The sequence below is a fragment of the Prosthecochloris sp. genome (assembly GCA_015482705.2).
GTDB lineage: Bacteria > Bacteroidota > Chlorobiia > Chlorobiales > Chlorobiaceae > Prosthecochloris.
The window spans coordinates 1-95,077 of the sequence record JADMLA020000024.1; the positions used below are offsets into that span (position 1 = coordinate 1).

Consider the following 95,077-nt stretch of genomic DNA (forward strand, 5'->3'; position numbering starts at 1 on the left):
CTGCGATAGAGGCAGTGGCGATTAGGGAAGTGATAAAAGTGCGTTTCATGATGACTCTCCGGCTAAGATTCGTTGACGTTTCTACAGGAGAAGAGACAATAGCCGGGCCAAAGTCATCAGAAAGAGGTTAAGAGAAGAAAAAATATAGAGTTAGAGGGCGTGCTACCGAGGCAACAAAAAGGCGCGCAAGTGTGTAAAAGAGGGCGTAGTGAGCGCAAAAGAAACAGTTGTGTCAGGCGGAAAAACAGCAGAAAGGAACGAAGGAAAAGCCGGGCGGGGTATTTCGGTTTTGCCGGTCGTATAGGTAAATTGTCGTTGGCTCTGAGTGGAACCCAATCATCATTAAATTCGTAACGGTATGGTAAATTCTGATCCGAACTGTCTTTTCTGTAAAATCGTGAGCGGTGATATTCCCGCCGATATTGTCTATCGCAATGAGCATGTCCTGGCGTTCAGGGATATCAACCCCGCAGCCCCGCAGCATCTTTTGATCATTCCGGTAAAACATATCGCATCCCTGAACGACCTCGTCGGGGAAGAGGATACCATCATTGCCGGGCAGATCATGCAGGCTGCGAAGGTTGTTGCGAAAAAGGCTGGAATTGGGGATTCAGGTTATCGGCTCGTGTTCAATACCGGACCGGATTCTCTCCAGAGTGTTTTTCATATTCACGGTCATCTTATCGGTGGCGAGAGGATGGGTTGGCCGCCATTTCCGGGAACTTCGGTTGAGCATGGATGATTGCTGATTGAGCAGTGTGCGTTACATGCAGGTAAAAAAGTTTTTGCCCGTATGGCGAGGTGGTGATGAAGCTTTACGGAGTGAGCCATTAACCAGGAGAGTGACCTATGAATACACGCAATGATGCATTTGGGGTTCTCAGAAAGCTGAAGCTTTCCGATGGAGAGGTGAGTTATTACTCGCTCGAGGCAATCGAGTCGAAAGGTCTCGGTGCTGTTTCAAGCCTGCCTAAAACCGTCAAGGTGCTGCTTGAAGCTGTTTTGCGTAACGTAGACGGGTATTCGGTTCGAGAGGACGACGTTGCCGCCCTTGCAGGATGGAATGCTCTCGCCCCGGCGGTTTCGGAATTTCCGTTCAAACCTGCCAGGGTTGTTCTTCAGGACTTTACCGGTGTTCCTTCCGTTGTCGACCTCGCTGCCCTCAGAGAGGCCTGCCGGAGGTTTGGAAAGGATCCGGAAAGCATCAATCCTCTCGTTCCCTGTGATCTGGTCATCGATCATTCGGTCCAGGTCGATTATTATGGATGTTTGGATGCTCTGGAAAAAAATCTCGACAAGGAATTCGAGAGAAATTTCGAGAGATACGCGTTTCTGAAATGGGGGCAACAGGCGTTTGATGATTTCCGTGTCGTTCCTCCCGGAACGGGAATTGTTCACCAGGTTAACCTCGAGCATTTTGCAACTGTAGTCCGACGGAGTGAAGGTATGGCTTTTCCGGATTCACTTGTCGGTACAGACAGTCATACAACCATGATTAACGGTCTTGGGGTGCTCGGATGGGGGGTGGGAGGAATTGAAGCTGAAGCGGTGATGCTCGGTCAGCCGATTTACATGCTCCTGCCGAAAGTGGTTGGTTTCAAGCTTACCGGTGAACTTGGTGATAGGGTCAATGCTACCGATCTTGTGCTTACGGTGACCGAAATTCTTCGTAACGAAGGTGTTGTGGGTTGTTTCGTCGAATTTTTCGGTTCAGGCATGAAGAGTCTTTCTCTGCCAGACAGGGCGACTGTTGCGAATATGGCGCCGGAATACGGAGCGACGGCAGGTTTCTTTCCTGTCGATGGGGAGACGCTTGATTATCTCGCTATGACAAACAGGCAGGAACATGTCGAGGTGGTCGAGCGTTACAGCAAGGACCAGGGATTATGGCATGATGATGGTCTCGAGATAAGGTTCAGCAAAGTTCTGGAGCTTGACCTCGGAAATGTTCGTTCCTCACTTGCAGGTCCGAAAAGACCCCAGGATAGAATTGATTTCAGGGCGGTGCAGCCTCAGTGGAAAAGGGATGTGTATACTGTTTATGGAAAACAGGCTGCCAATGGGGTCAGCAATATGTCTTCAGAAGGAGGGATAGCAGATCAGGAAAGTGTTGATCCCGGCAGAAACGGCATCGAGGTCACGATGGATGGAGAGGTTTTCAACCTTCAACATGGAGATGTTGTCATTGCTGCCATAACATCCTGTACCAATACCAGCAATCCTGCAGTGTTGATTGCTGCGGCTTTACTTGCGAGAGCAGCCCGGGCAAGAGGGTTGACGGTAAAGCCCTGGGTGAAAACTTCGTTTGCACCAGGTTCCAGAGTTGTCATCGACTACCTTCAGGCTGAGGGGTTCATGGAAGACCTCGAAGCTCTCGGTTTTGCCACTGTCGGTTTTGGTTGTACAACCTGTATAGGCAACTCCGGACCGTTACCGGAAGCGGTTGCAGTGGCTGTCCGCAAAGGCGATCTCGTTGTCGCGGGAGTACTGTCCGGAAACCGTAACTTCGAAGGCAGGATCAATCCTCTTGTGAGGGCGAACTACCTTGCCAGTCCTTTGCTGGTTGTGGCCTATGCGCTTGCCGGTACGGTGAACTTCGATTTTGAAAGTACACCGATCGGCACGGACTACAAGGGGGTTGACGTCTACCTCCATGACCTCTGGCCCGATGATAACGACGTTGAAAAACTGGTTGACGTCATTATCCGGCCTGAATATTTCAAGGAGCGCTACGCCGAAGTGCATTTTGGCCCGGAACAATGGCGCTCGATTCGAGCGGCGGAGCAGGAACTGTATCAATGGGATCCAGCCTCGGAATATATAAAAGAGCCTCCCTTCTTCCGGGGAATAGGAATTCAACCGGATCGTTTGCAGCCGATTGAAGGAGCGCGTTGTCTCGCGCTGTTCGGAGACAGTATCACGACGGATCACATCAGCCCTGCAGGTGCGATTCAGCCTGATCAACCGGCCGGGAAGTATTTGCTGAAGAACGGCGTGGATGTGAAGGACTTCAACAGTTTTGGCTCGAGAAGGGGGAATCATGAGGTTATGATGCGGGGAACGTTCGACAACATCCGAGTAAGGAACAAACTGGCTCCAGAAACCGAGGGCGGTTTCACCACCTGTTTTGCCTCATCGGATGCAGAGCCGCAAATCATGACGATTTTCGATGCATCCCTGAAGTATAGGGAGGAAGGGGTCCCTCTTGTTGTCATTGCCGGAAAGGACTATGGTATGGGCAGCAGTCGCGACTGGGCGGCAAAAGGGACATGGATGCTCGGGGTACGGGCGGTCATTGCAAAAAGCTTTGAGCGTATACACCGTTCCAACCTTGTCGGCATGGGTGTGCTGCCGTTGCAGTTCCTGCCCGGCCAATCTCCCGCTGCGCTTGGTATTTCAGGCAAAGAGGTTTTTGATATTGTTCTTGATGAGACGCTTGAACCGGGTTCGGCTGTTTCCGTGACCGCAAGGGAGCTCCGGAGTGGTCGGGAAACAAATTTCAGTGTGCTATGCAGAATCGATTCCTCCGTCGAGATCGACTATTACCGTAACGGAGGGATTCTACATACGGTTTTGAGGAAAATCGCTGGCAAGTGAACCTCGACCGGCAGCTCTTTGTTATTCCTATGAACGGCTCTTTTTTCACAAAGAATTATTCTTATATTTGGTTTCCTATTGATATTTGATCTAAATAAGTGCTCTTGGCTTTATCGGGAGAAATATTTGAAACATGCTGTTATCTGATCTGAAAGTTGGAGATAAAGCGGAAGTAACGGGACTGCTGGCAGAAAGCGGTATCAGGAGAAGAATTCTTGATATGGGGCTTGTAAAAGGCGTTCGTTTTAAAGTGTTACGCGTTGCCCCGCTCGGGGATCCGATTGAAATTGTTTTCAAGGGGGTTTACCTCACACTGAGAAAAAATGAAGCTGCCGGGGTACAGGTTGAAAAGACTGGAGAAGTGGGCGACGGAAGGCCTATGGGGAACCAGAGAAGCCGGTGGAGGTTCGGGAGTTAATCCATGAGAGATCTGAAGGAAGTAAAAGTTGCTCTTGCGGGTAATCCCAACTCGGGTAAATCCTCTCTTTTCAATGCACTGACCGGTTCTCACCAGAAAGTTGGAAACTTTTCCGGTGTGACTATAGAAAAATATGAAGGTTATGTCGATTACAGGGGGTACAGGATACGGGTCGTCGATCTTCCCGGAACCTATTCACTGACGGCGTATTCTCCGGAAGAGCTGGTTACAAGAAACTACCTTATTGAAGACGTTCCGGATATCGTCATCGATGTTGTCGAAGGACCGAATCTCGAGAGAAATCTACTGCTCACCACTCAGCTTATGGAAATGGAGGTTGAGCTTCTGGTTGCACTCAACATGTTCGATGAGGTGGAGGCTCAGGGAATCGATATCGATGTCAAACAATTGCAGCGACTTCTGGGTTGCCATATCGTACCGACTTCTGCGAAGAAAAAACAAGGTCTGGGTTCTTTGCTCGATCATGTTATCCGGATTTACGAAGGAAATATCGAAATAAAGAAAAACAAGCTTGCCTTCAGACCTGAAGTCGATAGCGCTACAGATGAAATAACACAACTGCTCGCTCATGAACCTGAGCTCGGTAAATATAACCTTCGATGGCTTGCAATCAAGCTGCTGGAGAACGATAAAGAGGTATACAATCTGGTTAGACAGTATCCTGTCTGGGTGAAAATCGAACTGGCACTTCAGCATGTTATACAGGAAACCGAGGCGGTTTACAAGTCGGATCCGGAAATCAGTATTACCGAGGACCGTTATGCGTTCATACGTGGTGCCATGCAGGAATGCGTGAAGCAGCGCCGTGAAAAAAAGCAGTCGCTTACGGACTATATCGATCTTGTTGTTCTGAATCGGGTACTTGGGCTCCCGATTTTCCTGTTTGTGGTATGGGTGATCTTCCACATGACATTCACTCTCGGAACACCGATAATGGATTGGCTGGACGCCCTGTTCGGCATGGTTGCCGAAAGTGTTTCTCCTTTGCTGCCGAATGATACGCTGAGGTCCGTACTCGTTGACGGAGTGATTGCCGGGGTGGGTGGCGTGCTGATCTTTCTGCCGAACATTATCCTTCTTTTTATCGGCCTTTCGTTTCTCGAGGCATCAGGGTATATGGCCCGCGCAGCCTTTGTCGTCGATAAGGTCATGCACCGTTTCGGGTTACACGGGAAGTCCTTTATACCGATGATTACCGGGTTCGGCTGTTCGATTCCGGCAATCATGGCTACACGGACGTTGAAAAGCCGCTCCGACCGGCTGGCGACAATCATGATTATTCCTTTCATGAGCTGTGGTGCGAAACTTCCGGTCTACGTGCTCTTGGCCGGTGCATTTTTTCGACCGGCGGTTGCGGCAAATGTGATGTTCGGTATTTACATGCTCGGCATCATTGTCGGTTTGTTTTCGGCTCTCATCATGAAAAAGACCATTCTGAAAAGCGAATCGGAACCTTTTGTCATGGAGCTGCCCCCTTATCGCTGGCCGAGTCTGCGATCCGTTCTGGTACAAGCGAAGACCAAGGCCATGATGTATCTCAAAAAAGCCGGAACGATTATCCTCTTGGCTGTGCTTCTTATCTGGACATTCAGCAACTACCCGAAAAATCCCGAACTCGATGCCGGGCTCGAGCGTCAGATTGCGACAATAGAGCAGACAATCATCGATGAAGAGCAGAAAGAGCGAGCGATCATAGAGGCTGAAAACAAAGTCAACGCCAGTCAGCTTGAATATTCAATAGCAGGCAGGGCGGGAAAACTTCTTGAGCCGGTCATACGTCCCCTTGGTTTTGATTGGAGGATCGGGGTGGCTTTGGTGACAGGGCTTGCTGCAAAAGAGGTTGTGGTATCGACGATGGGAACGATCTACTCTCTCGGCGAGTCTGACGAGACATCGCCGGAACTGAAAACCATTCTCAAGAACGATCCCGGTTTCGATGAAGCGACAGCATTGAGTCTTATGGTGTTTGTACTGTTGTACATCCCCTGTGTTGCTGCTGTCAGTGTCATGAAAAAAGAGATCGGTGAGTGGAAAGCGGTTGCCATCTATGGCGCTTACGCGTTGACGGTGGCATGGATCTTTTCATTCATTACCTATCGTCTGGCTAACCTCCTGCTGTAGGAGCACCTCTATTGAATATACGGTTGCGTAAACTGACTCTTCGTTAGGCGGTGCTCGAAATCCTCATGTATTGGTATACGCTCCGATTTCTGCGCTCCGTTCGCCTCGTACTCATCTTGCTCACTGACAACATGAATAGAGGCACCATGAGGATTTTATGGGTAGAATACCATCAAATGTTTGGTGGCGGAACAGGAACGGGGTAAGGATATTTTTTTCTGTTGCGGCGGTATTCCGGACTACTGTCTTTCTACTGCCGGTTTCTCCTTTTCCTCTCCGTCGTCGATTTCGACAAGGCCGTTTTCCTCCGCGCGGGTGATGATGTCATCGATACTCATACGCATGTCCACCGGTGAACCGTCGACCATACGCAGGGTAACGAGAGGATGCTTTGCCTGATGCTCTTCCATTGCTTCCTGCCAGTGTTGCTGAATCGAGGGATCAAGTTGGCCCCATGCCTGTCTTCCTCTGCATTTGGGAAACTTTGAGCATCCAAGCCACAGTCCTCTCTTACCGGTTCTCAGGTAAAGCGGTGCCCCGCATTTCGGGCAGTCGAGGTTGGTTTCAAGAGGAGGTGTCTTTGGCGGTTCGATTTTTCTTTGTTTGTCGAGCTTCAGTATGGTGTTGCATTTCGGATAATTTGTACAAGCAAGAAACGGTCCGAACCTTCCGTTTCGCAATACCATTCTACCGTTTCCGCAGCCGGGGCATCGTATGCCTGTTTCCGTTGGGCGAACTTTTGCAGAAGCTATCGATTTAATGTTTCTGCATGACGGGTAATTGGAGCATCCAAGAAATTTTCCGCTGGCAGTCCATTTTATCACCATCTTTCCTTTTCCGCATTTGTCGCAGGTTTCTGCATCGTGGTTCTGCGGAAGTAGAGGATCGTTTTTTCTGACGCTGAGTGCGGTTTCAAGAGGCCTGTAGAAGCTGTCGAGGACTTCTTCATAGTCATCTTCTCCTGTGGCGACCTTGTCAAGCTCATTTTCCATATGGGCTGTAAACTTGACATTGAATATATCCGGGAAGTTAGCGACCAGAATGACCGAAACATCCCTACCGAGTTCAGTCGGGATGATTTTTTTCTTCTGCAGCTCGACATAGCGTCGATCCTGGAGTGTCGAGAAAATACCGGCATAGGTAGAAGGGCGCCCAATGCCGTAGTTGTCAAGTTCCTTGACGAGGCTCGCCTCGGTATATCGGGCAGGAGGCCGGGTGAAACTCTGTTTTTTCTCCAGATCATCCAGATTCAGCGTTTCATTGACCGAGAGCTTTTTTGGAAGCTGAACGATCTGCTCTTTTTCCTCGTCGTCGCGTGTGGATTTTCTCGCTTCGTAATCGAGCTCTTTCTGCTCATTATATACTTTCAGGAAGCCGGGGAAAAGGATCTTGCTGCCGCTAGCGCGGAACAGAAACTGTTGATCGTGATCGGAGACTTCAACGCGAGTCTGCTCTATCTTTGCCGGAGCCATCCGTGATGCAAGAAATCTTTTCCAGATAAGAGCGTACAGTTTGAACTGGTCGGGAGAAAGGAACTGCCTCATGGCTTCAGGGGTATGCGAAACCAGAGTGGGCCTTATGGCTTCATGTGCATCTTGCGTTTTTTTGCTGTTTTTCGCCGCTTTCGCTCCTCCTGCGTACTCTGCTCCATACTGCTGAGTGATGTACTTCTCCGCCTGTTCGACCGCTTCGGAGCTGATTCTTGTAGAATCGGTTCTCATATAGGTGATCAAACCGGTAGCGCCTTCCGCACCGATTTCGATTCCTTCGTAAAGCTGCTGTGCGATGCGCATGGTTTTCTTCGACCCGAATCCAAGCTGATTCGATGCAGCCTGCTGCAGAAGTGAGGTCGTGAACGGCAGGGGAGGTTTTCGTTGCTGGAGTTTCGGGGTGATTGCCGATACTCCATATATTCTCGAAAGGATGGCCGAAGCGGTTTTTTCTGCTTCTTCACGGTTGTTGATTTCGGCCTTGTCCCCGTTTATTTTGACCAGCTTCGCCGAAAATGTTTCCCCTGTAGTCGTCGTGAAATCGGCAATAATGGTCCAGTACTCTTTCGGCTGAAATTTTTCGATCTCGTCTTCGCGCTCACAGATCAGTCTGAGGGCGACGGACTGTACTCTTCCGGCTGACAACCCTCGCAGCACTACATTCCAGAGAAACGGGCTTATTTTGTAACCGACTATTTTGTCAAGACCCTGTCGGGTTTGCTGTGAACGGACCAGGTGATAATCTATTTGATGAGGATGCTGAATCGCCTCGACAATGGCCTTTTTGGTTATCTCGTTGAACAGAACTCGGTGAACGGGTTTGCGGGTAAATTCAACCTCGTTTGCAATATGCCAGGCGATGGCTTCTCCCTCACGGTCGGGGTCTGTGGCGATGAGAATATCGTTAGCTTCCCCGGCGAGTTTTTTCAGTTGCCTGACTACTTTTTCTTTACCGGCTATAACTTCATAGCGAGGCTCGTAGTGGTTGTCGAAATCCAGACCGATCTCCTTTTTCGGGAGATCCTTGATATGGCCTACCGATGCAAATACCATGTAATCTTTTCCAAGATATTTGTTGATGGTTTTTGCCTTTGACGGGGATTCGACAACAATAAGTGTTTTTTCTTTTGCTGACGAAGTTGCTGAAGAAGAAGCCATTGAGAAGCCTTACAGGTGATAAAAAGGTTTCATTGAACGCACTCTATGATGTAATAGAGATACACCGAACTTTGGAAAAGATAGGGGTTGGATGGCAAAAAACAAATTTTGCTTGGCTGAGTATCGCTGCAGAGGTTTACATAATCGGGGGTTATACTGTTACTTTTATTCTTCATGAATCGTAGGATATCCCCGCTATTGATCGTTGCTTCACCTATTGATGGAGAATGAATCAACTCTGGACTTCGCAAAGGTTCTCCGTGGCCGACATAGAAATTTTTAGTATAATTTCCTAACCCATGTGTCTCGTTAAGAATAAAATGCAGTTTCCGTGAGTGAATGTGCCCGCCGTCTCAGATACCATGCTTTATTAGTTCTGCTGCTGATCATTGTCATGCCTGGCAAGTTGATTGCCGTGTCGCTCGACAGAGCCAAACCTGAACAGCTTGCACTGCATGCTGTAAAAGGCTTTCAGCAGGGTTATACCCTCAATGTCAGCGCTTTGCGGACAGATGGGGTGGTTTACGTTGGTCTGGAGTCGATGGCCCGTGCTCTTCGACTGCTCAGTAAGAAGGACGGTAACCAGTTGAAAATCGCCCTGGAAGGAAACGGAAAAACAACGGTCTGCCGTTTTACCGGGGGGAGTAACTTTGTGGGTATTGTACCGGAAAAATCGGGTATGGGCGAACGAGTCATACATATGCGTTCCGCTCCTGTCCTCAAAAACGGGACTCTCTGGTTGCGGACCGTTGACGCGGTACGTTTTTTTTCCATCTGGATGGACCGGCAGGTGGTCTATGACCGTGACAAGGGTGTGATCGACGCTTTTTTATGGAGCGCGGAACCTGGGTCGGGAAAGAGCCGGATCGGGATTGTCCGGGACCAGGATCGCTATATCAGTGCAGGAGGCCCCTCGCCGCAATACAAAGGGCCGACGACCATAACCGGCATGAGGGTCGATGAACTCGCAAACGGTGTGGTCATCCGTTTAAAGGCGTCGGGAGCGAAAACCGCTGCTTCGTTCATAAAGCCTGATAAAGCAGGGAATGCGTCGCTGACTTTTGAAACAGCCAAAGGGAATCCAGCGGACATATTCAGGACGTACAGCCAGGGACTCGTAAAGGAGATCCGGGCAATACCGCTCGGAAAAGGCGCCATGCAGGTCAACATTGCCCTGAATACCGAATTTTTCAATGTGAAATCCAGCGAGTATCAGTGGGATCCGAGGACAAATACCTATGTGATTTCTGTTATGAGCGATATCGATGTTCAGGCAGCCTATCAGGCAGAAAAAGAAAAACGAATCAAGCAGGAACTTGCAAAGGATTTGCAGAAATGGAGGTTCGATACCATCGTGCTCGATGCCGGGCATGGTGGGAAAGATCCCGGTGCCGTTGGGCTCGCAGGAACCCGAGAGAAAGATATCGTGCTGAAACTGGTACACTATCTCGGTGCAATCATTAAAAAAGAGTGGCCTGAAATCAAGGTTGTTTATACGCGAAGCGACGACAGGTTCATACCGCTCAAACAACGGGGGAAAATCGCGAACCGAAACGACGGTAAGCTTTTTGTCAGCATTCATTGCAATGCAGCTGAAAACAGATCTGCGAAAGGGGCGGAGGTCTATATCCTCGGTCCTCATAAAAATCAGGCCGCTCTCAGGGTCGCCATGCTTGAAAATGCTGCTATAAAACAGGAAGAAGATTATCAGAAGAAATACAAGGGATTCAGTGAAGAGCACTTGATTATGAGCAGTCTTGCACAGAATGCCTTTACTCTTCAGTCCAAGGAGGCAGCGAGGCATGTGCTCGAAGGGATGGAAAAAAAAACAAAGATAAATGGCAGGGGGGTTCGCCAGGCGGGATTCATGGTTCTCTGGACCCCTTCGATGCCGAGCCTATTGGTCGAAGCGGGATACCTCTCGAATCGCGAAGAGGAAAAAATGCTTAGACGTCCCGATGTGCAGAAAAACATTGCGGTGGGGATTTTCAACGGACTGAAACGTTACCGCACAAGCTACGAAAAACAGCAGCTCGCCTCGGGTGCCGGTGCACAGCCGAAAGGGTGAGCGCTTATTGCTTTATCCGGAACAGTTCTCTTATTTCTCCATCTGCATGATGTTGACTTGTCGATGTTTGATGGCTATTTTAATTTTGACCAATTAAAAATAATGTCGATATTGTGTTGTTTGACATAGTTTTTTAGATGTTTTTTGCTGAAACGAATGCTTTTACAGCAAGCTCACTATAAACAACAATCGGTGTTACTATGGATGCGTTTATGGATGCGTTTTGCCCAACAGCGCCACAGGTGCGGGCTCCCTATAGCCAGCTGAACAATCTTCTCTATAAAAGTTATCTCCCTTTGATAATAAACAGTGCTGCCGAGATGGGCTTGTTCGATGTGCTGTCGGCAGGCGACTCTTTTCTGGAAAAGCTGGCTGAGGAGCTGAATGCGAATGTCCATGTGCTCGATGCGCTTCTGGATGTACTCGAGGCTGTCGGTCTTGTTGCGGTGCAGGATGGCTGCTACACACTGACTTCGATGTCGGGGACTTATCTTGTCAGCAGTTCGAAGGTCAATCAATTACGAGCTCTTCGAGGGTTTTCCGGTAGCCGCGGGCCGTTCGACAATCTCGTAGAGGCGTTGAGACACGATCACGTCAAGACGTTCAACAACAGGATCTGGGCGTCGGAAGAGGCTGCCTTGTCCATGGAGCAGGTATCGAAAGCCGGGATGATACAGGAGGTTGTCTCCTTCATGAAAAGCATTCCCGGTTTCAGTGGTGCCAGGAGGATGTGCGATATTGCAGGAAGCATCGGTTACTATTCCCTCGCCATGCTTCGTGAAAACGATGGTTTACAGGCTCATGTCTACGATCTTCCGGAGGTGTGTGCTATAGCGAGAAAGGTGAAACGAGATGATGAGCATTTTGAGCGGGTGACCTTTCATGATTTCGATATTACCGGGTCCAGCTGGGTGGACGACGGTTTCGATCTTTTCTTCTGTTCTCATTTTCTCTATGAGTTCGGTGCAAAGGGAACTCTTGTGGATTTTCTGAAAAAGGTCAACGCCTCGCTCAAACCGGGAGGTTATTTCGTCTCCAGCCATATCTCGTCATACACTAAAGGGGAGAACCGCTTGACGTTCGCTATGGTGGAGTTGATGACCAGGGCTATGGGGTACCCGACGCACAGTCTTCCGGAGGAAACCCTGAAAGAAGCTCTGGGCAAAGCGGGATTCGGAGATTTTACCATACAGGAACCCAACGAGGACCTTGCATTCGCAACGATGTTGCTTTCGGCGAGGAAGCTGCAGGAAACCCTGTAAGGGCTGTCGTCATAACCATCGCTGTTTGGGAGCTGTTAATGGAAGCGTTCACGCATCCTTCGGCTGACAAGACAATGATGGTGACGGACCGCTTTTTGGTTCTGTATGTTCAAGGACGGGACACAGCGTTTATCTTCCGAACAATGTATTCGAGATGCTCGTGATTCGTGCCGCAGCACCCTCCCAGGATTTTGATGCCATATCGTTTATTCAGCTCTGTCATCAAGTCTCCCCACTCGGATACGGGATCGGCCCGAAGTGTTTTCGCGCCGTCCAGCTCGCAATGATCGAAAGACGAGGCGTTTGCCTGGTAGCCGATGATGCGGGAAAGAACCGATTGAGAGAGGGAGCCCGCTTCGAGAAACGATGGGTAAGCGCAATTGATCATGTAGCCGAGAGGCGGCCGACTGCAGGCTGTATCGATGCTTTGAACCGCCAGTTCCAGGCTGGTTCCGTCAAGAAGAGTGCTGTGCCGGTTGATAACGAAACTGATGATAAAGGGAAGCCGGGTCTTCGACATCGCCATGGCGATGCCCGTCGCTTCCGGCAGTGCGGGTAAGGTTGCTGCTAACAGTAAATCCGCACCCGCTTCGCTGAGCTTATCGATTTGCCAGGAATGGAATGATCGAGCCTCGTTTGTCGAGAGACCTTCTTCGGGAGTGTAGGCATCGTTTTTACAGCCGACCAGACCCCCGATGAAAATGTTTGAAGACCATGTTCCCCAGGTCGCTCTGATATCCTCGAGAAATCTTACGGCGTCGGTATTGACGTTGTGGGTTATACAGGACTTCGACAGCCGTTCCTCGTTTGCCCGCCATGTTGGAGTGCTGACGATCATGGGAAAATCGTGGTTCCTGGCAATTTCGAGGTAACGCCGGTAAAGCGCTCGTAACGCCTCCTTGCCCGATGTGTCGTAAATCAAGAGAGCATTTTCAAGGTAAGGGTGCAGCGTTACCTGTCCTGATCGTCGTAGTGATTCGATGATGGATGCTTCAGTGAGGATTATGTCATGGCGCTGAAGTGCCTGCTGAATATTCATGCGGTGTGGTGGTTGTCATTCTCTGTGTCTGTGGACGTTACTGTTTCGTTTTCAGGAAATTAGAAAATCAATAGTTTTTATGAACACCATTACCATAGTGTTTGGTTTTTTTGTTTGTTTGCAAACTTGTCAACTTGATCGTAAATTCCGGTTGACAATGGCGGGCGTCCTTTACGGCGCTTTTTTATTCTTGTACACACTGATTGCTTCATGAATCAACTGACCTTGCATATTCTCAATCGGCTCAAGGCTTCGAATAGCTTTTTGTCGGGTGGTGAGTTGTGCCGCGAATATGGTATGACCCGGAGTGCCGTGTGGAAGCATATTTCACAGCTTCGGGAAAACGGTTATACCATCGAGGCGGTTTCCGGCAAGGGGTATCGCTTGAACGGCAGTCCCGATCTTCCGGTTTCACAAGAAATTGAACCTCTGCTTCGAACAGACAGATTCGGCAGGAATCTCGTATTTCACGAAGAGGTGGATTCGACAAACGTTCAGGCTAAAATCCTGGCTCGTCAGGGAGCGCCTGAGGGGAGCGTTTTCGTTGCGGATTGTCAGACCGGCGGTCGTGGTAGAATGGGCAGAGTTTGGGTTTCTCCTCCGGGAGCGAATCTTTATTTCTCGGTTGTTCTCCGTCCTTCGGTTCCTCCGGTGAGGCTTTCACAAATTCCTCTCCTTGCTGCTGCTGCAATCCATCGGGCTTTTGGGTCATCGGTAGAAGGGGTTTCGTCAATGATCAAATGGCCCAATGATATACTGATAAGCGGGCGGAAGGTCTGTGGTATTCTCTGTGAAATGGAGACAGAACCCGATATGACGCATTTCGTGATTGTCGGGATAGGGATCAATGTCAATCTTCAGGATATTCCGGGAGAAATAGAGGCCGTTGCAACCTCTCTCTTCCTCGAGTCGGGTTATGAGCATTCCCGGTCCGATATCCTTTCGTCCATACTCAACCATTTCGAGCCGCTTTATGAGGAGTGGCAGGAAGCGGAGGATCTGCGTGATTTTTTACCCTATCTGGAACGGTATGCGTGGCTGAAAAACCGGGACGTCGAGGTAGAACACTATAAGAATACCCTTTCAGGGCGAGTTCAGGGAATGAGCAGAACGGGTGAACTGCTGCTCGAGGAAAAGGATGGGACCGTTATTGCAGTTTCTTCAGGTGAAGCCCGCTTGTGTAAAGGATCATTATAAACGTTCGAGAGATGAGGGCGCCTATGCACGAATCCATACTCAAAGCTTACAGTGTTCTGGAGACCGGTGAGCCGCTTCCGTTTGACGTTGCCATTGAGCTTGCATGTCTTGCAGGAGAAGATGTTCCAGATCTTTTGTCACTGGCAAACAAGGTAAAGAACCGTCATGCTATGCTGACGGATGGTTGTTTGCATAGCTGTTCCATCATCAATGCAAAATCCGGTGTTTGTGCCGAAAACTGCCGCTTTTGTGCACAATCATTGCACAACAGTGCGGACGTGGAGCAATATCCATTGCTTGATGCCACGCGTATTCTGGAATCTGCCGGTAACGTTTATAAGGAAGGCGTCAGGTTTTTCGGGATCGTTACCAGCGGCTACGGCTATAAAACGGTCAACCCGGAGTTTCTGAAGATTGTCGATAGTATCGATCATCTGCAGCAGGAGTATCCCGGACTACATGTTTGTGCGTCTCTCGGAGTGCTCGGTGAAGAACCTGTCCGTGTGCTCGCGGAGCATAATGTTGCACACTACAATATCAATATCCAGGTTGCTCCTGATCGTTACGATGATCTCATTGCCACCACTCATTCTCTGGATGAGCGTCTCGAAACCGTGCGACTGCTCCGAAAGTATGGCGTATCGGTGTGCTGTGGCGGGATACTGGGGGTTGGTGAAACAATGCTTGAGCGTCTTGACTTTATCTATGCTCTGCAAGAGCTTGATATTGCGGTTATTCCGCTCAACGTGCTCGTACCGATAGACGGGACTCCTTTACAGGGTGTCGAGACTCCGGCAGTTACCGATATTGTTACAACGTTCGCGCTATGCAGGCTTGCTCATCCCCGAAAAATCATCAAGTTTGCAGCCGGGCGTGAGACGGTGATGAAAGATTTCCAGGGTCTGTTGATGCTTGCAGGGGCGAACGGATTGCTTACCGGAGGATACCTGACAACGAGGGGACGAAGGGTCGAGGATGACAGGACGCTCACGCAGCAGCTTTCAGGTTTCATGGGGAGTACGGATTCATGAGCCTGAAAGAGCATATGCAAAAAGAGCTTGAAATGCTCAGGGGGCGACAGTGTTTCAGAATGTTTCCCGAAACAGGGGAGCGCCGGGGAGCATCCATCGAATCAGGAGGACGGAGTGCCCTGAACCTTTCCTCGAACGATTACCTCGGTATTGGTGATGACGGGAAGCTTCGGCGAGAGTACCTTCTTTCGTTCGATCCGCTGAACAATGACGACCGGTTCGGCCTGGCCAGTTCATCCTCACGTCTGCTCACAGGGAACCACCGGCTCTACGAAGAGCTGGAAGAGTATCTTGCGGCCTGGTACGGCAGATCAGCCGCACTGGTGTTCAACAGCGGTTATCATGCAAATATCGGTATACTTCCCGCTTTGACGACGCGGCATGATCTGATCCTCAGTGATAAACTGAACCATGCCAGCATCATCGACGGATGCAGGATCGCTGATGCGGATTTCAAACGATTCCGTCACCTTGATTACGATCATCTCGAAATGTTGCTTGATCAGGGCCGTGAAAAATATCGCCAGTTGTTTATCGTCAGCGAATCGGTTTTCAGCATGGACGGTGATCTGGCCGACCTGAAAAAGCTTTGTGAACTCCGTGAACGGTATGATGCCTTCCTGATAGTCGACGAAGCACACGGTGTCGGGACATTTGGTGAGACGGGGCAGGGGTTGTGCGAAATATCGGGGCTCACCGGTTCCATCGACATCATTGTTGGGACATTCGGCAAGGCGTTTGCTTCTACCGGTGCCTACGGTATCATGGACGGTGTGGTCCGTGATTACCTTATCAATACCATGCGTCCCCTGATTTTTACCACAGCCCTCCCACCGGTGGTTCTCGGGTGGAGTAAAATGGTGCTGGAACATCAACGAACGAAGGTTGCAGAGCGAAGTCATTTGCATTTTCTTGGCGTACGGTTACGTGATGCATTGAAAGAAAAAGGAATGCGCACCGCCGGTGAAAGTCAGATTGTGCCGGTTATCGTGGGTTCGAACAGCAGTGCTGTTCGAACGGCGTCGGCGTTGCGTGACGCAGGAATTCTCGCGCTGCCGGTTCGTCCTCCAACGGTGCCTGAGAATACTGCGAGAATACGTTTTTCTCTCCGGGCGGACATCGGATGGGAGGGTGTATCCGGTATTCCGGAGATATTGCATGCCGTACGTTGATCATTTTATAAAAAACGGTTACACGCTACCTGCCACTGAACGATATGATTACTCATTGGATACAAAGAAAAGGATATAGCCGGCTCCTGATTTTTTTCAACGGATGGGGGATGGACAGCCGGATTGCCGATTATCTCCAGTCCAATACTTCCGGGTTCGACAGTGATATTTTGCTTTGTTACGATTATCGTTCGACAGATCTGTCTGCAGATGTTCTCGGTGCGGTCGCCGGATATGATGAACGGATGGTTGTGGCATGGTCCCTCGGGGTGTGGGCGGCATCCCGGGCGGGATTACACGGGATTGACCGGGCATTGGCGATAAACGGCACCGTGAATCCGGTAAGCAGCGATGAAGGAATTCCGCCCGATATTTTTCGGGCAACGCTCGATAACTATGATGAAGGGAACAGAAAACGGTTCATGAGGCGGATGTGCGGTGGTAAAGCCTCTTTGTTCGAACGGTTTCTCGATATTGCTCCTCTACGTACTGCTTCCGATCAAAGAGAGGAGCTCGCGTTGATTCTGCAGAGCGTCGAGAAGAATGTTGAAGAAGGGGGCGTACCATCATGGAGCTATACGGAGGCGTTGATCGGCGGGCGTGATATGATTTTTCCACCGGTAGCCCAGGCATTTGCGTGGCGTGGGATAAAGCATACGGTGGTGGATGAAATGGCCCACTTTCCGTTCTTCGATTTCAGCAACTGGCAAACGGTGTGTACATGCATGGAGCGGTGAACAAAGAGCTTGTCAGGCAGCGGTTTGCCAGACGCCTGAAAGAGTATCGCCGACATGCGATCATTCAGGAAAGCATGGCATGCGAGTTGGCCGAATTGATTTGTGGCAATAAAAAACCACCGCTGTTCGGGCGTGTCCTGGAGATAGGTTCGGGTTCAGGATCGTTTACCGAAGCATTGCTCAGTCGTTGTGATGCAATGCGTTATGTGGCGAACGATCTGGTAGGCGAAAGCCGTGAGCTGGTCCGCAGGATCGTTTTGAATCATGGTGTACGGGAGTTCTCTTTCATAGCGGCGGATATCGAGGAGTGTGAACGTCTACCCGATACCGTCGATCTTGCAGCATCGAACGCAACCGTTCAGTGGCTTACAGATATGCCCTCATTTTTCTTGAGAATGTCCGAAATTGTCAGGCCGGATGGGCTTCTTGCGTTCAGTACTTTCGGGCGAAGAAACATGCTCGAGGTCAGTTCGCTTGAGGCGCATACGCTCAGCTACCATTCTCTTGCCGAGCAGGAAAAAATGGCCCGGCCCTGGTTCAGGCCATTGGTTCTGCATGAAGATGTGCGCAAGCTCGATTTCAGGAGCCCTGAAGAGGTGCTGCGTCACATAAGCCGTACTGGGGTTAATGGTCTTGCCCGTGAGAGATGGACGAAAACACGTCACCGCAGCTTTGTCGAGCGTTACCGTTCGTCGTTTCCTTCGGGATCCGGAGTACATCTTACCTATCATCCGTTGTTTTGTGTTTTTCGGAGAAAATGAGCGTGACGTCAATATTTACAATGGAAGAACGTGCTTTTCGGCTACACGTAGGCTTTTTACATAACCGTTGAGTTACTCAACGATTCAACCGACAAAAACAGGTGCCTGGCAAAGTCATTGCAATAACGGGGATTGATACCGGTGTGGGTAAAACGGCTGCAACCGGTCTTCTTGCGCGTACTCTTCGTGAACGAGGTAGAAACGTCATAACGCAAAAACCAGTCGAGACAGGTGGTGAAGGCGTTTCATCTGATATTTTCAGACATCGTGAAATCATGGGGATTGATTTGTGCGAAGCCGATCTTGACGGAACAACATGTTCTTATCTGTTTCGGTATCCGGCGTCTCCTCACCTTTCAGCGGCAATGGAAAAACAGGTGATCGATGTGTCGGTGATAGATGATGCGACACGTCGGCTGCAGGCAAGATACGATATTGTTTTACTGGAGGGTGCAGGGGGGTTGCTGGTGCCGTTGAACGAGGCGTTGCTGTTTGCCGATTTTCTTCAGGAGCGATCATACCCTCTCATACTTGTTACGTCATCCCGGCTTGGCAGCATCAATCATACCTTGCTTTCAATCGAAGCCTGCAGGAAAAGAGGGTTGCGGCTTTGCGGGCTGATTTACAATCATGCAGGTGGCAGTGACGGTGTTATTGCCTGTGATACACTCGAGGTGCTTCGAGACTTTCTCGTAAAGTATGGTTATTCCTGCCCGGTTGTTGAACTGCCGGACATGGAAATGAGCGGTTGGAGACTTATGAACATGGATCTATTGAGGGTGTTCGATGAATCTTGATTTCGAAAGGGAGCACATCTGGCATCCCTATACATCGATGCGCGATCCCCTACCGGTGTATCCTGTGAAGAGTGCGTCGGGGGTCTATATCGAGCTGGAGGATGGGCGGCGTCTTATCGATGGGATGTCCTCCTGGTGGGCCGCCATTCACGGTTACAATCACCCGGTGCTGAACAAGGCGGTGGAACGGCAACTTCAGAAGATGAGCCATGTGATGTTCGGAGGATTTACACATGCACCGGCGCTACAGCTTGCAGAACGGCTTGTCGGCATGACCCCCGATTCCCTGCAGAAGGTGTTTTTCAGCGATTCCGGATCGGTTGCCGTCGAGGTTGCGATAAAGATGGCGCTACAATACCAGCAGGCTGCAGGCCGACCGGAAAAGCATCGTCTTCTAACGGTCAGGTCGGGGTATCACGGCGATACCTTTGCTGCAATGTCTGTCTGCGATCCGGTTACCGGTATGCACAGCCTTTTCAGCCGGATGCTTCCCGAACAGATTTTTGTCGAGGCACCCATGCGCGGGTTTCATGAGTTCTGCGGCGACGACTGTATCGGGGATCTAAGGCAAAAGCTCGAAAAGCACCATCGGGAGATTGCGGCGGTGATTCTCGAGCCGGTCGTGCAGGGGGCGGGGGGCATGCGATTCTATTCTCCCGATTATCTCCGCAAGTTACGATGGTTATGTGATCGCTTTGATGTGCTTCTGATCTTCGATGAAATCGCCTCGGGATTTGCACGAACAGGTAAAATGTTCGCCCTCGAGCATGCCGGGATCGTTCCTGACATTCTTTGTTTGGGCAAAGCGCTTACCGGGGGGTATATGACTCTTGCTGCAACGCTCACAACCGATAACGTTGCGTCGGTGATCTCCGGGGCTGATCCAGGAGTGTTTATGCATGGTCCGACGTTCATGGCGAACCCGCTGGCGTGCTCCGTCGCGGTGGCGAGCATCGATCTGCTTACCAGTATGGAATGGGAAAACAAGATTCGGCATATCGAAAAAGGGCTTGTCGCCGGTCTGCAACCATGTAGTGAACTTTGTGGGGTTGTCGACGTTCGTGTTCTCGGAGCGATCGGTGTCGTCGAGCTTGAGCAACCTGTCGATATGGCAGCTGTTCAGGAGCTTTTTGTCGGAAGAGGAGTCTGGGTGCGACCTTTTGGAAAACTGGTCTATCTCATGCCTCCCTACATCATCTCCGAGCAGGAGCTGAACATTCTGACCGGCGCAGTGTGTGAAGTTGTTGAGCAAATACTGCGTGAAAAAGGGTGATATTTTTCTTTCGAAAGTGAATTAGTTATTATTTTTGCTTATCTTAAGGTGTCGCAGCCTTGCAGCAAGGTGTTCCCCCACTTTTCAATTGTACCTACAATAATGGCTGTTCAATCACCGTATAATCGTTACGATAAGGGCGTTCCACGTTCGCTCAGGCCGTATCCTGCCCGAACTCTCGTGGATATGGTCGGAAAAACCGCCAGGGAGGTTCCCGAAAGTCCGGCTCTTTTTTTCATGGGTTCGACGTTGAAATATTGTGACCTCGAGCGGCAAAGCGATGCTTTCGCGTTCGCGCTTGTCGAAGCCGGGGTGCGAAAAGGCGACCGCGTTGCGCTTCTTATGCCGAATGTGCCTCAGATGATTGTTTCCGAACTCGGGATATGGAAGGCAGGGGCTGTGGTTGTTCCTCTGAATCCCCTCTATACAAGTCAAGAACTGGAGTTCGCGTTGAACGAATGCGAGGCTGAAATCGCTGTCGTGCTTGCGCTGTTTTACGGAAAAGTGAAGGCTATTCAGCCGAAGACCCAGCTTCGTCGAGTTATCGCAACCGGTATCAAGGAGTATTTACCGCCGGTAAAAAAATTGCTGTTTACCCTTATGAAAGAAAAAAAGGAAGGGCATGGAGTCCGTGTGGAGTCGCCTGACTTGCTTTATTCCAAAATGATTCGGCAGAATCTGGGAAAAAAGCCAAGCCTGTCTCTTCCTTTGCCAGGTGATACCGCTCTTTTTCTCTTTTCCGGTGGAACGACAGGAAAGCCAAAATGCGCTGTGAGTTCCCATGATTCTCTTGTGATGACAGGTATGCAGGTGTCAGCATGGTTCGGCGATGTCCTGATAAAAGGAAAGGATATTTTTATCCTCAACATGCCGCTCTTTCATGCATATGCGCAGGTGGGTGTCATGGCGACAGGATTTGTCGGAAGACATCCGTTGGCTCTGCTTGCCGATCCAAGGAATATGGATGATCTTTTCGAGACGATCAGGAATCTGAAACCGGCGTTACTTCCCGGAGTACCTACTTTTTTCAATGCCATGCTTCGTCATGCTACGGTGTTTGGAGAAAAAAGCATTTTTGGATGCCTGAAAATTTGTGTTTCAAGTGCAGGCCCCCTTACTCCTGGTATAAGGGAGAGGATTGAGCAGCTGACGGGCGGGAAGTTCATCAATGCTTACAGCCTTACGGAAGCAACTGTCGCTACGGTGCTGGAGCCGGTTCTCGGGCTTAAAAAAGCCGGGGCGACAGGTGTGCCGGCTCCTGACGTTGTCGTCAAAATTCTCGATGATCAGGATGAAAAAACCGAACTGCAGGTTGGTGAGACCGGAGAAGTCGTGATTTGTGCACCTCAGCTCATGAAAGGTTACTGGGGCCGTCCAGAAGATACGGCGGCCGTGCTTCGTAACGGCTGGTTATATACGGGGGATATCGGCTATCTCGATAACGAGGGGTATCTTTATATCGTCGATCGTAAAAAAGATGTGATAAAACCCGGCGGTTTTCAGGTTTGGCCGAGCGAAGTCGAGCGGGTTATCTGCAGTCACCCCTATGTTCTGGATGCAGGTGTGAGCGGTGTGTTTGATGACTACCAGGGTGAAGCGGTCAAGGCTTGGGTGGTTTTGAGGGAAGGGAGGCAGATGACAAAAGATGAGTTGAGGCACTGGTGCCGTAAGGAGCTGGCAGTTTTCAAGGTTCCGAAAGCAGTGGCATTTGTCGATGAGTTGCCAAAATCACCAATCGGCAAGCTTCTGCGCCGCAAGTTGCATTCGATCGATGAAATGGTTTCTGAAACATCCTGATGTCATGTTCTTACAGCGTAGGCAGAAGCCAGATGCCAAAGGAAGAGTGCCGCATTTCCACTTTTCAAAGTCATGCCGGACTTGATCCGGCATCCACAGACAAAGGCAGGAAAGCCTATGGATCCCCGGTTCGCGCTCTGCTTGCCCGAGGATGACAAGAAAGGAGATATCAAACTGCCCTGTTAAATAGTTGTTTTCGATTTCACGGGTTGAGCGCCCGAGGCTGTCCAGCCTCGGGCGTTGTATCGCTCTCTTGTTACTTTGTAAGGAGGATGACGCCGAGAGCGTCGATATACGTTCCGGCACGCCCGAACAGGCCGAAAATGCTCGATCCGGGGGGAGCGCTGTAGGTGTAGTTGACCGAACCGCCGGAACCTCCCCAACGTTGCTCACGGCCGTTGCTGGTCAACAGTTGCATCGAATCGATGACTGTGCCGTGCTTGCCGGTGATTTTTACGATTGTTTCCCCGGGTTGTAACATGAATACACTGAGTGTGCCACCATTTCCGCCATGCTTCGTGCCTTCTATTTTACCACCTTGTTTGTTTTTATAGACAAACTGTATTGCATCGATACGGCTACCGTGCCATATACGAACCTCCGTGACAATAAGTCCCTGGGTTTGGCTATCGGTATATTCGTTACCGCCGGTTCCACCAGAGGCGCCGCAAAAGGAAAAGGTTTCTGCAGAAGCTTGTTTGACCGGTAGCGTTACGCTGACACCGATCAACAAGACAGCCATTACGATAAAAAGAAAAGGTATTTTTTTCATGAGGGTGTTTTCTTTTTCTTGAAGGAAGCTATCGAGGGTACTGCCGCGGTACATACTTTTGGAATATATGAATTTATAGTTGAAAAAGAAGTGTTTTTGCTGAATAATTTGGGTGCATAATGACAGCTGAAGAGTTACAGAAACTTTTTGGCCCTGAAATAAGGAGGCTGATAGACGTACACATCGAAGAGGATCCTTCAGCTTTTGCATTGAAATACCATGGAGACGTCACTATGCCGGTAAGGGCTGTCGCGGAACAGATCGCGTGCAGGCGAAAGGCCGCTAAAAAACTTCCGAAGCTGGTAAGTAACGATCTTCTCTATACGACACTGTCCCTCGAACAGGCTTCCGGAGAAAAGACGGCACGTTTCAAATCGGCCCTGGATGGAATGGCGGGAAAAAGATTGCTGGATATGACCGGAGGGCTTGGCATCGACAGCATCTTTTTTGCAGGCAGGTTCGAGGAAGTTCTCTATGTCGAACGTGATGAGGTGCTTGCGAAGGTCGCCGCTCATAATTTCAGGGAACTCGGTATCGGCAACATTCGAGTTATTTCTGGCGATAGCGTTGAGCTGCTTGAGGCAAGCGCTGACGATAGTTTCGACTTGATATATCTCGATCCTGCAAGGCGTGAAAAAGGAAAGCGTTCGGTATCTCTTGAAGCTGCGCAGCCGAATGTGATTCTGCTGCACGATCTGCTGTTGCAAAAGGCAGGAAAGGTTTGCATCAAAGCATCACCTGCACTTGAAATCAGCTCGCTCCATGAAACGTTGCCTTCGCTTTCACGGGTTATAGTCATTTCGGTCGCTCGGGAGTGCAAGGAGATTGTCCTGATCTGCGAAAAAGATAAAAGACAGGGGGCTTCACGAGCAGTCGTGGATGCGGTATGCCTGTACAAAAATGCTGAAACGGTTATTTCTGGACGAGAGGGATCTGTTGAGAAGAATACCGTCAAGCTCGGCCTCGGGAAATATTTCTACGAGCCCGATCCGGCAATCATCAAGGCCCGTCTGACAGACGTTCTGGCTCAAAAACACGAAATGCTCTACATCAATCCCAAGGTTGACTATCTTACATCGGATAGAGAGATCGTTTCTTTTCCCGGCAGGAGGTTCAAAGTCAAAGAGTTTTTTGTCTATAGCACGAAAATATTTCGGCGTTTTCTAAACGATGCCCGGATAGATGCAGCAGGTATCCAGCGGCGTGATTTTCCTTTGTCACCCGAAGAGATACGGCGTAAGTTCAGCCTTGGAGAAAGCGATCGATTATTTCTTTTTTTTACTCGTAACGCTTTTCTCGAACCTGTTTGCATTTGTTGCGAAAAACTGTGGGATACACATGAGTCTCGAGGAGCTGCGGTTCATGGCAGGCGGCCTTGGAGTGGATTGGAATTTTCGTCATGAAGCTGTTGCAGTTCCTTGAGTGCCATGCCGTAGCGTAGTCCCTGAATGCTGACCGTTATCTCCGCTACACCGAGCAATCTCATGAACTGGTGCAGGATGAGCGTTCCCATGGTTATGACATCCGCTCTGCCTTCCGGGACTCCTTTGTCGATGATTTGTTTGACGGTCGATGACTTCAGTTCTTCGAGCAAATGTCTGACCTGGTTGTAGCGGAGTGGATAATTATGGATTTTGGCAGGGTCGAACTCATTCAGCTCCGAAACGAGTTTGGCGATTGTTGTCAATGTACCGGCCACACCGAAAACATGCTCTCTACCCGAAAAAAAAGGTTCGAGTTTGCCGGTAAACATCCTGTCGATTTCCTCTTTAGCCGCATAAAATTCAGTTTCGGATGGTGGTTGATTTGCAAATATCCGTTCAGTGAGTCTTACCGAACCCATATCGAGACTGACACTTTGCTCTAAACGAGTCATGTCACCCATCGATATTTCCGTACTGCCGCCGCCGATATCGATAACGGTGAACCGCTCGGGTGCATCTTCCACGCCTGCCACCGCTCCTGTGAACGTTAACGCCGCTTCCTCTTCACCACTCAGGGTTTTGATGACGATACCGCTTGCCATGACAACCTCATCGATGATCTCCATGCGATTTTTCGCATCGCGCAAGGCACTCGTTCCTGCAGCGACAATGCTTTCCGTTTCATGTTCCTTGCTCAGCGCCTTGAAATCGAGCATGCACTGAATAAGACGCTGCATCGCGGCATGATCGATAATCTTCTGTTCATCGACATTTTTTCCAAGCCTTACAATGGTCTGGCGATGCAGTACGGGTATTATCCTGTTGTTGACCGGATCCAGGTCTGCAATGAGCAGCAGTGCGGTATTGGTTCCTATATCGATAAATGACGACCGTTTCATAACAAAGGTAAGTGGGTTTTGTATGTAGGATCTGCAAGACAGGAGAGCCACTCTTCTTCATAAAGGGTGCTGATAATGCGGTACTCGAGTCTTTCAAGCAGTTTTTTTAACCAGGGCTCATCGTAGATCATGATCCCTGAAAGAAGGACGGGACAATCGGGCGCTTTGTTTTTTACTGCCGGTAGAATTCTGTCTATGACGTTGCGGTTGATGTTTGCAAGTATGAGATCATACAGTTCGGCAAAGATGATATCCAAATCGTCTTCAGCGTCGAGCATGTCGACCCTGATGTTTTCAGCAAGGTTCTCCTCGATGTTTTCACGAGCGTTTTCAACTGCCCAGTCATTGTTATCGAGAGCAAGTATCGGCTGGTTGTTACCGAGCTTCCTGCACGCGATGGCAAGAACGCCTGTACCGGTTCCGATATCGAGAATACGCTTGTTTTCAAGATCGATGTTTTCGATTTGGCGGAGCATAAGCCGTGTTGTTGCGTGATACCCGGTGCCAAAAGACATTTTCGGGTTGATTTCAATCACGGTTTGTCCTGGTTTCGGACTGTGCTCTTTGTTTTGCTGGACGATAAGGAGACGGTCGGATATTTCGATTGGTTGAAGATGTGCTTCCCATTCAGCATTCCAGTTCCTGTCCGCCATGTGTTTGATGGTGAACGGAGGGACCGAACCGAAAGAAGCTTCAAGAGTTTTCATGATGTCCTGTTTTTTCTCTTCCGTCCACAACGTGTCTGGAAGATATGCATACAGCTTGTTTGTTTCTTCCTGGAAATATTCGATCTCTTCGCCGGATAACAGACCCAGGCATGGTTCAATCAGTTCAGGCGGAAGAGTGAATGCCAGTTCGATATAATCGTGTGAAGTTGCCATATCTCGTTTTTACAAAAGTCAAGAGAGTTTGGGTTGTCATCGCTTTTTTGCGCCAATATACAGCTTAATACTGCATAATATAGCATGGCGATCGATCATTGTAGATGTCTACTGCCGGAATGATGCCTTGATTTCCAGCAGGCGCACGGCTTTGACAAAACGCTTCTTGTAATATCTTTCATCGAGATTTCCCATGGTCACTCCTCTGCTGGATGAAGCATGTACGAAAAGATTTCGGTCAAGGTAAATTCCGACATGGTCGATTTGGTGGCTGTTGAGCTTGAAAAAAACCAAATCACCCCTCCTGAGCTTTCCCGGGGATATTTTTGCTCCGATTTTTGAAAGTTGCCGGGATGTTCGCGGAAGATGAGCTTCGAAGGTATCTTTATAGATATATTGTACGAATCCGGAGCAGTCGAACCCTCTGACCGATTCTCCTCCGTAATGATAGTCTGTGCCAAGCAGAGTGCTTATGGTTTCAAGCATTTGAACAAGTTTGTCTTCATCGGCCCGGATTGGCAGAGGGGTATATATTTTTGTGTTTTTTCCGCTATATTTAACGCCTTGAGAAGAGTAGCTGCTTGTACAGCCGCAAAAAAACAGTGTAGTACATACAAGCAGGCAGCGAATCAGGTGCCGCCGGTCCTTGATGTTTTGCGGACTGGAACTGCTTATTCTGCATGTTTTGTTCTGCATGTTTTTTATCGACCTGTTTAACAAGGGAAGCGGTTGCCGAGCAGGTAATTCACGGGCAAGCACAAGGTCTGGGTCAAGTGATCACTATAGAAAGATAATAACTGTCATGGCTGTAATGAAATTTGGGGGGACATCGATCGGGTCGGGTCCCGCCATGAAACGGGCAATGGAAATTGTTGCCGAAGAAAAAAACAGGAGCGTGCCGCTTGTCGTGCTCAGCGCATGTAGCGGGATTACCAACAAGCTGATTCGGATTGCCGAAAAGGCTGGTGAAAGCTGCCTTGAAGAGGCGATGGCTCTTTCAGGTGAAGTGCGGAAGCACCATCATGACTTGGTAGGTTTTTTGATAAACAACGATAGACGTCGAGAAGCCTTACTTGAAAAAGTGGATGCATATGTTGCCGAACTCGATGTACTTATCAAGGGAGTCGATATTGTCGGTGAGTTGACTGCTCGATCTTTCGACACGTTTTGTTCATTCGGTGAACTGCTCTCCACTACCATTTTCAGCGAAGCGATGCAGGATGCCGGCTATGAAGCTGTTTGGCTGGACATACGCGAGGTGATGATAACCGATGATAATTTCAGCGCTGCTCGTCCGCTGGACAATCTTTGCGAGGCAAATGTAAAAAATGTAGTCAAACCGCTGCTTGAAGAGGGGAAGGTTGTTGTCACTCAGGGGTTTATCGGATCCACAAAAGACGGAAAAACAACAACGCTCGGCAGGGGAGGTTCTGATTTTACCGCAGCGCTTCTCGGGGCGTGGCTTCCTTCGAACGAGATACAGATATGGACAGATGTGGATGGCGTGATGACCTGTGATCCGAGGATTATTCCTGATGCAAGAAGCATCAGGGTTATGACGTTTACCGAAGCGGCGGAGCTTTCCTATCTCGGGGCCAAGGTTCTGCATCCCGACACCATTGCTCCGGCAGTGAAGCAGAATATTCCTGTTTATGTGCTCAATTCACTGCACCCGGAAGCGAAAGGGACCGTTATTACCGATAACCCGGCAACCCTCGAAGGTATGAGCTATGGCGGGATGGTCAAATCCATAGCGGTAAAAAAAGGCCAGTGCATCATTAATTTCCGATCCAACCGAATGCTTGGCCGACATGGTTTCATGGCGAAGATTTTCGAGGTGTTCGCTCGTACAGGAGTTTCGGTTGAAATGATTTCAACGAGTGAAGTCTCCGTATCCCTGACGGTGAATGAATCCGCTCAGCTTGAGGAGCTTCTTACAGAGTTGAGAAAAATGGGTGATGTTGAGATCGAACCGAATGTTGCAACTATCAGTGTGGTCGGTGACAATCTCAGAACGTCAAAAGGCGTAGCCGGTAGAATTTTCAGTGCCATGAAAGATGTCAACATAAGAATGATTTCGCAGGGTGCATCCGAAATCAACGTTGGTTTGGTAGTGGGGGGGGGAGATGTTTCGAAAGCGGTTCAAAGTCTCCATCACGAGTTTTTTTCAGGCAACGAGACGAGCGGTATATTTGAAACACCGGTGAATAAACGATAGCCGGTTCTTCTCGTTTGTCGGCAGAATAGTTTACAGTGTGTTATCTTGAAACAAAAGGGGCCTCTATTTCGTTGAAAATCCTGATTATACTAGGGACCAACGATGTGATTGAGCCGGAGAATATAATAGAAGTACCCGATAAATCGAATAAGGGATATGGATTATAAAACGGCAGGAGTCGATATCAGCGCTGGAGAGGAGTTCGTGCGATTGATCAAGCCCGATGTTCGTCGGACGTTTACCCGTGGAGTCATGACCGATATCGGAGCATTCGGGGGTTTTTTTCAGCCGGATTTTTCGGGTTACGGCAAGCCTGTTCTCGTCAGCAGCATCGATGGGGTTGGCACGAAACTGAAGGTTGCGGCTGAAGTGGGCAGATATGATACTATCGGAGCGTGTCTGGTCAATCATTGTGTGAACGATATTCTGGTGTGCGGTGCGAAGCCGTTATTTTTTCTCGACTACTATGCATGTGGAAAACTCATGCCGGCGATGGCTGCGGATGTTGTCAAGGGAATGGTGACGGCATGCCGGGAAAATTCCTGCGCTCTGATCGGCGGTGAGACCGCTGAAATGCCGGGGGTTTATGCCGAGGAGGATTTTGACCTTGCAGGAACGATTGTCGGTGTTGTCGATCGTGACAAGGTGATCAACGGGGCGTCAATATCGGAAGGTGATGTGATGATCGGTCTTCCTTCAACAGGGTTGCATACGAATGGCTACTCGCTCGCAAGGAACGTTTTGAAAGGCAAGCTTCAAAATACCTGTGATGGTCTCGAAGGCACGATCGGCGAAGAACTCTTGAACGTCCACCGTTCCTACCTCCAGGTTGTCGAACCACTGCTTGGAGCTGATGAGCTGCACGGCATGTCGCATATTACCGGTGGCGGGTTGATGGGAAATACCATGCGGATTGTTCCGGAAGGCCTTTCTCTCGATATCGAATGGAAATCCTGGCCTGAGCCGGTGATTTTCGATATCATTCGAAAAGAAGGCGATGTCCCGGAGGAAGATATGCGCAGAACATTCAATCTCGGTCTGGGCTTGGTTATGATCGTATCCAAAAACGGGGTAGACAGCATAATGGCAGATTTGAAATCAAAAGATGAAAATGCTTACATTGTAGGCCGAGTTTCTCGGGCATGACATGCTTGCCGCTGTCTGTGTTTTGATTATGGATTACGAGTCATTCAATCCTCAGAAGGCAGCGTTTGCGGCTTGTAAACAACAATTTTAACGTTTGATACGGGTTTGAACATAACCTGGGACCAGGACTATTCATTATGCTTACTTTGATTGTGATTCTGATCGTGAGCTACATCATTGGCTCGATACCTACCAGCATCATCGCCGGTAAGCTGCTCAAAGGCATCGATATTCGTGATTACGGCAGCGGTAATGCCGGTGGGACCAATGCTTTTCGTGTTCTCGGATGGAAAACAGGGCTGACGGTTACCATTCTCGATATCGTTAAGGGAGCGATTGCGGCAATATCCGTCGTGGTGTTTTTCGAGGCACATCCTCTCGGGCCCCTTCCGGATATCAATCCTATCGCATTGCGGTTGATTGCCGGGTTATGTGCGGTTTTCGGTCATGTCTTCACCATTTTTGCCGGTTTCAAGGGAGGCAAGGGTGTCAGCACGGCAGCAGGTATGATGTTCGCCATCGCTCCAGTGACAACGCTTATCGTGCTTGGGATTTTCCTGCTTGTTATCTTTTTTTCAAGGTATGTGTCGGTTGCCTCCATGCTGGCTGCAGTGGCTTTTCCATTGATTATTGCAGTGAGAAAGTATCTGTTCGATCTTGGCGAGGGTTTGGATTACTATATCAAAATGTTCAATACCAGGGTATTTATTCATGACAGCCTTGATTACCATCTTTTGATTTTCGGACTTATTGTCGCTTTGGCGATCATTTATACCCACAGGGCAAATATCAGACGGCTTATTTCAGGTAATGAAAACCGGGTTACTTTCCACGGACGTTCCTGATGCGGTATGCGTTGGGAGAAGCAGATGAAGATAGCCGTATTAGGAGCTGGGAGCTGGGGGACGACGCTTGCTGTATTGCTGGCAGAAAAAGGGTTTTCTGTCGATCTGTGGGCGCACCGTAAGGAGTTTGCGCTCGAGCTCGACCGTTTTCGCCAGAATTCACGATACCTTCCTGGTGTCCTGTTTCCCGATTCCCTTCATATAACCGGAAACGTTTCGAGCGCTGTCGAAGGTGCAGGAATGATCGTTACAGCGGTTCCGTCGCAGGCATTGCGTGAAACACTTTCATTACTGCGTGAATCCTCGCTTGATGAAACAATCATCGTCAACGTCGCCAAAGGTATCGAGCTCGATACGGGTAGGCGTTTGTCGGAAGTAGTGCTTGACGTGCTTCCAGGCATGTTACCTGATAAAGTCGCTGTACTCTATGGTCCGAGTCATGCAGAAGAGGTTTCGGAAAAGCAGCCTACAACGGTTGTCGCGGCATCCTCCTCTCTTGAAACAGCGAAGAAGGTCCAGGATGTTTTCCATACCAGCTCTTTCAGGGTGTATGTCAATACGGATATCGTCGGTGTCGAAGTGGCTGGTTCGGTTAAGAACATCATTGCAATCGCGGCGGGAATCTCGGATGGTCTTGGTTTTGGCGATAATGCCAAGGCGGCGATCATTACGCGAGGGCTTGCCGAAATGTCGCGTCTTGTCGTCAGTCTTGGCGGTGACCCGATGACCGTATCCGGACTTTCCGGGATAGGAGATCTGGTTGTAACCTGTCTGAGCCGTCACAGCAGGAATCGGTATGTTGGTGAGCAAATAGGAAAAGGCATGAGTCTCGATGACGTTGTCACGCACATGAAAATGGTGGCTGAGGGGGTTCCTACCACGAAAGCCGTTGTTGCACTGAGTAAAAAACTCGATGTGGATATGCCAATAACCGTTGCGGTGTATGAGATGCTTTTTGACGGCAAGCCGGCAGAAAACGCAATACTGGATTTGATGACGAGAGAACCGAAAAGGGAGCTGGAGGAGTAAAGAGACTGCAGGGCGAGACAACTCTTTACTGATATTTCTTCGGATACTCGTACCATTCCAGTTTGCCCGAATCCATCATGGTGTGCTGCCACAAAGCTGGTTTCATGTCGATTCTGACAATTCCGCAGGTGACGATATTTTCAAGGTGCTCACCGGAAATGAAGTTTGCGAAGGAGGTCAGTGTCGGATTGTGTCCGAAGAGCATGGCCGAGGAGCAGCTGTCGGGAATTTCCCGGACAATCTGCAGCATTTGATTGATCCCGCCTTCATAGATTTCGATGCGCTGTTCGATCTTTTCATAGGGATACCCCAAAACTTCACAGAATGTTTCCGCTGTCGTCAACGCACGGTTTGCCGGGCTGGAAATGATGAGGTCGACCTGTACGTTGTTTTCGCGCAGCAGGTTTGCCATGAAAGGCGCTGCTTTTCGCCCGCGTTTATTGAGAGGGCGGTCGAAATCAGCCTGGTATGTATTGTCCCAGCTCGATTTTGCATGCCTGACGAGGTAAAGGGTTTTCATTTGGAAACAGTTACGTATTGTTGCTTCAGTGTCGAAATCCTTTGATAGGAACTGTCTATTCGCGCAGGCGATATTGCCCCGTTTTCGACAAGTGAATGAATGATCGAGATGGCTTTTTGGGCAATGCCGGGATCATAGCTTGAATTGTTGGCAAAAAGCAGGATGTCGACACCGGCATCGATGGCTTGCAGGATTGCTGTTTCGAGGCTATAGTGGTCTGAAACCGCTTTCATCTGCATGTCATCACTGATCACCGTACCTTTGAACCCGAGTGAGTTACGCAACAGTCCTGTGACGACGGGTTTTGACAATGTTGCCGGAAAAACGCTGTCGAGCCGTGCGTTGTAGACATGTGCTGTCATGACGAGGTCGGTGTAACCATGATCGATGAGCTTTCTGTAAGGCTCGAGTTCGGTTTTGTTCCAGCTTTCGGTTATGTCGGTGAAGTCCTTGTGGGTATCGGTGGCCGAGCTGCCATGACCGGGAAAATGTTTGAGTGTTGCGATGATTTTTTTCGTATGTAGCGCTCTGACTGTTGTGGTAGCCTGCGACGTCACGATCTCCGGATCGGCCGAATAACTTCTTTCCAGAGAGCCGATGACTGGATTTTCAGCGTTGCTGTCAAGGTCGACCACTGGAGAAAAATTGACGTTGATTCCTGCTTTTTGAAGAGATTCCGCGATATTCAATGCAGCACGGTAGGTGCTGTCGGGATTGTTGAGCAATCCGAGCTCTTTTGCCGAAGGACTTTCGGGAAACCCGTATTTTGTTTTCAATCTTGCTATTCTGCCGCCTTCCTGGTCGACAGCTATGAGCAGAGGTGTTTTCGCCACTTTCTGCAGTTCGTCTGTCAGTTTTTTCAACTGCTGCGGAGAAGTAATGTTTCTTACGGGTGATTTCGACGGAACGTCGTAATCGAACAGAACTACTCCTCCCAGATTGCGTGCTGTTATATCTTCTTGTAGATTGGGCGCTTCCTGCAGGGTTGTACCCCGAAAGCCAACCATGATCATCTGCCCGATTTTCATGGTCAACCGATCCTGAGCAGGCAAGACATCGGCAGAGGCGGCAAGTGTATGCAGGATCAAAAAAGAAACGGCAAGGATGCTGTGTTTCATGAGTTCTTTACAATTCAGCGGATGTCTTGTCAGGACGCTCTGCTTTGACAAGAGAAAGGATTCCGTCTTTGACCGTTACGTTTACGGAGTCACCTTCCTGAACGGAGCCTTCAAGGATCAGTTCCGAAAGCTTGTTGGTAATATGCCGCTGCATGACCCGCTTGAGCGGCCGAGCGCCGAAAGCGGGGTCGAAACCAGCATTGGAGAGCCACAATAGCGCATCGTTTTCCAGCGTTAAACCGATGTTCTGGCGAAAGGCGAGTTTTTTTATCAGATTGAACTGTATCGTGACGATTTTTTCCAGATCTTCCCTGCTGAGAGGTGTGAAAAGGATGACTTCGTCGATACGGTTGAGAAACTCGGGACGAACCTGCTGTTTGAGGAGCTGAAAGAGCTTTTCCTGAAGGGTTTCCAATACGGTATCGCGATTTGCACCATCCATCTTTTCCATTTCACTCTGGATGAGCTGCGCACCGATGTTGCTTGTCATGATGATGATGGTGTTCTTGAAATTCACCGTATGGCCTTTACTGTCGGTCAATCTGCCATCGTCGAGAATCTGTAGCAGGATATTGAACACATCGGGATGAGCTTTTTCGATTTCATCGAGCAGAACAACCGAAAATGGTTTTCTCCGCACCGCTTCGGTGAGCTGTCCCCCCTCTTCATAGCCGACATAACCCGGAGGAGCTCCCACGAGACGGCTGACGGTGTGGGATTCCATGTATTCGCTCATATCGATGCGTATCATCGCATCCTCATCGTCGAAAAGATATTCGGCGAGGGTTCGGGCAAGCTCCGTTTTACCGACTCCTGTCGGGCCGAGAAAAATAAACGATCCAATCGGTTTTTTTTCATCTCCCATGCCTGCACGTGACCGTTTGACCGCTTCGCTGACCGCCTGAACGGCTTTATTCTGGCCGATCACGCGCTTATGCAGTTCTTCGTCGATGTGCAGAAGCTTTTGCCGTTCCGACTGGAGCATCTTGCTGACCGGTATGCCGGTCCATTTGGATACGATATCCGCAATATCTGTGGCATCGATCTCTTCTTTAATAAGAAGTTCACCAGATGCGCTTTTCTCTTCGATTTTCCTCTTGTTGTCTTCAATCTCTTTTTCTATCGCTGCGATACGGCCATAGCGTATTTCGGCGACTTTGCCGTAATCGCCGCTTCTTTCGTACTCTTCCGCCTGGTGTTTGAGGTCTTCCAGTTCAGATTTCAGTTTTCTGGATTCCTGGACAAGACCTTTTTCCGCATCCCAACGTGCTTTGATCCTTCGCTGTTCTTCATGGAGGTTGGCAAGCTGTTTTTCAATTTCTTCTAATCGTTGTCTGGTATCCGAAGAGTTCATACTTGCATTTTGATGAGTTATGAAATAATGTGTTAAGTTGTAAATTTAAAGCTTAAATCGAAAAAAACGCAACATCCCGAAAGTATCGTTTTTTTGCTGTCTTCCGGGATGTAATAACGGCTATACAGGTGGAAAAGTTCTCGGTTGGATCAGTTACCATTCCAGATGAAACGTCGCTTTTTTTCATTGCCGGACCATGTCTTATCGAGGGACGGGAGATGGCTTTTGACATTGCGTCTACCCTGCAATCGATTCGTGACTCGGAAAACGTTCCGTTTATTTTCAAGGGATCGTTTCGTAAGGCGAACCGATCTTCTGCCGGTTCTTTTACAGGGATCGGCGATATCGAGGCGCTTGAAATTCTTGGGGAAATCAGAGAGCGTTTCGATATGCCGGTACTTACCGATGTTCATGAAACGCATGAGGTGGAGCAAGTTGCACACTATGTCGATGTGCTGCAGATTCCTGCATTTCTCTGTCGCCAGTCCGACCTTTTGAAAGCGTCAGGAAACTCGGGTCTCTGCGTCAATATAAAGAAGGGACAGTTCATGGCTCCCGAGGATATGGCAATGGCTGCCGATAAAGTCGTCCGGACGGGCAACTCACGTGTGATGCTGACCGAAAGAGGGACGACGTTCGGGTACCACAATTTGGTGGTTGATTTTCGGGGTATTCCAAAAATGGGTAAAACCGGCTATCCGGTCATCTATGATGCAACCCACAGTCTTCAGCTTCCTTCCGCAGGCAAAGATGTTTCCGGGGGTGAACGGGAATATCTGCTTCCGATGGCAAGAGCTGCCGTTGCCGCAGGGGTTGACGGTCTGTTTTTCGAGGTTCACCCTGATCCTGACAACGCTCTGTCCGATGCAGCCACTCAGCTAGCGCTCAAGGATTTCCCTGCGGTTGTAAAGCAGTTGCAAAAGCTTCATGCTTGTTTGTCTTGCATGATCTGAATGTATTAATTAAGCAAAACATAAAACTCAGAAAACAGTGTCAGGTATAAACTACTTTGGGATTCAGCTGTCGTCAGGTGACGCATCCGAGCGCTTGCAGAATGCATTACGGCAGGTCAAGGCGTTGATTTTCCCTGTCGAAGGTATTTTGACGGGAAGCCAGGTAACGTTCAATGATCGCGGTGAAGAGATCTGTTCCTGTAATGTGAGGGATGCTCTTGCGATACGTGAAGCAATGCAAAGGGGGCTTCATATTGCTGCGATTTCGGAGCGGTCGAGTGACGCACAGCGGCATTTGCTCGACCATCTTGGAATAGAGTATGTGTATCTCGATTGTGATCGCAAGGTAGATGCTTACCAGGAATTCAAAACAGGCCTTGGCCTGGAGGATGAAGAGTGCGCCTATATTGCCGATGATGTTGTCGATATACCTGTCCTTGAAAAAGTCGAGCTTTCCATTACCCCTATTGATGGAATAGAATACCTTCGCAATCGTGTTTCCTATATTTCTGCCTATGAAGGCGGGAAAGGATGCATCAGGGAGATGATCGAACTGATTCTCCAGGAGCAGGGAAAGTGGGAGTACAGCGAATACTCGGCCATGTGAAGAAACAGCCAGAAGACCTGATTTCGGAATTCAGTAGACGGTGCCAGAGGCTTAATTTTCTTTGGAGCGTATTTGCGAAATGATTTTCCGGCTTTTTACCGGCGGTTGGTTGTCGCTGTGCATCGAGCAATAGTTCTGTAAAATGTCACATAGCTGCTGACTCTCTTCGGGTAAAACGTCGAGATCGCTGACCGACAGAATATCGGTTTTGGCGAGTGCGTGCATAAGCAGATACACCGGGATCGGCAACGGCTGTCCGGCTTGGCGTGAGTGAATCGCCGGAGGTTCGAGCGCGACACCTCCCGGGTCGTAGAAAAGGTAAAGAACGCTGTCGGGTCTCTTCTCGAGCGTCGCCATGATACGATCGCCGGTCATGACACAATGTTCGATAGACGGCTCAAAACCCATGTTCGAGATAAGCCGGAGGAGAAACCATGCCACGACTGCATCGGTGTTTTTGCAGGTGTTGCAGAGGCTTTCAATCGTCCGGGCGAGAGCATCGAAGAGGCGGATATTTTTTTCTTCGTTTCCTGTTGTGTTTCTGATTGTTTCAATGATACGATAGATTGCGCTGAAACGTTCCATGTCCGGTTCTGCGGTCATCGGGCTTCTGATGATCCGAGCTTCGCTGACAAGGTGCAGGTTGCGATTGGTTCCCTTGTACAGCACCACTTCGAGAAGGTTGCCGGTGCTGAACAATCCTGAAAGCTTGCTTTTGGGGTTCCTGCCACCTTTGAGAATGACGGAGAGCCTTCCGAAGTCCCTGGTATAAAGCGTGCATATCGTCGAGGTATCCCTGAACTTTATTTCTTTGAGAACGAAAGCCCTGGTTTTGGTAAGCACGGTGCGGATTTTTTTATTCGGTAAAATAATTATATATACATCTACCTGGTATTGTCAGGTTCAGATGTGCAGCTCTAGGATACAAAGTATACAAAATAACAGACAGACGGGGGCCTCCATTGGCGTTTTACAACAAGGGAAAGGTACCCGAAAATAGATTACGGAGGTAATTACAATGCCAACCTACCAGTATCGTTGTAAAAAGTGCGGATGCGAAAAAGAGATTTTTCAGAAAATGAGTGATGACGCGGTGACGACATGTCCTGAATGCAATGCTGAAACGTTTGAACGGGTTATCAGTGCAGAAGGAGGGTTTTTGCTGAAAGGCTCGGGATTCTACAAAACCGATTACAGCGAACAGAGTTGTGAAAGTGCTTCTTCAGGATCATGTCCGACAGGTACTTGCCCCCTTGCCAAATAAATTCGGGTTTTCCATATATCGAACAAAAAGCCTTTCCTTACCGGAAGGCTTTTTGCATTGTTTTCTTTTTCATTACCCAAATTCAAAATACAGGCTTCTCATCGTAGCGCAGCCTGAAGCCGGATAGGTCGATTTTTCTACTGCCTCTCAGTTTGTTTGGGTACTGTTTTCCTTCAACGTTGCCGCTTACCGCTATTCTATCAAGTTGTCCCTCGGCGAACGACATGACTATTCTGTTACCGCTCGAGTAGTTGATCCCTGTCGGTGCTTGGTCTTTGTCATAGGTATGGTAGAGGCTCCGGGCCTGTGAATCGACTTGTACGCCGGTTACCGTTTCCTGTTCATCGAGCTCGATGAACAGGGTTTTACCGCTCAGCTGGTTGTACAACTGCCTGCTTGGATCGAGAGTGTCTCTGGCGGCAAGAAATGCTTTGCCGATGACGGTGATTGTTTCAACGTTCTTCTTTCTGTTCAGCTCTTTGAGTTGTACAGCAATGCTGTCTCCGCTGAGCTGGCGTTCCCCTTGCCATGCAATAGCGTCCTTGTAGATCGATATCTGGTTGCCGGGGTTGTCGATACGCGCTCGCTCGGATTTCGTGATCAGGTCATCATCGAGAAGCCGCCCTTTTACATTGTTTTCAAGCTCTGCAATTCCGGTATCTGGATAATAGAGTGCCTTGTCGCAGTATACTTCCAGTTTGCGGTCGGTCATGAAAATATTGCCGCGTAGCTGAACGATACCGCTTTCAAGAAACTCGGTTGCCTTGTCACAGGAGAGCAACAGGTTTTCCTGAACAAAGACGACATTGCCGGAAACGGAGCGAACCTCTTCAATCCGTCCGGTTGGAGAACGTTCTTTTCCTCCCTGCAGTTTATCGGCCTGTTGTAAAATAATTTTCTTTTTTTCCGCATGGGCAGTATTATGATTCATCTTCACGATACTGTCGCTTGCCTGAAACAGCAACAGGTACAGCAGGACGAGCGCAAGTGTTTTGGTTCCCTTCATTTCCTATAGGGATGAATTGATTGACGTGTTTGAACAATGTAAAAAGGATTTCTCTCGTGAAAAAGATTCTTTTGGTTGCCGGTGACCGATACGGTTTGTTGAAGGTTCTCCCTTTATATAAGGCTCTGCATGAGCATGATGGATATGAGGTTCTGTTTGCCGCAGGTTCTCCGCTGCCCCAGGGGGAAAAGTCGGGTGAAGATCTTCCGCAGCTTTTCGGGATTTCCGAAACTATCTTTTCAGTCGGGACCGAAGGCATTTCACCAGTTGGTCGAGCGGCTTCGGCAATGACAGCTTTTGAAAAGCTTTTTGTCGATGAAAAACCTGAAATTGCCGTTATTGGCGGAGACGATGATGTTGCTTTAGCCGCAGCACTCGCTGCTGTAAAACTCAGCCTTCCGGTTGCATATATCGGTGCGGGTATGCGGGACTATAATCGCAGGTCACCTGGGGAGGTCAACAGGAAGCTCATCGATGCGGTTGCCGATATTCTGTTTGTCAGTGAGCATAGCGGTGAATACAACCTCATCAATGAAGGCTATGATGAAGACAGGATTTTTTTTGTCGGTGAAATGACCATCGACAGTCTCGCCACCCTCATCGGGAAGGCTAACAGCTCCAGTGTTACCGGTGATTTCGGTGTCGAGGCAAAGAAATATGTTCTGGTTCTGTTTGACCATGCGGCTGGACTTGACGATATCGGTGTTCTCAAGAAAATGGTCCGGGTGGTAAAGGCCATTGCCGAAAATCATCATGTGTTGATGCTGGTCGATTCAGATGTTGGAACCGTTTTACGGGAACATGAAATGGAACCTGCCTTTACGTCGCTGCCAGGGGTTCAGGTCATACAGTTTCCCGGGTATGTCGAACTGCTGCGGCTGGTCAAGGATGCTTTGTTTGTGTTGACCGATTCATTGTCCGCCCAAGCCGAATCGACGGTCATGAAGGTTCCGTGCTTGACGATGCTTGACGATACTTCCAGTCCTGCAACTATCGAGGTCGGCACCAATGTTCTTGTCGGAGACAGGGAAGAGGATATTCTTCGAGGCATTGGCGATGCTGTGGAGGGAAATTTAAAACACAGGGCTAAAATTCCGGAAAAATGGGATGGCGCCGTAAGCCAGCGTATTGTCGATGTATTGGATCGGCTTTTCAGGGAATGATCGTGGCAATAGTGCCGGTACGGGGGCTCGTGAACAGGTGAAAAATGTTTCTTCAATATCTATTTTTGGTTTGCAGAGCGTTTTCCGAGCAGAAGCGTTCGGGTTATATCATATCGTGATGCAACGACTTCGATCAGGATCGGACCTGCTGTTCCAAGCGTTGTGCCGGGGACGAAAAGGAGCCATATGTCGTTGATGCCGGTGCTCTTGGCTGTAATTCTCGAGGCCGCGGTGATAAAAACATGGAGGAGGTAGATAGCGTAGGAATAGTTTCCGATAAAGGCCATGAATCCCGACAGCATCTTTGTCATAAAGATCGGTTGGGGGCCGCCATATTCTTTTCCGTACAGTAACAGAAAAATGATGATAAAAGCAGGGAGGGTTTGTTGTCAGGTTTCCCGTTGTTTATCGGTGTTTTCCCGGGAAGTTCGTACCCATTCATTCCTTTTTTTTCGAAGCAGCATGGCTGCGTACAGCGGTATTTTCCATAAAATGTAGAGCGGTGCGGCAGCAAGCACGAACCAGGTTGTTATGGGGGCGTGCCGTTGTATCTGGCCTGAGATGACATACATGAACAGAATCAGCCACCAAAAGGCCGGGACAAAGAGCCAGGCGCCTTCGAGGAGCAGGAACGATGCTGTTGTGACCAATGCGAAAAGTATCACGAGCAGTGAAAGCGGAGGGATTGCAAGTTCCGCTAAAGCAAAGAGGTATCGGAAATCGCGTGAACGGGCAAAAAGAGAAAACAACGGCCCGGTCATGTTTTTTACCAGGGAGAAACGGCCTCCTTCCCATCTGCTTCGCTGGCTTGAGGCGTGTTTGCCCGAGGTGACCATCTCGCTGCGTATTACGGCATCCGGATTGTAATGGACATCGATACCGTCCTGTAAAAGGCGCAAGCTGAACTCCATATCTTCTACAATGGAGTGGCAGGGCCAGCCGTAGTGTTCGAGAACACTTGTCCGGAACGCCATGCCGTTTCCTTTCAGGACGGCTGTTCCTGAAAGCACGACCGAGCCGGCCATGCGCAAATGGTTGAAGACATTGAACGCGGCATCGATGAGGCCGGGCCGCCAGCCTGCGCCCGGATTGCTGACCCCGTTGTATGCCTGCAGAACGCTGGTCTCCTGCAGGCTGAGCGAGGCGCTTATCTCGCGCAGATAGTTTCTGTCCGGAGTGACATCGGCATCGATAATGGTGATGACGTCCGTGTTATGGTAGAGGTTGCGGTGATGGTGGAGGAACCAGTCCAGCGCCTGACCTTTTCCCCTGTTTGACATATCATGGCGTTCAGCGACCGTTGCGCCTGCATTGCGGGCATGCTCTGCTGTCAGATCGGTACAGTTATCGGCTATAACGTAGATTTCGAAACGGTTTGCGGGATAGTCGCTTTCCTGAACGCTTCGAATGGTGCGTACAATTCCCTCTTCTTCATTGTGGGCGGGGATGAGTACTCCGATATTGAGGAACCGGTTCTGTTCCGGGATCTCTTTCCTGAACAGAAACGCTGCAATGGTTGTTACAAGCAGATAGCCGGCAGGGATGCTGAGCAGGACAATCAGGACCTGAAGTATTGTATCGACAACGCTCATGTTCTCTGGTTTTCTTCCTGGAAAAGTTTGACCATACCGCTGTTGTTGGAATGCTGATTATATCGATCGAGCACTTTTTGCCTGCCTGCTTCGCCAAACTTACGCCGCAGTTGGGTGTTCTGGAGCAGTTTCCCGATCTCTCCAGCAAGATCGTGTGAGTCACCGGGTACCGCAAGCAATCCGTCTTTTTCGTGATCTATCAGTTCAGGAATCCCCGTTATGCGTGTTGCTATAACAGGGATCTCCTTTGCCATGGCTTCCATCAGCACGACGGGTACTCCTTCGGCAAAACTTGCCAGGATGAAGATATCCGCCTTGTCATAATAGGCTCTTACCTTGTCCTGACCGAGAGCTCCGGTGAAGGTGACCGTTTCGCCGAGCCCGCTCTCTGCCGTACTGTTTTCAAGGGAGGCTCTGTCGGGACCGTCACCAACCAGGGTCAGGTGAAAAGTGTATCCCTCGGTTTTCAGCCGTGCACATGCTTCAAGCAGAATATGCTGTCCTTTTGCCGGTACCAGTCTGCCTACGCAGAGCAGTTGTATTATTGCATTGTTCGGTTCGGGTCTTGGTGCATAGAGTGCAGGATCGACGCCGCATCGGACAATGTGGTACCGGTTCCATTCCGACGGATCGCCGATTCGCATGACCTGGCTTCGACAGTAGTGGCTTATGCAGCGGATAAATGAAGCATCCCTGATTTTTTCAGGAAGCATGGCCGAATCGACAGTGTAGAAGATATCCGGACCGTGTATGGAGAGACTGTACGAAATGCCTCCGTAATGCTTCATGAGCCTCGCGACAAGAGCTGTGGGATTCGCGAAATGCTCGTGGATGTGTGTGATGTTGTTGTGGTGTGCCCACTCGAGGAGGATACCGGCCTCGGCAAGGTAAGCAAGTGCCTTGATAGGACTTTTGGGTCCTGTGGTGAAGAGCTTGAGTGCGGAAGCCGTCATTCTGAGGTATCCCGGAAAGTTTTTTTTCAGGCAGTGCACATGAGCTTTGAGCATGGCGAGTGGTGAACGGGAGAGAACCACCATGGTTTTATCGGCCTCACGTTGTTCGTCGGACGTCATGACATAGAGGTCTCCGGGCTTTCGGATCGAAGCTGTGTGAACGTTTATCCCGGCTTTACGAATCGATTCGATTTCCCGATAAATAAAGGTATGGGAAATAGCGGGGTATTCGCTGCAGAGGTATCCTATCGGTGTATGGTTCATGGTGTAGGGTTTGAGAGTCTTGTCTGGAGCTTGTTCCGCCTGTTTTTCAGCGGTTTGTTGAAAACGCGTCCTGCATAAAACCGAATGATGCCGAAGAACTGCGGGAGCGCAACCAGTGAACAGTGCCAGGCATATTTTTTTGCGTCATTGCGGTCAAGGCGGTTTTCCTTCATGAACTTGTCGACTTTGAAAAGTCGCGGGCCGAGGAGAAGAACCGTTCCCCCTGTCAGACACAGCGCTGCTGTCGCAATACCGGCGATATTCTGCTGAACGACAGGTATGAAAAGGCCTGCAATTATACCGGCAAGAAATCCGCCGCCTTTGATGATTATCCGCCGTTGTTCTATTTTCCAGAAGCTGCTCCCGGTTACTCCGATTCTGCTCTGTACCGCAGCAAAACCATATCCCGAGCGATATGACCGCCGAAGGTACTGTGTTGTTTTCAGCATGGCCAGATCATGATGAGTCATGAGTGCATCGAGCATGAGAATTGTCCATCCCGCCCCGTGTATCCGCCAGCTCAGCTCAGGGTCTTCTCCACCGACAAGTTCTTCATCGTATCCTCCTGATTGTTCAAGAGCTTCACGGCGGATCATCACATCACCGCCGAAACTGTCGCATTCACCGGGAAGAACGTTCCATTCGAGGTCTCCTATCCAGTTGAAAAAAGATCGTTCGGGGTGCAGTTCCTTTCTGTAGCCTCTGACAGCGCCGACCTCCCGGTCGTTCATGGCTTCAACACCGGTGGTGAGCCACTCAGGGGCGAGGATCGTATCGGAATCGAGGAACTGTACGTAGGGGGCTGATCCTCTTTTCCAGCCGGCGTTTCTGCCTGTACCGGGAGTGGGAAATTCCAGGCTGAGCTCGATTACCGTCACTTCCGTGAACGTTCGGGCGATCTCGATACTGCGGTCGGTCGACCCTCCATCGGCATAAAAAATATGCAGCAGCGCCCGTGGATAGCTGCCGGAAAGGATCGAGTCGATACAGCGTTCAAGGGTTTTTTCGCTGTTGATCCCGATGATTACGCAATCGATCGATGGATAGTCCTCTTTGGCGGTATGATGATCGTTGTGTTCCTGGTTCATTTGTCGGAATGGTTACCCCTTATGAAAGGGCGTTTGTTTGGATGTTTCATGATTTTTTTCCGTTTCATAATGGTTTTTCAGACGTATGACGAATCCTACGACGATGCCGAGTATGACTCCGGCATTGTTTGCCAGAGCGTTCAGCGCATGGAACGGTTCTCCGGTTACAACGACGTTTATGGACTCGAAAAGGTAGCCGAGCGGTGTCATTGCTATGGAAACGAGAAAGGCGGTTTTTCTGTCTGCAAGCAGAACCATGGGAACAAATGAAAGTACGCTGTAAAGGATGATATGTGCCAGAGTGTCCAGGCCGTAGAAATTCGCTATGATAGTATTGAACGGTATGAGGCTTCCCGCAAGGATAAGAACCAGGCTTGCCGACCAGTATCCTATCATCTTTTTGCCGTTGTCGAGCTCGGGTTTGAGCATCGGGCTGTTTTGCTTCATGATATGCAAGTGGGATGTGGCCATGTTCGATCAGCTGATAAACCTTGATAGTGATATTTCCGGTTCGGTGATGAATCGGGTTGTGGAATGAATCGTAACGGGTGATTCAGCTTCGGGTATCGATACCGGAACTTCCGAGTGCAGTCGTAACATCACACCGATGATGCCGCCGCTGAAAAGCATATATATCGGGTTGATCATCGAATTGAGCAGGTTGTCGATCATATAGATTGCAAGAAAAACAGCCATGACTGCCGGTGCCGCCCATTGCTGTTCGTTCCATCGATTGGGTTTGACACGCAGCAGAAAAAGTACCACCGGTAACTGTACTGCGATGATCAGGGCGATGAGCCCGTATATACCGTTCTGGCCGAGGGTGATGATCCATAGACCATCCGCGATACTGATGTCCTTGCCTTTGTCGTCGTAAACGCGGGAGCGACCGAAGCCACCCCATCCGAAAAAGGTTCCCTGGAGTGCTTTATCGATGAGGATCGTTTCGTTATCGAAGCGGAACTGTAGTGACTGCGCACGCTCTTCACTGACTTTTTCCGCAACGAATTGTGAAAGGTTTCTACCATCCCATGTGCCGGTCGTTCGTGTAACGATATAGAGGTGAGGTGTCACGAGAAGAATCAGAATCAAAATTCGCAGCTTCATTTTATTTGTCAAAAAGATGACTATGAGACCGAGAAAGAGCAGAGAGACCGCTCCGAAGGATTTCATCATCATGGTTGTGAAAACAAGCAGCAGTAACAGATAGATCGTCGGTACGAAAAGGATTTTTTTCGGAAGGCTGCCGGATAAGTAAAGCCAGGCTCCGAGAAAGACGGCAATGACCATCCACATCGAGGTCATGAGTCCGTGATCCATGTACACCATCGGTCTGAAACCGCCGCCAGCTCGTATAGTCTGCAGGAAACTGTGCTGGTGAAAGCCGTATGTCATGCGGTGGAGCTGGGGACTCATGATCATTTCGAACCAGCAGAACGGAATGTAGACGATACCCCCGATGACGATGGCGAGGGCGAGGATTTTGAGCCCTTCGGTGTCACTGAAGTAGATTCTTGCGATGTAGTAGGGGAGTCCCCAGGTAATGCTTTGGTACATGGTTTGGGACAAACCGTCATAGGGTCCGAGTCCGTTGGCGACCGAGGAGAAAAAGGGGGCTGTGCACCACAGAAGGATAGGGATGTCAGCCGCACTGAACCGGAATTCACTGAACCGTTCTTTGTCGAAGATCCAGGCTCCTGCCAGAATGCCGACACAGGTCGCGGTTGTTTTGGTATAGTCGGGCAGTGCCGGTAGATTGTATGCTACGACCGGAAGAAACATCCAGCCTGCTACAAATGCGGTGGCGGCCGCTATTTTCGCCTCTAGACGCGAAAAAAGTATCATGACGAAAGGGATCCAGCCGAACATTACGATCGGGACCATAATATTGCCAGGTACATTACCCATAAGGCAGACTCCTTATAACTCTTTTAAGCGCAGCTCCCCAGGAACGCTCCGGATCGTAGAACTGCTCCTGAAGGGTTTTGCAGCCTTGCTGTTTTTCACGGTAAAGATCTTTTGAAGAAGAAAGTTTCTTGACAGCTTCGAAATATGACGACGGGTCGTCGGGAACAGCTTCCACGACAGCTTCTTTCACGTAATCGAGCGCCGGACATACTGACGAGGTGATCACCGGTCTTCCGGCAAGGATAGCTTCGGCAACGACTTTGTTGAACCCCTCTTCGAATGAGGTTCTGGTTGGAACGATGAAGGCATGACTCCGATTGATGTGTTCCAGCATTGTTTGTTGGCGGCAGTAACCGTGCAAATGAAAAAGGTGTTCGATTCCTTTGTTCCTTGCAGCCATTCTGAGCGGGTCTTCCTCCGAACCGTCACCGCAGAGGTGCAGGGTGACATCATGTATTCCTTCACGGTCCAGCATCAGAGCGATCTCGAGAAGGTCGTAGACTCCTTTTTCGGTTTCCATTCGTCCAGCATAGAGCAGGTAGAATGGCCGCTTGTCAGTGGGGGGGGGAATGGTTGCGAACAGTTCATGCCGGTAAAATGGGATGAATGGATAGATGGGCACGGTGTTTCCCCCTGTCATATCGAGCAACTGGCGCCGGATATCGTTCGAAAGGCAGAGTATTGCCTGCGCCCTTTTGGCGAAAAGACGACGGCTGAGAAGTGAAATGAGCCTCGCTCTGGTCGTTTTGTCGCGGCTTCTGGGCCAGAGGGTACAGTGCAGGGAAACTGCGAGATGCATTGTTTTCGGAGCGAGCCAGACAAGAGAGAAAAGGTATCCTGTAGCGTCGGCCATGACAAGGAGGTCGGCATCGACAGCCGATGCCCGCTCTATGATTTTTCGGACATAGCGTATTTGTTGGATGTGGAATGCAATGCCTCTCCTTGCAGGTCCTTTCGGGAGGTTCTCGACGGTGAACTGTTCAGTCGTGATGCGGTCTTTGCGAGGGCATGACGATACCGCAATCCCTTTTGCCCCGAGTGATCGGCAAAGGTCGAAAAACTGGCTGCTATAGGTGATGGCAACCTGGTGTGGATCGTCTCTGCCTTCATGCCAGCAGGAAAAGGTCGTGACGATGTCTCCCGGTCCGGCAGCGTAGAAGAGATTGAGCTGTTTGCCGGGCTGTTTTCCGTTCTGCGTATTCATTCGCCGCGTTGTTTCGTTGATCTTTTCGCCATGTCTCGCCTTTTATTTATGGTTGTTTCGTTCACTTTTGGTCTGCCGTTTTATCTACTTTTTTTACCTGTGCGGGTATGCCGACTGCCGTCGCATGGCTCGGGATATCGTCGATAACAACGGCGTTGGCCCCGATACGAGCATGATTGCCGATGTGAACCCCCCCGAGGATCTTTGCTCCGGCCCCGATATCGACATGCCCTTCGATTACCGGGAAGCCTTGCTTTGGTCCTTCACCGACGGTTACCTGTTGGAAAATCAGGCAGTTTGGCCCGATTGTCGCTCTGGGATGTATGACGATGCCATTTGGATGGGGAATGAGAAGGCCTCCTCCTATTCGAGTGTTGATGGGGATGTCCGCCCCGCAGACAGCACTCCAGAACCTGTGGCTCAGTACGGCGAAAGGTTTCATTGCTCGTGACGTAAGGCCCTGTTTCTCCAGTCGCTGGTAGAGTCGAATCGCCGAAAGCATTTTTTTTCCGGGTTCATAGCGTCCGGGAATGATTTTTTCCCTGTCCCAGTCGGCTTCTGTTGCTGATATCATAGTGCTTCTTTTGTTTTCCAGATCCCGGTGCAGTGTTCTTCGAGAAGCCGGGCTCGTTGTTCGGCAACCTGTTGCCAGGTGAACTGTTTCGATCGTTGCTGTGCGAGATTTCCGATCTCTCTTCTCCTGTCTGGGTTTTCCACCATGAGTGTCATTGCCTGGGCCCATGCATCGATGTCCATATCCGGCAAGATGGTGCCGTTCTTGGTGTTTTCAACGATTGCGCCTCCACCCATGGCGGTGACAAGGGGGGGGATGCCATGGGCCATTGCTTCATAAGTGACCATCGGTCCACCTTCCTCGAGGCTTGGAAAAACAAAAACGTCGGTTTTTCGGTAAAGCTGGCCGATATCTCTGGTATAGCTCACATGACGTACGTTTTTGGTGCTCTCGAGTGAAGGGTAGTGCTCCTGTATTTCGGGAGCTATAGAGCCGCACAGCAGGAGTTCTGCGTTGAGGTCCGCCCGTTTCCATGCTTCGAGAAGCAACGGTATTCCCTTGCGAAGACAGATGGTGCCTGCAAAAAGAAAGATCGGGCATGAGGCGTTCGGTGACTCTTTTTCTCTGGACGGGAAACGTTCAGGAGACCATCCATAGCTGGTGGAAAGCAGTTTGCGCTCGTCGACGTTGTTTTCGAGCATGGATTTACGAACCATGGGGCTGGGGCAGAACACGGCGTCTACAATGTCGAGTTTACGGTTCTCTTCTTCAATGGCTTTGTCGGTGATCGCTGTCGTTACAGGGATGTTCCAGTGTTCGGATGCCTGTTGCAGGATACGCTGCGCACTGTGCCTGTGGCAATTGATACGTTCGATGATTATGGTTGTGCCACGTCTTTCGAATTCTTCGAATATTTCCAGAGAGAGTCCGGCCCACAGATAGACGTAAGGGGACTGTTTCTCCGTTTTTAGAAAATGGCGTTCGGCGATTCTCCGGGGGATAGCCGGATTGGCCAGCCGGTAGACAATTTTTTTTGCAAGACCGCTCATGGCGGGCTTGAGCCAGGAATAGCCGAGCGCCGTGTCGGCACTGGGAACGGTCAGGCTGACATCTCTGTCGCTGTTGTGCCAGTGCCGGCAGAGTGAGAGAGGTACGTGACTGTTACCGAGATTCGATGCATGGTATCCGAACAGTACGGGCAGGTGGCTCATTTTTTTCTCCCCCATTTCGTTTTCGCCTGTATTTTTTGCAAAAGTGTTCTTGCCATTTCCGGTGTATTATGAAAGAGCGTTCTTGCTTTTTCCTTTGTTTTTTGCACCAGTTCTGTGGTTGATGGTAGTTCTCCGAGAAGCGTTTCCAGCTTTTCGGTATTTACCCGGTTGAGAAAATCAGGGCGTTTTTCAAGCAGTTTATCGATACTGAAAGACCGTTTGCAGCCTCCCCAGTTGAGTACAGGGGCGATTACCGGAGCGTTGAGGTATACCAAACGTTCGGCAACGGTTCTCAAGTCTCGGAAAAGCGTGCTGTCACCGAGCGCGATCAAGGTGGTTATGTCGGTGTGAGTCACGAGGTTTTCTGTCAGGTCACTTTCCTGGAGGGGGGCTGTATCGATGCAGATGATATCGTATTCCTTGCGGATCTCTTTAAGGACAGTTGCCAGTTTTTGTTGTGGAACGCTTTCACCAGTTGTGTTTCCTGTCGGCATGATATCCATATTGTTTTCCATTTCTTTGTGTATTGTTGTTTTCCATGGAGTCGATGAAGAGAGTATGTCAAGAAGTCCGGGTGCATCGGCAGGTATAGCAGGTACAAGTTCTGTCGACAGGTTCGAGGTATCCGCATCGATGAATAGAATTGTCGGTACAAGGGTACCGAGTGCACGTGCTGTGTTGAACGCGATCGAGCTGCTCCCGACGCCTTTTTCGATACCGGTAAACAAAATGATTCCTGCTCCATGTTGTTCCTGTTCGTGTTTCAATCGTACAGCAAGGCTGCGCAGGGCTCCTGCTGTAACGGGATTTGAATCGATCTCCTGAGCGGGCAGTGCTTTTCCTGCATCCGGAATGACTGCTGCCGGGGGATGGCCAAGTCCGTGCTGGATATCTTCAGGTCGGCGTATGCGATTATCGAAAAAGTCATACGCGAGAAACAGGCCGCCGGTGCTGCCGAATGACAGAACGAAAAAGATCAACATGAGCTTTTTAACGTTAGAGCCGGCTGCACTATCGGGTTCACGCGCCTGTGACTCGATGGAGATGCGTAAGGGAGCTTTGCCTTCGACCTCGAGTTCGTGTATTCTTGTATCGATACGGTTGAGCAGTGCACGTTTGTGCTCGAGCCGGGAGTCGAGAGCTTGGCCGAGATGCATACCAACTGAAATACGGACACCTTCTTCCTGGTTTTGTTTTAACTTTTCAAGCACTTCAGTTTCAGCGTTCGATGCTTTTTCAAAGCGATTTTCCGCGAGTATCAGACTTTTTTGAAGGTCATAGTCGCGCTTGCCGTAAAGAATTGTTCGAGCATTGTCGCGGATTTCATTTTCCAGTTTGTTTTCGTAGCGCTGCATTCCTTCCATACGTTGTTCGACATAAATACGGTCGGGATTGTCTTTAGTCAATCCGTCGGTTGAACTTCTCATCTGCTGGAGTTGCTGATAGGTCCAGGAACTGGTGAAATCGAGAGACTGATCTTTTATGACAAGTTCTTCGACCATGGGATCGAGAGAAAGTGACTCGAGCAGCTCGTTTGCTTTCAGTGTTGTGTTGAGGTTGTTTTCGGCGATAACCCGCTCTTCGAACGTTCGGACATAGAGTTTTTGCAGCTCCTCGGTTTTTTTGCTTGCAAGGTTGTAATCTTCTGAAAAGGAAGCGGTATAGATATCGCCGGTAAGCTCGCTGAGCTGTTCCTCGATGTTGGTTATTTCAGCTGTCAGTCCCTGTTGTTTGCTGCGAAGAAAGGTCAGGCGTTCGTTGTCCTGCATTTCCGTGTTGGTACGGACTTTTTCAAGAAAGACTTCCATGAATGTGTTCAAGAGGGTGGCGAGGCCTTTTCTTTTCGGACTTGAGACAGTGACCTGGATCAGATGGGTGCCGCTCATGGGTGTGACTTTGATGATCAAACCGAGAATGTGTGCACATTTGTCGGCTGGAAGCGCTGGAGGCAGTACAGCCGCTTTTTCTTCGGGTGTGAGCTTTTCAACGGTTCTTTTCAGAACACTGAACTGCATCATTCTTTTGGCCTGTGTTCTGGCATAGTCCTGGTAGTAGTTGATGATGGAAGGGTCTTCACTTTTGGTTATGAGTGACGGAATCACGGGATCGATGCGCATGAGCGCTTTCGCTTCATAATTAGGCTTGCTGATCAACAGGACGATCGGGACGGTGAGGGTGAAGAGAAACGAACCGATGATCAGAGCAAACAGACCGTATCTTTTCAAAAACCCTATTGTATCGAAGGCTTTGGACGGTTTACCGTGAGGCAGTGGATTTGTCGTTGTCTGAAAGTCCGCCATTATGGTTTTCTTTTACTTGCGGAAAAAACCGGCAACAGGTCGGCGGCTCTTTGTTTTTCATCTGCATTCAGTACGGTATACCAGAGGATTGTCAGGGTGACGGTGATGTAGAGTATTCCATAACCCAAAACGATCATGATCGTCTCTATTCTGCCTCCTGAAGGTAGCGTCAGGGTTGTGATGTAGATGCCGGCGGCGGGAATGAGAGGAACAAGCGCGGGTATGATCGCGTGCCGTGTCAGTTCTTTCAGGGAAATCTGGAACGTGAAATTGCTTCGCCAGAAAAAAAATATGGCGCTGGCGGATGATGCGGCAGCCAGGGCGCCAGCCGCTCCTGCTAAGCCGTAAGATGCGGTTGCTGACGGGAGCCACAACAGAACGAGGACCAGCTGTGCCAGCAGGTATTCGAATTCTCTGCCGTTTCGGTCGATACCGCGGAATATAAGATTGCCCGGCCCGGTGGAGAGCTGCATGGTATAGGCCAGAGAGATGAAAACCATGAGGATTATCGCCTCATTGTAGCCGGTTCCTACCCATGCGTTGATCAGCGGGGTTGCAGCTGCGATCAGGAATGCGAAAGTGGTTATGCTTACAAGGTTTGTATAGCGGAGTCCGTTGAGGTAGAGCATTCTCAGTTCACCTTTGCTGAGCTGTTCCCCATGTCGATGCTTTTTTCTGAGCGGTATAAAAAGGACGATCGATACAACGGCGAGGAGCGGAGCTGCAGATTCTGCAGGAATCGGGAGCATCCGATTTACCGAAGGCAGAAAAAGGGCTGGCACGGATCCTGCAATAAACATGAACAAGGCGATGTGCACATAGTTGCGGGACCGTTTTGCCGGTGAATCGTGAGACTCTTTTTCCCATGAAGCATCGAGATGAGCTGCTGTCGGCAGAAAGGGGCCGAAAGCCGATTCGGATATTTTTTTTGCGGTAAACGGTAACTTTCGGCCGATTTCAAACATTCCTACTGCAGCAAGGCCGGATATGGCGGTGACAAATATCCTGTCGAGAGCGTTCAGAAAAATACCCACTGCGCCAAGTGCCTGTACTTTCCCGCCGAACACGAAAAAAAGCCGAAAATGTTCATGGTTTATGAGACGGGGTGACAGACGGATTCCGGGAAGAAGGCGGCGGATGAGCAGCCCACAACTCCAGGTTTCAAGGATAACTCGTAACGCGTAAGCGTAGAGAAGGCCCATAATGCCCGTTCCGAAAAGAAGAAAGGCTATGATTGCGGCAACTTCTGCAAGACCGGCAAACGTGGTGATGGTTTTTTCTTTTGCGATTTCATGCAGTCCATTGATGATGAAGCGGAATCCGCCAAGAGTCAACTCGAGGCTGAAAACCACAGCCGTTCCGAGAAAGATGGACGTCGCTATCGATTGCTGTGCCTTGTCTATCTGAAAGATATCGTGAATCAGCGGCATGAACAGATACAGCAGCAGAATGAAAAACAGGCTGAATACGAGCATACAGGCGATACCGGTTGAAAGGAGTCTGCCGATCTCGCTTTGACGGCCTTCGGCAAGATAGCGGGCTGTATAGCGGATATACGTGCTGTTGATACCGAACCCCCCCATCGAGGCGTAAGAGAGAATAATGAAGCAGAGCGACCATAAGCCGAATTCAGCGAGGGTGAGATAGTTCAGGATGAACGGTGTCAGAATCAGTCTGCTGACAAGATAGATTCCAGTTGCTATCATGCCCGATAGTGCGTTGCCTGCCATTTTTTGCTGTATGGAACGGTTCAGATCCATGGTACGGGCATTAGTCGCTGCTGGTGTTTACAAATCCTTCCTGACCCCAGAGTTCTCTGCGTATTTCCTGCATGATGCCGAATGCTTCCGCATTGTCGGTTATGAGGTTGAGGACTCGCAGGGGCGGTATCAGTTTTTCGATCGTATAATTGAATTTTGTCATGCCGTCGGGACTGACAAAGACGATATCGTTTGGCTTGAGAGCGAAGTTCTGGCTGAAATCCCCATGTTCCAGGAGTTTTTTAAGGTTCACTTTTATAACATCACCTTTCATGTTCTGCTGTCTGATGATGAATACTTTTTCGGTGTTGGCATGATTGCTGATTCCACCTGCAAGCATGATCGCTTTGAAGACATTCATGGTACGTTTGAGTTGAATGGCTCCAGGTGTAATGACTTCACCCATGACATAGACCAGCTCGTCTTCGGCTTCCGGAATGAAGATGATGTCGTTGTTTTTTATTCGGGCATTCAGGGCCATATTGCCGTTTTGGAGAAGTTCCTGAAGATCTATCCAGATAACCGTGTCTTTTCCCCTGATGATGGCGCATTTCGTCAGAAAGGTTTCTTTTCCGTGATAAGGCAGTCCGCCGGCAAGTGCGAGCGCTTCGAGAAGCGTGCCCCTGCCGGGGAAATTCACGACACCCGGTTTGGTGACCCTGCCAAGTACAAATGCCTTGTTGTTCTTGTGCTTTTCCACTCTGAGCGTTACTTCCGGTCTTGTGTAGAGCTTTTCGAGCTTCGAAGTGATTATCTGTTTTATTTCCTGTGGTGTGCGGTTGAGAACGTTGATGCTGCCGATTCTCGGAACAGCTATCAGCCCATCGGGTGAGACGACGATGTTTTTCTGGGACAAGTCGGGTCTTTTCCATACCTGGATATTGATTTCATCACCTGGTCCGAGACGGTACTGGAATTTTTTTTCAGGAGAGAGTTGGGCTATTTTTTCAGCGGATGCGAATTCCTGTGTTTTTTTTGGGAGTTCTACATTGAAATCCGATTCGGGAGGAGGAACGAGTGCTGTTTCTTCGGGTGAAATGGTCGTACAGGATAACAGGAAGAAAAACAGAAGAGCCAGTAGAACGCCGAAGCCATGCGTATCGCTATGGTTTCGAACCGGGATCGCTTCTGAAACTCTTTTCCTGAACGCGCTATGAGGTGAAGTGTTGTTCTGCAGCATGCTTTTGCAATGAACATGTTTTCAAGCCCTTTGAACGGCCTCTCTTTCAATGTGTACCTCGTACCCCGATGGCTGAACGGGTAAAAATGTTCGACGGGATGTACGGAGATCGAGATGCCTACAAGATGTACCTCAAGAACTGTGCCTAACGCTTTTTTTGTCTAAGATTTTGAGAAAAAACAGGATACAGGCTTTTCTCATGAACTGTTCGCTGTCATTTAGCGAGAAATGCTTTTTTGCTCTCTCATGTTGAGAGAGGTTTTGAAAGGGTTTATTTTTTTGCAATGACTTTTGCCGGAATACCAACCGCTATCGAATTGTCGGGGACTGATGAGATGACGACGGCGTTGGCCCCGATATCGACATTGTTGCCGATCGTGATGTTGCCGAGCAGTTTTGCGCCAGCTCCGATATTGACGTTGTTTCCTATCTGCGGAGCGGCTTTTTCTTCGATATTTTTGAGACCGACGGTCACGCCGTTTCGGACGATGCAGTTGTCTCCGAAGCGGGCGTATCCGCTGATAATGATGTCGCCGAAATGGTCGATACGAAAATTTTTGCCTACAGGAACTTCACAGGGAAGCTCTATGCCGGTAAGGATCTGTATGATTTTGTAGAGCAGTTTGTAAAGAATGGAGAACGGTATCCGGATGAGTCTGTTTGTGATGGAGTAGCGCCATTGTCCGAAACGGTAGACAACCATGACCCAGAACCCTTGGCTGCTCCATTTTCCCTCGTAGGTGTCGAGGTCTGAACGTATGTTGCTGAAAAGTGCCATTGGCTTTTACCATGGTGTGGGAGGTGAAAGACGGCCGAATCGGGTATCCTGAAGCGATCCGGTGATCTGGTGCATCACTGCCGCAGCCGCTGTCCGTTTCTTGTCTGCATTGTCGCCGGGCAAGAGAAGATTTTTCGTGTAACGGATAGCATGCCAGAGCAGTTCGACGCCTGAGCTGGCAAGCACTGCACCGAACCCGCGGTTTTTTCTGTAATACAACCATTCGCTGCGCATTCTGAACGTGAGAATCTGAGACGCTGCGGAATCAAATGTCATATCTTTTCTTGTCTTGCTGCTGGCTCCCCCGATGTGGAGTACTTCGGCGTCAGGAATGAAGCAGACTTTCCAGCCTTCTTTTTTAGCTCTCAGGCAGAGGTCGGTTTCTTCGTAATAGATGTAAAAGCGCTCGTCGAATGCACCGATTGCGTCGAGCATGTTTTTACGTATGATCGTAAAGGTTCCCGGTACCCAGTCGACTTCGAGAGGCCGATCATGAGCGAAGCCGCCGAATTCATGCCGGTTGAAAAATGGTGATTTCGGGAACCGCGCACTTAAACCCGAAAGCGTGAGGAATTTTGAGAGTGGCGAGGGAAACCGGCGTGCCGATGGTTCGAGGTTTCCTTCGGGGTTGATGATTTTACCCCCGCATATGCCGCATTGGGGCTTGGCGTCCATGAAGGCTATGGCGTTTTCGAGCGATGTCGGGCCGATATATGCATCCGGGTTGAGGAGGATGATGTAGTTCCCCTGAGCGATATCGAATGCCTGATTGTTTGCGGCTGCAAATCCCATATTGCTCGAGTTTGCGATGAGAGAGACGTTTTTGAACCGTTCCCGAACCATGGCTGCTGAACCATCGTGAGAGTCGTTATCGACGACGATGACTTCCATGGTAATTCCATTGCTGTTTTTAAACAGGGCGTCAAGACACTGTGCCAGGATATCCCTTGTGTTATAGCTGACAATGACTACTGTGACCATGAGTGCTGGGGGGTTAGTGTATTTCCGGTTGTTTTGACATCGTAATGGTATTGGTGTTGTTTTCCCGACGGCAGGAGACGGTATCCATGAGCGAGCGTATAAGCAGCAACCCGTAGCCGCCCTCAGGATAGTTTTCGATATCGGGAGCAGGAGGCTCGATGGTAAATGCCGGGTTGCTGTCGGTGATGGATGCGGTAAGCTGTTTTTCTTCGAATCGAAAAGAGATCGTGACCGGTTGCGGATGTGACGAAGGCGATGCGTAACGGGCGGCATTGGTAAACGCTTCACTGACCGACAGTTCGAATGCGTGCTGAAAATCATCGATTCCTTTCGAGACTTTCATGGAAGAGAGAAACAGCTCCGCTGTTTTCGAGGCTGTGAGGGAGGCAAGTCGGGTGAAGCGGATGTTTCCCGGTAGACAGAGGGTTATGGTACTGTCCTTCATTGACTTGCTGTTTTCGTTCTGCAGTGCTCTGCTGCCGACCGGGCATCGTCGTAGACGTCGAACAGCTGGAAAGCTTGGGTTATTTCAAAAACTTTCCTGACGTTATCGTTCATACTGGTCAGTACCATGTCTGCTTTTTTTTCCCTTTTTTTCCGGGCAATTCCTACCAGAGCCCCAAGACCGCTGCTGTCGAGAAAATCAACTTGAGAAAGATCGAGAACAACGGTTGCCGAGGTTTCCGATAACACTTTGTTCTCATTCAGCAGGGATGCCGTCGATGCGTCGAGTGTTCCCACTGGCGCAACGATAGTGATGTTGTCGAGTTTTGTTTCTTTGATAATCATGCTGTCGTAGTGTCATGGAATCTGTTAATGAGGGATTTCATCGTCAATCCTATATCCTGTAAAGGATTGCTGTGTATCGCGTAGAAGCGCTCCACAATTGCGGCATCGCTTCCTCCGACCGGCCAGTTTTCCGCTTCGGCGTAACTGAAGACAGCAGGCCGGTAACCGGGGGTGGCGGCAGGGGGGGAAAGGTTTTTCTCCTCTGCCGCTATCGGTGCATTGCCGATAAGTGAGAGTTTACCGCCGACCACTCTGAATAGTGTCGGGAGTCGGTCGAGAGAAAGGGCGAATGCAATGGCGCTTAGCGGTCCGCTTCGCTCGATGCTGACGTCCGGCAGGGAGATGACACCCTTGCAGGTATGGTCGTAGCAGGTTTTTCTGCTGCTTTTCCATTTGCCTTGTACGGCGAGTATCGGTGTGATCAGGATGAAAGGGATAACCAGCAGAAGAATCAGTACGATCGCAGTAAGAGTGTGTACGATGGTTCTGAGAAGATTACCGATACCGCGTGCCGTGTCTTTTATACCTGTCAGTAAATGGGGGTCTTCCATTGCAATCGATACAGCTCCTTGCGGGGAGATCAGGGTGTTGCGGTTGGCCATTTTGTGTTCAACGTCGAGTTCCTCGCCAATGTAGGTGTTGTCGAGAACGATGCTTTCCGTTATCCTGCTTTTTCTGTCTATGATGACGTTACTGCCGATGACGGCGTCAGGGCCGATGACCGATCCTGCGAGTATCTGAACATTGTTGCCGATGCTGACCGGTTTGATGATTTCCGCGCTTTTGCTGATCGTGACGTTTCTGCCGACATAGCTGTCAGGTTCACTGCCATAACCCGGAAGAACATAACGCGATGATTCATGCCGTAGGATATGCATGGAAAGGTCGTAGTAGCTTTCAACGGAGTCGATAGGGGTGAGTGATACCGGGGTCTCATCGTTGTTTGCCATGTTTGATTCGGAAACTGTGAAGAGGCGTATACTGCCGGTTGTACAAGAGGCTACCGTCCCGTCCGGCATGGAGTTGAAAAGATCTCTGTAGTCGTTCTTCTTGTCATATCCGACGAACACGAATCCGTCAATGACCATGACCTTCGAATCATTACAGAACCTTCGGTTCTTTTCGAAGATGGTTTGATGGTCATCCGACTCTTTTATATGAGCATAACTCATCTGAACACCCCAGCGACTGCCGTCTTCACAGTATTGCTCTACTTCCTGCAGTGGCCCGTCGCTCAGCAGGCGTATCTCGCGGCTGCCTGCAAGGACTGCAAAATCTACGAGAAATTCGACGAAGGGTTTATTACAAATCGGCAGAAGCAGTGGCGCGAGCCCTTGCAGTGCGCTTGTAACCCATGCGTAGCTGTTCTCCCTGATAGTGAGCAAGGTTTTCATAGGTTGTTTTTTTATTGCTGTTTTCCTGTGTTGAAAGAGTCGAGCGCTTCATGGCAGTCGTGATAGATGGAAAAAAGCTGTTTTGCCTTTGTCAGCTCGAAAACCATCGATACTTTGGGGTCGAGGCATGCAAGCCTGAGGTCTCCGTTTTTTTCGAGAGCCTTGCGCAGGCATCCGACAATGGCACCGAGCCCGCTGCTGTCGATGAAGCTGAGTGCGGAGCAGTCAAAAACAAAGTCGTTTGTTTGTTCGAGCCACTCGGGAAATTTTTGCAGCAGGATACCGCTGTTCGTTGCATCGAGGCGCCCTTCTATCCGTGCGACGCCTATGGTCTTGCCCGTTGATGTATCAAGATGCAGGGTCATTGAAAATTCTCCGTTAGTATGCCCCTTTTCCGATAATGACGGCAGGGATGGTTTTTAAAAGAAGTATGAGATCGTTGCCGATACCGGCACTTTGGATATACTGCAAGTCAAGCCGTACCTGATCGGTAAAAGGAATGTCGCTTCTGCCGCTGACCTGCCACAAACAGGTTATACCGGGGATGATATGCAGGCGCTTGCGCTGTTCAAGAGTATATTCGGCAACCTCGTTGGGCAGCGGCGGACGCGGACCTACCAGGCTCATGTCTCCCTTGAGAACATTGACTAACTGGGGAAGTTCATCGATACTCAGCTTACGGATTATTCTGCCTGTCCTGGTGATTCTGGGGTCCTTTTTCATTTTGAAAATCACTCCTGCCGCGGATTCATTTTGCTTCGATAAACTTTCTTTGATGGCATCGGCATTGACTACCATGGAACGGAACTTGTAGAACCTGAAATGTTTTCCATTGTGTCCGACACGCGTTTGCACATAGAATATCGGGCCGGGATTTTCGATCCAGATGGCAAGGGCTGTCAGGAGGAGCAGTGGAAACAGCAGAATGAGAGCTGTTATGGAAACCACAAGATCCAGTCCTCTTTTCAACAGATAGGAGAGCCTGATCGTGAATTCCCAGGCGGCAACTTTCAACGTCCTTTTGTATTTCATGCCGGGGTTGAGTGTTCCGCTGATTTTCTGGATCAGTTCCTTGCGTACCGTAGGGTCGAGTTCCATTGCTTTCAGGGGTTCATGCTTCTGGTAAAGAGTTTCCATTTCATGACGCGGTAGAGAAAAACAGGGTTGCCTACGATGTATCTCCGCCACATTCTGCCGGGTTCCTGCATGATGCGGTATACCCATTCCAAACCTGTTTCACGCATCCACTCGGGTGCACGGCTGATGTTGCCGGAATAAAAGTCGAACAACCCGCCCACTCCAATGAGGATTTCCGGTTTGAGGTGCCTGCGGTATCGAGCTATCCATTTTTCCTGCCTCGGTGCTCCGAACGCTACCAGCACTATCGATGCTCCTGAATTGTTTATCGTTTCGATTATTGTGTCGCTCTGCGTATCGTGGTCGAAGTATCCATTCGCTGTGCCGGCGATGGTGACATTGAATGCTTCTTTGATTTTTTCGGCGGCCTTCTTGGCTACACCGGGTTTGCTGCCGAGCAGGAACAGCGATTTTTCATCTTCTGAAGCCATTGTACAGAGATAGGGGAGCATGTCTGTTCCATTGATGTTTTCCCTTAAAGGTGTCTGCAGGAGTTTTCCGGCGATACTGAGGCCTATGCCGTCGGGGAAGATGTAGTCACCTTTTTCAAGCGTCGAATAGTAGTCGGGATCGTCGACCATTTTGTTCATGCAATCGGGATTGACGAAAAAAATGCTGCATTGTTTTTTCTGTTCGAGGTGTTTTCTCATGATCGAGACGGCTTCTTCCATCGTGATATTGTCGATGTCGAGCCCAAGCAGATGAAATACTGTTGATGGTGCACGGTCTTCTTCTTGATAGAGCAGTGCGGGGAAAGCGCGCAGAAACAGTAAAAGATCATAAAACGGACGTTTCCTGAAGATATATTCCCACTCTATCGCCGTCTTTCCTTCATGTGCGATCTTGGTTGATCTGCGGATATCCCAGAGAGAGACAATGCCGGGTTTGATCGTTTTGATATATGCGTCTTCAGCGTTTCCCGGGCCATCCTCTTCTTCTCTGATTGCCGTACCGACAAGCGCAAGACGTCCGGTAAACAGTTCCAGAAAAAGCGGTAGTCCTGAAAGGATGGCTGCTGTCGTGTTGAAGCGTTGTATTGTGATGGGCTTTGCCGTTGCATTGAAAACGCTGTGTCTGGAAAAGACAGGGGTGCCTGTAAAGAGCTTTCGTATCGTAAACACGATAAACGTGGGTAAATAAAGCAGAAGGGTGACGGTAATGCCAACAGAGAGCTCGATGAGCCGTACCATTGCTTCTGCAACAATTGCACTCAGCCTGAAAACAATTCGCCTGAGTCGGCTTCTCAGCATGGAAAAACGTCCCGATAAACGTTTTTCGAGAGACATGGCTGAATCTTTTCTCTGATCCATTGGTTTCTGGTTTCGGTCTTTCTGGGTTTGGGTGATGATCCTTTCCGCGTATGCAAAAAAGCTTCTGTAGCTACCGAGAAATATCAGGCCTGCTGAACGGAGGTTTTTTTCCTTTTCATGATCGATGTCGGCCGACAGGCAGATCATGTTTTGCGGGGCGAGTTTCTGCCTGACACGGTGAAGCAGTCCTGCGTTGAGTTGTACCGGAAAACTGTCGGTCATGATGGCAAGTCCTATGGCGTGGCGTTCTGGTGCCAGTTGCTCGAGCTCGTTTTCGGTTTCGGTGAGGGTCACCTTGTTGTATCGGCTTTCAAGCAGTTGGAAGAGATCGGCAACCTTCTCTTTTTTACCGAATATGACTGCTTTTGCTGTCATTTCGGTTTTCGGTGTGTTCGTCCCGGGATATTCTGTATTGGGTTCCATTCCTGCCAGATTGAGCATGAAGAGGTTTCCTGCTGTTACTGTTGCAAAAAAGGGGCCAAAAGTGACTGATGGTTTGAAAGTCCCGTCAGTTCTCTGTCGGTGAAATTTCCGCTCTCGGTTTGTATCGGAGTTTTTCTGTCAGGATGCGAGAATGTTTCGGGATTGTCTCTCAGGAAGAGAGGGTGGATCAGATGCTATACAGTTTTATTCTGCGATAAAGGGTTGCCTCGCTGATACCGAGAAGCCTCGCGGCAGCCCGTCTGTTGCCGGTCGTTTGATCGAGTGCTTTACAAATGGCTTCTTTTTCGTGAAAAGCCATACTGGACGGCGGTATGGTGGGGGGCTTCCGGCTACAGGCGTTTTCAGGCAAGGTGATCGAGAGATCCTCCAGTTCGATGGAGCTTTCCGGGGAAAGTGTCACGGCATTTCTGATGACGTTTTCGAGCTCCCTGACATTGCCAGGCCAGTCATAACGGCAAAGGGCGGAAAGTGCATTGCTGGAGACGGATTTTTCCGGGTATCCTTCACCGGCCATTTTTTTGAGAAAATGTCCACAGAGTAAAGGAATGTCGGAGAGTCTTTCCCTCAGGGGAGGGGCATAGATGGTAACGGTATTGAGGCGGTAGTATAGGTCTTGACGGAATGTTCCTTTGGTGACGGCTTCGGCAAGGTTTCTGTTTGTCGCGGCTATGATTCTGATATCGACCGGATAAATTTTCGATGATCCGACCGGTTTGACGGTTTTTTCCTGGAGGGTGCGCAACAATTTTGTTTGCAGGGCAAGGGGGAGTTCACCTATTTCGTCCAGAAAAAGCGTCCCACCGTCCGAGGACCTGATCAGGCCAAGGGTATTGCGATCCGCACCGGTAAACGAACCTTTCGTATGTCCGAACAGCTCGCTTTCGATAACACTTTCATTTATTGCCGCGCACTCGACTGGCATGAACACCCTCTTTTTTCTATTGCTGTGATCGTGGATCGATCGGGCTATAATCTCTTTGCCTGTTCCGGTCTCTCCCTGCAGGAGAACCGTGGAGGTTGTCGGTGCGATTTTGCTGATGATGCCTTTGATTTTTTCTATCTCAGGGCTGTTGCCGGCAAGAAAATTGCATGTAAACTGTTCCGATTGCCGGTTCATTTCCTGAAGTTCCGCATGAGGGGAGGAGGCACCGGTAAGGAGCATGTTGCGATGATGTGAAGGAAGAGCCAAGAGGGTAAGCAGGGTTTTGGAAAGCTCGTCACTGTTGGCGAAAAGCATGATTTTTAACGAAGGTCTGTGCTTGAGCATCTTTTCTGTAATTTGAACGAGGCAGGCGGTTCCTTCGTTTTGAACCGCAAGAACAAGGTCCGGCTTTTCGGTTGTTACAAGCTTTTCTGCATCAGATGGGCTTTCGGCAAAAAAAACGTTCAGGTCGTCTGCGTCGGAGTCCGGTCTTCGATGGTTTTTATTTGAAAAGCTGTCGAAAATTACAATGGTTGCAGTCATAGGTCACCTTTTTTCATTCGTGGCGGCTTACGTTTTTTTCTTCCTTGTATCTTCAATCCGGATAACAATACAGGTGACATCGTCGTCAAATTTATCGTTTCCGGAAAAAGTCGTTATGGCCTCGTGAATCTTTTCTATCAGTTTATTCGGTGAAAGATGATGGTGGCTCTCGATCAGAGCTGCGAGCCTTTCCGTTCCGAAAAGGATGTCACTACCGGGAGAGCGGCTTTCGGTAATGCCGTCCGAATACAGTACCAGCAGGTCGTTATTCTCAACCGGACAGGATACGGTTTCATAGTGCTGCATTTCAATCATTCCTATCGGCAGGTTTGTTCCTTTGACGAGAGTACAGGTTCCGGTTTTCGAGTGAAAATGAATTGTCGGGGTGTGCCCGCAGTCGATTATCGAACATTCTTTATTTTCTAGGTCGAGCCGCAGAAAAAAGAGGGTGGTGAAGGTGCCGAGTTCGATCAGTTCATGGGTGCACCGAGCATGTACAGCGGTGAAAGTATCTTCTATATCGGGCAGTTGTGCGCCGCGGGACTTTGCCTGCGCGAGGGATTTCAGGAAAAGATTTTTCACTCCAGCACCGACGAGCGCCGATTGTATACCGTGTCCCATCACATCACCGATGAGAATATCGACATGCTGTTCGTCATAAATCACGAAATCGGTGAAATCGCCGTCGAGGTGCCCCGACGGGAGCATCAGCCGGTTGATCGCCGCCCCCTCGAGAGTGACGGGTGCGGGATTTTGCAGGAGCTTTTTTTCGATCTGTGATTCGAGCGCTTTCTGTAACGTGTCGTACCGTTGCCGGCTTCGTTCTGCCTCGATTCGGGCGGATATGTCACGGGCGATGATAACCGTATGGGGCAAGGTGTCGATATGAACGCATCCTTTTGATATTTCAAGGGGCAGGTTCGAGCCGTTTTTTCGTTTTCCTTCCACCTGATGTATTACGTTTTGACCATTGATGTTTCCACTTTCTGAAGGAAGGCCGCAAAATTGCTCCAGGTTGATGTCCAGACTTTCGGGGTTCATGACGAGATCCAGAAAATGCTGTTTCCTGTACTCGTCGCGTTTGAAGCCGAACATGATTTCGGCTGCGCTGTTACGGTAGATGATTCTTTGTTCCTTGTCGAGCATGAAGACGGCATCGTGTGCGGCATCGTTCATGGAGCGGTATTGCTGTTCGCTTCTCTGCAGTTCTCTCGTTACCGATTGCAGGGCTTCGTTTGCATCGATCAGCTCCTGATTTTTCACCGACAGTTCGTGAAACAGCTCTTCCCGCTCTGTTTTGATGAGGTAGTAGTCGATCGCATCGTTCAGTATCGCTTTAAATGAAGAAGGATCGACCGGTTTTGGAATGAACCGGAAAACTTCACCGGTATTGATGGAGTCAATTATCTGGTCGATGTCCTGTGACCCGCTGAGCATGATTCTGATGGTGTCGGGATAATGCATTTTAATGGTCTTGATCAGTTCAAGACCATTCATTACGGGCATACGCAGGTCGGTGACGACAACATCCACAGATTCATTGGTCATGAGCTCGAGGGCATTCTCACCGCTATCGGCGAAATGCTTGTTGAAGGCCTCACGTCTGAGAAAACGCCTTATCGAGCTGAGTATGTCCGACTCGTCGTCAACAAAAAGAATCGTGATGTCACTTCTTTGTTTCATACATTTCTCATTCTGTTTGAGGCTCGAGGGGGAGTGCGATCGTAAATACGGTACCTCCTTCAGGTGGACAGTTCACTGTCAACTGTCCACCGTGTTTATGGACGATGATATCATATGAAATGCTCAATCCAAGTCCGGTTCCCGACCCGGGTTCCTTTGTCGTGAAAAAAGGTTCGAAGATCCGGTGTCGTATTGCCTCCGGTATTCCGGGACCGTCATCTCTGATATGACAATACACGCTTTGGTTGTCGTATCCGGTGTCGATGGTGATGGTCCCTTTTTCCTTTTGTTTCAGGGATGCGATAGCGTGTGCGCTGTTGACGATAAGATTCAGAAATACCTGGTTCAGCTGTTCGGGGTTACAACGGACAGAGGGGATTTTGCCGAAAAGTGTTTCAACATTTGCATGGTAACGGTATTCATTGCGCGCGATGACGAGTGTATCTTTTATGCCTTTGTTGAGGTCGAACGGTACTCTTTCGTCAATATCGTGTTGGAATGAAAAGTTTCTCATGCTCTCGATAATTGTTCCGATACGTTCGAAACCTCGCTCCGATTCGGCAAAAATTCCGGGAAGTTCGTCGATGATCGCATCGATGTCAAGCTCCTTGTCGATAGTGTCGATTTTTGCAAGGGAGTCAGGAGGCAGTTCACCGGCGTTTACCCGGCGGCTTACTGTGCGGTATTCCTGGAGAATGTTTTGCAAATCATCGAGGTCTTCTTTCAATGTGGCAAGGTTGAGCCTGACAAAATTGACTGGGTTGTTGATCTCATGGGCAAGGCCTGCAGCAAGTTGACCTATCGAAGCGAGTTTTTCCTGAAGAATCATTTGCTGGTGTGTGATTTCAAGTTGCCGAGATCTTTCCTGAACGCGTTCTTCGAGGGTCTGGTTCAGTTCCCGAAGTTTTTCTTCGGCCTCTTTTCTTTTGGATATGTCGAGTATGATTCCCCGGATACCGAGCGTTTTTCCTTCGCGGGTCACCGGGGCTGTATACACGAGAGCAGGGAAGGTCGTACCGTCTTTTTTATAGCCTTGATATTCGTTGTTTTCGAACGGTTTGCCGTCGAGCAGCAGTCTTATGTTGTTTCCAGCCTTTTCTCTTTCTTCGGGGGCAAACAGTTCTGTGCTGTCAATGCCTTTGGCGAGGTCATCTTCACTGTGGCCGAACAGTTCGAGCCCACGGTTGTTGCTGTAAGTGATGATACCTTCACGATCTGTTTCAAAGATGGGCTGCGGCAGCAGGTCAGCGAGTTCCTGGAACCGGCGTTCGCTTTCAGCAAGAGCTTCCTGTTCCTTTTTTCGTTCAGTGATATCCTGCTTAATGCTGATATAGTATGTGATTCCCTGTGTCGGATCGATAATCGGGCTGACGATACAGTGCTCGGCGTAGAGATCCCCGTTTTTTTTTCTGTTGATGAATTCACCCTGCCATACTTTCCCTGACGAGATTTGTTGCCAGAAACGTCGGTAATACTCACCGGACTGCTTTCCGGACTTCAGGATACTGATGCTTTGTTCTTTCAATTCCTGCTCGGAGTACCCTGTTATGGCGGTGAACCCAGGATTGGTGTATTGTATGATCCCTTTTTCATCGGTGATGACGACGCCAAGGGGAAGCTGCATCATTGCCGTTGAAAAAAGATCGAGATTGTGACGGAGTTCCGATTCGTAAAGAGCGTTTTTAGCAGTGATGGCAACCCGGTCAGCTCCAAACGGTTTGAGAAGGTATTCATATGCCCCCATTTTGAGGCAGCGTAAAGCCTGTTCGATATCGTCGGACCCGGAAATCATGACGACCGGTAACTTGAGACGATGCTCATGGATGTACGAGAGTATCTCCATGCCGTTTTTTCCGGGCATATTGATGTCAAGAAACAAGAGATCGATCCGTGAACGGTTCAGCATTTCCTGGCAGGTGTTACCATCCGATGCAGAACGTGTCGTATAGCCCAGTTTTTGGAGCGTGTGCGTCAACATCTTACGCATGATAGCACTGTCATCGGCTATGAGCACTGTTGTCGCTTTCTTTTGTGCAGAAAAAGCGGTTCTGCTCGCCTCGGGGGTATTCATGACAATGTGGCCTGTAGGGGATGTCATGAGATTTGGGGTAAAGTGGTCTTGCTTACCGATACGTTACATTCTGGTACTGCTTTAAGGTTGTTTTGTTACCGCTATTCTCACGTCCTGGTTTCTTCGGTCAATCGATAAAAAAGTCAAGCTGTCCACCCTGTGCGGTTGATGACAACGGGTTGTGGAAGCGAATTTTACTTCTTTAAGACTTTACAATATAGTAATTATTTCTGTTCCTGGATACTCTAACCGGATACGACCGGAGTCCACCGGTCGGTCTGCTGTAACCAGGATAGTGTAACTGTTTATGCGTTATGCAAGGGTATTGATACAGCAAGGGTGCAAGACGTTTATTTCGCCAGAGCTATAGGATAGGTTCTTCAATGTTCCATCGGGTTCTCAAGAGGTGCTTTGAAAGGTGAGCGTTTCCTGTCGTTTTGTCTTTTCTGTCGGTATGATTACGAGCCTCCGATTCCGCCATCGATATTCTGGCCCTGTCAAAAATAGCCAGACGTTTAATGACTGGTTACCCAGTGCGCCAACATCAAAAGTCCTGGATTCTGGGATTATGAGGGTGGGATATTCGTAAAATGGGAGGATCAGGGTAGATGCTCGTATTATGCGATATGAGGAATTTTTTTATGGATGAACAAATACAAATTACGGCATGTTCTCTCTTGCTGCCGTGAGAAGCGGCTTGGAGATGCACCGCTCGATAGAAAGATTTCTCGGATACTGTCGTCAAGATAACCATACGTTGATCCAAAAAAAGGGAGAAGATATTGGCTATTCCAACATCGCGAACAAAAGCACCGGCAGAAATCGGAATCGACAGAAAAAAATGTACAGGGTGTGGGCTCTGTGTATCTGTTTGCAAGGATTTCAGCATCGTAATGAAAGAGGGAAAGGTCGAGGTACATGATCATCCGCTGTTCGGGTGTATAGGCTGTGGGCACTGTATGGCAATATGCCCTTCAGGAGCAATCGAGGTATCAGGACGCGAGTTTTCACCTCACGATCTGTTTGAGCTTCCCGATCGGAAAGATGCTGCGACCTACGAACAGCTGCACATTCTTTTTCAGAGGAGAAGAAGCGTAAGGGAGTTCAGGGAAGCACCTGTTGACGGTGATTTGATAAAAAAGATTCTGGATACGGCAAGGACAGCTCCTATGGGGTTACCGCCTTCCGACGTGAATGTTCTTGTCCTGAACTCCAGAGAAAAAGTGAGATCGTTCGCAGAAGATTTTTGTTCTTATCTGGAAAGCATGAAGTGGATTGTGTCCGGATGGTTTTTATTGTTGATGCGTCCTTTCTGGAGCAAGGAAAGTCATGAAATGTTCAAGAAGTTTGTTAGACCGCTGCTTCATGCCTATACGGAAAACATACAAAAAGGGATCAATCTCGTAAGTTATGACGCACCCATGGCGATGTACTTTTACGGGTCGCCCTATACAGATCCTGCCGATCCTATTATTGCGGCTACGTATGCCATGGCTGCTGCCGAGGCACTTGGATTGAGTACCTGTATGATCGGCGGAATACATCCTTTCATTCAAAATGGAAGAAAAGCGAGGGAGTTCAGGGAGAAACAGGGAATAAGATCTGCAAGCAGAGAGGGCTTGTTCGTGCTGTTCGGGTATCCAAAAGTGAACTATACCAAGGGAATACGGAGAACGTTTGCATCGACAGAAGAGAAACAGTAGCAAGCAACGCTGTACCCTGTCATGAATCCAAATTCATTTGCCCACCACTATCACTCGGCAGGAGACAGGTTCAGCCGTCCGACAGCCTCCGTGACGTCTTCCGGCCATATAAAGATCCGGTTGTAAGGCTTTACCTTGAAATATGATTGAGGATAATAAATTTCGCGTGTGGTCATATCCATGCAGAACCTGCTGATCCACGAGTATTTTTCCCTGTTGGACAGCCTTTTGCCATGGACTATTTTCCTGGTCACTTCATAGAGTTTGACGCACATCCGGAACTCGTACCCCGTCAGGGTAAGAGGGTCGGCCCATGCCCCTTTTTTTTGTTTTACCGCCTCTTTGCCGGTTTCCTGCAACAGCACCAGGTCGAAATGCTTCGGCAGGCTCGGGTAGATTGGTAACGTCGCGGCCCAGCCTTCGCTTACCATCAGCAGGTTGAAGGTCGCACGATCCTTCGCCGACATGCCGGCGCGCTCTTCTGCATTGTAACTCGGGGCCAGATAAACGAGCAATCTGCCGTATTGATCGAAAGGTTCGTCGGCCGCACGGAGGTAGACACTGCGTTTCCGACTGCTGTCGGGCTTGCTCAGCTTTTCCTCGATCAGGCTGCGGAAAACTTCAGTTGCTTTCTTTCCCTGTTGTTCCTGGAGGGTGCCAGCCTTTCCCGTGGATAGTTTAGAGTGCAGTAAGGCGGAGAGATCCTCGTTGATCGGCGCGAGGCCCTGTTTCATCCATTCCGCTAACTGAGCCAGATTCTCGTCCTGATTCGAGGGCTTTGCTCTGCCGGGGTAATGTACTTCAGGGGTGTCGATGCTCAACATGCGAATTGACATCGAGACATACGGTGTATCGCCGTCAGTCGCTCTCAGGTATTGTTTTTTGCCGAGAGAGTCCAGCTCGAAGCCTTTGGGGTCCCAGAATATTCCAACCTTTTGCATGCTCACTCTCCCTGCTGTTTTGTACACCGGTTAATGAAGCACACTTCACTCGATTATCTTTAAAATACCGAATACTTCACTATTGTCAATGATTTCGCGAGTAAGCGATACGCTCAAAGCGTACGACATCTTATTATTTGATGCGGTTGAGGAATCGGAAATCCTCGGCCCTCATTCGAGCACAGACGTTATTAACGCTTTTTCAGCAGCCCCGCTCGAAGAGCGGATTGTTTTGCAATCCGGCGGTGCAGTGAAAATCGACAAACTCTACCGTGAAAGTTGTGGCTTCTAAACTTTCACGCTTTCAAAGCCGTAGTCATCGTGATATCTTACCGGATGAGAAAGTATTCATGTAAGGGAACTACAGATCAATAATAAGTACAACCCGTCTTCGTCGGTATAAGCAACCAACTCTAAAGAAAAAAAGCCCGGCTCATCACCGGACTTTCCGTTTCTCAAGACTTATAATCCCCACCAGGGTTCTTTTCCTTCCTCTTTCCATACTGTGGCTTTTTCAATTACCTTCTTGGCCTTTTCCTTTGTTTCGTCATCATACTGCTCATATTCTTCGCTGTACTCTGAAAGTCGAAGAGAAACGAACCAACGATCGTTCATTTTCCGCATCCATATCGTGGACCTGTAAATATCACCTCCGAGAGAGTAACGGAAAAGCACAACGCCTTTATCAGCAACAGTAAGAGAATCAGCAACCTCAAGTGTGTGAATAATTTCAGGTCGATGCTTCCGGAAAAACTCGTATTTGTCATAAAGAGTGTTAGCCGGAGCTACTGGTATCCAAACTTTTTTCAGGTAACCAATGGCAAGATCCTTCATATACCTATTATCCACAGATTTCAAAGGACTCTCAGTCTGTACAGGATTCTTCTGTTCGCAGCCAATGAAAAACAGCGCGGTAAGAACAATAAAAAACAATGATTTACTCATGATCCCCCATTGATGAATGTTGATGAATACGCCAAAAATAACGCTCATCGCCTACAAAATCAAATGCCGGGAACGGCGGCTGCCAATCCTTTCTTCAAGACATCAAACAACTCATCCATTCCTGTGTCCAAAGAATAGGGGACGTTCGTAACTACTGTAACGTATTTGCGCAAAAGACAATTGAAAGATAACCGTACGCTGAGGATGATACACTTGTCGATCACAAGTATCTATTCCTTTATTGAAGGCAAGAGTTCAGGAGATGCTTTATGTACCTATGATGGAACTGACGTTTTGTTTGTCCAAAGAATAGGGGACGTTCATAACTACTGCAACGTATTTGCACAAAAGACAATTGGCGATAACCGTACGCTGAGGATGATACGCTTGTCGATCACAAGCATCTATTCCTTTATTGAAGGCAAGAGTTCAGGAGATGCTTTATGTCCCTATGATGGAACTGACGTTTTGTTTGTTGAAAGATGCCGGTGAGGCATGGCTTACATTTGAGTGTTGCGTAGAAATGCGGTATCTTTCAGAAGGTCCTGTGAAAAATCTGTGCTTTTGTTGGGACTATAGGTACCAAATCATAAGTGGCACCAATGAATCGGCAACCAACAATCGAGAAAAACCATGGATGAAGCAATAGTACAAGAAAAGCCAACCACCGAGGGTACCGCAAAAATCGTCTACATACTCTATCTTGTAGGGCTCGTATTTGGTGTTACAGCGATAATCGGTGTTGTCATGGCGTATATCAATAAAGACGATGCTCCGGACTGGTTGAAAAGTCACTACGAATTCCAGATCAGAACGTTCTGGATAGGATGTCTTTACCTGTTCGTAGGGATAATACTCTCTTTTGTTGTTATCGGAATACTGGTACTAATATTCTGGGTGGTCTGGTTAATTATTCGCTGCGTCAATGGCTTAAAGTTTCTCGACCAAAAAGAAGCACCTCCAAACCCGACCGGATGGATGTTCTCATAGCAACTACATCGTTCTGCTTTATCGATTGTCCTTCATTCTACCGGTGTAGCGTCTATTCCCTCAGTACACGTTCCTTATAAACAACTCCGGATCGACGCTGGTGCCGTAGAGGTAGGGGCCGTTGAGAATTGAACAAACAGTGTATGTACTGCGTATCTTTTGAAAGATATTGATGATTTCTGTTACATTGATTATTAGAATTGGGAAACAAAGAGTTTAAATATGATATCAGTTAAAGACTTTAAACCTGATTATATAACTGATGCCAAAGGTCGAAAGCGAGCAGTGATTTTACCTCTTAAAGAATATGAAGAGCTGCTTGAAGACTTGAGTGACCTTGCTATGGTCGCGGAGAGGCGTGATGAGCCTGTGATTGCTCATAAAAAAGTTATGGAAGAGCTAAAACGCGATGGGTGTCTACCAGATTGAGTGGAAGTCGTCAGCATTGAAAGAGTTAAAACGGATCGATAAAGCAGTGGTTCCTCGAATTGTCGATACCGTTCAGTCGTTGGCATCCAACCCTCGCCCTTCGGGAGTACGTAAAATTAAAGGGGCAAGCCGGTTATTCCGGGTGCGAGTTGCCAATTACAGGATAGTCTACGAGGTGGTAGACGAGAAGTTGCTTATACACATTGTCCGGGTTCGTCATCGAAAAGATGTCTATTTAGACAAGTGATACTATGGCTTCTACTGTCATTGAAATTCTGCAAACATAAAAAGCCATTGAGTCGTTCTGGTTACCCCACCTAATATTCACTTTCCACAAACAACTCCGGATCGACGCTGGTGCCGTAGAGGTAGGTGCCCCAGTGGAGGTGGGGGCCGGTGGAGATACCGGTGCTGCCGACGGTGCCTATGGTTTCGCCTTTGTTCACGACATCTCCTTCCTTGACGCTGATCGAATGCAGATGCAGGTAAATCGACGTCAGGCCCTGGCCGTGGTCGATGATGACGGTGTTACCGTGTACATGGAAGCGGTTTGACTCATAGCCGGTGAGCATGACTTTTCCCGGCGCAGGACTTTTCACCGGAGTGCCTCGGGGAACGGCGATATCGATGCCTTTATGGTAGCTCGATACAGGTGCGCCATTGTAGGAGCGTTTCACGCCGAAAGGGCTTGATTTTCTGCCGCTGCAGGGATAACTGAAGCGTTCCGACCAGAGCTTTTTGCTGCTCAGTGTTCGGAGCCCCTGTTTCACCTGCTCTTTTTCCTCCTTGGTCGCTTTCAGGCTGTTGGTTTTTCTGTCGAGCCATATTTTCTGAACAGGCCGGTTGTTTGATACAACCGTGACGGGAATTTTTTCTTTCCAGTCATCGGCCTTTGCAAGTATGGCGTAGCTGCCGGGTTTCGACAGGTTCTCGACCGGTACGAGTGCCCGGTAACTGCCGTCTTTCTGCCGGAACATGGTAAAATGTTCACCATTGAACCAGAGGTCTGGAATGAAACGGGTTCCCGATACCGTTGCGGTAAAAAATTCACCCTGTTTTTTGGAGACGGTATCCAGGGTGAGGCTTGGTTTTGTATCGGCGACGGCTTCTGACAATACGCCTGTTAAAAGACAGAAAAGCAGGATTGAAAAGCGTTTCAGCATCTCTTTCATGGATGGTCAGTCTATCTTCAGCGTATGCAGTTTGTCGAGGTTCTGGTCGTATACCGTCATCGATGCGTTACCGAGCTCGATCATTCCGCAGGAATAGTGGGGCGGTTCGTTGCGTTTGAGGAACGGCGCCATGGTCATGAAGTGAATACCGTAACGCTTGAAATACGCACTGCGGTGCAGGTGACCGGTGAAACAGGCGGTGATGTTCTCGTAGCGTCTCAGTACATCCGTTACTTCGTCGTGGTTCCACAAGAGGCCGTGCGGTTCGTCGGAGGTTTCTTTGAGTAAGGGGAAATGGCAGAAAAGGATAACCTGTTCTCCCGATTCACGTGTTTCGTCAAGCTGTCGTTCGAGCCAATGAATCTGTTCTTCTCCGACGGCTCCGCTGTAAAGGTTTGCCCAGGGATCATGGTTCAGGAGATTTTTTCTGGCTTTATCGGAAGTTCTTTCAGGTCTGGATTCCGGATTGATATCCATACCGTGCAGTACGATAAAGCGTATGCCGTTTATGCTGAAGGTGTAGTACGGTGCATCGAGTCCGGTTTCTTCGAGGTAGCGGTCCAACGGAGCGCCGAGGCAGTGGTTGCCGGCAACATGGTACAATGGTCCGGGGTATTCGCGGAGAACAGCGGTTGCTCCCACGAGGTTTTCCACTGCTTCAGGTCCTTTACCGTCAATCAGGTCACCGAGTTGTACGACAAACGCCACCCGGTTTTCTCGCCAGAAATCAAAGCAGGTGTGCAGGTCGTTTTTTTCCTCGATGCGGTCACCGTTACCATAATGAATGTCGGTGATGACGCCGAACTTGAGGGAGCTTTCTGCCATTGTTTTTCGGTGATTCAAGAGATGCCATGGCACCCCTATGTATTGTTATGAGCGGAACCTCTCTATCTGCTCAACGAAGCAATTGAACCGTGCAATAAATACATTGGGGGCCAATCAGTTGGTGAATTCCGACAAATACTTTTCCATGAAATCGTCTATATCGCCGTCAAGGACGGTTTCTATGTCGTGCCGCTCATGGTTCGTTCTGTGGTCCTTGATTCTGCGGTCGTCCATGACGTAGCTGCGGATCTGGCTGCCCCACTCGATTTTCTTTTTCTTGCCTTCAACTTCCTGCTTGCGTGCTTCTTCTTCCTCACGCTGTTTCTGATAGAGCTGAGCTCGCAGCATTTTCATTGCACGTTCCCGGTTCTGAAACTGTGAACGTTCCTGCTGGCAGGATACGACGATACCGGAAGGCATATGCTTGATACGTACGGCAGTTTCAACCTTGTTGACGTTCTGTCCACCTTTGCCACCACTTCGGAAGGTGGATAGTTCCAGATCTTCCTTGCGGATGTCGATCTCGGCATCCGGTGGTGCTTCCGGATAGGTAAAAACACTGGCGAACGAGGTGTGGCGGCGGGCGTTCGAGTCGAATGGCGATACTCTCACCAGACGATGTACGCCGTTTTCTGCTTTCAGATACCCGTAGGCGTATGGGCCCAGTATCTCGAGCGTGGCGGTTTTTATGCCTGCCCCTTCCCCTTCCTGATAATCATCCGTATAGACCTTGAACCCTTTTCGTTCCGCCCATCGCATGTACATCCGGTAGAGCATTTCTGCCCAGTCCTGGGCTTCGGTGCCGCCAGCGCCTGCATGTATGGTGATCAGGGCGTTACCGGGATCATCCTTGCCTGAAAGCATGTTTCTGAACTCGATAGCCGTGATTTCCTGCTCGATTGCACCGATGCGGGGATCAATCCCTTCAGCGAGAGATTCGTCACCCAGTTCTTCTGCAATCTCCAGCTCTTCTTTCAGCTCTGTGCTTTCCTTTTCGAGTTTTTGAAACCCTTCGGTCCAGATCTTGTGTTCACTGATCTCAGCAAGAATCTTCTGGGCTTCCTGCTGGTTGTCCCAGAAATTTTCTTCTGCGGTGATCTGTTCGAGTTCTCCTATTTTTTTCAGTCGTTCATCGACGTCAAAGATACCCCCGTAACTGCTCGATGCGATGATGTATTTCGTGCAGTCGTTCTTTTTCCGGTTCAAACATATTGTTTCTCCTGTTTATAGGTGCCGCTGCCAGTAGTGTTGGAAGCCTTGCCAGAGCGCTCTTACCATGAAACAAAGGCGCACTTGTGCTATTTTTGCCCTTTATTATCAAGCTCCTGCGAGCTTTTGCAAAGAGCAGAGAGCGGACTATACGTATTGTGGTTCGACTGGCAGGCTTACAGCCTGATCTTTCAATCCTAAAAAATCATTTTTTTCACATAATGCAAACGCAACTTTTCCCTATTTTGCATCAGTTTACAACAGATATACCCATTTTCCAATGAGTCATACTTTTTATCAGCGCAAACCTTCAGTCAGTAATCGAAAATTCGATGGCAGAAGACGTGTCGTTATCGAAGGAATTTCACCTGAGATAGACGATGGACGTTATCCCGCCAAAAGAGTTTCGGGAGAAACGGTCGCGGTGGGAGCGGATATTTTTTCCGATGGAGCCGATATCGTACGTGCGGATCTTTGCCATCGGGTCAAATCGTCGAAATCAAAAGCATGGAAACGTGTTCCTCTGAAGCCCCTTGTCAACGACCGTTGGGAGGGGGCCTTTGTTGTGGGGGAACCCGGTATATGCGAGTATACCATCGAAGCATGGGTTGACCATTTCCAGACATGGCGGAGAGGGTTGATCAAGAAAATAGACGCAGGTCAGGATGTTACCCTCGAACTGAAAACGGGGGCAGTGATGATCGATGATGCGGCCGGCCGTGCACCGAAAAAAGATGCCGCACGATTAATGGAACTGGCTTCGATCGTTACTTCAGCCGAAAGAAAGGTTGCGGAGTCGGCAGCTCTATGCGACGAGCTTCATGATCTTATGCAGCGTTACCCTGACAAAGCGTTTGCCGCGCAGTACGGTCGCATCCTTGAAATAAAGGTCGATCAGAAAAAAGCGGGATTCAGTTCCTGGTATGAACTTTTTCCTCGTTCCTGGGCAGAGGAGCCTGGCAAACACGGCTCTTTCAAGGAATGTCTGCGCATGTTGCCGCTTATTTCCCGGATGGGATTCGATGTCGTGTATCTTCCCCCCATCCACCCGATCGGTTCGACGAAGCGGAAAGGAAAAAACAATGCCCTGGTTGCCCAGCCGGATGATCCCGGCAGTTGCTGGGCGATAGGAAGTAGTGATGGCGGGCATAAGGCCGTTCACCCGGAACTTGGAACCCTGAAGGATTTCGAGGCATTTGTCCGTGAGGCTGACGACCATGGCATTTCAATTGCAATGGACATTGCTTTCCAGTGTTCTCCTGATCATCCGTATGTGAAAGAGCATCCCCAATGGTTCAAATGGCGCCCAGACGGAACGGTACAGTTCGCGGAAAATCCACCAAAGAAATACGAAGATATTCTGCCGATTGATTTTGAAACGGATGACTGGGAGAACTTGTGGATCGAACTCAAAAGTGTGATGCTTTTCTGGATAGAAAAAGGGGTCAGGATATTCAGGGTGGACAATCCGCATACCAAGGCGTTTCTGTTCTGGGACTGGGCTATCAGCGAGATACAGAAGGAGTACCCCGATACGGTTTTTCTGGCCGAAGCATTCACTCGTCCGAAAGTCATGGCAAGACTTGCCAAAGGGGGCTTCAGCCAGTCGTATACCTATTTTACGTGGAGAAACACCAAGAAAGATCTTCAGGAATACCTCACGGAACTGACGACTACAGGACTCAAAGAGTACATGAGACCGAATTTCTGGCCCAATACTCCGGACATTCTGCATGAAGAGCTGCAGGCAGGGCATCGTTCCACATTCATTACCAGGATGGTGCTTGCAGCAACGTTGTCTTCGAACTATGGAATGTATGGCCCTGCATATGAGCTCTGTGAGCATGTACCCGTCAGAAAAGGAAAAGAGGAATATCTCGATTCGGAAAAGTACGAGATCAAGCAGTGGGACATGGACAGACCGGGGAATATCCGTGCCGAAATCACAGCGGTGAATCGTATACGAAAAGAGAATCCAGCTCTGCAGCAAACCAACGACATCGAATTTGTAAGAGTTGACGCAGGAGAGGGGCATGAGCACGATATGCTGATGGCGTATCTGAAGCGTTCGCCGGACGGCGGGAACATCATTCTGACAGTCGTCAATCTCGATCCGCAAAATACTCATGCCGGTTGGTTACGGTTTCCGCTTGAACGATTCGAACTGCCTCATACTCATCGTTTCAGGGTTGAAGATCTCTTGAGTGGGCGTACGTATGAATGGGACAGCGAGTGGAATTACGTCGAGCTGAACCCCGAACAGGTACCGGTACATATCTTCAAGGTCCATCTGTACCTCCAATAGTCACGAGTGTTTTATTAACCAGGAACCCTGAAATCAAAAACAGCGGTTTCGAAATTATCTCTCAAATTATCATTGCCAAACTTTATGCCGCGAGTTTCTGACGCATATCAGCCCGAGCCACTCTGGTACAAAGACGCCATTATTTACGAGGCGCACGTGAAGACTTTTCATGACAGCAACAATGACGGTATCGGCGACTTCGAAGGATTGCGCCAGAAGTTACCTTACCTGGAAAGCCTCGGTATTACCGCGATCTGGCTACTGCCGTTTTACCCGTCACCGTTAAAGGATGACGGCTATGATATCGCCGATTACATGGAGGTCAATCCGGATTACGGTACCATCGAGGATTTCAAATTGTTTCTCGATGAAGCTCATGAACGGGGGTTGAAGGTGATTACCGAGCTGGTCATCAATCATACATCGGATCAGCACGCATGGTTCCAGCGCTCCCGTAAAGCCAAGCCTGGTTCGGTCGAAAGGAATTTCTACGTATGGAGCAAAGATCCCGGAAAATATGCTGATGCGCGGATCATTTTTCAGGACTTCGAGGCTTCGAACTGGAGTTATGACAATGTTGCCGAAGAGTATTACTGGCATCGTTTCTACCACCATCAACCCGATTTGAATTTTGAGAATCCCGCTGTTGAAAAAGCAATCTACAAGGTGCTGGACTTCTGGCTGGAGATGGGGGTTGACGGACTGCGTCTCGATGCGGTCCCCTATCTCTATGAAGAAGAGGGGACCAACTGTGAAAACCTTTCCCGTACCCATGAATTTCTAAAAAGGTTACGCAACCATGTCGATAGGAAGTTTCCGAATCGCATGTTGCTCGCCGAGGCGAATCAGTGGCCGGAAGACGCGGCGGAATATTTCGGAGAAGGTGACGAGTGCCACATGAACTTTCATTTTCCTCTTATGCCGAGGATGTTCATGGCGCTTGAAATGGAAGACCGGTTTCCTATTATCGATATCCTCGAACAGACCCCGGAAATACCTGAAAGCTGTCAGTGGGCCTCTTTTCTGCGCAATCATGATGAACTGACCCTCGAAATGGTTACCGATGAAGAGCGTGACTATATGCGCCGCGTTTACGCAAACGATCCGAGGGCGAGAATCAATCTCGGGATAAGGCGTCGTCTCGCCCCGCTTATGTCGAGCAACCGCGGCAAGGTAGAGCTTATGAACATCATGCTGCTCTCGCTTCCGGGTACACCGGTGTTGTATTACGGCGATGAGATCGGCATGGGTGACAACTACTATCTTGGTGATCGTGACGGTGTGAGGACTCCCATGCAGTGGAACAGTGACCGAAATGCCGGTTTTTCGAGAGCCAATCCCCAGCAGTTACAGCTTCCGGTGATCATCGACCCGGAATACCATTACGAAGCGGTCAACGTCGAAGTCCAGGAAGGCAACATCAACTCTCTCTTGTGGTGGATGAGGCATATGCTCGTGATAGCGCGCCGTTACAAGGCGTTCAGTCGAGGAGATGTAGGGTTCATCCATGCCGAAAATCCTCAGGCACTGATATTTACCAGGAGCTATGAGGACGAGACCATGCTTTGCATCATCAACCTTTCCAAGAGCCCTCAGGCGGTGAATATCGATCTTTCTGAATACGAGGGATTCGTACCCGAAGAGGTGTTCAGCCTCAGTTATTTTCCCCGTATCAGATCGACACCATACACCATTACGCTCGGGCCTTACGGGTATTTCTGGTTCAGGCTTGTTGAAAGCCATGAGGAGATCGAGGATCGCCCCTATCTCGAACACACCTTTGCGAAGGTGTCTCACTGGAAGGACCTTTTTCGGGGGAAATATCTCGAACGTATCGAGACCAGGATTCTGCCGAAGTATATCCGAAACTGCCGTTGGTTCGGAGGGAAGGCACGCAAAATAGTCAGGGTTGCAATAAACGAGAACATCGAGGTCAGGGGGCATGACAATATACGTTACCTGATTGTCGAAGTTCGCTACCCAAGCGGTCCGAACGAGCTCTATCAACTTCCTGTATCCTACGTTCCTGCCGAACAGATAGATCAGGAAGATGAAAACTTCTCGAAGCGGGTCATCGTCAAAGTCAAGGTCGGTGAGCAGGAGGGATATCTGTGTGATGCGGCCTGGCAGGAGGATTTCCATAAGGTGTTGCTGGACATGATTGTCGGGCAGTCCGATCTCAAAGGCAACGCTGGAAAAATAACCTCGTTGCGGGGAGCGAAACTCGATGGTTTTCTTGCCGGGGGAGCGGTTGATGAAATCGACTCCACATTGTTCGGTGCCGAACAGAGCAATACGTCCATAATGTACGATGACTCACTCTGTTTGAAACTCTACAGGAAGATCTCTTCAGGTGTTTCGCCCGAAGTTGAAATTTGCCGTGTACTGACCGAAAATACAACGTTCGATAGTGTGCCGTTGTACCTCGGTACGCTCAATTACACTAAAAACAGAAGGGAGCAGTGCTCTCTGGCTGTATTACAGAATTTTGTGCCCAATCAGGGAGACGCCTGGAAAGTCACTCTGAACTTCGTGCACCGCTACTATGGAGATGTGCTTGCAAAACAGCACCTTATCGAAACGGTTCCGGAACTTCCGGTTTCCGGAGGAAATAAAGTACCGATGCCTGCGATCATGCATGAGCTTATCGGTGAGGTGTATCTTGAAATGGTCAAGAAGCTTGCCGAAAGAACGGCAGGTATGCATAAAGCGCTTGCTTCGAAACGGCTTGGAGATGACTTCGCACCGGAACCCTTTACAACGCTTTACCAGCGTTCCATTTACCAGTCGATGCGCGAGCAGGTGAAGAGGGGGATGGTGATGTTGAAACAACAGAGGAGAAAAATCGCCGTCGAGCATCAGGAACTGGCTGAAGAGATACTCGAGAGCGAACAGGCTATCCTGCAGCAGCTTTCCCATATAAAGCAGGGAAAAATAGATGGCGGAAAGATAAGAATTCACGGTGACTACCATCTGGGTCAGGTACTGTTTACCGGTAAGGATTTCATTATCATCGACTTCGAAGGAGAGCCCGCGAGGTCACTGAGTGAACGACGTCTCAAACGCTCGGTTTTCAGGGATCTTGCCGGGATGATTCGCTCGTTCCATTATGCAGCCTTCAATGTGCTGATAAACGACAAGTCGATCAGGCCGGAAGATGTCGAGTATCTCGAGCAATGGGCTGAACTATGGAGCTTCTATGTGGGAGAACATTTCTATGAGATGTATGCACAGCAGATCAAAGGCAAGGGTTTGATTCCGAAAAACCAGCAACAGCAGTCCATGCTGCTTCGCGCGTACCTTATGGACAAGGCTATTTACGAGTTGAACTATGAGCTGAACAATCGTCCAGAGTGGGTTGGTATAGCGCTCAAGGGATTGCACAGGCTGTTGGAGTCGTAATGTGCCAATACAGGTATTCCGGGATCTGGTGACGTTACCGATCCCGGCGGAGCCGGGACAGAAATATTCACGAGGCTGTCTCGTTAGTCCAATAATAAGTCTTTCTGTCGTCATCCTCGGGCTTGACCCGGGGATGCATCTTCCAATGAAAGTCAGTGTGGATGCCGCATCGAGTGCAGCATGACTCTCTGCTTGAAACGTATGCATGGAGATCGATTGTCGTGGAGCTCTTACCGCTCGTTACCGTGTATTGACATATCGGTTGATTTTGCGTGGAGGCATGAGTGTTCAATAGAATAGATTCCATTACAGGACTATGGAAACATTTTCTGAAAGCGCGGAAAAGATTCTCCAAAAACTGCAGGTGACGCCAGATGGGTTGACGTCCGAAGAAGCCGCCCGAAGGTTGAAGCGATATGGCGAGAACCGGCTCAGGGAAGAGGAAAAGATTTCGGTATGGGCGATTTTCCGTCAGCAGTTCCAAAGTGTTCTTGTCTGGTTACTGATCGTTGCCGTTCTTATTTCCCTTTTACTCGGTGACGTTCTCGAAAGCGTGGTCATCGGTTTTATTCTTGTCGCCAACAGCGTCATCGGATTTCTGCAGGAGTTCCGGGCGGAAAAAGCTCTTGAAGCCCTGAAAAGAATCTCGGGTTTGAAGGCCAAGGTGCTGCGTGACGGGCATGTCGTCAAGCTCGAAACACGCCTGTTGGTTCCCGGAGATATTATTCTGCTTGAAACAGGTGATCGTATTCCTGCAGACGCGCGTCTGCTGGAGCTTATGAATCTGGAGTCCCAGGAATCGATGCTCACCGGTGAGTCTACGCCGGTAAACAAGACAACTGAAGAGGTTTCGCCTGAAGCTCCGCTTGCCGAACGCTTCAACATGGTTTATTCGGGGACGATCGTCGCAAAGGGACGAGCTATGGCGGTCGTTACCGGAACCGGGATGGAAACCGAGCTTGGCAGGATTGCCGAGCTTCTTGCAGATGAGAAAGACGGGCGCCGTAGTCCGTTGCAGAAAAAAATCAACCGTTTTTCACGCCGTCTCGCTCTTATCGTCATCGTTGCTGCAGTACTGATGTTTCTGCTTACCTGGTTGTCAGGCGAGGATTTGCTCGAAACCTTCAAAACTGCGCTCAGCCTCGCTGTTGCCGCCATACCCGAAGGCCTTCCAGCCGTAGTGGCCCTCACGCTTGCGAAGGGAGTACAGCGCATGGTGAAAAAGAATGCGATCGTGCGTCACCTTCCGGCAATTGAAACGCTGGGGTCTTCGTCGGTTATCTGTTCGGATAAAACAGGGACCATGACGGTCAACCGTATGAGTGTCAGGAAAATCTATGCCGATGGGTCGGAACTCGAGGTGGGAGAAGGCAATCCGTCGGAAGCAGCCGGTGCACAAGATCTTGAACTGCTTTTCAGAATAGGTGCTCTCTGTAACGACGCGCGGCCCGATCCTGACGGTGGAATTTTCGGTGATCCGACGGAAGCGGCACTCCTGCTTTCGGCAAAACAGCACGGTCTTGATTCTCTTGAACTCCAGGGGAGATATCCGCGCATTGACGAGATAGGTTTCGACTCGGAGCGCAAGATGATGTCCACCCTGCATGATGTTTCAGGCGCAGGGATGGTGATGTATACGAAAGGTGCACCGGATGTGCTGTTGATGCAGTGTACGCATGTGATGATGAACAATCAGGAGGTCCCTCTCGATGATGCGCTTTACCGGGATATTCTGCAGAAAAACGAAGCTTTTGCGCAAAACGCCTTGCGGGTGCTCGGTTTTGCGTGGAAAAGAGTGCACAGTCGTGATGATTTTACCGAAAATAATCTGGTTTTTGCCGGGCTCCAGGCGATGAACGATCCTCCGAGACAGGAGGTGATCGATGCCGTTGCTCGATGCCGCAGTGCCGGGATCAAGGTTGTTATGATTACCGGAGACCAGAAGCTGACGGCAGAGGCTATAGGCCGTGAACTGGGCATAACCGGGCGTGCAATGACAGGTGCGGATCTCGAGGAAATTGACGATATCGGTGAGGTTGTCGAGGACGTGTCGATTTTTGCGCGTGTCAGCCCGGAACAGAAGATCAATATCGTCGAGGCATTGCAGAAAAAAGATCATGTTGTCGCCATGACCGGTGACGGTGTCAATGATGCCCCTGCTCTCAAGCAGGCAGATATAGGCGTTGCGATGGGGCGGGGCGGGACGGACGTTGCGCGAGAAGCATCGACAATGGTATTGACCGACGATAATTTCGCATCGATTGTCAAAGCCGTCGAAGAGGGGAGGGCGATCTTCGATAATCTCAGAAAGTTCGTTTTCTCTCTTCTCGCAGGTAACATAAGCGAGGTGATGATCATAATTCTTGCTGTTCTTGTGGGGCTCAAGCTTCCCCTCGTGGCAATCCAGATACTCTGGATCAACCTCGTAACGGATGGATTGCCCGCGCTTGCTCTCGGATTCGAACCGAAAGCGCCGAATATCATGAGACGCCCTCCTGTCGCCAGATTGTCTTTTATTGTCGACAGGCTGATGATCATCCGGCTTGTGGTGGTGTGTTTTGTCATTACGGCCGGTTGTCTGGGGCTGTACATCAATGCGCTCTATTCTACGGGCTGGAGCTGGGGTGAAGCTCTCGATAGCGCCAGCCCGGACTATCTCTATGCCTCGACCATGGCGTTTACTTCGCTGGTCATCCTTGAAATGGTCAACGCTTTTCATGCCAAATCCGAAACGGAAAACATTTTCACCCTCAAGGCTTTTTCCAATCCCTGGCTGACAGGAGCGGTTGCTTTTTCCTTAGTTCTGCATCTCGTGGTTCTTTATTCGCCCCTGAATCACGTTTTTCACTCGGTACCGCTGGGAATTGCTGACTGGGGGATAATACTGGGGGTGAGCGCAGTGCTGATTCTTGCCGATAGTATCTTCAAAACAGTCGTCAAGCAACGCCAAGCGGGGGTATGGCGATGAATAGATAGATAAAAAGCAGGAATTGAAATGCTGCTACCTCAGAAACATCTCTCAGCTGTCAAGACAAGGAAGAGTGCTGAGCACAATTCAAAGGTCTAACCGATTTTCGAGGAAATCCTCCGATGCAGCGGCGCTGATATCCTTGCGCCCCAAATCGTAATCATCGGTTTTCTTTCGCAGAATGACGGTTCCCTTGTTATCGACGGCATAATAATAGACGGTTTCATCGTCTATCTGAAGCTCCTTTCTTATTTCCGAAAATTTTGCTGATTGCATTGTGGTGCTCCTTGTAACTTGGTTTTGCTTGTATCCGGGTCGGTAATGAACCGTGTTTTCTTGAAATGTAGGTAGTATTTACTGGAATAAGAAAGCTGCCTCGATATTATCGTTTAACGAGAATCTGCACGTTCCTGCCGAAGCATTCCCTATGTGAACACGGACTTCCGGCAGGCACTGAAAGTGCTCCTTGCCGAATTCACCCCTTCCATCCCACAGGCAAACCGTGGTTGAGGATTTCGGGAGCAGACTGCCGGAAGGTTTCGATCGTTCAGCCTCTTGTAAAACAGTGTTTTTTTTGAGCTTGAGCTTCGACTGAAATGAGTCTGTCTGTGTAAGGGCGTTCTGCTGCAGAGTGAAAAGCAACAGCAAAACTGTGAACAACAGGGTGAGAGAGGGGAACGCCGTGTTTTGTAAGACCGGATGTTTCATACGAAAACGGGTTGGTCGAGTTATCGGTCTCGAAGGTAGTGAACCTTCCTGTTCCAATGCATTGTAAGTACAATAATATAAATCATTTCTACCGTTTCCGGCAGCTATAGCGTTCCTGTTTCACTGTCAATTCTGTTCGACGGCTGCCTTCAGGAAACAGGGATTGTCGGGGTGAAAGAAGTTCTCGGCTTAAAAGCTTGGGATCATATCGAAATGAAGAGTCTCTACTACTGCTCTCTTTTCACCTGTTCCCACAATGTATCCAACTCTTCCGAGGTGTGTTCCCGCCAGCTTCTTCCCGATTGGTTGACCAGTCCTTCGAGGGTTATGAAGCGTTTCATGAACTTGTTTGTCGATTTACGCAAAGAGTCTTCGGGATTTACTCCGATAAAGCGGCTGTAGTTGACGATAGTGAAGAGAATATCTCCGAACTCCTCCTCTTTTTCTTCTTTGCTTCGGGCATTTCTCAATTCTTCGATTTCTTCGAGGAGTTTGTCGAGTACGTTTTCATCGCTACTCCAGTCGAAGCCGATACCGGCTACTTTTTTCTGCACCCGGTAGGCCCGGAGCAGTTCTGACATTGCCTTTGGAACACCGTCGAGAAGGCTTCTGCGCCCTTTTTCTTTCAGTTTGAGGGATTCCCAGTTTTTCAGTACCTCCTGTTCATTGTCGGCGACGGTCTCTCCGAAAACATGGGGATGTCGGTTGATGAGCTTGTCGCAAAGAGCGTCGAACACTTCGGAAAAAGTGAACTTGCCGGTTTCTTCCGCCATCAGCACCTGAAAGGCGACATGGAGGAACAGGTCACCAAGTTCTTTCTGCAGTTCCCGGTCGTCGTTTTCATCGATGGCATGGATCAGTTCGTAGCTTTCTTCAAGCAGGAGATGTGACAACGATTCCGGGGTTTGTTTGCGGTCCCATGGGCATTCGGAACGGAGCACTTTTACCAGATTGATGACCCGATCGAACTTTTCCTGCAGGGTACTGCCTTTTTCATTGAGGACCTCGTTTCTGAGATGTGTTATATCCCGCTCTTGAGATGGTTCCATGGTGATGATCCAAAAGTGTTATTCGTATGCTCGAGGAGGCTCGGTGTCGTGGCAAAGTTACCATTTTATCGATGATTTTCAGTACTTTTGAGCAGGCGGTTTCTATCAATTCGCTCCGTTCCCCGGTTACAGTTCGCTCTGTGAAAGAATGGTGGAGCTGCTCGCTGCAAATCATAGGTGTTTTGTAAAAAAGCATTTCTCTGAAAAACAATGATGTCATGGATCTGAAAGGCAAGGTTGCAGTGGTGACGGGTTCGAGTTCGGGAATCGGTTTCGATCTTTGCGGGCTGCTCACTCAAAAGGGTTGTGTTGTGTACGGTTTCAGCCGCCGCAGGACAATAGTGGATGCCGAGGATTTTACCTGGTTGCAGACCGATGTGACACGACAGGAGGATATCGATCGTTCATTCGACACCATCTTCAGCCGCCATGATCGGGTTGATCTGCTGGTGAACAATGCGGGTTTCGGGGTGTTCGGGGATGTTGAAACCATCTTGCCGGAAACGTGGGTTAGACTCATTGCAACCAATCTTACGGCAACCTTTCTCTGTACGCGAAGGGTGGTGCCGGGTATGAAAGCTGTTCAGGGTGGCACGATCGTAAACGTTTCGTCTATTGCCGGAAAAAAAGGGTTCAGGGGTGGCTCTGCATATTGTGCATCGAAATTCGGCGTCAACGGTTTTTCACAAGCGGTTATGGAGGAACTGCGCGACTACGGCATCCGGGTCTGCTCGGTGAATCCGGGTTTGACCGACACGGAGTTTTACAGGGGTGACGGGGTCGATCCGGAACAGCTGATGAAATCTCAGGAACTTGCCGCGCTCATTGTTTCCCTGATCGAGCTTCCCGATGCGATGCTGCCGGATGAAATACAGGTAAGGCCGATTAAACTGGATTGATATAATTATCGTTATGAGTGAACCATTGTCTCTCGTCGCTCAGAGTGAGCCGATTGCCGCCATAGCAACACCGGTGGGGGTTGGTGCGCTTGCTGTTGTGAGAATGAGCGGTGAGGGAGTTTTTTCTATTGCCGACAAGGTTTTTTCCAAAGTCCGTTCGCCCGAAACGTCACTGGCCGACTCACCAGGGTATACCGCTCACTTCGGAAAGTTGCATGACGGGGACCGGATGATCGATGAAGTTATCGTGCTGGTGTTCCGGTCACCCGATTCGTTCACGGTCGAGGATATGGTTGAAATCACCTGTCACGGCGGACCGGTGGTGACACAGCAGGTATTGAAGCTTCTGCTCGATAGCGGCTGCAGGCTTGCAGAGCCGGGCGAATTTACCCGCCGTGCGTTTCTGAACGGAAGGATCGATCTTCTGCAGGCCGAAGCGATCGGAGAGATGATCCACGCCCGTTCGGAATCGGCCTATCGAACCGCGGTCAACCAGATGAAGGGAGGGCTTTCCGGGAAACTCGGTGCCTTGCGGGAACAACTGCTGCAATCCTTTGCTTTGCTGGAACTCGAGCTCGATTTCAGTGAAGAGGACGTTGAATTCCAGAGCCGCGAGGAGCTGTCAGGACAGATCGAGATGCTACAGCGTGAAGTCGAGCAACTCGTTGACTCCTATCAGCATGGCAGATTGCTGAGCGAAGGTGTGGCAACCGCCATCATCGGCAAACCCAACGCCGGCAAATCGACGTTGCTTAACGTCTTGCTTGGTGAAGAGCGGGCGATCGTCAGCCATATGCCGGGTACCACGAGGGACTATATCGAGGAGTGTTTCATTTACGATAAAACCATGTTCCGGCTTACCGATACGGCAGGGCTTCGCGATACAGAAGAGGAAATCGAGCATGAAGGTATCCGGCGCAGTTACGAAAAAATCGCCGAGGCCGACCTGATCCTCTACCTGATGGATATCGGTTCTTCAGATTATGAGCAGGAGGTGCCGGCTGTTACCGAGCTTCGGGAGAAGCACCCTGACGGAAAGCTCCTGATCATAGCGAACAAGACGGACACCACTGAAGACAGCGTGAAGCGGATGGATATTGTTTCGGAAAAGACCGGGTGCAAGGTGCTTGGTATTTCTGCTCTGAAACAGGACGGCCTCGATGTTCTGAAAGCCGAGATGAACATGATGGTCGAGGGGCTGGACAAGCTGCACGACGCGAGCGTGCTCGTCACCAGCATGCGTCACTACGAAGCCCTGCGCAACGCTGCCGATGCCCTGCAGAACGCTCATGAACTGATCGAAGCACGATCGGAAACCGAGCTCATAGCTTTCGAACTCCGCTCAGCCCTCGATTACGTCGGCGAGATCACCGGGAAAGTGGTCAACGAGGAAGTCCTCAATGTCATTTTCGGTCAATTCTGTATCGGGAAGTGAAGTATCTGAAGCAGCAGGGGTATCCAAGCAGAGTTTTCACCATTGAGAAGCCCATGACGTCGTATGGAATTTTCGAGACAACAGGTGAGCATCGCCGGTTTTCATAAATCCAGATGTGTCTGTGAGGTAGTGCTGGTTCGACGAATAATGCTCGGGTGTTCATCGGCTCGATAGGTAATTCTGCTTTGTATATATGCACCTGTTTTGCTTTTTTCTTCGGTAGAGGTCGATTGCGCCTCTACGAGCTGTTTGATCGATAAGCAAGCTCAACCGGAAATACATCCAAGCCTGAATCGGCAACAAGGATTTTTAGCCGTAGCGATCAAATAAAACCTGACTCGAAAGTCTCGAGAAATTGAATATATTCGGTACGGATGCATCGCGGCTGGTATATGTATTATTGATCGACTCGATGTAATTCTTTGGATTCAAGAACGGTCAGTTGGCGTTAGTGACGAAGACGGATGAGAGTATAATGGTTGTGGAGGATAGTGACATTTTCAGCGAATCGGACGGTATTCGGGAACTCGGTTACGACGAGTTGTCGCCGGCCCCGATAGAGTCGGCGGCAGCGTTTTCTTCAGCGCGCGTCGTCGCGGTTCATAAAGACCGTTTCGTCATTTCAAATGGGCGTATAGACGTGTTTGCCGAGTTGACGGGCAGGTTTCATTATGGAGCGGAATCCGCAGTAGACCTGCCGACAGTAGGGGATTGGGTTCGTGCAGACTTCTTCGATGATGACACCCACGCTGTTATTCATGAACTCATTCCACGGAAAAGTCTCTTGAGACGCAAAAGTGTCGGCAAGAACATCGATTATCAGTTGATCGGTGCAAACATCGATGTAGCGTTTGTCCTTCAGTCTCTCGACGACAATTTCAATCCGAGGCGCCTCGAGCGATATCTTGTGATGATTCACGAGAGCGGGATCGTACCCGTTGTGCTGTTCAGCAAGTCCGATCTATTTTCTCCCGAAGAAGTGGAACAGAAGCTTGCGAGTATCGGCGATTTGGTCGCAGGGCTCGATGTGATTGCGTTCAGCAGCGAAAACGGCGCACATGTAGAACAAATCGAGGCATTGATGAAGCCTCGCAGGACCTATTGTCTGGTGGGTTCCTCAGGAGTTGGCAAATCGACCTTGCTCAATCGGCTTTTAGGGCGTAATGAGGCCGCGACGCAGCCTGTTCGGGAAAAAGACAGTAGAGGCAGACACACCACCACGCATCGAGAGTTGATACGGTTACCCTCAGGCGCTCTTGTTATCGATACTCCCGGTATGCGCGAATTAGGCAATCTCTTTATCGAGACTGGAATCGGTGAGACGTTTTCCGAAATTGCGGAACTCGAGCGTCAATGCAAGTTCAACGATTGCTCTCATACCAATGAAAAAGGCTGTGCAGTCCGGGCGGCGATTGAACGTGGAGAACTTTCCGAGCAGCGCTACGAAAACTACGTCGCTATGCAGCGCGAGGCAGCCTATAACGAGATGTCATACTACGAAAAACGCCGGAAAGACCGTGCATTCGGAAAAATGGTCAAGTCCGTGAAAAAACAGAAGAAGTTAAGATAGGGGAAGTTGTTTATTAGCTTTAAAAGTATGGATTGTAATACATGATTAACGTTCGATAATAGAAATAGTTACAAGCACTTCTCTCCTCCGGGATAACCGCGATCTTGGACGGAAATCAGCATTTTTCCATTAGGATTTATTTTGTCTTCTTGTCTATACTGATCAATGGTAAAATCGGTAAAGCTCGGATTCTTTTTTCCAATTCCACAACATGGACTCGATTACGCAAGCGGCTCTTGGTGCAGCGGTTGCTCATGCCGCGTGGCATAAGCCGTTAGGTCGAAAAGCTTTTCTTTGGGGGGCTTTTTTCGGTACGCTGCCCGATCTGGATGTTGTTTTCTTTCCCCTCCTCGATGATGTTCAGCAGCTTTACTGGCACCGGGGCGAGTCCCATTCGATCTTTTTTGTTCTGATTGGCGGCGCATTGCTCGGCGCGCTGTTGTGCAGCGCCAGATGGAAAATAAAGATCTCTCCTCAACGGGCCATGGCGGGAATGGTACTGATACTGGCAACCCATGTGCTGATAGACTATTTCAATAGTTACGGAACCCAGTTGCTTGCACCGTTTTCACGATTTGGTTTCAGCCTCGGCAACTTATTTATCATCGATCCGCTTTACACTGGACCACTGTTGCTGGGTATTATAGCGGCAGCATTTTCCAGATCCGGGCATGGATACAGATTCACATGGGCGGGACTGGCAGTAAGCTCTGCATACATTCTCTTTTCGCTTGTCTCCCATGCATACGCAGATTCGGTGTTCAGCCGTCAGCTGGAGGCAAAACAGATCGGGGTGAAAGCTTCTTACACAGGCGCCACTCCGATGAACACGCTCTTATGGCGGCATGTAGCGCTCACCGATTCCGGGATTCTGATAGGTTACTTCTCTGTTGTCGCAGATTCTGGGGAGGAAGAGATCGAGTTTGTGACCGTGCAGAGGAATGAAGCACTGATTGCCCCATATCGGGGTCAACGCAATGTTGAAGCGGTGGATTGGTTTTCAAATGGTTTTTGGGTGGCCGAAGAGATTGATGGTGTTATAACTATGGCCGATCTCAGGTTCGGGGAACTGAGAACCGATCCAAACGACCCTCCTGAAAAGTGGCAGTACATTTTTGCCTGGGAGATACCGGATGATTCCGATTCATTACCGCAGCGATCAGTCAGCCTTAAAGAAAGCCGTAAGGCGATTGATACGTTATGGGCCAGGTTGACCGGGGATACTCGCGAGAGGAGTAAGTTTTAAAAGGATGCTATCAAAGCGAAAGAAAGGAAAAGAATCGTAGCCATGAGGATGGTCAGGTCACTGATTTTTCGCATGAACGCTTCCTGTCTCTCTTTATACATACTCGCGATAACGATTACGGCTGCATTGTTCGCCAGCAGAAAATAGGTGACGTTCGGAAGAATGTTGGTGAACGTGAAATAAAAAATGAGTGTTCCGGAGATCAGGCTGGCGATGATGAGGAGCTGTTTCGTTTGTGGAAAAGATAAGGTGTTGGCTATTGTTTTGATACCGCTCAAGAGATCGCCACGGTGGTCGCGCATGTCCCACATCACTTCTATAAAAAATGCGCAGATAAACACATAACCCCAGCATATCCACGCCATAAGTGAAAGTGGCCGACCTTCGAAAAGCAAAGGCAGAAAGACAAGAGCGGTTGCCCAATCGAGCGGAGGGGTGAGGTTTTTTACGATATAGATGTCTTTCAGCCGCCGGGCACCGTTCAAATTTCCGGAGAGAAAGGACGGAAGACACTTGTGGTTGTAGAGATACCCGATGAAGATTACGAGCACTGTTGCCCAGAAGGCCGGCTGTCCGAATTGGAACGATATAACGAGGCAAATGACGGAGAGCGGGTAGAAGGTCACGTAGGTGATGAGCTTTCGGTTTTCGAGAGCGTTCTTCAGCCCTTCGGGATCGTTCGTAGCATCTTCCGCTTCATCGGTGAGCCGGTTGTCCTGATATATAGAAAAGGTCAGGAGAAAGACGCATAAAAGGGTCCATCCATTTACCGGAATATCGAAATAAATCGACCAGCTCGCGGCGCCCAGCGCAGAAAGAAATGATAGATGAAGTTTATTTCTGAAAAAGTATTGGGGCACGATTCGCTGTTGCTTTCCGGATTTTTGGTGGTATTTCGTGTCTCGTTGATATACTGACAAAATAAGAACTTATTTGCAGAAGTTTCTTTTTCTTCTCCAATCAACAATCAAAGCGTTTGTCCGGCTTACTCTTCGTCGCCTTTGAAGCGAACGGACTAAGTGGCATCTGTTTGTCTGGAAATGTTTTTTTGTGTTATGCGAAAAATAAGCGTAAATACTGGTTGCCTGTTTTTTTCATGGCTTTGTTAACCACAAGGATAATTTCTGTAGTATGACTCGGCCTGTGGGATTTTCGGTATTGCTGTTTCTTGCAGTTTTTTTACTAGTAGTATCTTCTGTCAAACCAGCGTGTTCAGCATCCTCCAATGGTTATCTCAATGCCATATATGAGGAATGGGAGATTTCTGAAGATGAGACAATGGGGGTTGTCGGGTTGAGCCTATACCACAATTTCAGCGACTTTTTTTCTTTGGGTGTGGGTTCATGGATGGCTGTCAAAGGGGAGCGTGGTGGATTTATTACGCTTGGTGTAGACGGTAACCTTTGCTTGCCCATCACTGAAAGAATTGCTTTCGAGTCAGGCGTGTTTATCGGTGCAGGTGGAGGGAGAGGCGGGTATACTCTGAGCGGTGGAGGTCTCATGTTGCGTCCTCATGCCCAGTTGACCTATGATACCGGTTCGCTCGGCAGGTTGTCTGCCGGGATAAGCTATGTCCGGTTCCCCAACGGTGGTTCTATCGAGTCGACCCAGCCCTACATCACCCTTTCCTTGCCGTTTTATGCCTCTATGGAAAACGGATGGACGGATGACCATCCGGATGCGATGGCGCAGAAAAGGGACAGTAGTTCAAGGTCGAACTCTCTTGCTGCTGTTGTCAGGGATTTGCATGCAGTATCGGGTGCAGAAACGCTGAACGGTGCAGCTCAGAGAGATTTTACCTTGCTCGGAATCGAGTGGCGGTCCTATCTTAATGATCGCTGGTACGCTAAACTGGAAACCGAGGGTGCCGCCGGAGGAAACAGCAGGGGGTATATGCAGATTCTGCTCGGAGGCGGTGCCCAGATACCAGTTGCCGGTAATCTTTTTGTTAACGCCGATGCCTCCGTAGGTGGTGGCGGCGGCGGGAATGTCGATACCGGTGGAGGTCTTCTGCTCGATGCTTCCGCCGGTATCGGATATTATCTGACGTCTGGTCTTTTTACCGGTCTTTCCGGGGCGTATGTCACCGCTCCCGATGGGTCATTCGAGGCGACCAGTCTTGCTTTGAAGCTCGGGTATCGGTCCGGGGGTTCTCCTGCGAACGATGAAAAAGGTATCGGAAGGCATTCTGAAAAACCTTCGAATATGAGACTTCGCCTTGTCAATCAAATTTATTTCAAGGCATCGGATCTCTGGCGAACGCATCAGGCTGACATGAATGTCGAAAACATAGGGATTCAGGTCGATGGTTTTCTCGACCGTAACTGGTATTTGACCGGTCAGGGGCTTGCCGCTTATGGCGGTGATGCCGGAGCGTATATGACCGGGCTGCTTGGTTTAGGGGTGAGGAAAAACATCGTCGACAAGGCATTTGTCAATGCGGAGGGGCTTTTTGGTGCAGCAGGCGGCGGCGGGCTTGCAACCGGAGGTGGATTGGTCTGGCAGGGAAATGTCGGGCTTGGCTATGATCTGCATCCCTCGTTATCCGCTTTGGCAACAGTGGGGCGGATCGACGCTTTCGACGGAGATTTCAAAGCCGATGTGTTTGGCCTGTCACTTGCGTACAACTTCAACAGCTTTTTATTGCATTAGGGGGAAATAATTCCGAGGAGTTGTATTTTTCCCTTATGAATCCTGATTTATTCAAAAAGGGAGCAATGGCAGACCGTCGTGAGGTTGGAGTCGATATTGTCGATATAAGACGTATCAGGCTGTCATATGAGCGCTACGGCGAGCAGTTTCTGGAGAGAGTGCTGACGGAGAGGGAGATCGGCTATTGCAGGAAAAAGAAGGATATGATGTCGAGTGTTGCGGCGAGGTTTGCTGCGAAAGAGGCTGTGTCGAAAGCGATCGGGAGCGGTATGTCGAGAGGATTTTCATGGAAAAGCGTTGAAGTCGTCAACGATGAACATGGTAAGCCTTCGTTCCGGGTGCTCGATAAAGCGTTTGGTGTCGCAGGTGAAAACATCAGGTTATCTTTGTCGCACAGCGGTGATTATGCCGTTGCATTCGTTTTTCTCGATCTATGATCTACCCTCTTCAGAAAAGGGTTTTTGACACGTTTACGGTAAACAGTGAAGGAGATCGTTATGGAGTGCATGAAGACTGTGACCATTCAGTGTCCCTATTGCGGTGCCTTGAATGATGAACTTATCGACTGTTCGATCGAACCCCCTGAAGAATTTGTCGAAGATTGTGAAGTGTGCTGTAGTCCGATGTTGATCAGGATCTTGTCGGTAGACGGTGCGACTCCTGTTGTCGAGGTTCATCGCGAGAATGAGTAAAGCGAATGACTGAAATAAAAAACTCCCGTGGTTGCACGGGAGCGAACAAAGTATTGCGGTTTTGCAACAGCTTATGAGGTTTTCGAATTGCCTTCGTAAACTTCAATGCGTACATTCGTCACACCTTTTTGCAGCAAATCGATCTCCTTTGCGGCTTCGAGTGAGAGGTCGATGATTCTTCCTTCGATGTACGGTCCACGGTCATTGATCCTTACCAGGACTTTTTTGCCGTTGGAAAGGTTGGTAACGCGAACCATTGAATTGAAGGGCAGCGATTTGTGAGCTGCGGTCAATTCATGCATGTTAAAACGCTCGCCATTGGCTGTAAGGCGCCCATGGAATCTATCGGCATAGTATGACGCTTTACCTTCAGTAACCATGAAGAGTTTGCCGAGTTCTTTTTCTGCATCAGGCGCGGCAAGCGAATCACGTTGTATCTGCAGCGGATTGTTTAGGTCACATGGAGCCGGGATAGCAGAGATGCCGGTTTGTATGGTGGTATAATTTGCACTTGTCTGGCAGCCGGTCAGCTGAATAAGGAGAAAAAAAGCTAATAACGTATGAAAGGCGAAAGTGATTCGTCTGGTATCGACCATATTATCTTTGTTTGGTTAAGTCTGTTCCGGTTAAGTCTTGGTTCATTTGTCGGGAACAGATGGTATTTTTTGCGAAAAATACCTGAAAATCAATGCAACGCATTATATAACGTAAAGAAAAAAAAGTAAAAACAAAATCGATAAAGATTTTTCGCCTGTTCTGTTGTTGAGGATTTCGAGGTGAAGAGGTGTTGTGTAAACTATTGTCGCATGAATACGGTTATTAGATGTGCAATGTATCTGTCACGTATTCATGCACTTAATAAGAGATAACAGTATGCGTTTGATTCTGATGACCGGAAAAGGCGGGGTTGGAAAGACCTCTATGGCCGCTGCTACAGGGCTTCGCTGTGCTGAGTTGGGTTACAAGACACTGGTGTTGAGTACAGATCCGGCCCATTCCCTTGCAGACAGTTTTGATGTCGAACTGGGGCATAAACCGAAAGAGGTGTGTCGAAACCTCTGGGGTGCGGAACTCGATGTTCTCGAAGAACTCGAAAAGAACTGGGGATCGGTGAAACGATATATAACCGAAGTATTGCAGGCTCGGGGGCTTGAAGGTGTTCAGGCCGAAGAGTTGGCGATTCTTCCGGGATCGGATGAAATTTTCGGGCTTGTCAGGGTATTTCGCCATCACAAGGAGGGGAACTACGATGTGCTGATTATCGATTCGGCTCCTACTGGTACCGCTTTGCGGCTCCTGAGCGTTCCCGAAGTGACCGGATGGTATATGCGTCGCTTTTACAAACCCCTGGAGAAGGTTGCGGTTACGCTCCGGCCTATCGTTGAACCGATATTCAGACCGATTGCCGGTTTTTCGCTGCCTGACAAGCAGATGATGGATGTTCCCTATGAATTTCATCAGAAGATCGAACGACTGGGTGAGATTCTGACCGACAATACCATTACAACGGTCAGACTTGTCACCAATCCGGAGCGGATGGTGCTCAATGAATCATTGAGGGCGCACGCCTATCTCAGCTTGTACGATATTTCTACCGATTTGATTATCGCCAACAGGATTATTCCGGATGAAGTTACCGATCCTTATTTCCAGTACTGGAAGGAGAACCAGAAAACATACCGCCAGGATATTTATGAAAATTTCAATCCTCTTCCTGTAAAAGAGGTGCCGTTGTATTCGCGTGAAATATGTGGACTCGAAACCCTCGAGAAACTCAAGGAGTTGCTCTATGGTGACGAGGATCCTTCTCAGGTTTACTATAAAGAAAACCCGATGCGGGTCGAACAGGTTAAAAACGGCTATACCCTTGAAATATCCTTACCTGGAATAGAAAAGGATCAAGTTCAAATCAGCAAAAAAGGCGATGAATTGAATATTCGGATTGGCAATCATCGCAGGAATCTTGTGCTACCCCAAGCGCTTGCTACATTGAAGACTGTCGGTGCCGAAATGGAGAGCGAGCTTCTGAGGATTACCTTCGAAGGCGAAAACGGCAAAAGCTCCGGCAAAAAAAGTAAAAAAAACTGATAAAAGATGGTCTCTTTTCGCCGGGGGTTGATTTTAATTGTCGTTCTTGTTAAAATATTAAATATGCAGTATACCTATACCCCCAGTTAAATTTAACCGTTTCATACGGTGAGGAGGAGAAGAGCGTAATGTCTTTTCAGATAGGCGATCCGGTTATATACAGAAAACCCAAATGTTCCCCGTGTCCAGGACCACGGGCAAGGCAGGTATATCCGCTTGAGCATGGAGAGACGTATCATTATGTTGTTGACAAGTTTTGGAAAGTTGTCGGGGTCAATGATGATGAAACAGTCGATGTTGTCACCCGGACTGGAAAAACACATCGATTGGAGCAGGATGATCCAAATCTTCACAAGGCACGTTTTCTCACGTACCTTGTATTCAGAAAAAGATTTCCAGACCTCGAGGCGTTATAAAATACTTTGAGTTACCTGTATTCCGTTTAATCTTCACCTTCGCCTACAGGTTCCGAGCCTGTTTTCAGGTGATGTACTTCAGTGTCGAACCACAGTGGTTTTTCATTTCGGAGCATGCTGACGACAACCTGAAACTCCGATGCATCCTTGAAAACCCTGTTTTCAATGAGTTGATTGCTGGAATCATACAGAGCGATCCTTCCTTTATGCTCGTTGAGGTCCCATCTGCTGTAATAACTTGCAACAAGTATATTCGCCATAGTTCTTCA

Annotated in this window: 86 protein-coding genes; 41 read left to right on the plus strand and 45 right to left on the minus strand. The window is 49.3% G+C overall.

Features of this window, described 5'->3' with window-relative positions; all coding sequences use genetic code 11:
* Positions 1–358: 358 nt before the first annotated feature.
* The 4 genes from QZ209_RS05665 to feoB all read left to right on the plus strand — a co-directional run bounded on the left by QZ209_RS05665 (position 359) and on the right by feoB (position 6,157).
* Positions 359–742, plus strand: a complete 384-nt coding sequence (locus QZ209_RS05665) for a histidine triad nucleotide-binding protein (protein ID WP_294345547.1) — start codon at positions 359–361, stop codon at positions 740–742.
* Positions 743–849: 107 nt separating this feature from the next.
* Positions 850–3,597 (plus strand): aconitate hydratase AcnA, encoded by a 2,748-nt coding sequence (acnA, locus tag QZ209_RS05670; RefSeq protein ID WP_294345548.1) that lies wholly within the window; start codon positions 850–852, stop codon positions 3,595–3,597.
* 133 nt (positions 3,598–3,730) lie between these two features.
* A complete protein-coding gene (locus QZ209_RS05675; RefSeq protein WP_294345551.1) occupies positions 3,731–4,015 on the plus strand; it encodes a FeoA family protein in 285 nt (94 codons plus the stop codon).
* 3 nt (positions 4,016–4,018) lie between these two features.
* Positions 4,019–6,157 carry a ferrous iron transport protein B gene (gene feoB, locus QZ209_RS05680; RefSeq protein ID WP_294345553.1) on the plus strand — a complete coding sequence of 713 codons (2,139 nt, stop codon included), beginning with the start codon at positions 4,019–4,021 and terminating at the stop codon, positions 6,155–6,157.
* A 239-nt stretch (positions 6,158–6,396) separates the two neighbouring features.
* Here the strand turns inward: feoB and topA are convergent, their stop codons facing one another.
* The gene (topA, locus tag QZ209_RS05685) at positions 6,397–8,805 is read right to left on the minus strand and encodes a type I DNA topoisomerase (protein ID WP_294345561.1); all 2,409 of its coding nucleotides are present in this window, start codon (positions 8,803–8,805) and stop codon (positions 6,397–6,399) included.
* Between the two features lie 394 nt (positions 8,806–9,199).
* On the opposite strand from topA, the gene QZ209_RS05690 reads away from it, so the two are divergent.
* Both QZ209_RS05690 and QZ209_RS05695 read left to right on the plus strand, forming a co-directional pair.
* Entirely contained in the window at positions 9,200–10,873 is a 1,674-nt protein-coding gene (locus QZ209_RS05690) for an N-acetylmuramoyl-L-alanine amidase (protein ID WP_294345564.1), read from the plus strand.
* Between the two features lie 200 nt (positions 10,874–11,073).
* Positions 11,074–12,135 (plus strand): methyltransferase dimerization domain-containing protein, encoded by a 1,062-nt coding sequence (locus tag QZ209_RS05695; protein ID WP_294345566.1) that lies wholly within the window; start codon positions 11,074–11,076, stop codon positions 12,133–12,135.
* Between the two features lie 109 nt (positions 12,136–12,244).
* On the opposite strand, the gene QZ209_RS05700 is transcribed toward QZ209_RS05695, so the two are convergent.
* Entirely contained in the window at positions 12,245–13,174 is a 930-nt protein-coding gene (locus QZ209_RS05700; protein WP_294345568.1) for a homocysteine S-methyltransferase family protein, read from the minus strand.
* Between the two features lie 210 nt (positions 13,175–13,384).
* On the opposite strand from QZ209_RS05700, the gene QZ209_RS05705 reads away from it, so the two are divergent.
* From QZ209_RS05705 to QZ209_RS05740, 8 genes are all read left to right on the plus strand, one after another.
* Complete coding sequence (locus QZ209_RS05705) at positions 13,385–14,371, plus strand: biotin--[acetyl-CoA-carboxylase] ligase (RefSeq protein ID WP_294345570.1); 987 nt, start codon at positions 13,385–13,387, stop codon at positions 14,369–14,371.
* A gap of 11 nt (positions 14,372–14,382) precedes the next feature.
* Positions 14,383–15,402 (plus strand): biotin synthase BioB, encoded by a 1,020-nt coding sequence (bioB, locus tag QZ209_RS05710; RefSeq protein ID WP_294345572.1) that lies wholly within the window; start codon positions 14,383–14,385, stop codon positions 15,400–15,402.
* Between the two features lie 14 nt (positions 15,403–15,416).
* The gene (locus QZ209_RS05715) at positions 15,417–16,574 is read left to right on the plus strand and encodes an 8-amino-7-oxononanoate synthase (protein ID WP_239994477.1); all 1,158 of its coding nucleotides are present in this window, start codon (positions 15,417–15,419) and stop codon (positions 16,572–16,574) included.
* A 44-nt stretch (positions 16,575–16,618) separates the two neighbouring features.
* A complete protein-coding gene (locus QZ209_RS05720; RefSeq protein ID WP_294345577.1) occupies positions 16,619–17,311 on the plus strand; it encodes an alpha/beta fold hydrolase in 693 nt (230 codons plus the stop codon).
* A complete protein-coding gene (bioC, locus tag QZ209_RS05725; RefSeq protein ID WP_294345580.1) occupies positions 17,296–18,072 on the plus strand; it encodes a malonyl-ACP O-methyltransferase BioC in 777 nt (258 codons plus the stop codon). The genes QZ209_RS05720 and bioC overlap by 16 nt, the downstream gene beginning before the upstream one ends.
* Positions 18,073–18,173: 101 nt before the next feature.
* Positions 18,174–18,869: a dethiobiotin synthase gene (gene bioD, locus QZ209_RS05730; RefSeq protein ID WP_294345582.1), complete on the plus strand. Its 696-nt coding sequence runs from the start codon at positions 18,174–18,176 to the stop codon at positions 18,867–18,869.
* Complete coding sequence (gene bioA / locus QZ209_RS05735) at positions 18,859–20,142, plus strand: adenosylmethionine--8-amino-7-oxononanoate transaminase (RefSeq protein ID WP_294345585.1); 1,284 nt, start codon at positions 18,859–18,861, stop codon at positions 20,140–20,142. The genes bioD and bioA overlap by 11 nt, the downstream gene beginning before the upstream one ends.
* 102 nt (positions 20,143–20,244) lie before the next feature.
* A complete protein-coding gene (locus QZ209_RS05740; RefSeq protein ID WP_294345587.1) occupies positions 20,245–21,939 on the plus strand; it encodes an AMP-binding protein in 1,695 nt (564 codons plus the stop codon).
* 256 nt (positions 21,940–22,195) lie between these two features.
* Here QZ209_RS05740 and QZ209_RS05745 read toward each other — a convergent pair whose 3' ends face one another.
* Positions 22,196–22,711, minus strand: a complete 516-nt coding sequence (locus QZ209_RS05745) for a jacalin-like lectin (protein WP_294345590.1) — start codon at positions 22,709–22,711, stop codon at positions 22,196–22,198.
* A 119-nt stretch (positions 22,712–22,830) separates the two neighbouring features.
* Between QZ209_RS05745 and QZ209_RS05750 the strand changes: the two genes are divergently transcribed.
* Positions 22,831–24,114 carry an RsmD family RNA methyltransferase gene (locus QZ209_RS05750; RefSeq protein ID WP_294345593.1) on the plus strand — a complete coding sequence of 428 codons (1,284 nt, stop codon included), beginning with the start codon at positions 22,831–22,833 and terminating at the stop codon, positions 24,112–24,114.
* On the opposite strand, the gene QZ209_RS05755 is transcribed toward QZ209_RS05750, so the two are convergent.
* The 3 genes from QZ209_RS05755 to QZ209_RS05765 form a co-directional block, all read right to left on the minus strand.
* The gene (locus tag QZ209_RS05755; RefSeq protein WP_294345597.1) at positions 24,072–25,034 is read right to left on the minus strand and encodes a Ppx/GppA phosphatase family protein; all 963 of its coding nucleotides are present in this window, start codon (positions 25,032–25,034) and stop codon (positions 24,072–24,074) included. The two genes, QZ209_RS05750 and QZ209_RS05755, sit on opposite strands and share 43 nt — an antisense overlap.
* Positions 25,031–25,915, minus strand: a complete 885-nt coding sequence (gene prmA / locus QZ209_RS05760) for a 50S ribosomal protein L11 methyltransferase (protein ID WP_294345599.1) — start codon at positions 25,913–25,915, stop codon at positions 25,031–25,033. The genes QZ209_RS05755 and prmA overlap by 4 nt, the downstream gene beginning before the upstream one ends.
* A 108-nt stretch (positions 25,916–26,023) precedes the next feature.
* Positions 26,024–26,611, minus strand: a complete 588-nt coding sequence (locus tag QZ209_RS05765; RefSeq protein ID WP_294345602.1) for an NlpC/P60 family protein — start codon at positions 26,609–26,611, stop codon at positions 26,024–26,026.
* A 106-nt stretch (positions 26,612–26,717) separates the two neighbouring features.
* Between QZ209_RS05765 and lysC the strand changes: the two genes are divergently transcribed.
* The 4 genes from lysC (at position 26,718) to QZ209_RS05785 (ending at position 31,153) form a co-directional block, all read left to right on the plus strand.
* The gene (gene lysC, locus QZ209_RS05770; RefSeq protein WP_294345605.1) at positions 26,718–28,133 is read left to right on the plus strand and encodes a lysine-sensitive aspartokinase 3; all 1,416 of its coding nucleotides are present in this window, start codon (positions 26,718–26,720) and stop codon (positions 28,131–28,133) included.
* Between the two features lie 156 nt (positions 28,134–28,289).
* Positions 28,290–29,279 carry a phosphoribosylformylglycinamidine cyclo-ligase gene (gene purM / locus QZ209_RS05775; protein ID WP_294345607.1) on the plus strand — a complete coding sequence of 330 codons (990 nt, stop codon included), beginning with the start codon at positions 28,290–28,292 and terminating at the stop codon, positions 29,277–29,279.
* A gap of 137 nt (positions 29,280–29,416) precedes the next feature.
* The gene (gene plsY, locus QZ209_RS05780; protein WP_294345609.1) at positions 29,417–30,124 is read left to right on the plus strand and encodes a glycerol-3-phosphate 1-O-acyltransferase PlsY; all 708 of its coding nucleotides are present in this window, start codon (positions 29,417–29,419) and stop codon (positions 30,122–30,124) included.
* Positions 30,125–30,148: 24 nt separating this feature from the next.
* Positions 30,149–31,153, plus strand: a complete 1,005-nt coding sequence (locus tag QZ209_RS05785; RefSeq protein ID WP_294345612.1) for an NAD(P)H-dependent glycerol-3-phosphate dehydrogenase — start codon at positions 30,149–30,151, stop codon at positions 31,151–31,153.
* Positions 31,154–31,178: 25 nt separating this feature from the next.
* Here the strand turns inward: QZ209_RS05785 and QZ209_RS05790 are convergent, their stop codons facing one another.
* Genes QZ209_RS05790 through QZ209_RS05800 form a run of 3 tightly spaced genes read right to left on the minus strand, consistent with a single transcriptional unit; the run spans position 31,179 to position 34,145 of the window.
* Entirely contained in the window at positions 31,179–31,673 is a 495-nt protein-coding gene (locus QZ209_RS05790; protein WP_294345615.1) for a histidine phosphatase family protein, read from the minus strand.
* Positions 31,670–32,791: a glycoside hydrolase family 3 protein gene (locus QZ209_RS05795; RefSeq protein WP_294345618.1), complete on the minus strand. Its 1,122-nt coding sequence runs from the start codon at positions 32,789–32,791 to the stop codon at positions 31,670–31,672. Before QZ209_RS05795 ends, QZ209_RS05790 begins: the two co-directional genes overlap by 4 nt.
* Before the next feature lie 7 nt (positions 32,792–32,798).
* Complete coding sequence (locus tag QZ209_RS05800; RefSeq protein WP_294345621.1) at positions 32,799–34,145, minus strand: AAA family ATPase; 1,347 nt, start codon at positions 34,143–34,145, stop codon at positions 32,799–32,801.
* A 128-nt stretch (positions 34,146–34,273) separates the two neighbouring features.
* Here QZ209_RS05800 and kdsA point away from each other — a divergent pair, with 128 nt between their 5' ends.
* Both kdsA and QZ209_RS05810 read left to right on the plus strand, forming a co-directional pair.
* Positions 34,274–35,098: a 3-deoxy-8-phosphooctulonate synthase gene (gene kdsA, locus QZ209_RS05805; RefSeq protein ID WP_294345625.1), complete on the plus strand. Its 825-nt coding sequence runs from the start codon at positions 34,274–34,276 to the stop codon at positions 35,096–35,098.
* A gap of 37 nt (positions 35,099–35,135) precedes the next feature.
* The gene (locus QZ209_RS05810) at positions 35,136–35,705 is read left to right on the plus strand and encodes a 3-deoxy-D-manno-octulosonate 8-phosphate phosphatase (RefSeq protein ID WP_294345627.1); all 570 of its coding nucleotides are present in this window, start codon (positions 35,136–35,138) and stop codon (positions 35,703–35,705) included.
* 51 nt (positions 35,706–35,756) lie between these two features.
* Here the strand turns inward: QZ209_RS05810 and recO are convergent, their stop codons facing one another.
* Positions 35,757–36,548 carry a DNA repair protein RecO gene (gene recO, locus QZ209_RS05815; protein WP_294345630.1) on the minus strand — a complete coding sequence of 264 codons (792 nt, stop codon included), beginning with the start codon at positions 36,546–36,548 and terminating at the stop codon, positions 35,757–35,759.
* Between the two features lie 175 nt (positions 36,549–36,723).
* Here recO and QZ209_RS05820 point away from each other — a divergent pair, with 175 nt between their 5' ends.
* The gene (locus QZ209_RS05820) at positions 36,724–36,969 is read left to right on the plus strand and encodes an FmdB family zinc ribbon protein (RefSeq protein WP_294345632.1); all 246 of its coding nucleotides are present in this window, start codon (positions 36,724–36,726) and stop codon (positions 36,967–36,969) included.
* An 82-nt stretch (positions 36,970–37,051) separates the two neighbouring features.
* Here QZ209_RS05820 and QZ209_RS05825 read toward each other — a convergent pair whose 3' ends face one another.
* The gene (locus QZ209_RS05825; protein WP_294345635.1) at positions 37,052–37,975 is read right to left on the minus strand and encodes an OstA-like protein; all 924 of its coding nucleotides are present in this window, start codon (positions 37,973–37,975) and stop codon (positions 37,052–37,054) included.
* 56 nt (positions 37,976–38,031) lie between these two features.
* Between QZ209_RS05825 and QZ209_RS05830 the strand changes: the two genes are divergently transcribed.
* Positions 38,032–39,138: a UDP-N-acetylglucosamine 2-epimerase gene (locus QZ209_RS05830; RefSeq protein WP_294345637.1), complete on the plus strand. Its 1,107-nt coding sequence runs from the start codon at positions 38,032–38,034 to the stop codon at positions 39,136–39,138.
* Between the two features lie 59 nt (positions 39,139–39,197).
* Here the strand turns inward: QZ209_RS05830 and QZ209_RS05835 are convergent, their stop codons facing one another.
* The 23 genes from QZ209_RS05835 to QZ209_RS05945 form a co-directional block, all read right to left on the minus strand.
* A complete protein-coding gene (locus QZ209_RS05835) occupies positions 39,198–39,449 on the minus strand; it encodes a hypothetical protein (RefSeq protein WP_294345639.1) in 252 nt (83 codons plus the stop codon).
* 78 nt (positions 39,450–39,527) lie between these two features.
* Positions 39,528–40,730 (minus strand): glycosyltransferase family 2 protein, encoded by a 1,203-nt coding sequence (locus QZ209_RS05840; protein ID WP_294345642.1) that lies wholly within the window; start codon positions 40,728–40,730, stop codon positions 39,528–39,530.
* Positions 40,727–41,947, minus strand: coding sequence for a glycosyltransferase (locus QZ209_RS05845; protein ID WP_294345645.1), 1,221 nt, complete (start codon positions 41,945–41,947; stop codon positions 40,727–40,729). The genes QZ209_RS05840 and QZ209_RS05845 overlap by 4 nt, the downstream gene beginning before the upstream one ends.
* Positions 41,944–43,035, minus strand: a complete 1,092-nt coding sequence (locus tag QZ209_RS05850) for a glycosyltransferase (protein WP_294345649.1) — start codon at positions 43,033–43,035, stop codon at positions 41,944–41,946. The genes QZ209_RS05845 and QZ209_RS05850 overlap by 4 nt, the downstream gene beginning before the upstream one ends.
* A gap of 12 nt (positions 43,036–43,047) precedes the next feature.
* Positions 43,048–43,506, minus strand: a complete 459-nt coding sequence (locus tag QZ209_RS05855) for a hypothetical protein (protein WP_294345652.1) — start codon at positions 43,504–43,506, stop codon at positions 43,048–43,050.
* Positions 43,507–43,512: 6 nt separating this feature from the next.
* Positions 43,513–44,943 (minus strand): hypothetical protein, encoded by a 1,431-nt coding sequence (locus QZ209_RS05860; protein WP_294345654.1) that lies wholly within the window; start codon positions 44,941–44,943, stop codon positions 43,513–43,515.
* Positions 44,936–46,147, minus strand: coding sequence for a glycosyltransferase family 4 protein (locus tag QZ209_RS05865; RefSeq protein WP_294345657.1), 1,212 nt, complete (start codon positions 46,145–46,147; stop codon positions 44,936–44,938). The genes QZ209_RS05860 and QZ209_RS05865 overlap by 8 nt, the downstream gene beginning before the upstream one ends.
* A gap of 61 nt (positions 46,148–46,208) precedes the next feature.
* The gene (locus tag QZ209_RS05870; protein ID WP_294345659.1) at positions 46,209–46,721 is read right to left on the minus strand and encodes a serine acetyltransferase; all 513 of its coding nucleotides are present in this window, start codon (positions 46,719–46,721) and stop codon (positions 46,209–46,211) included.
* Positions 46,718–47,887 carry a glycosyltransferase family 4 protein gene (locus tag QZ209_RS05875; RefSeq protein ID WP_294345661.1) on the minus strand — a complete coding sequence of 390 codons (1,170 nt, stop codon included), beginning with the start codon at positions 47,885–47,887 and terminating at the stop codon, positions 46,718–46,720. Before QZ209_RS05875 ends, QZ209_RS05870 begins: the two co-directional genes overlap by 4 nt.
* On the minus strand, positions 47,869–50,172 hold the full coding sequence (locus QZ209_RS05880; RefSeq protein WP_294345663.1) for a cellulose synthase operon protein YhjQ/BcsQ: 2,304 nt from the start codon (positions 50,170–50,172) through the stop codon (positions 47,869–47,871). The genes QZ209_RS05875 and QZ209_RS05880 overlap by 19 nt, the downstream gene beginning before the upstream one ends.
* Positions 50,172–51,932, minus strand: a complete 1,761-nt coding sequence (locus QZ209_RS05885; protein WP_294345666.1) for a polysaccharide biosynthesis protein — start codon at positions 51,930–51,932, stop codon at positions 50,172–50,174. The genes QZ209_RS05880 and QZ209_RS05885 overlap by 1 nt, the downstream gene beginning before the upstream one ends.
* Before the next feature lie 10 nt (positions 51,933–51,942).
* Positions 51,943–53,112 (minus strand): polysaccharide biosynthesis/export family protein, encoded by a 1,170-nt coding sequence (locus QZ209_RS05890; protein ID WP_294345669.1) that lies wholly within the window; start codon positions 53,110–53,112, stop codon positions 51,943–51,945.
* 271 nt (positions 53,113–53,383) lie between these two features.
* Positions 53,384–53,890 (minus strand): serine acetyltransferase, encoded by a 507-nt coding sequence (locus QZ209_RS05895; RefSeq protein ID WP_294345672.1) that lies wholly within the window; start codon positions 53,888–53,890, stop codon positions 53,384–53,386.
* Positions 53,891–53,896: 6 nt separating this feature from the next.
* The gene (locus tag QZ209_RS05900; protein WP_294345675.1) at positions 53,897–54,871 is read right to left on the minus strand and encodes a glycosyltransferase family 2 protein; all 975 of its coding nucleotides are present in this window, start codon (positions 54,869–54,871) and stop codon (positions 53,897–53,899) included.
* Positions 54,872–54,884: 13 nt separating this feature from the next.
* Positions 54,885–55,316, minus strand: coding sequence for an ATP-binding protein (locus tag QZ209_RS05905; RefSeq protein ID WP_294345677.1), 432 nt, complete (start codon positions 55,314–55,316; stop codon positions 54,885–54,887).
* Positions 55,313–55,660 carry an STAS domain-containing protein gene (locus QZ209_RS05910; protein ID WP_294345680.1) on the minus strand — a complete coding sequence of 116 codons (348 nt, stop codon included), beginning with the start codon at positions 55,658–55,660 and terminating at the stop codon, positions 55,313–55,315. Before QZ209_RS05910 ends, QZ209_RS05905 begins: the two co-directional genes overlap by 4 nt.
* A complete protein-coding gene (locus QZ209_RS05915; RefSeq protein WP_294345682.1) occupies positions 55,657–57,054 on the minus strand; it encodes an NDP-sugar synthase in 1,398 nt (465 codons plus the stop codon). The genes QZ209_RS05910 and QZ209_RS05915 overlap by 4 nt, the downstream gene beginning before the upstream one ends.
* A gap of 11 nt (positions 57,055–57,065) precedes the next feature.
* Positions 57,066–57,419 carry an STAS domain-containing protein gene (locus QZ209_RS05920; RefSeq protein WP_294345685.1) on the minus strand — a complete coding sequence of 118 codons (354 nt, stop codon included), beginning with the start codon at positions 57,417–57,419 and terminating at the stop codon, positions 57,066–57,068.
* A 13-nt stretch (positions 57,420–57,432) separates the two neighbouring features.
* Entirely contained in the window at positions 57,433–58,152 is a 720-nt protein-coding gene (locus tag QZ209_RS05925) for a sugar transferase (protein WP_366515754.1), read from the minus strand.
* A 5-nt stretch (positions 58,153–58,157) separates the two neighbouring features.
* Positions 58,158–59,924 carry a WecB/TagA/CpsF family glycosyltransferase gene (locus tag QZ209_RS05930; protein ID WP_294345690.1) on the minus strand — a complete coding sequence of 589 codons (1,767 nt, stop codon included), beginning with the start codon at positions 59,922–59,924 and terminating at the stop codon, positions 58,158–58,160.
* A gap of 187 nt (positions 59,925–60,111) precedes the next feature.
* Positions 60,112–61,410 carry a sigma-54 dependent transcriptional regulator gene (locus QZ209_RS05935; protein ID WP_294345692.1) on the minus strand — a complete coding sequence of 433 codons (1,299 nt, stop codon included), beginning with the start codon at positions 61,408–61,410 and terminating at the stop codon, positions 60,112–60,114.
* Between the two features lie 27 nt (positions 61,411–61,437).
* Entirely contained in the window at positions 61,438–63,093 is a 1,656-nt protein-coding gene (locus QZ209_RS05940; RefSeq protein WP_294345695.1) for a SpoIIE family protein phosphatase, read from the minus strand.
* A gap of 7 nt (positions 63,094–63,100) precedes the next feature.
* On the minus strand, positions 63,101–65,164 hold the full coding sequence (locus tag QZ209_RS05945) for a PAS domain S-box protein (protein ID WP_294345697.1): 2,064 nt from the start codon (positions 65,162–65,164) through the stop codon (positions 63,101–63,103).
* Positions 65,165–65,946: 782 nt separating this feature from the next.
* On the opposite strand from QZ209_RS05945, the gene QZ209_RS05950 reads away from it, so the two are divergent.
* On the plus strand, positions 65,947–66,867 hold the full coding sequence (locus tag QZ209_RS05950) for a nitroreductase family protein (RefSeq protein WP_294345700.1): 921 nt from the start codon (positions 65,947–65,949) through the stop codon (positions 66,865–66,867).
* Positions 66,868–66,917: 50 nt separating this feature from the next.
* Here QZ209_RS05950 and QZ209_RS05955 read toward each other — a convergent pair whose 3' ends face one another.
* A complete protein-coding gene (locus QZ209_RS05955) occupies positions 66,918–67,808 on the minus strand; it encodes a thermonuclease family protein (protein WP_294345703.1) in 891 nt (296 codons plus the stop codon).
* An 88-nt stretch (positions 67,809–67,896) separates the two neighbouring features.
* On the opposite strand from QZ209_RS05955, the gene QZ209_RS05960 reads away from it, so the two are divergent.
* Positions 67,897–68,100 carry a hypothetical protein gene (locus QZ209_RS05960; protein ID WP_294345705.1) on the plus strand — a complete coding sequence of 68 codons (204 nt, stop codon included), beginning with the start codon at positions 67,897–67,899 and terminating at the stop codon, positions 68,098–68,100.
* A 170-nt stretch (positions 68,101–68,270) separates the two neighbouring features.
* On the opposite strand, the gene QZ209_RS05965 is transcribed toward QZ209_RS05960, so the two are convergent.
* Complete coding sequence (locus QZ209_RS05965) at positions 68,271–68,753, minus strand: hypothetical protein (protein WP_294345706.1); 483 nt, start codon at positions 68,751–68,753, stop codon at positions 68,271–68,273.
* A 633-nt stretch (positions 68,754–69,386) separates the two neighbouring features.
* Between QZ209_RS05965 and QZ209_RS05970 the strand changes: the two genes are divergently transcribed.
* The 3 genes from QZ209_RS05970 to QZ209_RS12620 all read left to right on the plus strand — a co-directional run bounded on the left by QZ209_RS05970 (position 69,387) and on the right by QZ209_RS12620 (position 70,419).
* A complete protein-coding gene (locus tag QZ209_RS05970) occupies positions 69,387–69,743 on the plus strand; it encodes a DUF4870 domain-containing protein (protein WP_294345708.1) in 357 nt (118 codons plus the stop codon).
* A gap of 222 nt (positions 69,744–69,965) precedes the next feature.
* Complete coding sequence (locus QZ209_RS05975) at positions 69,966–70,172, plus strand: hypothetical protein (RefSeq protein ID WP_294345710.1); 207 nt, start codon at positions 69,966–69,968, stop codon at positions 70,170–70,172.
* Complete coding sequence (locus QZ209_RS12620) at positions 70,153–70,419, plus strand: type II toxin-antitoxin system RelE/ParE family toxin (RefSeq protein ID WP_110022975.1); 267 nt, start codon at positions 70,153–70,155, stop codon at positions 70,417–70,419. The genes QZ209_RS05975 and QZ209_RS12620 overlap by 20 nt, the downstream gene beginning before the upstream one ends.
* A 70-nt stretch (positions 70,420–70,489) precedes the next feature.
* Here QZ209_RS12620 and QZ209_RS05980 read toward each other — a convergent pair whose 3' ends face one another.
* The 3 genes from QZ209_RS05980 to prfB form a co-directional block, all read right to left on the minus strand.
* A complete protein-coding gene (locus tag QZ209_RS05980; protein WP_294345711.1) occupies positions 70,490–71,344 on the minus strand; it encodes a M23 family metallopeptidase in 855 nt (284 codons plus the stop codon).
* A gap of 6 nt (positions 71,345–71,350) precedes the next feature.
* Positions 71,351–72,169 carry a metallophosphoesterase gene (locus QZ209_RS05985; RefSeq protein WP_294345712.1) on the minus strand — a complete coding sequence of 273 codons (819 nt, stop codon included), beginning with the start codon at positions 72,167–72,169 and terminating at the stop codon, positions 71,351–71,353.
* 114 nt (positions 72,170–72,283) lie between these two features.
* Positions 72,284–73,379 (minus strand): peptide chain release factor 2 gene (gene prfB, locus QZ209_RS05990; RefSeq protein ID WP_294345715.1). Its coding sequence is split into 2 segments (ribosomal slippage): positions 72,284–73,309 and positions 73,311–73,379, totalling 1,095 coding nucleotides; the frame shifts between segments, so codons are not numbered across the junction.
* A 279-nt stretch (positions 73,380–73,658) separates the two neighbouring features.
* On the opposite strand from prfB, the gene QZ209_RS05995 reads away from it, so the two are divergent.
* From QZ209_RS05995 to QZ209_RS06010, 4 genes are all read left to right on the plus strand, one after another.
* Entirely contained in the window at positions 73,659–75,683 is a 2,025-nt protein-coding gene (locus tag QZ209_RS05995) for an alpha-1,4-glucan--maltose-1-phosphate maltosyltransferase (RefSeq protein WP_294345718.1), read from the plus strand.
* Between the two features lie 84 nt (positions 75,684–75,767).
* The gene (gene treS, locus QZ209_RS06000) at positions 75,768–79,085 is read left to right on the plus strand and encodes a maltose alpha-D-glucosyltransferase (protein ID WP_294345719.1); all 3,318 of its coding nucleotides are present in this window, start codon (positions 75,768–75,770) and stop codon (positions 79,083–79,085) included.
* 1 nt (position 79,086) lies between these two features.
* A complete protein-coding gene (locus tag QZ209_RS06005) occupies positions 79,087–79,269 on the plus strand; it encodes a hypothetical protein (RefSeq protein ID WP_294345722.1) in 183 nt (60 codons plus the stop codon).
* Between the two features lie 132 nt (positions 79,270–79,401).
* On the plus strand, positions 79,402–82,053 hold the full coding sequence (locus QZ209_RS06010; RefSeq protein WP_294345724.1) for a calcium-translocating P-type ATPase, SERCA-type: 2,652 nt from the start codon (positions 79,402–79,404) through the stop codon (positions 82,051–82,053).
* An 87-nt stretch (positions 82,054–82,140) separates the two neighbouring features.
* On the opposite strand, the gene QZ209_RS06015 is transcribed toward QZ209_RS06010, so the two are convergent.
* The 3 genes from QZ209_RS06015 to mazG form a co-directional block, all read right to left on the minus strand.
* The gene (locus QZ209_RS06015; RefSeq protein WP_294345726.1) at positions 82,141–82,329 is read right to left on the minus strand and encodes a hypothetical protein; all 189 of its coding nucleotides are present in this window, start codon (positions 82,327–82,329) and stop codon (positions 82,141–82,143) included.
* Between the two features lie 78 nt (positions 82,330–82,407).
* Entirely contained in the window at positions 82,408–82,761 is a 354-nt protein-coding gene (locus QZ209_RS06020) for a hypothetical protein (RefSeq protein WP_294345728.1), read from the minus strand.
* Between the two features lie 227 nt (positions 82,762–82,988).
* Positions 82,989–83,810, minus strand: coding sequence for a nucleoside triphosphate pyrophosphohydrolase (mazG, locus tag QZ209_RS06025; protein ID WP_294345729.1), 822 nt, complete (start codon positions 83,808–83,810; stop codon positions 82,989–82,991).
* Between the two features lie 218 nt (positions 83,811–84,028).
* On the opposite strand from mazG, the gene QZ209_RS06030 reads away from it, so the two are divergent.
* The 4 genes from QZ209_RS06030 to QZ209_RS06045 all read left to right on the plus strand — a co-directional run bounded on the left by QZ209_RS06030 (position 84,029) and on the right by QZ209_RS06045 (position 88,960).
* A complete protein-coding gene (locus tag QZ209_RS06030; RefSeq protein WP_294345732.1) occupies positions 84,029–84,709 on the plus strand; it encodes an SDR family NAD(P)-dependent oxidoreductase in 681 nt (226 codons plus the stop codon).
* Positions 84,710–84,722: 13 nt separating this feature from the next.
* Positions 84,723–86,144: a tRNA uridine-5-carboxymethylaminomethyl(34) synthesis GTPase MnmE gene (mnmE, locus tag QZ209_RS06035; protein WP_294345735.1), complete on the plus strand. Its 1,422-nt coding sequence runs from the start codon at positions 84,723–84,725 to the stop codon at positions 86,142–86,144.
* A 451-nt stretch (positions 86,145–86,595) separates the two neighbouring features.
* Positions 86,596–87,714, plus strand: a complete 1,119-nt coding sequence (gene rsgA, locus QZ209_RS06040) for a ribosome small subunit-dependent GTPase A (protein ID WP_294345770.1) — start codon at positions 86,596–86,598, stop codon at positions 87,712–87,714.
* Between the two features lie 211 nt (positions 87,715–87,925).
* Positions 87,926–88,960 carry a metal-dependent hydrolase gene (locus QZ209_RS06045; protein ID WP_294345738.1) on the plus strand — a complete coding sequence of 345 codons (1,035 nt, stop codon included), beginning with the start codon at positions 87,926–87,928 and terminating at the stop codon, positions 88,958–88,960.
* On the opposite strand, the gene QZ209_RS06050 is transcribed toward QZ209_RS06045, so the two are convergent.
* Positions 88,957–89,820, minus strand: coding sequence for a UbiA family prenyltransferase (locus QZ209_RS06050; RefSeq protein WP_294345743.1), 864 nt, complete (start codon positions 89,818–89,820; stop codon positions 88,957–88,959). The two genes, QZ209_RS06045 and QZ209_RS06050, sit on opposite strands and share 4 nt — an antisense overlap.
* Before the next feature lie 271 nt (positions 89,821–90,091).
* Here QZ209_RS06050 and QZ209_RS06055 point away from each other — a divergent pair, with 271 nt between their 5' ends.
* The 3 genes from QZ209_RS06055 to QZ209_RS06065 all read left to right on the plus strand — a co-directional run bounded on the left by QZ209_RS06055 (position 90,092) and on the right by QZ209_RS06065 (position 92,304).
* A complete protein-coding gene (locus tag QZ209_RS06055; RefSeq protein WP_294345746.1) occupies positions 90,092–91,612 on the plus strand; it encodes a hypothetical protein in 1,521 nt (506 codons plus the stop codon).
* Between the two features lie 65 nt (positions 91,613–91,677).
* Positions 91,678–92,049 carry a holo-ACP synthase gene (acpS, locus tag QZ209_RS06060; protein ID WP_294345748.1) on the plus strand — a complete coding sequence of 124 codons (372 nt, stop codon included), beginning with the start codon at positions 91,678–91,680 and terminating at the stop codon, positions 92,047–92,049.
* Positions 92,050–92,109: 60 nt separating this feature from the next.
* Complete coding sequence (locus QZ209_RS06065; RefSeq protein WP_294345750.1) at positions 92,110–92,304, plus strand: CPXCG motif-containing cysteine-rich protein; 195 nt, start codon at positions 92,110–92,112, stop codon at positions 92,302–92,304.
* 71 nt (positions 92,305–92,375) lie between these two features.
* Here the strand turns inward: QZ209_RS06065 and QZ209_RS06070 are convergent, their stop codons facing one another.
* A complete protein-coding gene (locus tag QZ209_RS06070; RefSeq protein ID WP_294345755.1) occupies positions 92,376–92,900 on the minus strand; it encodes a septal ring lytic transglycosylase RlpA family protein in 525 nt (174 codons plus the stop codon).
* Between the two features lie 277 nt (positions 92,901–93,177).
* Between QZ209_RS06070 and QZ209_RS06075 the strand changes: the two genes are divergently transcribed.
* The gene (locus tag QZ209_RS06075) at positions 93,178–94,392 is read left to right on the plus strand and encodes a TRC40/GET3/ArsA family transport-energizing ATPase (protein ID WP_294345757.1); all 1,215 of its coding nucleotides are present in this window, start codon (positions 93,178–93,180) and stop codon (positions 94,390–94,392) included.
* A 128-nt stretch (positions 94,393–94,520) separates the two neighbouring features.
* The gene (locus tag QZ209_RS06080) at positions 94,521–94,808 is read left to right on the plus strand and encodes a hypothetical protein (protein ID WP_294345759.1); all 288 of its coding nucleotides are present in this window, start codon (positions 94,521–94,523) and stop codon (positions 94,806–94,808) included.
* A 26-nt stretch (positions 94,809–94,834) separates the two neighbouring features.
* Here QZ209_RS06080 and QZ209_RS06085 read toward each other — a convergent pair whose 3' ends face one another.
* Complete coding sequence (locus QZ209_RS06085) at positions 94,835–95,068, minus strand: hypothetical protein (RefSeq protein ID WP_265371541.1); 234 nt, start codon at positions 95,066–95,068, stop codon at positions 94,835–94,837.
* Positions 95,069–95,077 lie beyond the last annotated feature (9 nt).

Coding starts and splice junctions, on each gene's coding strand:
- QZ209_RS05745 (WP_294345590.1), bottom strand. CDS start 22,711: ATGAAAAAAATACCTTTTCTTTTTATCGTAATGGCTGTCTTGTTGATC.
- QZ209_RS05665 (WP_294345547.1), top strand. CDS start 359: ATGGTAAATTCTGATCCGAACTGTCTTTTCTGTAAAATCGTGAGCGGT.
- mnmE (WP_294345735.1), top strand. CDS start 84,723: ATGAGTGAACCATTGTCTCTCGTCGCTCAGAGTGAGCCGATTGCCGCC.
- QZ209_RS05800 (WP_294345621.1), bottom strand. CDS start 34,145: ATGAACTCTTCGGATACCAGACAACGATTAGAAGAAATTGAAAAACAG.
- QZ209_RS06020 (WP_294345728.1), bottom strand. CDS start 82,761: ATGAAACATCCGGTCTTACAAAACACGGCGTTCCCCTCTCTCACCCTG.
- QZ209_RS05690 (WP_294345564.1), top strand. CDS start 9,200: ATGCCTGGCAAGTTGATTGCCGTGTCGCTCGACAGAGCCAAACCTGAA.
- QZ209_RS05845 (WP_294345645.1), bottom strand. CDS start 41,947: ATGAACCATACACCGATAGGATACCTCTGCAGCGAATACCCCGCTATT.
- QZ209_RS05930 (WP_294345690.1), bottom strand. CDS start 59,924: ATGGAACCCAATACAGAATATCCCGGGACGAACACACCGAAAACCGAA.
- QZ209_RS05880 (WP_294345663.1), bottom strand. CDS start 50,172: ATGGCGGACTTTCAGACAACGACAAATCCACTGCCTCACGGTAAACCG.
- QZ209_RS05895 (WP_294345672.1), bottom strand. CDS start 53,890: ATGGCACTTTTCAGCAACATACGTTCAGACCTCGACACCTACGAGGGA.
- QZ209_RS05740 (WP_294345587.1), top strand. CDS start 20,245: ATGGCTGTTCAATCACCGTATAATCGTTACGATAAGGGCGTTCCACGT.
- QZ209_RS05835 (WP_294345639.1), bottom strand. CDS start 39,449: ATGACAAAGATGCTGTCGGGATTCATGGCCTTTATCGGAAACTATTCC.
- bioB (WP_294345572.1), top strand. CDS start 14,383: ATGAGGGCGCCTATGCACGAATCCATACTCAAAGCTTACAGTGTTCTG.
- QZ209_RS06030 (WP_294345732.1), top strand. CDS start 84,029: ATGGATCTGAAAGGCAAGGTTGCAGTGGTGACGGGTTCGAGTTCGGGA.
- QZ209_RS06015 (WP_294345726.1), bottom strand. CDS start 82,329: ATGCAATCAGCAAAATTTTCGGAAATAAGAAAGGAGCTTCAGATAGAC.
- QZ209_RS05750 (WP_294345593.1), top strand. CDS start 22,831: ATGACAGCTGAAGAGTTACAGAAACTTTTTGGCCCTGAAATAAGGAGG.
- bioA (WP_294345585.1), top strand. CDS start 18,859: ATGAATCTTGATTTCGAAAGGGAGCACATCTGGCATCCCTATACATCG.
- QZ209_RS05960 (WP_294345705.1), top strand. CDS start 67,897: ATGATTTCGCGAGTAAGCGATACGCTCAAAGCGTACGACATCTTATTA.
- QZ209_RS05995 (WP_294345718.1), top strand. CDS start 73,659: ATGAGTCATACTTTTTATCAGCGCAAACCTTCAGTCAGTAATCGAAAA.
- QZ209_RS05945 (WP_294345697.1), bottom strand. CDS start 65,164: ATGAATACCCCCGAGGCGAGCAGAACCGCTTTTTCTGCACAAAAGAAA.
- plsY (WP_294345609.1), top strand. CDS start 29,417: ATGCTTACTTTGATTGTGATTCTGATCGTGAGCTACATCATTGGCTCG.
- QZ209_RS06080 (WP_294345759.1), top strand. CDS start 94,521: ATGTCTTTTCAGATAGGCGATCCGGTTATATACAGAAAACCCAAATGT.
- QZ209_RS05870 (WP_294345659.1), bottom strand. CDS start 46,721: ATGATATCAGCAACAGAAGCCGACTGGGACAGGGAAAAAATCATTCCC.
- QZ209_RS05860 (WP_294345654.1), bottom strand. CDS start 44,943: ATGGGTAATGTACCTGGCAATATTATGGTCCCGATCGTAATGTTCGGC.
- QZ209_RS05875 (WP_294345661.1), bottom strand. CDS start 47,887: ATGGGGGAGAAAAAAATGAGCCACCTGCCCGTACTGTTCGGATACCAT.
- QZ209_RS05700 (WP_294345568.1), bottom strand. CDS start 13,174: ATGAATATTCAGCAGGCACTTCAGCGCCATGACATAATCCTCACTGAA.
- QZ209_RS06070 (WP_294345755.1), bottom strand. CDS start 92,900: ATGGTCGATACCAGACGAATCACTTTCGCCTTTCATACGTTATTAGCT.
- QZ209_RS06010 (WP_294345724.1), top strand. CDS start 79,402: ATGGAAACATTTTCTGAAAGCGCGGAAAAGATTCTCCAAAAACTGCAG.
- QZ209_RS05765 (WP_294345602.1), bottom strand. CDS start 26,611: ATGCAGAACAAAACATGCAGAATAAGCAGTTCCAGTCCGCAAAACATC.
- QZ209_RS05965 (WP_294345706.1), bottom strand. CDS start 68,753: ATGAGTAAATCATTGTTTTTTATTGTTCTTACCGCGCTGTTTTTCATT.
- QZ209_RS05785 (WP_294345612.1), top strand. CDS start 30,149: ATGAAGATAGCCGTATTAGGAGCTGGGAGCTGGGGGACGACGCTTGCT.
- QZ209_RS05915 (WP_294345682.1), bottom strand. CDS start 57,054: ATGAAAACCTTGCTCACTATCAGGGAGAACAGCTACGCATGGGTTACA.
- QZ209_RS05855 (WP_294345652.1), bottom strand. CDS start 43,506: ATGGCCACATCCCACTTGCATATCATGAAGCAAAACAGCCCGATGCTC.
- QZ209_RS06055 (WP_294345746.1), top strand. CDS start 90,092: ATGACTCGGCCTGTGGGATTTTCGGTATTGCTGTTTCTTGCAGTTTTT.
- purM (WP_294345607.1), top strand. CDS start 28,290: ATGGATTATAAAACGGCAGGAGTCGATATCAGCGCTGGAGAGGAGTTC.
- QZ209_RS05920 (WP_294345685.1), bottom strand. CDS start 57,419: ATGACCCTGCATCTTGATACATCAACGGGCAAGACCATAGGCGTCGCA.
- QZ209_RS05905 (WP_294345677.1), bottom strand. CDS start 55,316: ATGAAGGACAGTACCATAACCCTCTGTCTACCGGGAAACATCCGCTTC.
- QZ209_RS05975 (WP_294345710.1), top strand. CDS start 69,966: ATGATATCAGTTAAAGACTTTAAACCTGATTATATAACTGATGCCAAA.
- QZ209_RS05825 (WP_294345635.1), bottom strand. CDS start 37,975: ATGAAGGGAACCAAAACACTTGCGCTCGTCCTGCTGTACCTGTTGCTG.
- treS (WP_294345719.1), top strand. CDS start 75,768: ATGCCGCGAGTTTCTGACGCATATCAGCCCGAGCCACTCTGGTACAAA.
- QZ209_RS05820 (WP_294345632.1), top strand. CDS start 36,724: ATGCCAACCTACCAGTATCGTTGTAAAAAGTGCGGATGCGAAAAAGAG.
- acpS (WP_294345748.1), top strand. CDS start 91,678: ATGGCAGACCGTCGTGAGGTTGGAGTCGATATTGTCGATATAAGACGT.
- QZ209_RS12620 (WP_110022975.1), top strand. CDS start 70,153: ATGGGTGTCTACCAGATTGAGTGGAAGTCGTCAGCATTGAAAGAGTTA.
- bioC (WP_294345580.1), top strand. CDS start 17,296: ATGCATGGAGCGGTGAACAAAGAGCTTGTCAGGCAGCGGTTTGCCAGA.
- QZ209_RS05980 (WP_294345711.1), bottom strand. CDS start 71,344: ATGAAAGAGATGCTGAAACGCTTTTCAATCCTGCTTTTCTGTCTTTTA.
- QZ209_RS05795 (WP_294345618.1), bottom strand. CDS start 32,791: ATGAAACACAGCATCCTTGCCGTTTCTTTTTTGATCCTGCATACACTT.
- QZ209_RS05900 (WP_294345675.1), bottom strand. CDS start 54,871: ATGGTCACAGTAGTCATTGTCAGCTATAACACAAGGGATATCCTGGCA.
- QZ209_RS06075 (WP_294345757.1), top strand. CDS start 93,178: ATGCGTTTGATTCTGATGACCGGAAAAGGCGGGGTTGGAAAGACCTCT.
- prmA (WP_294345599.1), bottom strand. CDS start 25,915: ATGGCAACTTCACACGATTATATCGAACTGGCATTCACTCTTCCGCCT.
- lysC (WP_294345605.1), top strand. CDS start 26,718: ATGGCTGTAATGAAATTTGGGGGGACATCGATCGGGTCGGGTCCCGCC.
- QZ209_RS05970 (WP_294345708.1), top strand. CDS start 69,387: ATGGATGAAGCAATAGTACAAGAAAAGCCAACCACCGAGGGTACCGCA.
- QZ209_RS05850 (WP_294345649.1), bottom strand. CDS start 43,035: ATGAACCAGGAACACAACGATCATCATACCGCCAAAGAGGACTATCCA.
- QZ209_RS06085 (WP_265371541.1), bottom strand. CDS start 95,068: ATGGCGAATATACTTGTTGCAAGTTATTACAGCAGATGGGACCTCAAC.
- QZ209_RS05940 (WP_294345695.1), bottom strand. CDS start 63,093: ATGAAACAAAGAAGTGACATCACGATTCTTTTTGTTGACGACGAGTCG.
- topA (WP_294345561.1), bottom strand. CDS start 8,805: ATGGCTTCTTCTTCAGCAACTTCGTCAGCAAAAGAAAAAACACTTATT.
- QZ209_RS05885 (WP_294345666.1), bottom strand. CDS start 51,932: ATGGATCTGAACCGTTCCATACAGCAAAAAATGGCAGGCAACGCACTA.
- QZ209_RS06045 (WP_294345738.1), top strand. CDS start 87,926: ATGGACTCGATTACGCAAGCGGCTCTTGGTGCAGCGGTTGCTCATGCC.
- QZ209_RS05840 (WP_294345642.1), bottom strand. CDS start 40,730: ATGAGCGTTGTCGATACAATACTTCAGGTCCTGATTGTCCTGCTCAGC.
- QZ209_RS05925 (WP_366515754.1), bottom strand. CDS start 58,152: ATGGAACTCGACCCTACGGTACGCAAGGAACTGATCCAGAAAATCAGC.
- QZ209_RS05890 (WP_294345669.1), bottom strand. CDS start 53,112: ATGCTGCAGAACAACACTTCACCTCATAGCGCGTTCAGGAAAAGAGTT.
- QZ209_RS05720 (WP_294345577.1), top strand. CDS start 16,619: ATGATTACTCATTGGATACAAAGAAAAGGATATAGCCGGCTCCTGATT.
- QZ209_RS05865 (WP_294345657.1), bottom strand. CDS start 46,147: ATGAATACGCAGAACGGAAAACAGCCCGGCAAACAGCTCAATCTCTTC.
- QZ209_RS05675 (WP_294345551.1), top strand. CDS start 3,731: ATGCTGTTATCTGATCTGAAAGTTGGAGATAAAGCGGAAGTAACGGGA.
- QZ209_RS05910 (WP_294345680.1), bottom strand. CDS start 55,660: ATGATTATCAAAGAAACAAAACTCGACAACATCACTATCGTTGCGCCA.
- QZ209_RS05695 (WP_294345566.1), top strand. CDS start 11,074: ATGGATGCGTTTATGGATGCGTTTTGCCCAACAGCGCCACAGGTGCGG.
- QZ209_RS05715 (WP_239994477.1), top strand. CDS start 15,417: ATGCAAAAAGAGCTTGAAATGCTCAGGGGGCGACAGTGTTTCAGAATG.
- acnA (WP_294345548.1), top strand. CDS start 850: ATGAATACACGCAATGATGCATTTGGGGTTCTCAGAAAGCTGAAGCTT.
- QZ209_RS05935 (WP_294345692.1), bottom strand. CDS start 61,410: ATGACTGCAACCATTGTAATTTTCGACAGCTTTTCAAATAAAAACCAT.
- mazG (WP_294345729.1), bottom strand. CDS start 83,810: ATGGAACCATCTCAAGAGCGGGATATAACACATCTCAGAAACGAGGTC.
- QZ209_RS06065 (WP_294345750.1), top strand. CDS start 92,110: ATGGAGTGCATGAAGACTGTGACCATTCAGTGTCCCTATTGCGGTGCC.
- QZ209_RS05790 (WP_294345615.1), bottom strand. CDS start 31,673: ATGAAAACCCTTTACCTCGTCAGGCATGCAAAATCGAGCTGGGACAAT.
- QZ209_RS05705 (WP_294345570.1), top strand. CDS start 13,385: ATGAATCAACTGACCTTGCATATTCTCAATCGGCTCAAGGCTTCGAAT.
- feoB (WP_294345553.1), top strand. CDS start 4,019: ATGAGAGATCTGAAGGAAGTAAAAGTTGCTCTTGCGGGTAATCCCAAC.
- QZ209_RS05955 (WP_294345703.1), bottom strand. CDS start 67,808: ATGCAAAAGGTTGGAATATTCTGGGACCCCAAAGGCTTCGAGCTGGAC.
- QZ209_RS05985 (WP_294345712.1), bottom strand. CDS start 72,169: ATGGCAGAAAGCTCCCTCAAGTTCGGCGTCATCACCGACATTCATTAT.
- QZ209_RS05755 (WP_294345597.1), bottom strand. CDS start 25,034: ATGAAACGGTCGTCATTTATCGATATAGGAACCAATACCGCACTGCTG.